This is a genomic window from Cohnella endophytica (genome assembly GCF_003628305.1).
Taxonomy (GTDB): Bacteria; Bacillota; Bacilli; order Paenibacillales; family Paenibacillaceae; genus Cohnella; species Cohnella endophytica.
The window spans coordinates 230686-345464 of the sequence record NZ_RBZM01000002.1 but is presented as its reverse complement, the minus strand read 5'-3'; the positions used below and the strand labels follow the sequence as shown (position 1 = coordinate 345464).

123 protein-coding genes and 1 tRNA gene (1 of these 124 running past the window's edge) are annotated in these 114779 nt (G+C 53.6%); 109 read left to right on the top strand and 15 right to left on the bottom strand.

Features of this window, described 5'->3' with window-relative positions; translation table 11 throughout:
- Positions 1-62: 62 nt before the first annotated feature.
- The 19 genes from ribD to D7Z26_RS03665 all read left to right on the top strand — a co-directional run bounded on the left by ribD (position 63) and on the right by D7Z26_RS03665 (position 20128).
- Positions 63-1202 carry a bifunctional diaminohydroxyphosphoribosylaminopyrimidine deaminase/5-amino-6-(5-phosphoribosylamino)uracil reductase RibD gene (gene ribD / locus D7Z26_RS03755; RefSeq protein ID WP_120974724.1) on the top strand — a complete coding sequence of 380 codons (1140 nt, stop codon included), beginning with the start codon at positions 63-65 and terminating at the stop codon, positions 1200-1202.
- Positions 1203-1217: 15 nt separating this feature from the next.
- Positions 1218-1883, top strand: coding sequence for a riboflavin synthase (ribE, locus tag D7Z26_RS03750; protein WP_120974723.1), 666 nt, complete (start codon positions 1218-1220; stop codon positions 1881-1883).
- 14 nt (positions 1884-1897) lie between these two features.
- Complete coding sequence (locus D7Z26_RS03745; RefSeq protein WP_120974722.1) at positions 1898-3127, top strand: bifunctional 3,4-dihydroxy-2-butanone-4-phosphate synthase/GTP cyclohydrolase II; 1230 nt, start codon at positions 1898-1900, stop codon at positions 3125-3127.
- 72 nt (positions 3128-3199) lie between these two features.
- On the top strand, positions 3200-3670 hold the full coding sequence (gene ribH, locus D7Z26_RS03740) for a 6,7-dimethyl-8-ribityllumazine synthase (RefSeq protein ID WP_120974721.1): 471 nt from the start codon (positions 3200-3202) through the stop codon (positions 3668-3670).
- Between the two features lie 45 nt (positions 3671-3715).
- A complete protein-coding gene (locus D7Z26_RS03735) occupies positions 3716-4501 on the top strand; it encodes a segregation and condensation protein A (RefSeq protein WP_120975015.1) in 786 nt (261 codons plus the stop codon).
- Positions 4470-5087, top strand: coding sequence for an SMC-Scp complex subunit ScpB (scpB, locus tag D7Z26_RS03730; RefSeq protein ID WP_120974720.1), 618 nt, complete (start codon positions 4470-4472; stop codon positions 5085-5087). Before D7Z26_RS03735 ends, scpB begins: the two co-directional genes overlap by 32 nt.
- A gap of 46 nt (positions 5088-5133) precedes the next feature.
- Positions 5134-5814, top strand: a complete 681-nt coding sequence (locus D7Z26_RS03725) for a DUF2953 domain-containing protein (RefSeq protein ID WP_158602178.1) — start codon at positions 5134-5136, stop codon at positions 5812-5814.
- 92 nt (positions 5815-5906) lie between these two features.
- Positions 5907-6380, top strand: a complete 474-nt coding sequence (gene ytfJ / locus D7Z26_RS03720) for a GerW family sporulation protein (RefSeq protein ID WP_120974718.1) — start codon at positions 5907-5909, stop codon at positions 6378-6380.
- A 143-nt stretch (positions 6381-6523) separates the two neighbouring features.
- Entirely contained in the window at positions 6524-7774 is a 1251-nt protein-coding gene (locus D7Z26_RS03715) for a D-alanyl-D-alanine carboxypeptidase family protein (RefSeq protein WP_120974717.1), read from the top strand.
- Positions 7774-8427 (top strand): nucleoside recognition domain-containing protein, encoded by a 654-nt coding sequence (locus tag D7Z26_RS03710; protein ID WP_120974716.1) that lies wholly within the window; start codon positions 7774-7776, stop codon positions 8425-8427. The genes D7Z26_RS03715 and D7Z26_RS03710 overlap by 1 nt, the downstream gene beginning before the upstream one ends.
- Positions 8428-8431: 4 nt before the next feature.
- Entirely contained in the window at positions 8432-8971 is a 540-nt protein-coding gene (locus tag D7Z26_RS03705; protein WP_120974715.1) for a spore maturation protein, read from the top strand.
- A 21-nt stretch (positions 8972-8992) separates the two neighbouring features.
- Positions 8993-9727 carry a pseudouridine synthase gene (locus tag D7Z26_RS03700; RefSeq protein ID WP_120974714.1) on the top strand — a complete coding sequence of 245 codons (735 nt, stop codon included), beginning with the start codon at positions 8993-8995 and terminating at the stop codon, positions 9725-9727.
- Positions 9728-9902: 175 nt separating this feature from the next.
- Positions 9903-12113, top strand: a complete 2211-nt coding sequence (locus tag D7Z26_RS03695; RefSeq protein WP_120974713.1) for a sensor domain-containing protein — start codon at positions 9903-9905, stop codon at positions 12111-12113.
- 1024 nt (positions 12114-13137) lie between these two features.
- Entirely contained in the window at positions 13138-13671 is a 534-nt protein-coding gene (locus D7Z26_RS03690; RefSeq protein WP_120974712.1) for a redoxin domain-containing protein, read from the top strand.
- 21 nt (positions 13672-13692) lie between these two features.
- Positions 13693-15402, top strand: a complete 1710-nt coding sequence (gene resB / locus D7Z26_RS03685) for a cytochrome c biogenesis protein ResB (RefSeq protein WP_120974711.1) — start codon at positions 13693-13695, stop codon at positions 15400-15402.
- Positions 15399-16658 carry a cytochrome c biogenesis protein CcsA gene (gene ccsA, locus D7Z26_RS03680; protein ID WP_120974710.1) on the top strand — a complete coding sequence of 420 codons (1260 nt, stop codon included), beginning with the start codon at positions 15399-15401 and terminating at the stop codon, positions 16656-16658. Before resB ends, ccsA begins: the two co-directional genes overlap by 4 nt.
- Positions 16659-16701: 43 nt before the next feature.
- Positions 16702-17415: a response regulator transcription factor gene (locus tag D7Z26_RS03675; RefSeq protein ID WP_120974709.1), complete on the top strand. Its 714-nt coding sequence runs from the start codon at positions 16702-16704 to the stop codon at positions 17413-17415.
- 3 nt (positions 17416-17418) lie between these two features.
- Complete coding sequence (locus D7Z26_RS03670; protein WP_120974708.1) at positions 17419-18867, top strand: ATP-binding protein; 1449 nt, start codon at positions 17419-17421, stop codon at positions 18865-18867.
- 22 nt (positions 18868-18889) lie between these two features.
- Positions 18890-20128, top strand: coding sequence for an MFS transporter (locus D7Z26_RS03665; protein ID WP_120974707.1), 1239 nt, complete (start codon positions 18890-18892; stop codon positions 20126-20128).
- An 18-nt stretch (positions 20129-20146) separates the two neighbouring features.
- Here the strand turns inward: D7Z26_RS03665 and D7Z26_RS03660 are convergent, their stop codons facing one another.
- The 3 genes from D7Z26_RS03660 to D7Z26_RS03650 form a co-directional block, all read right to left on the bottom strand.
- Positions 20147-20650: a hypothetical protein gene (locus D7Z26_RS03660; RefSeq protein WP_120974706.1), complete on the bottom strand. Its 504-nt coding sequence runs from the start codon at positions 20648-20650 to the stop codon at positions 20147-20149.
- A 140-nt stretch (positions 20651-20790) separates the two neighbouring features.
- The gene (serA, locus tag D7Z26_RS03655; RefSeq protein WP_120974705.1) at positions 20791-22383 is read right to left on the bottom strand and encodes a phosphoglycerate dehydrogenase; all 1593 of its coding nucleotides are present in this window, start codon (positions 22381-22383) and stop codon (positions 20791-20793) included.
- Between the two features lie 214 nt (positions 22384-22597).
- Positions 22598-23518, bottom strand: a complete 921-nt coding sequence (locus tag D7Z26_RS03650) for a hypothetical protein (protein WP_120974704.1) — start codon at positions 23516-23518, stop codon at positions 22598-22600.
- A gap of 106 nt (positions 23519-23624) precedes the next feature.
- On the opposite strand from D7Z26_RS03650, the gene D7Z26_RS03645 reads away from it, so the two are divergent.
- Together D7Z26_RS03645 and D7Z26_RS03640 are read left to right on the top strand one after the other, a co-directional pair.
- Complete coding sequence (locus tag D7Z26_RS03645) at positions 23625-24221, top strand: CPBP family intramembrane glutamic endopeptidase (RefSeq protein WP_120974703.1); 597 nt, start codon at positions 23625-23627, stop codon at positions 24219-24221.
- Positions 24218-24514: a hypothetical protein gene (locus D7Z26_RS03640; RefSeq protein WP_120974702.1), complete on the top strand. Its 297-nt coding sequence runs from the start codon at positions 24218-24220 to the stop codon at positions 24512-24514. The genes D7Z26_RS03645 and D7Z26_RS03640 overlap by 4 nt, the downstream gene beginning before the upstream one ends.
- 70 nt (positions 24515-24584) lie before the next feature.
- Here the strand turns inward: D7Z26_RS03640 and D7Z26_RS03635 are convergent, their stop codons facing one another.
- A complete protein-coding gene (locus D7Z26_RS03635; RefSeq protein ID WP_120974701.1) occupies positions 24585-25472 on the bottom strand; it encodes a polysaccharide deacetylase family protein in 888 nt (295 codons plus the stop codon).
- Positions 25473-25662: 190 nt separating this feature from the next.
- Here D7Z26_RS03635 and D7Z26_RS03630 point away from each other — a divergent pair, with 190 nt between their 5' ends.
- The 22 genes from D7Z26_RS03630 (at position 25663) to D7Z26_RS03530 (ending at position 41024) form a co-directional block, all read left to right on the top strand.
- Positions 25663-26013, top strand: coding sequence for a hypothetical protein (locus tag D7Z26_RS03630; protein WP_120974700.1), 351 nt, complete (start codon positions 25663-25665; stop codon positions 26011-26013).
- A 194-nt stretch (positions 26014-26207) separates the two neighbouring features.
- Positions 26208-26807, top strand: a complete 600-nt coding sequence (locus D7Z26_RS03625) for a genetic competence negative regulator (protein ID WP_120974699.1) — start codon at positions 26208-26210, stop codon at positions 26805-26807.
- 141 nt (positions 26808-26948) lie between these two features.
- Positions 26949-27644 carry a glutamic-type intramembrane protease PrsW gene (gene prsW, locus D7Z26_RS03620; RefSeq protein ID WP_120974698.1) on the top strand — a complete coding sequence of 232 codons (696 nt, stop codon included), beginning with the start codon at positions 26949-26951 and terminating at the stop codon, positions 27642-27644.
- Between the two features lie 52 nt (positions 27645-27696).
- Positions 27697-27855: a hypothetical protein gene (locus D7Z26_RS27415; RefSeq protein WP_199731662.1), complete on the top strand. Its 159-nt coding sequence runs from the start codon at positions 27697-27699 to the stop codon at positions 27853-27855.
- A 117-nt stretch (positions 27856-27972) separates the two neighbouring features.
- On the top strand, positions 27973-29328 hold the full coding sequence (ypeB, locus tag D7Z26_RS03615; RefSeq protein ID WP_120974697.1) for a germination protein YpeB: 1356 nt from the start codon (positions 27973-27975) through the stop codon (positions 29326-29328).
- A gap of 93 nt (positions 29329-29421) precedes the next feature.
- On the top strand, positions 29422-30102 hold the full coding sequence (locus D7Z26_RS03610) for a flagellar brake protein (RefSeq protein WP_233566595.1): 681 nt from the start codon (positions 29422-29424) through the stop codon (positions 30100-30102).
- Positions 30103-30204: 102 nt separating this feature from the next.
- A complete protein-coding gene (locus D7Z26_RS03605) occupies positions 30205-30450 on the top strand; it encodes a hypothetical protein (RefSeq protein WP_120974695.1) in 246 nt (81 codons plus the stop codon).
- Between the two features lie 131 nt (positions 30451-30581).
- Positions 30582-31286, top strand: a complete 705-nt coding sequence (gene cmk / locus D7Z26_RS03600; RefSeq protein WP_120974694.1) for a (d)CMP kinase — start codon at positions 30582-30584, stop codon at positions 31284-31286.
- Between the two features lie 3 nt (positions 31287-31289).
- Entirely contained in the window at positions 31290-31877 is a 588-nt protein-coding gene (locus D7Z26_RS03595; RefSeq protein ID WP_120974693.1) for a lysophospholipid acyltransferase family protein, read from the top strand.
- A 152-nt stretch (positions 31878-32029) separates the two neighbouring features.
- Positions 32030-33265, top strand: coding sequence for a 30S ribosomal protein S1 (rpsA, locus tag D7Z26_RS03590; protein ID WP_120974692.1), 1236 nt, complete (start codon positions 32030-32032; stop codon positions 33263-33265).
- A 117-nt stretch (positions 33266-33382) separates the two neighbouring features.
- Positions 33383-34015, top strand: coding sequence for a hypothetical protein (locus D7Z26_RS03585; protein WP_147423824.1), 633 nt, complete (start codon positions 33383-33385; stop codon positions 34013-34015).
- Complete coding sequence (locus tag D7Z26_RS03580; protein ID WP_233566637.1) at positions 34015-34932, top strand: YIEGIA family protein; 918 nt, start codon at positions 34015-34017, stop codon at positions 34930-34932. Before D7Z26_RS03585 ends, D7Z26_RS03580 begins: the two co-directional genes overlap by 1 nt.
- The gene (locus D7Z26_RS03575) at positions 34925-35116 is read left to right on the top strand and encodes a capping complex subunit for YIEGIA (RefSeq protein WP_120974690.1); all 192 of its coding nucleotides are present in this window, start codon (positions 34925-34927) and stop codon (positions 35114-35116) included. The genes D7Z26_RS03580 and D7Z26_RS03575 overlap by 8 nt, the downstream gene beginning before the upstream one ends.
- Before the next feature lie 111 nt (positions 35117-35227).
- Positions 35228-36550, top strand: coding sequence for a ribosome biogenesis GTPase Der (gene der / locus D7Z26_RS03570; protein ID WP_120974689.1), 1323 nt, complete (start codon positions 35228-35230; stop codon positions 36548-36550).
- A gap of 11 nt (positions 36551-36561) precedes the next feature.
- Positions 36562-37179 (top strand): glycerol-3-phosphate 1-O-acyltransferase PlsY, encoded by a 618-nt coding sequence (gene plsY, locus D7Z26_RS03565; RefSeq protein WP_120974688.1) that lies wholly within the window; start codon positions 36562-36564, stop codon positions 37177-37179.
- The gene (locus tag D7Z26_RS03560) at positions 37169-38215 is read left to right on the top strand and encodes an NAD(P)H-dependent glycerol-3-phosphate dehydrogenase (RefSeq protein WP_120974687.1); all 1047 of its coding nucleotides are present in this window, start codon (positions 37169-37171) and stop codon (positions 38213-38215) included. Before plsY ends, D7Z26_RS03560 begins: the two co-directional genes overlap by 11 nt.
- Positions 38216-38296: 81 nt before the next feature.
- On the top strand, positions 38297-38569 hold the full coding sequence (locus tag D7Z26_RS03555) for a stage VI sporulation protein F (RefSeq protein WP_120974686.1): 273 nt from the start codon (positions 38297-38299) through the stop codon (positions 38567-38569).
- A 162-nt stretch (positions 38570-38731) separates the two neighbouring features.
- Positions 38732-38950, top strand: a complete 219-nt coding sequence (locus D7Z26_RS03550; RefSeq protein WP_233566593.1) for a DUF2768 family protein — start codon at positions 38732-38734, stop codon at positions 38948-38950.
- Between the two features lie 27 nt (positions 38951-38977).
- On the top strand, positions 38978-39271 hold the full coding sequence (locus tag D7Z26_RS03545; RefSeq protein WP_120974685.1) for a 2Fe-2S iron-sulfur cluster-binding protein: 294 nt from the start codon (positions 38978-38980) through the stop codon (positions 39269-39271).
- A 36-nt stretch (positions 39272-39307) separates the two neighbouring features.
- Positions 39308-39907: a nucleotidyltransferase domain-containing protein gene (locus tag D7Z26_RS03540; RefSeq protein WP_120974684.1), complete on the top strand. Its 600-nt coding sequence runs from the start codon at positions 39308-39310 to the stop codon at positions 39905-39907.
- A complete protein-coding gene (locus D7Z26_RS03535) occupies positions 39900-40265 on the top strand; it encodes a 2Fe-2S iron-sulfur cluster-binding protein (RefSeq protein ID WP_120974683.1) in 366 nt (121 codons plus the stop codon). The genes D7Z26_RS03540 and D7Z26_RS03535 overlap by 8 nt, the downstream gene beginning before the upstream one ends.
- 21 nt (positions 40266-40286) lie before the next feature.
- Complete coding sequence (locus D7Z26_RS03530; RefSeq protein ID WP_120974682.1) at positions 40287-41024, top strand: hypothetical protein; 738 nt, start codon at positions 40287-40289, stop codon at positions 41022-41024.
- Positions 41025-41112: 88 nt separating this feature from the next.
- Here D7Z26_RS03530 and D7Z26_RS03525 read toward each other — a convergent pair whose 3' ends face one another.
- Positions 41113-41841 carry a fibronectin type III domain-containing protein gene (locus tag D7Z26_RS03525; protein ID WP_158602177.1) on the bottom strand — a complete coding sequence of 243 codons (729 nt, stop codon included), beginning with the start codon at positions 41839-41841 and terminating at the stop codon, positions 41113-41115.
- Between the two features lie 299 nt (positions 41842-42140).
- Between D7Z26_RS03525 and spoIVA the strand changes: the two genes are divergently transcribed.
- From spoIVA to D7Z26_RS03330, 40 genes are all read left to right on the top strand, one after another.
- Positions 42141-43619, top strand: a complete 1479-nt coding sequence (gene spoIVA / locus D7Z26_RS03520) for a stage IV sporulation protein A (RefSeq protein ID WP_120974680.1) — start codon at positions 42141-42143, stop codon at positions 43617-43619.
- Between the two features lie 303 nt (positions 43620-43922).
- Positions 43923-45059 carry a sugar ABC transporter substrate-binding protein gene (locus tag D7Z26_RS03515; RefSeq protein ID WP_120974679.1) on the top strand — a complete coding sequence of 379 codons (1137 nt, stop codon included), beginning with the start codon at positions 43923-43925 and terminating at the stop codon, positions 45057-45059.
- Between the two features lie 121 nt (positions 45060-45180).
- Positions 45181-46704: a sugar ABC transporter ATP-binding protein gene (locus D7Z26_RS03510; protein WP_233566590.1), complete on the top strand. Its 1524-nt coding sequence runs from the start codon at positions 45181-45183 to the stop codon at positions 46702-46704.
- The gene (locus tag D7Z26_RS03505) at positions 46701-47687 is read left to right on the top strand and encodes an ABC transporter permease (protein WP_120974678.1); all 987 of its coding nucleotides are present in this window, start codon (positions 46701-46703) and stop codon (positions 47685-47687) included. Before D7Z26_RS03510 ends, D7Z26_RS03505 begins: the two co-directional genes overlap by 4 nt.
- 149 nt (positions 47688-47836) lie before the next feature.
- Positions 47837-48109 carry an HU family DNA-binding protein gene (locus D7Z26_RS03500; protein WP_120974677.1) on the top strand — a complete coding sequence of 91 codons (273 nt, stop codon included), beginning with the start codon at positions 47837-47839 and terminating at the stop codon, positions 48107-48109.
- 150 nt (positions 48110-48259) lie between these two features.
- Positions 48260-48336, top strand: a tRNA-Pro gene (locus D7Z26_RS03495).
- Positions 48337-48459: 123 nt separating this feature from the next.
- Positions 48460-48681, top strand: a complete 222-nt coding sequence (mtrB, locus tag D7Z26_RS03490) for a trp RNA-binding attenuation protein MtrB (RefSeq protein ID WP_120974676.1) — start codon at positions 48460-48462, stop codon at positions 48679-48681.
- A gap of 87 nt (positions 48682-48768) precedes the next feature.
- On the top strand, positions 48769-49305 hold the full coding sequence (locus tag D7Z26_RS03485; protein WP_120974675.1) for a hypothetical protein: 537 nt from the start codon (positions 48769-48771) through the stop codon (positions 49303-49305).
- Between the two features lie 105 nt (positions 49306-49410).
- Positions 49411-50298 carry a heptaprenyl diphosphate synthase component 1 gene (locus D7Z26_RS03480; RefSeq protein WP_120974674.1) on the top strand — a complete coding sequence of 296 codons (888 nt, stop codon included), beginning with the start codon at positions 49411-49413 and terminating at the stop codon, positions 50296-50298.
- Between the two features lie 9 nt (positions 50299-50307).
- Positions 50308-51027, top strand: coding sequence for a demethylmenaquinone methyltransferase (locus D7Z26_RS03475; protein WP_120975011.1), 720 nt, complete (start codon positions 50308-50310; stop codon positions 51025-51027).
- Positions 51024-51899: a UbiA-like polyprenyltransferase gene (locus tag D7Z26_RS03470; RefSeq protein ID WP_120974673.1), complete on the top strand. Its 876-nt coding sequence runs from the start codon at positions 51024-51026 to the stop codon at positions 51897-51899. Before D7Z26_RS03475 ends, D7Z26_RS03470 begins: the two co-directional genes overlap by 4 nt.
- Positions 51893-52543: a UbiX family flavin prenyltransferase gene (locus D7Z26_RS03465; protein ID WP_120974672.1), complete on the top strand. Its 651-nt coding sequence runs from the start codon at positions 51893-51895 to the stop codon at positions 52541-52543. Before D7Z26_RS03470 ends, D7Z26_RS03465 begins: the two co-directional genes overlap by 7 nt.
- Positions 52530-53411 (top strand): menaquinone biosynthetic enzyme MqnA/MqnD family protein, encoded by an 882-nt coding sequence (locus D7Z26_RS03460; protein ID WP_120974671.1) that lies wholly within the window; start codon positions 52530-52532, stop codon positions 53409-53411. Before D7Z26_RS03465 ends, D7Z26_RS03460 begins: the two co-directional genes overlap by 14 nt.
- 4 nt (positions 53412-53415) lie before the next feature.
- A complete protein-coding gene (hepT, locus tag D7Z26_RS03455; RefSeq protein ID WP_120974670.1) occupies positions 53416-54390 on the top strand; it encodes a heptaprenyl diphosphate synthase component II in 975 nt (324 codons plus the stop codon).
- Positions 54391-54453: 63 nt separating this feature from the next.
- Positions 54454-54897: a nucleoside-diphosphate kinase gene (ndk, locus tag D7Z26_RS03450; RefSeq protein WP_120974669.1), complete on the top strand. Its 444-nt coding sequence runs from the start codon at positions 54454-54456 to the stop codon at positions 54895-54897.
- Positions 54898-54929: 32 nt separating this feature from the next.
- Positions 54930-55751 (top strand): CheR family methyltransferase, encoded by an 822-nt coding sequence (locus D7Z26_RS03445; RefSeq protein WP_120974668.1) that lies wholly within the window; start codon positions 54930-54932, stop codon positions 55749-55751.
- Positions 55752-55811: 60 nt separating this feature from the next.
- Complete coding sequence (locus D7Z26_RS27410; protein WP_199731649.1) at positions 55812-55973, top strand: hypothetical protein; 162 nt, start codon at positions 55812-55814, stop codon at positions 55971-55973.
- Positions 55974-56070: 97 nt separating this feature from the next.
- Positions 56071-57240, top strand: a complete 1170-nt coding sequence (aroC, locus tag D7Z26_RS03440; RefSeq protein ID WP_120975010.1) for a chorismate synthase — start codon at positions 56071-56073, stop codon at positions 57238-57240.
- Positions 57240-58355 (top strand): 3-dehydroquinate synthase, encoded by a 1116-nt coding sequence (aroB, locus tag D7Z26_RS03435; RefSeq protein WP_120974667.1) that lies wholly within the window; start codon positions 57240-57242, stop codon positions 58353-58355. Before aroC ends, aroB begins: the two co-directional genes overlap by 1 nt.
- The gene (aroH, locus tag D7Z26_RS03430) at positions 58352-58720 is read left to right on the top strand and encodes a chorismate mutase (protein WP_120974666.1); all 369 of its coding nucleotides are present in this window, start codon (positions 58352-58354) and stop codon (positions 58718-58720) included. Before aroB ends, aroH begins: the two co-directional genes overlap by 4 nt.
- A 112-nt stretch (positions 58721-58832) precedes the next feature.
- Positions 58833-59507 carry a hypothetical protein gene (locus D7Z26_RS03425; protein ID WP_158602176.1) on the top strand — a complete coding sequence of 225 codons (675 nt, stop codon included), beginning with the start codon at positions 58833-58835 and terminating at the stop codon, positions 59505-59507.
- Positions 59508-60269: 762 nt separating this feature from the next.
- Positions 60270-61850, top strand: a complete 1581-nt coding sequence (gene trpE, locus D7Z26_RS03420; RefSeq protein ID WP_120975009.1) for an anthranilate synthase component I — start codon at positions 60270-60272, stop codon at positions 61848-61850.
- Positions 61851-61868: 18 nt separating this feature from the next.
- On the top strand, positions 61869-62915 hold the full coding sequence (trpD, locus tag D7Z26_RS03415; RefSeq protein ID WP_120974664.1) for an anthranilate phosphoribosyltransferase: 1047 nt from the start codon (positions 61869-61871) through the stop codon (positions 62913-62915).
- Positions 62905-63705: an indole-3-glycerol phosphate synthase TrpC gene (trpC, locus tag D7Z26_RS03410; RefSeq protein ID WP_120974663.1), complete on the top strand. Its 801-nt coding sequence runs from the start codon at positions 62905-62907 to the stop codon at positions 63703-63705. Before trpD ends, trpC begins: the two co-directional genes overlap by 11 nt.
- A gap of 2 nt (positions 63706-63707) precedes the next feature.
- Positions 63708-64394: a phosphoribosylanthranilate isomerase gene (locus tag D7Z26_RS03405; RefSeq protein WP_120974662.1), complete on the top strand. Its 687-nt coding sequence runs from the start codon at positions 63708-63710 to the stop codon at positions 64392-64394.
- A complete protein-coding gene (gene trpB, locus D7Z26_RS03400; protein WP_120974661.1) occupies positions 64391-65596 on the top strand; it encodes a tryptophan synthase subunit beta in 1206 nt (401 codons plus the stop codon). Before D7Z26_RS03405 ends, trpB begins: the two co-directional genes overlap by 4 nt.
- Positions 65593-66438, top strand: a complete 846-nt coding sequence (gene trpA / locus D7Z26_RS03395) for a tryptophan synthase subunit alpha (protein ID WP_120974660.1) — start codon at positions 65593-65595, stop codon at positions 66436-66438. The genes trpB and trpA overlap by 4 nt, the downstream gene beginning before the upstream one ends.
- A 135-nt stretch (positions 66439-66573) precedes the next feature.
- Positions 66574-67671, top strand: coding sequence for a histidinol-phosphate transaminase (hisC, locus tag D7Z26_RS03390; RefSeq protein WP_120974659.1), 1098 nt, complete (start codon positions 66574-66576; stop codon positions 67669-67671).
- Between the two features lie 4 nt (positions 67672-67675).
- A complete protein-coding gene (locus D7Z26_RS03385) occupies positions 67676-68812 on the top strand; it encodes a prephenate dehydrogenase (protein WP_120974658.1) in 1137 nt (378 codons plus the stop codon).
- Positions 68813-69251: 439 nt separating this feature from the next.
- Positions 69252-69848, top strand: a complete 597-nt coding sequence (locus tag D7Z26_RS03380) for an RNA polymerase sigma factor (protein WP_120975008.1) — start codon at positions 69252-69254, stop codon at positions 69846-69848.
- Positions 69845-70444 carry an anti-sigma factor family protein gene (locus tag D7Z26_RS03375; protein WP_120974657.1) on the top strand — a complete coding sequence of 200 codons (600 nt, stop codon included), beginning with the start codon at positions 69845-69847 and terminating at the stop codon, positions 70442-70444. Before D7Z26_RS03380 ends, D7Z26_RS03375 begins: the two co-directional genes overlap by 4 nt.
- Positions 70441-71049, top strand: a complete 609-nt coding sequence (locus D7Z26_RS03370) for a histidine phosphatase family protein (protein WP_120974656.1) — start codon at positions 70441-70443, stop codon at positions 71047-71049. The genes D7Z26_RS03375 and D7Z26_RS03370 overlap by 4 nt, the downstream gene beginning before the upstream one ends.
- A 119-nt stretch (positions 71050-71168) precedes the next feature.
- The gene (locus tag D7Z26_RS03365; protein WP_147423822.1) at positions 71169-72380 is read left to right on the top strand and encodes a hypothetical protein; all 1212 of its coding nucleotides are present in this window, start codon (positions 71169-71171) and stop codon (positions 72378-72380) included.
- Positions 72381-72546: 166 nt separating this feature from the next.
- Positions 72547-72729, top strand: coding sequence for an IDEAL domain-containing protein (locus D7Z26_RS03360; RefSeq protein ID WP_120974654.1), 183 nt, complete (start codon positions 72547-72549; stop codon positions 72727-72729).
- 188 nt (positions 72730-72917) lie between these two features.
- Complete coding sequence (locus D7Z26_RS03355) at positions 72918-73349, top strand: DUF2487 family protein (protein ID WP_158602175.1); 432 nt, start codon at positions 72918-72920, stop codon at positions 73347-73349.
- Between the two features lie 261 nt (positions 73350-73610).
- The gene (locus D7Z26_RS03350) at positions 73611-74144 is read left to right on the top strand and encodes a ubiquinol-cytochrome c reductase iron-sulfur subunit (protein WP_120974652.1); all 534 of its coding nucleotides are present in this window, start codon (positions 73611-73613) and stop codon (positions 74142-74144) included.
- A gap of 20 nt (positions 74145-74164) precedes the next feature.
- Positions 74165-74836 (top strand): menaquinol-cytochrome c reductase cytochrome b subunit, encoded by a 672-nt coding sequence (gene qcrB / locus D7Z26_RS03345; RefSeq protein ID WP_120974651.1) that lies wholly within the window; start codon positions 74165-74167, stop codon positions 74834-74836.
- Between the two features lie 19 nt (positions 74837-74855).
- On the top strand, positions 74856-75731 hold the full coding sequence (locus D7Z26_RS03340) for a menaquinol-cytochrome c reductase cytochrome b/c subunit (protein WP_120974650.1): 876 nt from the start codon (positions 74856-74858) through the stop codon (positions 75729-75731).
- Positions 75732-75801: 70 nt separating this feature from the next.
- Complete coding sequence (locus tag D7Z26_RS03335) at positions 75802-76464, top strand: DUF1405 domain-containing protein (protein ID WP_120974649.1); 663 nt, start codon at positions 75802-75804, stop codon at positions 76462-76464.
- Positions 76465-76507: 43 nt separating this feature from the next.
- Positions 76508-77458, top strand: coding sequence for a sporulation protein YpjB (locus D7Z26_RS03330; protein ID WP_158602174.1), 951 nt, complete (start codon positions 76508-76510; stop codon positions 77456-77458).
- 18 nt (positions 77459-77476) lie between these two features.
- Here D7Z26_RS03330 and D7Z26_RS03325 read toward each other — a convergent pair whose 3' ends face one another.
- A complete protein-coding gene (locus D7Z26_RS03325) occupies positions 77477-78346 on the bottom strand; it encodes a YitT family protein (RefSeq protein WP_120974647.1) in 870 nt (289 codons plus the stop codon).
- An 85-nt stretch (positions 78347-78431) separates the two neighbouring features.
- On the opposite strand from D7Z26_RS03325, the gene D7Z26_RS03320 reads away from it, so the two are divergent.
- The 18 genes from D7Z26_RS03320 (at position 78432) to D7Z26_RS03235 (ending at position 95877) form a co-directional block, all read left to right on the top strand.
- Positions 78432-78800 (top strand): nucleotide pyrophosphohydrolase, encoded by a 369-nt coding sequence (locus D7Z26_RS03320; protein WP_120974646.1) that lies wholly within the window; start codon positions 78432-78434, stop codon positions 78798-78800.
- Between the two features lie 54 nt (positions 78801-78854).
- The gene (locus D7Z26_RS03315) at positions 78855-79403 is read left to right on the top strand and encodes a tetratricopeptide repeat protein (RefSeq protein WP_158602173.1); all 549 of its coding nucleotides are present in this window, start codon (positions 78855-78857) and stop codon (positions 79401-79403) included.
- An 8-nt stretch (positions 79404-79411) separates the two neighbouring features.
- A complete protein-coding gene (gene dapB / locus D7Z26_RS03310) occupies positions 79412-80215 on the top strand; it encodes a 4-hydroxy-tetrahydrodipicolinate reductase (RefSeq protein WP_120974644.1) in 804 nt (267 codons plus the stop codon).
- 19 nt (positions 80216-80234) lie between these two features.
- Complete coding sequence (locus D7Z26_RS03305) at positions 80235-80657, top strand: methylglyoxal synthase (RefSeq protein ID WP_120974643.1); 423 nt, start codon at positions 80235-80237, stop codon at positions 80655-80657.
- Positions 80654-81364: a bacillithiol biosynthesis deacetylase BshB1 gene (gene bshB1, locus D7Z26_RS03300; RefSeq protein WP_120974642.1), complete on the top strand. Its 711-nt coding sequence runs from the start codon at positions 80654-80656 to the stop codon at positions 81362-81364. The genes D7Z26_RS03305 and bshB1 overlap by 4 nt, the downstream gene beginning before the upstream one ends.
- Before the next feature lie 48 nt (positions 81365-81412).
- The gene (gene bshA, locus D7Z26_RS03295; protein ID WP_120974641.1) at positions 81413-82576 is read left to right on the top strand and encodes an N-acetyl-alpha-D-glucosaminyl L-malate synthase BshA; all 1164 of its coding nucleotides are present in this window, start codon (positions 81413-81415) and stop codon (positions 82574-82576) included.
- Positions 82577-82626: 50 nt separating this feature from the next.
- Positions 82627-83970, top strand: a complete 1344-nt coding sequence (locus tag D7Z26_RS03290) for a CCA tRNA nucleotidyltransferase (protein ID WP_120974640.1) — start codon at positions 82627-82629, stop codon at positions 83968-83970.
- A gap of 19 nt (positions 83971-83989) precedes the next feature.
- Positions 83990-84967: a biotin--[acetyl-CoA-carboxylase] ligase gene (locus D7Z26_RS03285; protein ID WP_120975007.1), complete on the top strand. Its 978-nt coding sequence runs from the start codon at positions 83990-83992 to the stop codon at positions 84965-84967.
- Positions 84968-85354: 387 nt separating this feature from the next.
- Positions 85355-86224, top strand: coding sequence for a 3-methyl-2-oxobutanoate hydroxymethyltransferase (panB, locus tag D7Z26_RS03280; RefSeq protein ID WP_120974639.1), 870 nt, complete (start codon positions 85355-85357; stop codon positions 86222-86224).
- Entirely contained in the window at positions 86221-87141 is a 921-nt protein-coding gene (gene panC, locus D7Z26_RS03275) for a pantoate--beta-alanine ligase (protein WP_120974638.1), read from the top strand. The genes panB and panC overlap by 4 nt, the downstream gene beginning before the upstream one ends.
- Positions 87126-87509 (top strand): aspartate 1-decarboxylase, encoded by a 384-nt coding sequence (gene panD, locus D7Z26_RS03270; protein WP_120974637.1) that lies wholly within the window; start codon positions 87126-87128, stop codon positions 87507-87509. The genes panC and panD overlap by 16 nt, the downstream gene beginning before the upstream one ends.
- Positions 87510-87578: 69 nt before the next feature.
- Positions 87579-88214 (top strand): tetratricopeptide repeat protein, encoded by a 636-nt coding sequence (locus D7Z26_RS03265; protein WP_120974636.1) that lies wholly within the window; start codon positions 87579-87581, stop codon positions 88212-88214.
- A gap of 47 nt (positions 88215-88261) precedes the next feature.
- Complete coding sequence (dinG, locus tag D7Z26_RS03260; protein WP_120974635.1) at positions 88262-91135, top strand: ATP-dependent DNA helicase DinG; 2874 nt, start codon at positions 88262-88264, stop codon at positions 91133-91135.
- Entirely contained in the window at positions 91132-91782 is a 651-nt protein-coding gene (locus D7Z26_RS03255) for a redox-sensing transcriptional repressor Rex (protein WP_120974634.1), read from the top strand. Before dinG ends, D7Z26_RS03255 begins: the two co-directional genes overlap by 4 nt.
- A 2-nt stretch (positions 91783-91784) precedes the next feature.
- Positions 91785-93089 (top strand): amidohydrolase, encoded by a 1305-nt coding sequence (locus tag D7Z26_RS03250; RefSeq protein WP_199731647.1) that lies wholly within the window; start codon positions 91785-91787, stop codon positions 93087-93089.
- Positions 93090-93094: 5 nt separating this feature from the next.
- Complete coding sequence (locus tag D7Z26_RS03245) at positions 93095-93607, top strand: cell wall elongation regulator TseB-like domain-containing protein (RefSeq protein ID WP_120974632.1); 513 nt, start codon at positions 93095-93097, stop codon at positions 93605-93607.
- Between the two features lie 241 nt (positions 93608-93848).
- Positions 93849-94385: a hypothetical protein gene (locus D7Z26_RS03240; RefSeq protein ID WP_120974631.1), complete on the top strand. Its 537-nt coding sequence runs from the start codon at positions 93849-93851 to the stop codon at positions 94383-94385.
- Between the two features lies 1 nt (position 94386).
- Positions 94387-95877, top strand: coding sequence for an AAA family ATPase (locus tag D7Z26_RS03235; protein ID WP_407643483.1), 1491 nt, complete (start codon positions 94387-94389; stop codon positions 95875-95877).
- Positions 95878-95941: 64 nt separating this feature from the next.
- Here the strand turns inward: D7Z26_RS03235 and D7Z26_RS03230 are convergent, their stop codons facing one another.
- A complete protein-coding gene (locus D7Z26_RS03230) occupies positions 95942-98131 on the bottom strand; it encodes an S-layer homology domain-containing protein (RefSeq protein ID WP_158602172.1) in 2190 nt (729 codons plus the stop codon).
- Between the two features lie 215 nt (positions 98132-98346).
- Between D7Z26_RS03230 and D7Z26_RS03225 the strand changes: the two genes are divergently transcribed.
- The 6 genes from D7Z26_RS03225 (at position 98347) to D7Z26_RS03200 (ending at position 104444) form a co-directional block, all read left to right on the top strand.
- Positions 98347-98904: an RNA polymerase sigma factor gene (locus D7Z26_RS03225; RefSeq protein WP_407643480.1), complete on the top strand. Its 558-nt coding sequence runs from the start codon at positions 98347-98349 to the stop codon at positions 98902-98904.
- On the top strand, positions 98904-100100 hold the full coding sequence (locus D7Z26_RS03220; protein ID WP_120974628.1) for a hypothetical protein: 1197 nt from the start codon (positions 98904-98906) through the stop codon (positions 100098-100100). The genes D7Z26_RS03225 and D7Z26_RS03220 overlap by 1 nt, the downstream gene beginning before the upstream one ends.
- Before the next feature lie 144 nt (positions 100101-100244).
- A complete protein-coding gene (locus D7Z26_RS03215) occupies positions 100245-101117 on the top strand; it encodes a 3-hydroxyacyl-CoA dehydrogenase family protein (protein WP_120974627.1) in 873 nt (290 codons plus the stop codon).
- On the top strand, positions 101114-102367 hold the full coding sequence (locus D7Z26_RS03210) for an acetate kinase (RefSeq protein ID WP_120974626.1): 1254 nt from the start codon (positions 101114-101116) through the stop codon (positions 102365-102367). The genes D7Z26_RS03215 and D7Z26_RS03210 overlap by 4 nt, the downstream gene beginning before the upstream one ends.
- A gap of 2 nt (positions 102368-102369) precedes the next feature.
- Positions 102370-103662, top strand: coding sequence for an asparagine--tRNA ligase (gene asnS, locus D7Z26_RS03205; RefSeq protein ID WP_120974625.1), 1293 nt, complete (start codon positions 102370-102372; stop codon positions 103660-103662).
- A 56-nt stretch (positions 103663-103718) separates the two neighbouring features.
- A complete protein-coding gene (locus D7Z26_RS03200; RefSeq protein ID WP_199731646.1) occupies positions 103719-104444 on the top strand; it encodes a DnaD domain-containing protein in 726 nt (241 codons plus the stop codon).
- Positions 104445-104527: 83 nt separating this feature from the next.
- Here D7Z26_RS03200 and mtnB read toward each other — a convergent pair whose 3' ends face one another.
- From mtnB to D7Z26_RS03165, 7 genes are all read right to left on the bottom strand, one after another.
- On the bottom strand, positions 104528-105178 hold the full coding sequence (gene mtnB, locus D7Z26_RS03195) for a methylthioribulose 1-phosphate dehydratase (protein ID WP_120974624.1): 651 nt from the start codon (positions 105176-105178) through the stop codon (positions 104528-104530).
- Positions 105175-105864 (bottom strand): 2-hydroxy-3-keto-5-methylthiopentenyl-1-phosphate phosphatase, encoded by a 690-nt coding sequence (locus D7Z26_RS03190; RefSeq protein ID WP_120974623.1) that lies wholly within the window; start codon positions 105862-105864, stop codon positions 105175-105177. Before D7Z26_RS03190 ends, mtnB begins: the two co-directional genes overlap by 4 nt.
- Positions 105861-107090 carry a 2,3-diketo-5-methylthiopentyl-1-phosphate enolase gene (locus D7Z26_RS03185; protein WP_120974622.1) on the bottom strand — a complete coding sequence of 410 codons (1230 nt, stop codon included), beginning with the start codon at positions 107088-107090 and terminating at the stop codon, positions 105861-105863. The genes D7Z26_RS03190 and D7Z26_RS03185 overlap by 4 nt, the downstream gene beginning before the upstream one ends.
- A gap of 54 nt (positions 107091-107144) precedes the next feature.
- Positions 107145-108026 (bottom strand): pyrroline-5-carboxylate reductase, encoded by an 882-nt coding sequence (gene proC, locus D7Z26_RS03180; protein WP_120974621.1) that lies wholly within the window; start codon positions 108024-108026, stop codon positions 107145-107147.
- An 11-nt stretch (positions 108027-108037) separates the two neighbouring features.
- Positions 108038-109285, bottom strand: coding sequence for a glutamate-5-semialdehyde dehydrogenase (locus tag D7Z26_RS03175; RefSeq protein ID WP_120974620.1), 1248 nt, complete (start codon positions 109283-109285; stop codon positions 108038-108040).
- Entirely contained in the window at positions 109278-110405 is a 1128-nt protein-coding gene (proB, locus tag D7Z26_RS03170; RefSeq protein WP_120974619.1) for a glutamate 5-kinase, read from the bottom strand. The genes D7Z26_RS03175 and proB overlap by 8 nt, the downstream gene beginning before the upstream one ends.
- 354 nt (positions 110406-110759) lie before the next feature.
- Positions 110760-111935, bottom strand: coding sequence for a pyridoxal phosphate-dependent aminotransferase (locus tag D7Z26_RS03165; RefSeq protein WP_120974618.1), 1176 nt, complete (start codon positions 111933-111935; stop codon positions 110760-110762).
- A gap of 206 nt (positions 111936-112141) precedes the next feature.
- Between D7Z26_RS03165 and D7Z26_RS03160 the strand changes: the two genes are divergently transcribed.
- Complete coding sequence (locus tag D7Z26_RS03160; protein ID WP_120974617.1) at positions 112142-112939, top strand: carbon-nitrogen family hydrolase; 798 nt, start codon at positions 112142-112144, stop codon at positions 112937-112939.
- Positions 112940-112949: 10 nt separating this feature from the next.
- Here D7Z26_RS03160 and D7Z26_RS03155 read toward each other — a convergent pair whose 3' ends face one another.
- Positions 112950-113855: a LysR family transcriptional regulator gene (locus D7Z26_RS03155; protein WP_120974616.1), complete on the bottom strand. Its 906-nt coding sequence runs from the start codon at positions 113853-113855 to the stop codon at positions 112950-112952.
- Between the two features lie 127 nt (positions 113856-113982).
- Between D7Z26_RS03155 and leuC the strand changes: the two genes are divergently transcribed.
- A protein-coding gene (gene leuC, locus D7Z26_RS03150; protein ID WP_120974615.1) for a 3-isopropylmalate dehydratase large subunit crosses the window boundary here: on the top strand, positions 113983-114779 show its 5' portion. 625 nt of this gene lie beyond the right edge of the window; only the first 797 of its 1422 coding nucleotides appear in the window; the start codon lies at positions 113983-113985; its stop codon lies off the right edge, out of view.

Sequence of the window (114779 nt, the reverse complement as noted above, 5' to 3'; positions counted from 1 at the left end):
TTGTTCTATCGACCTTGGCGACACCGCGTTTCGATCATTGAACGGCGGGGAAGGAGACATTTATGGAACTGCTGAATGACGAGTTTTACATGAGGCTGGCATTGAATCTGGCGGGCGGAGCATCCGGTCAAACCGGCGTGAACCCCGTCGTCGGCTGCGTCGTCGTGAACGGAGGGCGCATCGTCGGCATGGGCGCACATCTGAAGCGGGGCGAAGGACACGCGGAAGTGCATGCCCTGAATATGGCGGGGCAACAAGCTCGGGGCGCTACGGCTTACGTGACGCTCGAACCTTGCAGCCATTACGGAACGACGCCTCCTTGCTGCGAGCGACTGATTTCCGAAGGCGTCGTCCGAGTCGTCGTGGCGACGACGGATCCGAACCCCCTAGTCGCGGGCAGAGGGATCGGAAGGCTGAGAGAAGCGGGCATAGAAGTCGAAGTCGGCATACTCGAACGTCAATCGATCGAACTGAACGAAACGTTCAATAAGTACATCGCGAGGAAGCTTCCGTTCGTAACGTTGAAAACCGCGATGTCTTTGGACGGACGTATCGCTACGAAGACGGGACATAGCCGTTGGATTACGGGCGCCGAATCGAGAGAAGCGGTTCATACGCTAAGACACAGGCATGGCGCCATTATGGTCGGCGTGGGCACGGTACTCGCGGACGATCCCGAGCTGACGACGAGGTTAAACGTACCGGGTCTTCATCCGACCCGGATCGTGATCGATTCGAAGCTGCGAATTTCGGAGACGGCGCGCGTGCTTAACTCGGAGGCCGAGAGCATTGTCGTTACGACGGAAGCCGCCGACGAATCGAAGGCGGACCGCTTAAGAAAGCTTGGAGTCGAAGTGTTGCGCTGCGGAGCCGGCTCCCGCGTCGATCTTGCGGAAGCGATGGCTCGCTTGGGAGAACGCGGGATCAGTTCCATCCTGCTCGAGGGCGGCGGCGTCCTGAATGGCGCGATGCTGGAAGCGGGCCTGATCGATAAGCTGATGTTGTTCTATGCTCCGATCATCGTAGGTGCGGAAGGAGCTCCGTCCGCGTTCTCGTTCGGCGGTCCGGAGTTGATGTCGGACGTCATGCGGCTAGAACGCGTCACGATGCAGCAGATCGGCGAAGATTGGTGTTTGACGGGATACCCGGCGGACAAGAGCGGTTCGGCGGATGGCGCCGAAGCCGCGCCGTCGCTCGCTTAACGGGAGGGGAAGTCATTGTTTACGGGTCTTATTGAAGAAATGGGAGTGCTTCGTTCCGTTCAACGAAGGGGCGAGGCAATGATACTAACAATCGGAGCATCGAGGGTGCTCGAAGACGTTAAACTGGGAGACAGCATTTCGGTTAACGGCGTTTGTTTAACCGTCGTCGAATTCGACAGAAACGCTTTCGCGGTGGACGTCATGCCCGAGACTTACCGGAAGACGAATTTGCAATCGATCCGGACGGGCAGCCCTTTGAATCTGGAGAGGGCGATGATGGCCGGGGGGAGATTCGGCGGACATCTCGTTCAAGGGCATGTCGACGGAACGGGAACGATACGGGGTAGAGAGGCGGAAGCTAACGCCGTAGTATTCACGATCGAGCCGGACGAACCCGATCTGTTAAGGCACATCGTGCAGCAAGGCTCGGTTACGCTCGACGGCATTAGCTTGACTATCGTCGACGTGGACAGGGAGCAGGCCAGATTCGCCGTATCCATCATTCCGCATACGTTGCGGGAGACGGTTCTGCAGAACAAAAATCCAGGAGATTCGCTGAATATCGAATGCGATATTCTCGGCAAATACGTCGACCATCTTCTTAATCTTCGGGAGAGAGGGTCTAACCGCAAGCAAGGCGGGTTGTCGGAAGCTTTTTTGAGAGATAACGGTTTTATGTGAGAGGAGCAAGGAAAATGACTCAACAACGATTCGATACGATCGAGGATGCTTTATACGATCTCATGAGAGGCAAGGTCATCATCGTCGTCGACGACGAAGACCGCGAGAACGAAGGGGATCTGATCGCGCTTGCCGACAAGGCGACGCCGGAAGTCATCAACTTCATGATCAAGGAAGCAAGAGGACTTCTTTGCGTGCCGATTACGCAAGAGAGAGCGGAAGCTCTTGACCTCCCGCCGATGGTCAGTCACAATACGGATTATCACGGTACGGCATTCACCGTCTCCGTCGACCATATTTCGACGACCACGGGCATATCCGCGCATGAACGTTCCGTCTCCGTCCAAGCGTTGATCGATCCGGCCGCTAAGGCGGGCGATTTCCGCAGACCGGGACATATTTTCCCGCTAATCGCCAAAAAGGGCGGAGTTCTAAGACGCGCCGGACATACGGAAGCCGCGGTAGACTTGGCCAGAATGTGCGGCTCGTCGCCGGCCGCGGTTATTTGCGAGGTCATCAAAGAAGACGGTACGATGGCGAGAATGCCCGATCTGGAACAATTCGCCGAGCAGCATGACCTGAAGCTGATTACGATCAAGGATTTGATCCAATACCGCAACGAGAAAGAAAAGCTGGTCAAACGCGAAGTCGAGGCTCGTATGCCGACCGACTTCGGGACGTTTCAAGCGATCGCCTATACGAACGAAGTGGATAACAAGGAACATGTCGCGTTCGTTAAAGGAACGATCGACGGCACCCAACCCGTGCTCGTGCGGGTTCACTCCGAATGTTTGACGGGCGACGTATTCCACTCCCATCGCTGCGACTGCGGTCCTCAGTTAGAAGCGGCACTCAGACAAATCGACGAAGCCGGCAGCGGCGTGCTACTCTATATGAGGCAAGAGGGCAGAGGCATCGGCCTAATCAACAAATTGCGCGCGTATACGCTGCAAGAGCAGGGATTGGATACGGTCGACGCGAATATCAAGTTGGGGTTCGCTCCCGATCTGCGGGATTACGGTATCGGAGCGCAAATATTGAAAGATCTTGGAGTCCGCGACATTCGGTTGCTTACGAATAATCCTCGGAAGATCAAAGGCCTGGAAGGATACGGCCTGAACGTCGTGGAACGCGTGCCGATCCAGATGACCGAGAACGAAGACAATACGGGGTACCTGCATACGAAGAAAGCGAAGCTGGGTCATCTGCTTTCCTTCGAAGGCGAGAAGGACTCCGACATTTGACAAGGTTAACTTAACCGATATGTAAGCTCAGGTTCTATAAAATAAGCATGCAAACTAGAGAGGATGAACGAAATGTCAGTCGTATACGAAGGTCATTTGATTTCCAAAGGTTTAAAATACGGGGTAGTCGTAGGAAGGTTTAACGAGTTTATTACGTCGAAATTGCTAGGCGGAGCGCTTGATGCTCTGAAACGCCATGGCGCCGAAGAGAACGAGGTCGAGATCGCTTGGGTACCCGGAGCGTTCGAAATTCCGTTCATCGCCCAGAAGATGGCCGAGAGCGGCAAATACGACGCCGTTATTACGCTGGGAGCGGTCATCCGCGGCTCTACGCCGCATTTCGACTTTGTCTGCAACGAAGTCGCCAAAGGCGTAGCCGCGATTTCTTTGAAAACGGGCGTGCCGACGATCTTCGGCGTGTTGACGACGGACAGCATCGAGCAGGCGGTCGAGCGCGCGGGCACGAAAGCCGGCAACAAAGGCTGGGAAGCCGCGTCTACGGCGATCGAGATGGCGAATTTGTCCCGTCAGTTTACGGTCTAAAGATTAGGCAAGAGGTACGAGGCAGGGGGAGAACCGCGCGTGGCGATGCTGTACAAGCTGGAAACGTTCGAAGGACCGCTCGATTTGCTGCTGCATCTCATCGATAAAGCGGAAATCGATATCCAGGATATTTCGATTAACGACATTACGGATCAATATATGGAATACCTGGCGGCGATGCAAGAGCTGGAGCTTGACATCACGAGCGAGTTTCTCGTCATGGCCGCGACGTTGCTGTCCATGAAGAGCCGAGGGCTGCTGCCGAAGCCCCCGGTTACCGACGAGCCTTGGCTTACCGTCGACGAGGACGAAGGATACGACCCGCGTGAAGAGCTCATTCGCAAGCTGATCGAATACCGGAAGTTCAAATCGGTTGCCGGTCAGTTGCGGGAGAAGGAGTGGGATCGCAGCCAAGTCTACACGCGAGAGCCTGCCGATTTGTCGCCGTTCGAGAAAGTCGTGCAGACGAATCCGGTCGAAGGTTTGCACGTGGACGACCTCGTTAATGCCTTCCAGAAGGCAATGCGACGGCTCGCCGGCCGGCATCGGGTATCGTCCATTCGCAAGGACGAAATATCGGTGAAGGATCGGATCCGGGATATCATCGACACGCTCAAGAGCCGAGCTTATGATGGAAGGCTCCTGTTCTCCCAATTGCTCGGAGACGGAGACGACCGCGAGGAAATCGTGGTCACTTTCTTGGCGATTCTCGAATTGATGAAGCGCAAATGGGTTTCTTGCCATCAAAACGCTTTGTTCGATGAAATCGTGCTGACGTGGACGGGGAGAGAGGATAACGATGGATTACTCGACATTGAAATCAGTACTTGAAGGACTTCTGTTCGTATCCGGCGACGAAGGAATCAGCGCCAGGACGGCGGCCGACGTCGTGGAATCGGATTTGGAAGTCGTCAAAGACGTGCTGAAGGATCTTCAGAAGGAGCTCGTGAAAAAAAATCGCGGAATCCGGATCGCCGAGGTCGCCGGAAGCTATCGATTGACGACGGTGATCGAGCACGCGCCCTACTTCGAGAAACTGGCCTATTCACCCGCTCGTTCCTCGTTATCCCAAGCGGCGCTGGAGACGTTGTCGATTATCGCTTACCGGCAACCGATTACGCGGGTCGAGATCGAGGAAATACGCGGCGTCAAAGCCGATCGTGCTTTGCATAACCTCGTGAACAAAGATTTGATCGAGGAAAAAGGACGCGCGGACGCATTAGGCCGGCCGATTCTGTACGGTACGACGAAGTCGTTCTTGGATTATTTCGGGCTACCGAGCATTACGAGCTTGCCGGAGCCTACCCTTACGGACGGGGACGACGAACTCGAGGAAAGAACGAAAATGTTGTTCGACCGGATCGAAGGACGTCAACTCTCGATGGAAGATCTCGACAAAGAACTGGATACGGATTGAAGAAATGCCAGAAGGTCATACTACCCCTGAGAAAGGCGGGGGAAGTATGGCCTTCTGGCTTTGGAGCATATTGGCGGTCTTAATCATAGGCATAGCCGGAGCATTGTTCTCCCGGATCCGCGTCCGCGTCCGTTACTCGCGAAGCGGCAAGCTGGATCAGCTTGTTATCGTCGTACAAGGTTTCTACGGCTTATTCCACCATCAAATTCTCGTGCCATCCATCGTATTCCGCGACTGGGGAGTCGCTTACAGCGCAAAGCGAGAAGGCAGCTTGGCCGGTCAACCCGGACAGAAAAAACGAATAATCGGAAAAGGAACGATCACGCGAAACGTGAAGGCCTATCGTTCCATCATGAGATCGACGAACAAATTCAGGAAGTGGGCACGGCAATCGCTAAAAAAGGTCGAATGCACCAGATGGCGACTCGACTTTAAGGTCGGAACGGGGGACGCGGCTTCGACCGCCTTCGTGACCGGGCTCCTATGGGCGGCGTCCGGCTGCGCATCCGGGGCAGTCGGGCAGTTCTTGACGCTAAAAACTTCGCCGCACGGGTCCGTCGTACCCAATTATTCGGCCAAGGAATTCACGATCGTCTGGGAAGCGGACTTCCGCATACGGCTCGGAACGGCCCTTGCCTCCTTCTTTAAACTGGGTAGGCGAACAATTCGTCTCGGCAAAGCTCTGCGCGCTTGGCGCAGTTGGTCCGCGGGTCCGCGACAAGCATGACATGGGGGCGTTGGAAGTTTTGAGCGAGGTGCGGAGCGCATAAACAGACCTAGAAGTCGGGCAAATTAGGTACACGAAAGGAGGAGAAGATGATGTCTCAGCATCCGATTAACGGCCTTATGCAAACCGCCATGGAAAACATTAAAGATATGGTGGATGTCAACACGATCGTCGGCGAGCCTGTGCAAACTCCAGACGGCAGCGTCATTATGCCGATATCGAAAGTCGGATTCGGCTTCGCGGCAGGCGGTAGCGAATTCAGCGGGATGGAGGATTCGTCCGGAGGTTCAAGCCAGAAATCCGATGGACAGGATGCCCATAACGCTTCCGTGTCTTTACCGTTCGGGGGAGGTAGCGGGGGCGGCGTATCCATTACGCCGATCGCCTTTCTTGTCGTCGGCGCACATGGAGTAAAAGTCGTTCCTCTGGATAACCAAACCCACATTCTCGAACGACTTATCGATGCCGCTCCGCTATGGGTCGACAAAATCAAAAACGCGTTCCAGAGAAATGCCGATTCGACGATCGACTCCGGTCGCTCGGGCTCTTCCAACAATATCATGTAAAGGTTACGACCGAAGCGGTTGCGCCGGGAACGATCCCGCGCATCCGCTTTTTTTTACGCCCTTCGTCTTACATACTTTTGGACATGCATACATAAAATTGTTAGTGACGATGACACCGCTCCTGCGGCTAGAGGAGGAAAAGCATGCTCACCCTTGCCGGCAACCGATGCGCTCTCGCATTACGGATTAGCTGCCTGGCCGTATCGGCCCTACTATTCGCAAACGCGGCATGCGATTACGCTTACGCGGAAGAAGCGACCGCGGCTCTCGGAACGGCAAAGACGCCGAAGCCTCCCGGCAACCAAGCGCGCGCCGCTTCGCTAGCGGATGTCGCGTCCGGCCGCGTTTTGTTCAGTCAACGCGGAGACGAGCCGATGAAAATCGCGAGCTTGACGAAAATCATGACCGCGATCGTGGCGATCGAGAACGGAGATATGGACAGCACCCTCCAAGTAAGCGCCAAAGCGGCCGGCAAAGAGGGGTCTTCGATCTACTTGAAGTCAGGAGAGAAAATGACCTTAAGAAATGCTTTGTACGGACTTATGCTTCGATCCGGCAACGATGCGGCCACGGCGATCGCCGAACATGTCGGAGGCTCCGTCGAAGGCTTCGTGTACCTGATGAACAAAAAGGCAGACGAAATCGGACTCGCGCACAGCCATTTCATGAACCCTCACGGATTGGACGAGCAAGGCCACTATTCTTCGGCGAACGATCTGGCCAAGCTCACCGTATATGCATTGCATAATCCGGACTTCAAAGAGATCGTTAAGACGCGAATCAAAAAAGTCCCTAACCCGAATGATCCTTGGGAATACGAGTGGGTGAACAAAAACAAAATGCTGACGATGTACGAAGGGGCGGACGGGGTCAAAACCGGGTACACGAAGCAAGCTCTGCGAACGCTCGTCAGCTCGGCTACGCGCGACGGCCAACAACTGGTGGCCGTCACCCTGAATGACCGGGACGATTGGGCCGATCATCGTAATTTGTTGGATTTCGGGTTCGCCCGTTTTCCCCTTGCGAGCGTAACGAAAGCCGGCGAACCGATCGCGGGTTATCCCTACGAAGTAACGAAGGAATTTATTTATCCGTTCGCGGAAGGAGAACGCGAAAGACTGGTCGTGTCCATGGCGCCGCTCCGCGAGGGCACGGCGGATTACAAGCTCGGCTATCGCGGGCAACTTCGATTCGTATTGGACGGAAAGCAGATCGGAGCGGTTCCGTTCGTCGATGATCCCAGTCGCGGGTTATCTCAACAAGAGCAATCGAGTTCACGGGAGAAGCATATGGCCGGAATAGCGGAACCTTCGCCAGTAACGACTCATCCGACCTTCGCGGCTTCATTCAGATCTGTATTAAAAGCCTTGTTCATGGAAGGGGGAGCTTCCTGATGGTGAACTGGATATGGCTCGGCATGATCGTCGTCAGCGTAATGTTCGGCGCCGCGAACGGCAAGATGGAGAAAGTTGCCGAGGCGGCTTTCGGAGGCGCTCAGACGGGGGTCACCGTCTGCTTGGGGCTGATCAGTATTCTCGTCTTCTGGATGGGGCTTATGCGAATCGCGGAGGAAGCGGGGCTTGTTCGCAAGCTCTCGCGGTTGCTAGCCCCGATCGTGCGGAAGCTGTTCCCGGATGTTCCCAAGGATCATCCGGCAATGGGATACATCCTGTCGAACATGAGCGCGAATCTGCTTGGGCTAGGCAATGCCGCGACGCCGATGGGGATTAAGGCGATGCAGGAGCTGCAGAAGCTGAACCCGAACGAGACGGTTGCGACGCCCGCCATGTGCACGCTGCTCGCGCTCAATACGGCGAGCATTACGCTTGTCCCGACGACGATGATCGCGATACGGATGAACTTCGGTTCCGTTCACCCGGCGGACATCGTCGCGCCGACCTTGCTGGCCACGCTCGTCTCCACGGGAGCGGCCATCTTGGCGGATAGATGGTATCGCAGCCGCGACCGCAAGCCTCCGAAAACCGCGCCGCCAATCGAAACGCCTCGACTCGCGCAAACGCCGCCGGCTTCCCTCAAGGGAGGCTAACCGCATGATTTCGCTCATTCAGATTATATCTACATGGACTATCCCGGTGCTTATCGCCTTTATTCCTTTATACGCATCCTTACGTAAAGTACCCGTATACGAAACGTTTATCGACGGAGCCAAGGACGGCTTCCAGACCGCTATCGGCATCATTCCCCATCTCGTCGGCATGATGACCGCGATCAGCATGTTCCGCGCCTCGGGCGCGATGGACGCGATGATCGGGTTAATCCGACCGTTGCTGGAAAGGATCGGAGTTCCGGGCGAAGTACTTCCCCTCGCCTTGTTGCGACCGATTACGGGCGCGGGATCCATGGCGTTCGTGACCGATCTAATCAAGGTGCACGGACCCGATTCCTTCATCGCCCGCATCGCTGCTTCCATTCAAGGAAGCACGGACACGACCCTCTACGTGCTTACCGTCTATTTCGGCGCCATAGGCATACGAAATTCCCGATACGCGCTTAAGGTGGGACTATTCTCGGACTTTATCGGATTTTTCGCATCGGTCGCCGCTTGCTGGTTGTTGTTCGGATTGGTATGATGGGTGTTGAGGTGAAACACCGTGGAAGAAAGATTGCAGAAGGTGCTTGCGAACGCGGGAGTCGCTTCGCGCAGGAAGTGCGAAGAACTCATCGCGGCCGGGAAAGTCGCGGTTAACGGAGAAATCGTAACCGAGCTCGGCAAGAAAGCCGATCCCGCCGTGGACGTCATTACGGTATCGGGCAAGCCGATCAAAAAAGAAACGAAGATTTATATGATGTTCAATAAGCCGAAGGGCGTCATCACGAGCGTATCGGATCCCCAAGGCCGGAGCGTCGTTACCGACTACTTGAAGGAAGTCAAGGAGCGGTTGTACCCCGTCGGTCGTCTCGACTATGATTCCGAAGGCTTGCTGTTGCTCACGAACGACGGCGACTTAGCGCATAAGCTGACCCATCCGAGCCACCATGTGCCGAAGACTTATCATGCGACCGTGGAGCGGGTTCCGCACGGAAACGCGCTGGAGAAGCTGCAGAAGGGCATCAAGCTTGACGACGGGATGACCGCTCCGGCGGAAGTGGAGTACCATGATATCGATCCCGCCGGCAAATTCGCCACGATCGCCATTACGATTCACGAGGGTCGCAATCGCCAAGTTCGCCGGATGTTCGATGCGATCCATCATCCGGTCACCCGACTGAAGCGGATTTCCTTCGGCGGATTGTACCTGAACAACCTGCAACGAGGCAAGCATCGCAAGCTTACCTCGGAAGAGCTGAAAATGCTTCAGGATATCGCCGCCAGCATCGACTCGTAACGTCAAATTGCGTCACACGTGTTTAAGACCGGAGGTAGGGGCCTTTGCCCTTGCCCCCGGTTTTTTTCGTTGAACGATAAGATGAATGTCGAAGAAGCATGAATATGGTAGAATTATGTCGAATACTATCGCAATTAGCGGGGTTGTTAAGGATGAACAACGGGAGCTCGATCTAATGAAACCTATATTCAAGCTACAAAACCGGAAACTTATCGTCATTTTCGGCCTTTTTATTATTGCGGAGCTCGGAATCGAAATCGGATTTACATTCGTTTCGGCACGCACGGGCTTTTATTTCGTTTTGCAGTTTTCTATCCTAATGGCGACTCTATTTATCCTGTTCCTTATCGAGAGAAGCATGAACAGGACGAAGCAAGAGCTAACGAAAAACAAGCAAAAGCTGCAAAATATTTTCGATACGCTAGACGTGGCCATCTGGTCCCACGAATTATCGTCCGATACGTTATTGATTACCCAAGGAATCGAGAAGCTTTACGGCTATTCTTTGGAACAGTTTTATGAAGATAAATCGTTATGGAAAAAAGTAGTCGTACCTGAGGATATGCACATTATCGAAGAAAGGGAAAAGAAGTTATCGATAGGGGAGCCGATTACGAGCACCTATCGGATCGTGCGCCCCGACGAAGAGCATCGTTGGATTCTCGATCGGGGAATTCCGATATTCGATGCCAAGGGCAATTTCGTGGATTTTACGAGCGTGTTATTCGATATCACCCATCGCAAAGAAAGCGAAGAACGTTATCGTAGTTTGGTAGAATCGTTACCGGATATGATTGCGGTAATCAGCAGGGGGAAAATCGATTACATTAATCCGGCCGGCTTCAAGCTTGTGGGTTCGTCGAGCGCGGCGCAATTAATCGGACAACCGGTAAAAGCGTATTTACCGGCTCACGTGCTGGAACAGATCGAAAACGAGCGCGAAGAGAAAAAAACGTTCGAATTTATGCTGAACCGGCTGGACGGAAAAAGAATCGACGTGGAAATGTCGGCGATGCCTATCTTGTATGGGGGAAGATCCGCACACCAAGTGGTCGTGCGGGATATTACGCAGCGAAAGAAAGCGGAAAGAACGATTCAATTCATGGCTTACCACGATTCCTTGACCGAACTTCCTAATCGGTATCGGTTCAAGCAGCATCTTAGCCGGATTCTGAATTCCGAAGGAGATCGAACGGTAGCGGTGATGTTCCTGGATTTGGACCGTTTCAAGATCATCAACGACACGAAAGGGCATACCGTAGGCGATCAATTACTTCAAAAAGTATCCCAAAGGCTCCAAAATACCGTCGGCGATGAAGGAATGGTTTCGCGGCAAGGCGGCGACGAGTTCATTATTTGCATGGAGGACATCTCCAAAGAAAAAGCGGCTGAAGTCGCGCAGCGGTTGCTCGATGTGTTTACGTCTCCGATCGCAATCGACAATCAAGAATACTTTGTAACGCCAAGCATCGGCATCGGAATCTATCCCGAGGACGGGACGGATGAGGAGACGTTAATCAAACACGCGGATACCGCCATGTATTTGGCTAAGGAACGGGGAAAAAACAATTTCCAATTTTACTCTCCCGAGCTTCTGGATGTGTCCTCCAGAAAGATGGAGCTAGAGGGTGGATTAAGAAAAGCGTTGGATAATCAAGAGATGATCCTTCACTATCAGCCGCAAGTCGAATTGGAAACCGGGAAGTTAGTGGGCGTCGAAGCTTTGATACGTTGGCTGCATCCGCAAAATGGTCTAATCCCTCCGGCTCAATTCATTCCGCTGGCAGAGGAAACCGGTCTAATCGTTCCGCTGGGCAAATGGGTGCTTAGGCAGGCTTGCGAGCAGAACAAAGCTTGGCAGGACGCGGGATTTCCAGCGATCCCGATCTCCGTCAATATTTCCGTTCGTCAGATGGATGACGAGCATTTCCTCGGTTCGGTTACGGAGGCGCTGGAGAAAACCGGACTGGCTCCTCGATATTTGGATTTGGAAATTACCGAAAGCATTATGCAAAATATCGAGCGCTCCACAGACATTCTGTCCCGGTTGAAAGAGCTCGGCGTAAGATTGTCCATGGACGATTTCGGAACGGGATATTCTTCTTTAAGTTATCTGAAGCATCTTCCGATCGATAGTATCAAAATCGACAAGTCCTTTATCGACGATATTAATCATCCATCCAATCAAGGCTTGATGGTGAAATCGATCGTGGATATGGGCCGCAATTTGAATTTGGCGCTTATCGCGGAAGGGATCGAGAAGGAAGAGCAGGTGAGCTTTCTGAAGCGTAACTCGTGCGCGATCGGACAAGGCTATTACTTTAGCGCGCCCGTAACGGCAGAAGTTATGAGGAAATTTCTCGCAGAGGGCTTTGTATCTGTGTAAATGAGCCATTGTTGTCGAAGGGTACGATAAGGTCAGGAACTCATTGGTTAGATATAGTGCCCTCTTTTTTGAACGAAAAATACGGGGTCACCGATTTGTATTGATTGCTTATACGCATACGATAGAGGGATACGAAAATGGTAAGCCATGTGCGTTTCAGGGGATTTCAGGTGGTGTAGTGTTATATGCAGATGGTTATGCAAGCGGTCAAAAGCTCTGTAGATCGTTTTCGTAGCACAGCATATCTGATGACTTCTTATGTTTCAAAATCAGCTTAACCAAGAAATCGGTGCTTGATCAACGGGTTAGCTTCGAATGAGTGACCTGTTTGGAACAATGCTACGATAACGGTTGTCATAGCGCTTAATCGGCACCAGAAACGGAGGTTTATTTTCTAACGGTTGTATAAGTGCTTATTTGGACGAAACAGCCACTCTGCAGACGAAATAACGGGGAATAGGTTCGCTGGCAACCGTTACATTTTGTAAACCCCATTTTTACCCGAATAGCGTCGCTCGCAACCGTTAGATTTTTCGCCAACTTTTCATACTCGCATCAACTCCTCTGGTCAAGCACCGATTTCGGTTTTAAGCCTCAAAATATACTTTTTATGATGAAGAAAATCCAATTAATCCATATTGAGAAGTCGTCTTCATCTGGAATCTAGAAAAGTCTAGAAAAGAGGTGAAATAAAATTGAAGGCTTCTCCATCATATGATGCAGTCTTTTCTTTCCATGAACTGTTCAGCGCCGGAGATCGTCCGGTGTGGCTTTGACGTTGTAGCTGTAAATTGAATGCGTCGCAGCAGTCCTCGGTGAGAGACTCCGACGGTTTTTTTACCCATACATTACCCATAGGAAGTGAAAATTCATGCGAGATTGACTTAGATTACATTGTACTAAATTAGACAAACAAGAAACGATAAAATCCAATGAAATCAACGTATACTAAGTAGTGTCGATTGATGCTAGAGATACGTTCCGCTACAATGGGAGTATCGGATTAGGTGGTGTTAACTTTCAAATGGGTCGATATCGTAAAACGATTCAATACGTTATTCTGGCACTCGTGCTGATCGTAGGCGGTTATGCGGTCGGCAATTCGCTGTTTTCCAAGAGTGTCGTACTTAAACGCGGGGATGTTCCTCCCGACTTTCTGCTCGCCGGACTGGACGGCGGCGTTCATAATTTGAAGGAATACGAAGGCAAGCCTCTCATCCTGAATTTCTGGGGCACCTTCTGCCCGCCCTGCCGCAACGAAATGCCGGCCTTGCAGCAACAATACGAGAAATGGAAAGATCAAGGGCTCGAATTGGTGGGCATTAATCTAAGCGAAGACAAGCTAACCGTAGAGAGCTTCATTCGCCAGATCGGCGTAAGCTTTCCCATACTGCAAGACAAAGACAAGAAGACGGAGAGAGCCTACGGGTTGAAGCAATATCCCACGACCTTTTTTATTACCCCGAAAGGGAAAATCCAAGAAGTCGTTATCGGGGGATTGTTGACGGAGGAAGAGATAGAAAGTCGCGTGGAACGGCTTATGAAGTCGAGTTCGTGACTTTAAGGAGGATTAACACCTTTGTTTCAGAACACCAAGTGCGAATGCGGACATCAGAATCCCGTAGGCACGGTCCTATGCGAATCTTGCGGCAAGCCGCTCGACGAGGAACTGCTGACCGATGAAAGCGCGCTGCTCGAGATGAGATACGACGGGGTTGCCCGTAGATCGCAGAAAGCGAATCCGCATCCGATAGACCGGATTTGGAACTTCTTCTCTTCGGTCAAGATCGCGGTATATCTCATCATCATCACCCTTGTGGGCGCGGCTTTGGGGACGATTTTCCAACAAGAAAACACGCTGATCAATATGACCGAGAGCTCCGAGTTCGCGGCGTATTACAAAGAGAAATACGGCACGGCCGGCGTCATCTATCACGCGCTCGGGCTGTCCAGAACTTACGAGTCCTGGTGGTTCATCCTGTTGCTCGTCATGATCGGCACATCGCTTGTCGTATGCAGCCTAGATCGGGTTTTACCACTCTATCGCGCGCTGTCCAAACAACAAATCCGCAAGCATCTTCAATTCATCAACCGGCAACAGGTCGTCTACGCCGGACCGTTGAAGGGCGATCAAGAAGCGTGGATTACGGAACTGGGAAAGCAATTGAAACGCAAGCATTACCGCGTATGGCAAGAAGATGGGGCGCTCCTCGCGGAGAAAAACAGATTTAGCCGCTGGGGTCCTTATATCAACCACATCGGATTGATTATTTTTTTGCTTGCCGTTCTCGGCCGCGGCATCCCCGCCTGGCATATGGATCAATATCTCTCGCTCTATGAAGGGGAGACGAGACAGATTCCGGGTACGAACTATTACATCAAGAACGATAAATTCACCGTGGATTATTATACGGACGCGGAACTCGCGAACAATCAGAAAGGCACCAAGGTCGTTAAGCTTTACGAGACCAAAGCCCGCCTGTACGCGTGCACCGAGTCGTGCGACGATCCGTTGAACGAGCCCGTGCTGAAAGAAGTCGTTCAGCACGATATTCACGTTAACAGCGCGCTCTCTTACAAAGGATTGCAAATTTATCAGAATAGTTTTCAACAGCGGGTTCGCTTTATCTCGGTTCATCCGACGCTAACGAATAAGGAAACCGGCGTACAGATCGGCGATTTCGATTTGCTTATGGACAATCCGGCGGAGAAGTACGATGTGGGCCAATACAAGTTGGCGCTCATCGATTATTATCCGGATTTCGACTTGGACGAGCAGAAGCGGCCGATGACGAAAACGCGCGAGCCTAACAATCCGGCATTCGTATTCCAGATCAAAGGCCCCGACACTCCCGCGGACGGAGAAATCTACATTTACTTCGCGATGCCGAACGAGAAAAGCAAGGTTTACGAGAAACTGCTGAACGACAGCTTCAAGCAGCGCGGAGACAGCTCGGGCCGATTCGCCGTTTCGGTGGAAAATCCGGTCGTCGATGGTAAAATGAACAATATCAAGTATTCCGAATATACGACGTTTTTGAACATTCGCGTCGACAAAGCGATGCCGTATATTTGGTTCGGCGCCGCGATCTCCATGATCGGTCTGATCATGGGCTTCTATTGGCAGCATAGGCGTATATGGCTGAGGATCGACGACGGGCAACTGTCGCTCGGCGGCCATACGAATAAGAACAGCTTTGGCTTAAGAGCCGATGTCGCATGGGCGTTGGGACGCACCGGCATAGAGGTGTCCCCGAAATCGCTCGATAACAGGAGGAATGGGCGTTGAACTGGCTAGATTTCAGCAGCAATTCATTTATCGTCGCGTTTTACTTATACTGCGCTTCATTCATTAGCTTCGCCATCGCGGTGGCGGGCAAGCGGTGGAGCAACCGCAAGGCCGAGGATCATACTTCCCGTTGGGGTAAAATCGGCTTCGGGCTCGCGGCTATCGGCTGGCTTGCCCATCTGACGTTCTTCTTTACGCGTTGGTATGGCGGAGGACATATTCCGACAAGCAACATGTATGAATTCATGACGTTCCTCGGCATGGCGATCATGTTCGCGTTCATCATCGTGCACTTGATCTACCGCAACATGCTGCTCGGAGCGTTCGCGCTTCCGCTCGTAATTATCATTATCGCGTACGCTTCGGTATTCCCGTCCGAAGTGCAGCCGCTGATCCCGGCACTGAACAACTATTGGCTAAAAATTCACGTTACCACGGCGGCGACGGGCGAAGCGTTCTTCGCGGTCGGTTTCGCGGCGGCGCTTATGCAGCTCATCCGCGTCGTCGACTTCTCCCGCAAGGACAAAGTCGGCAAGCGCGCGCAATTCTGGACGGAATTCTCGCTGTACGTCATTATCGTGCTGATCGGCTTCCTCGTCGCCGTCTTCGCATTCCGCGGAGCCGGATACGAAGCCACGTTCTCGCAAGAGAAAGTGACGATCGCGGACGACGGCACGGCAACGTCCGAAGTCAAGGAAGTCAAATACGGCTTGCCGCCTATCGTGGCGCCGTACAATAGCGATATCGTCGAATTCCAGTCGTTCATCGGATTGGATAAGCCGCTGTTCGATGCTCCTTCTTGGATGAACGGCGTTAACGCCGGACGCAAGCTGAATACGATTATTTGGTCCGTCATTTCGGGTTCCTTGCTTTACGGATTGCTGAGACTTCTCGCCCGCAAGCCGTTAGCTGCGGCCATTCACCCGCATCTTACGGACATTGACGCGGAAGACCTGGAGGAAATCAGTTATCGCGCGATCGCGATCGGGTTCCCGGTATTCACGCTAGGCGCGCTAATTTTCGCGATGATCTGGGCGCAGATCGCTTGGTCCCGATTCTGGGGCTGGGATCCGAAGGAAGTGTGGGCGCTCGTTACGTTCTTGTTCTACAGCGCGTACTTGCATCTGCGGTTATCCCGCGGTTGGCAGGGAACTCGTTCGGCGTGGCTTGCGGTTATCGGATTCCTTGTCGTCATGTTTACGTTAGTAGGGGTTAACCTCGTTATTGCCGGTTTGCATTCTTACGCCGGCGTATAAGCAAGACCATTAAGGAACGAACAGCCGAGAGGGGCGCTGAAGCATGAATACTGGCAATCGGATTTTGGTCGTGGACGACGAGGAAAGAATTCGTCGCTTGCTCAGAATGTATCTGGAGAAAGAAGGCTATGTCATTGACGAGGCGGAGGACGGGGAAAGCGCGTTGCGCAAAGCCCAGGAAGACGACTTCGATCTCATCGTGCTCGATTTGATGTTGCCGGGCATCGACGGAATCGAAGTGTGCGCCCGCCTGCGTCAGCAGAAGGCGACGCCGGTATTGATGCTGACCGCCAAAGGCGAAGAAGTGAACCGCGTCCAAGGCTTCGAAGTCGGAGCCGATGATTACGTGGTGAAGCCGTTCAGCCCGCGCGAGGTCATCTTCCGCATCAAGGCGATTTTGCGCCGGTCCTCGGCGACCGCGTTCCTGTCGAAGGAATTGAATACGAGCAACAATATCGTATTCCCTTATTTGATTATCGAGCACGACGCTCATCGCGTGACGGCCAGCGGCCAGGAAGTGAACTTGACGCCTAAAGAGTACGAGCTGCTGCATTATTTGGCTAGTACGCCGGACAAAGTATTTTCCCGCGAAGAGCTGCTCAAGGACGTCTGGAATTACGATTTCTTCGGAGATCTGCGCACGGTGGATACGCACGTGAAGAGGCTTCGCGAGAAGCTGAACCGCGTGTCCGCCGAAGCCGCTTCCATGATAACGACCGTATGGGGCGTGGGGTATAAGTTGGAGGCGGCGAAGTAAACGATGGCGATATGGAGAACGGTCGTCGGCAAGATGTGGCTGACGATCATGGGGTTGGTAGCGGTCGTCATCTCGACGTTGGGGTTATTCCTGCTGAAATACATCGACGCGCAAGCGTTTACCGATCCGACGAAAATCAAGCATTTGTTTATTTTCACGGGATTCATGGGTTTTCTGCTTACGACGTTTTTCGCGTTTTTCTTGCTAACGAAAATTACCCAGCCTTTGAGGGAAATGAAGGATGCGGCCAACCGCGTCGCGCAGGGCGAATATACGACGCGGGTTGCGATTCGCTCCTCCGACGAGATCGGGGAATTGGCGAACACGTTTAACCAAATGGCCTCGGAGCTTCATACGTTGATTAACGATCTTCAGCATGAGAGGGACCATTTAAGCAGCGTGCTAAAGAGCATGACGGACTCCGTCATTTCATTCGATGCCGCGGGCGAAGTCATTCTGACGAACCCCCAAGGGCAGAATTTGCTCGAAGAGTGGAGTTCGGTCGATTGGTCCGACGAAGAGCCGAAAGAAGACGATGCCCATGTACCCGGTCCGCTTCGCGAGACGTTCAGGGGCGTCATTAAGACAGGCAAGGAGACAACCGTTAAAGTGCACGTCAAGAGCGGCGTCTGGTCGGTCGTCATGACGCCGTTGGCATCCACGGAAGCCATAAGAGGCGCTGTCGCGGTCTTAAGGGACGTTACCGAAGAATTCCGCGTCGATAAGATGCGTAAGGATTTCGTCGCGAACGTTTCCCACGAAATCCGAACTCCGCTCTCGATGGTTCAAGGCTACAGCGAAGCGCTTATCGACGATATCGCGGCGACGCCGGAAGAACGTCGCGAGCTCGTGCAAGTCATTCACGACGAGTCGTTGCGTATGGGACGTCTCGTGAAGGATCTTCTGGATCTGGCGAGAATGGAAGCCGGGTACATGGATATGAATTACCAGCCGCTCGACGTGAACGGCCTTCTGACGAGGGTGTACCGGAAGTTCTCGGCGATCGCGAAGGAACGTCAGATCGAGCTGACGAGAACGCCCGATAATCCGGAATTAATGCTGGAAGCCGCGGACGGAGACCGCTTGGAGCAAGTTCTTACGAATTTGCTCGACAACGCGTTAAGGCATACGCCTTCGGGCGCCAAGATCGATTTATGCGCTCAAATTTTTCAGAGAACGAACGGTCCTTGGCTCGAGATTAAGATTATCGACGAAGGGCAGGGCATTCCGAGAGAGGATTTGCCCTATATTTTCGAACGTTTCTATAAGGCGGATAAAGCCCGCAAGCGGGAGACGACGGGCGGCGGTACGGGGCTTGGTCTCGCGATCGTCAAAAACTTGATCGTCGCGCACGGCGGAGAGATTACCGCGATTAGCGAGCCGGGAGAAGGGACGACGTTTACGATCCTGCTTCCCGTCCAGGCTAACCGCAAGAAAATCGCAATGCCCTAAGAAGTTAAAGCGAGGGTATCTCATGAATCTACTGAAACGTTGGGCGAGTTTTCGGAGCCCTGACAAGACGAGCGAGCAGGGAGATACCCGGTTGTCGAAGGAAGCGCGTGTCGCCTTACTTATTCACGGTTGTTTCCAATTCGGCGCGTCGATGTCCGGTCTATTCCTTAACTTGTATTTATGGCGTCTGACCGAAGATTTGGTCATCAACGGCATCTTTAACATTATCGTCTACGGAATGACTCCGTTCGCATTCGCGATCGGAGGGTGGATCGCAAAGAAAAAGGATCGGATGGTCACGTATCGCCTCGGCATCGCGTTGATCACGGTCTTTTTTCTTGTCGTCATATTTTCCAAGGAAAACGTCGTTACGTATTACCCTTGGTTCGCGGCGTTTAACGGGTTCGCGCTCGGACTGTATTGGGTGGGTTACCTGGTGCTCATGTACGACGTGACGGACGCCAAGAACCGTTCGCGCTATCTCGGCGTCAACATGATCGTGTTTAACACGGCAGGTTTGGCGGGTCCGGCGTTGTCCGGCTTTATCATCAGTCTGTTCGAAGGCGTGCGAGGTTATCTCGTCACCTTCGCGGCCGCGTCTTCCTTGTTCGGAATCGCGTCGATGTTTAGCCTGCGAATTCGGAGGATCGAGTCCCATCATCGGACTTATTTCCTGAAATATTGGGGTTTGATGATGCAGAGAAATCGGTTATGGGTGCTGGCCTTGTTCAGCTTCTTCGTTCTTGGCTTGTTTCAAGGCATTATGTTATTTTTGCCGAACATTCTGATGTTTCAGACGGTCGGGAGAGAGGATCAGGTCGGGTACTTATCGGTGTTGTTCGCTTTGTTTACGATCATGACCGGATTTTTCATCTCCCGGAGGAAACCGCATAACCGCATGCGCAGGGATCTATTCACAGCTTCGGCGGTCATCGTCGGAGGGGCTGCGGTGTTGCTTGCGGATATTAACTTATGGACGGTAATTTTGTTCATGTCGGTGTACTCCTTGCTCGCTCCCCTGATCATCAATACGTTGACCTCGTATTATTATCAATTAATGGACGGCTTGCCGCTAAAAGGCTTGTTCCGGATCGAATCGGTCGTTATCCGCGAGTTTTTCCTGAATACGGGTCGAGTTCTATCGATTCTGTCGCAAGTCTTGTTCGTCAGTTCCGTTAATTCGCCCGCGCTTCCGATCGTATTGATCGTAACCGCTTTAACGCAGCTTGGCATCGTACTTCTCGTTCGCAACAAAGCTTAAGAGTCACTAGCCTCGTATTCAGGATTCGGTGGTAAAAATGATTGCTTCTTGAGCGTCGTACCCGTATATGTTTACCGGAGGATTTTGCGGTTTATCCACCAACGCCAACCAGATTCTCCTATTTGCGGCCTCGATAATCTCAGCTTCTTTTTTCGTGTCTTTCGTTTCAACGACTACTCGTTTGATCGCATCGTTATGGATGACCCCGTAAAACAGAGGTAATTTTTGATTTAGACTACTGTAAGACCAGTTTAATTCGACTTTCGAATCAGGCCGCGATGAATTGCCTATTTCCCAAGCCCAACCGTTTCGTTTTTTTTTCAATAATCCTAATCCAAATTGTTCGTTGTTCTCATAAAATACAAGCGCAAGATGACCTTTATCCATTTCCTTTACGTGAGCAATGGAGTCAAACTGAATGTTGGATTTCTTCATTGCTTGTTCTATGGTAATTTCTTCATTCGTGCAAGCGGCGAGTATAAAGATAATGACAACGATAATTAACAATCTTAGTTGAATCATTGGAACTCTCACCCCTTAGGATTTAATTTCTGACATCTCTGAATAAGTCAGTATATACCATTATTATACAGTAAAATAGAAAAAGGCGGCCAATTTGGCCGCCTTTGAAGATTTATAAGCTAACGCATAGGTTAGAAAATTTAGAACAAGTGGACTTCCTTCGCGTTGTTCAAGTCCGGGAGCGCGGAAATCTCGCCCAAGATCTGTTTCGTGACGCCCTTATCGACTCCAAGAATCATAATCGCGGCTCCGCCGACGATTTTACGTCCGACTTGCATCGTCGCGATGTTGACGTCTCTCGTGCCAAGCAACGTACCTACGCGGCCGATAATACCCGGTTTGTCATCGTGCGAGATAAGAAGGATGTGGCCTTGCGGTTCGACGTCTACCGGGAACTTGTCGACTTGGGTAATGCGCGGTCCGAAGCCGTTAAGCAACGTTCCGGCTACGAGTCGCTCTTCTTTGTCCGTGCGCAGAGTTACGCTGACTTGGTTCGTGAAACCCTTGGTAGCGTGCGATTTCGTGACCACGATGTTCACTCCGCGGTTTTTGGCGAGGTGCATCGCGTTAACGACGTTGACTTGGTCCGATCCAAGGTGGTGGGAGAGTACGCCCTCCACGACATGGCGAGTCAACGGTTGAGTATCTACGTCCGCCAAGTCGCCGGCGTAAGTAACGGCGATTTCTTTGACGGGGCCTTCCGCAATTTGCGCGGCGAAGCTTCCGAGCTTCTTGCCGAGCGAGAAATAAGGCTCGAGCTTGGAGAGCACTTCCGCGGCGACCGGCGGCATGTTTACGGCATTTTTGAACGGCTCGCCGCGCAGAATGTGCAGCAGTTGCTCCGACACGTCGATCGCAACGTTCTCCTGGGCTTCGATCGTAGAAGCTCCCAGGTGAGGCGTTACGATGATTTTCGGATGGGAGAGGAAGGGATGATCCGCTGCCGGCGGCTCTTCTTCGAAGACGTCGAATGCGGCGCCCGCAACTTGTCCCTCGTTGATCGCGTCGACGAGAGCGAGCTCGTCGATAATTCCGCCGCGCGCGCAGTTCACGATGCGCACGCCTTTTTTGATGCGTCCGAATTGCTCTTTGCCGATCATATGGCGAGTTTCGGGAGTAAGCGGCGTATGCACCGTAATAAAGTCAGCTTCCGCGATAATCTCGTCTACGGACGCTTTGCGGACTCCCATTTTCTCGGCGCGTTCTTCGGTTAGGAACGGATCGTATCCGAGCACGTTCATGCCGAATGCTTTGGCTCGGGCTGCGACTTCGCTGCCGATTCTTCCCATGCCGAGAACTCCAAGAACCTTGTTGCGCAGTTCGACGCCGACGAAGGACTTGCGGTCCCACTCGCCGCCGACGGTTTTCAGGTAGGCTTGGGGAATATGGCGCGCTACGGCCATCATCATCGCGAAAGTATGCTCGCAAGTGGTAATCGTGTTGCCGTCCGGCGCATTGATAACGATGATTCCGCGTTTAGTCGCCGCGTCCAGGTCGATATTATCGACTCCGACGCCCGCGCGACCGATCACTTTAAGCTGTTTGCCGGCGTTCATGATTTTCTCTGTAACGCGAGTTTGGCTGCGAACGAGCAACGCGTCGTATTCGCCGATAATGGCGACGAGTTCATCCTCGCTAAGACCTGTCTTCTTGTCAATGGAGATGTCGGATGCTTCGACGAGAAGCGAGATGCCCAAGTCGCTGATCGGATCCGATACCAGTACTTTAAACATTTTGGAACCCTCCTTCGATATATAGAAAACACCCTCAACCGCCGTCCGCCGCGTGAAGCGGAGTAACGGTGCATAGAGGGTGACTCCGCAAGGTCACTTCTTTTCCTGTGTCGCGTTAATGCGTGTTCGGTTCCGATTGATTACCCTATTTTATAGCAACGGGACTTACAATTGCAATGGCAAAAGTGCGACAATATGACGTTTCTTGCCGGATTTAATTGTCCGAGAAGAAGAAAGGCAGCTGCGGAAGCTGTTCATTTTCGTAGTAACGGGATTTCATAGAAATGAAATCTCCGCTGCGAACGGCTCCGGTGCTCATGAGCAATTCGGCGATGGCGTTGAAGCTTATGATTTTGCGTTTGTCCGCTTGGCCGGAAACGATGAATTGATCCACGCGGGCGGTTAAATCGTGCGGGAGGAAATCAACCAGTTGGGTTTGCGATGACAAGTAATCCGACGCTACCTTCATCTTGACGACCAAAGGAAGTGTTTTCCATTTGGAGATCGTCAGAGTTTCCGAGTTCTCGTAGTCTCCCGTAATGTTAGGATCGATCGATTCGGCCCATTTGAGCATCGAGCCGAAATATTGCTTCTGGGCGGATAGAAAATAAGTAAGCCCGTTTTTGTAATAGGAGTCGGCGTTCACTTTGTCCAATACGAGTTGACCGGTACCTTGATTCGCGGATGCCGCAAGCTTGGAGAAGCTTTCGTTGAACAGCTTCAAGCTCTTTAAGTAATTCGTCTGGGAATCCTTCAATTGCTGCGAGATCGACGAGACCTGTACTTTTTTGATCGCATCGTATTTATGCTGCGCGGACTTGGCCAAGTCCTTCATGGACGCGGCCCGATCGGCCGTCGGATCGGACAACCACTTATCTTGCGCTTTCAGCCAATCGTTTTGAAATTCACGATAGGGCAAAAATACGGTATGATAGAAGGAAACCAAGTCTTGCTGCTGATAAGCATTCGGTTGCGGAGTCGCGGACGATTCGGGCGTTTCCGCCGCCGCGTATTTGGCTTCGACGCGATCGGTGCCCACCCTTACGCCGTAAAAAAAAGCCCCTACCGCGATGATAAGCATGAGTATGAATGCTAGGGAAAAAATGAGATCGGATCGATTTAGACGCTTTTCCATCGGTTGCTCCTTTAGACGGTCATGAGTAGTTGGTTTGTTGGTAGTCCTAGTATAGAAAAAAACGGTAAGAATGAACATACAAAAATTTGCATGATTTCGAGGGAACATGAGAAAATTCGACTTTCGCAATATCAAAATCCGCAAAGTGACCGTAGACGAGCTAAACGACAAGATGTTGTTGGTCAATTTGTACATTACGCAAGCTCTATCTCTTATTATCGGTATCGTATGGCTAATATTTCAGGGTAGAAATCCGATAAGTCTATTAAAAGTACCAACGGACGCGGATTTTATTTGGTGGGGCGGGGGTTTGGCGCTTCTGGTATTGATTTTCGACCTGGTAATTTCGAGATTCGTGCCCGAAGAAGCGTCTGACGACGGCGGAGTCAACGAGCGATTGTTCAAGCTTCGGCCGGTTTGGCACATCGCGGCAATCTCCCTAATCGTCGCCATTTGCGAGGAAATTCTGTTCCGCGGAGCGATTCAATACTCGATCGGGCCTTACTGGACGAGCATCGTGTTCGCTGCGATCCACGTGCGCTATCTACGGCATTGGATTCCGACGGGCCTCGTATTCTCGATTAGTTACGGGCTCGGGGTGGTCATGACGCACACGGGCACGATTTGGACGCCGATCGCGGCGCATTTTCTGGTGGATCTCGTGATGGGTTGCATTATTCGTTTTCGGAGGGAAGATTCATGAGCGAGGACCTAGATTCTTCATCGGTGTGGAATCATTACGTGAGAGCCAAGCAAGCGGCTTTCGGCCCCGAAGAAAGCGCTGAAACGCAGTCGCTGGAAGAGCTAGAAGCCGCGATCGCGGAAGCCGCCGCCAGTTCCGGCATTCCGGAAATCGGCATGCCTCCGCGTTCCGTCGTGCATCCGACGAAACGCAGCCAGCTTTCGAAATGGTTTTATTTGACGCTGGTCGTCTTGTTCGCAGGACTGGTTTTCGGTTTGATATGGTGGGGCCGCAAGCAAGATATGGCTCCCTGAACGATCGTATTTAAGGAAAAAGCTGTTTCCCCGACAGACTTGGGGGAAACAGCTTTTTGTTTGCGATGCATTAAGAAAGCGTGGTGTCGATCGCGTTCGGATCCACGAAGGAATAGCCTTTTTGCTCCAATTGGGTTAATAGGTTATCAAGCGTCTTCGCAGTCCAAGGCAATTCATGCATAAGGATGTTGCTGCCGGGATGCAACTGCTTCATGACGTTGTCGATGATGGCCTGAGGGCGTTTGGCTTCGGGAATATTTTTCATGTCCCAATCGAGCGAGCCGTTGGACCAGGTCATATACAACAATCCTTTTTCCTTGGCGATGCGGTGGACGTCTTCGTTGGCGGAAGCATGCGGAGGTCTGAAAAATATCGGCGTTTTGCCGGTGAGCTCCTCGATGATCGTTTGAACGTCGGCGATTTGTTTTTCTATTTTCGGTGCTTTTTCCTTCCCGAGCTCAATGTGATCCCAAGAGTGGTTGCCGATGACTTGTCCTCGATCGTCGATTTCCTTCAGCAGTTCCGGATGCGCCTTCACCCGGTAGCCGTTCACGAAAAAGATTGCTTTCGCATTGTGCTTGTCCAGCGTGTCGAGCAAGGGGTCTAACGTTTCCGGCGCTTTCGGGCCGTCATCGAACGTGAGCAACACGATTTTGTTGTCGGTTTTCGTCTTGTCGATCGGAACGATGAAATAATTTTTGTTCATTTTGTAAGCTTTAGCGATTGCCGTCCCATCGGGCGTCTCGTTAGATTCGCCGGACTCAGGTGGTTGCGCGTCCGTTTCGGTCGCAGGAGAGGACGAGGCGGAAGCCGAAGATGAAGTTTCTGGGGAAGCTGCGGCCGAAGTTTGAGGCGAAGAAGCCGGCGAAGCCGTATTTCCATTCTTGGTGGAGTTATTGCAGGCGACAAGGCCAAGCAGCAATATGGACGTGCAAATCACAATCAGTCGTCGATTCATGTTGAAATTCCCTCCGTATGCGATACATAAGCAAAGCTCGGTCGGACATTCCTTTGAACGGCCGGACATCGCTTGTTAAATGGATTGTACCACAATTTCCCGTGCGTTCGACATGCGTCCGGCTTCCTTATTTTGATGGGGCATGTCCTTCACGCTCTCGGTCACACTAATTACACGAAGGAGGTGGCAAATGAAACTCGGGGCTTTCATTATAGGTGGATTAGCTGGTGCGGCAGTCGTTATGGTGATGCGGCGGAATCGCATGATGTCCGCGGTCGCGTCGGGCGTCGGAAGCAATTTGAAGCGAAGAATGAGCGGCATGAAAGACGATGCCATCGAGAAGGCGCTTAACATGAAGTTCGCAAGCAGCTTTAAGCGCGCGAGCGATAACGATCGCCATTCGGCGGCATCTGAATCGACTGCGTCTGCGGACAATCGCTCGGGGGGACTGGACGACGTTAAAAACTTCGTCGCGCGGGATCCTCAGTTGAACGAGCAGGTCAACAAGATTTTGGAGGAAAACGGAGAGCATCGGATATAGTCAACTTTAGCGCATGCAAACGGTATCGGCTTAGCCCCGCAAGGGGTGAGCGGATGCCGTTTTTTTGATATTCGAGCGTATTCCCTAGTGCATTTCGGTGGGAGAAGTGATAACATGATCTAAAGCCAAAGTTTCATTCACGCATTATATGCTTAATCATAAGCTGTTATCACCCACAGAAGGAGGATCCTGTCATGAGGATGGAGCGGCTTAGCCAAGACAAGATTCGGATTTTCCTCACGTTCGATGATTTGACTGAGCGCGGGATCCAGAAGGAAGATATGTGGCGCGAGATTCCGAAAGTGCATGAGCTATTCAGCGAAATGATGGATCAAGCCTACAACGAACTAGGGTTCGACGCATCAGGCCCGCTTGCCGTCGAAGTGTTCGCGATGCCGGCGCAAGGCATGGTCGTCATCGTGACGAGAGGGAAGCTGGAGAGAGACGCGGATTCCCATGCCGAGGACGAAGAAGAAGTATATGAATTGGAAGTTACGCTTGAGCAGAGCGAAGCCATTATATATCGATTCAGAGACATCGAAGACGCGATCGGGGCTGCCAAGACGTTGTCCGGCCGCCTGACTGAAGAAGGCCGAATGTACCGCTACCAGAACCAATGGGTGCTTACTTTCGATCCTGCGGGACTGGAAACTTCGGGATACCATGCGTTGATCGCCGTGCTTGCGGAGTACGGGGAAGCGTCCTCGATTACGCCGGCCGTACTCGAAGAATACGGCAAGCTGATCATTTCTTCCAACGCGGTTAAAGTGTTGGCCGAGAATTTCATGAATTAGCGCGAAAATAACGAAAAGAACCGGCAAAGCCCCTCTTCGGAGGGGCTTTGCTGTATTTATGTGGCGATTTTCACTAAATGTTCTTTTATTGCCGGTGCCCATTTACTGTTATAATGGGGAGATCAGAAGGGAGGGAACTACGTGCCGTTCGTATCGGTTTTGGCTGCCGCGATCGTACCCGGAATTGCGCTGTTAGCTTACTTTTACTGGAAAGATCGCTATGACGTCGAACCGTTGCCGATCGTGCTTAGAATGTTCCTTACCGGCGTGCTTATCGTGTTGCCGATCATGATCGTCCAGAGGAGCTTGACGTTATGGCTGGGCGAATCCCCGCTGACTTTTTCATTCCTCATTTCCGCGGGCGTGGAAGAGTTCTTCAAATGGTTCGTACTCTACCATATCATTTTCAATCATACCGAGTTCGACGAACCCTATGACGGCATCGTGTATGCCGTGGCGGTATCTCTCGGATTCGCTACCTTAGAGAACGTGTTGTATGCCTTCCTGCAGCCCATGACCTTCGGCAATTTAATGCTACGCGCTCTGCTGCCAGTGTCCGGACATGCCTTGTTCGGAGTATTTATGGGCTACTCCCTGGGACGCGCGAAGTTTTCGGTCGGCAGGAGCGTCAAACTGCATCTTTGGCTCGCGCTCTTGCTCCCGATCCTGTGGCATGGATTGTACGACTTCATCATGATGTCGGTGTCCTCGGCTTGGATATGGCTCGTCGTTCCTTTCATGTTCATTCTCTGGTTCTGGGGAATGAGGAAAGTAAACAGCGCCAACGCCGTATCTCCGTTCCGGTTCCTCAAGCGAGAGGAAGAGATTAAATCTTGACCGTTCCGTCTATACTGGGTGTGGGAATATCCGGCAGAGGGGGAGTAGGCCGTTGTCGATTCGGCTTAAAGTCACGATCAGATGCAACCGGTGCAACGAGAAATTCATCTTAAGAGGCCGCAAGGATCGCGGCCGCGTTGATACCGGGTTCAAACAATGCATCTGCAGCAATACGGTAGATTTCGAGATCGAAGAAGAAGCGCTCATCTGACGGGATGGGCGCTTCTTCTTTTTCATTTGCCCCGCGACGGCAAAATGGCGCATAAAGTCGGAACGTTCTCCCCACAATAACCGCATACCGTTTGGGAATGAAAGGGGTCGGCTGTTCATGTACGCACGATTAAGTTCCATCATGTTCCCGATTGCGACTTTGTTGTTTGTCGGTGCGATCGTATGGGGGTACCAAGAGCATCAGGAGAAAAATTCGGTTCTGATCAAGGCGGAGAATCAGTATCAACGCGCGTTCCATGATCTTAGCACCCATATGGGGAAACTGCATGATCAACTTGGCCAAACGCTGGCGGTATCGTCCGCATCGCAGGGAATGCAGCGCAAAGGCATGGCCAACGTATGGAGACTTACGAGCCAAGCCCAGAACGAGATCAACCAGCTTCCTCTGGCGCTATTGCCGTTCAATAAGGCGGAGCAATTTCTTACGCGCATCTCCAGCTTTGCCTATCGCACCTCCGTTCGCGACTTGTCGAAGCAACCGATGACGCAGGACGAGGTCAAAATGTTGAAATCGCTATATAAAACCGCGGGCTCCGTGAACAAGGAACTCGGAAAAGTTCAAAATGCGGTCATCTCGGACCATCTCCGTTGGATGGACGTAGAAGTCGCGATGGCCAGCGAGAACGGGCCGAACGACAACTCCATTATCGACGGATTCAAAACGCTGGATAAAGAAATGGGAGCTTATCCGGAATCGGATTGGGGGCCATCGGCCATGTCCTCGGATCGAAAGCTTTCGTCCGCGGCTTTAGACGGCCGGAACTTATCCGCTGATGAGGTAAAGAAAAAAGCTCTCGATTTCTTGGGACACCAAGCAGGCAGCGGGGATGCCAAAGTTACGGAAGCCGGAAACAAGACCGACCTGCCGGCTTATACGGTAACGATCAAAGGCTCGGACAATGTCAACGTCCAATTGGATTACACCCGCAAAGGAGGGCATCTGCTCTGGTACATGAATCCGCGGGAGGTCAAAACGCGCAAGCTGAATTTCGACACCGCGCGCAACAAAGGCTCGCAGTATCTTGCGAGGCACGATTATAAGGATATGACTCCGGTAACTTACGATGAATACGACCATGTCGCGGTATTCACTTATGCCCATTTGGTCGACGGGATCAAAAATTATTCCGACAAGGTGACGGTTCGCGTAGCTTTGGATAACGGAGAAGTCGTCGGCCTGCAAGCTTCGGACCATGTGTTCGCGAAAAAGATTCTGACTCCGGGCACTCCGAAAATCACGAAGGAGAAAGCGCAGGAGGGGCTGAATCCGGAATTCAAGATCGAAAATTACGGGCTCGCCTTGATCGAGAACGATATTCGCGAACCGGTGCTTTGCCATGAGTTCGAGGGCAGAATCAACGACCATCGGTATCGGATTTACATGAGCGCGGATACGGGAGTAGAAGAAAGCATCGAAGAAATTCCTGATTCCGCGAAAGCAATCTACAAATAAAGGATAAAATACGCGCCTTCCCCGGTCGGGGAGGCGCGTTATACATTCCCCAAACTTCTCCGCCCATGATATAATAATGGGGTGTAGATCGGTATGAATGCCGATCATGCCGAATGTGGAGGGTTGCTGGTGCTGCCGAAGATCAATCAAACGATGTACATACAAGCCGATACGGACGCGGAACCGACGACGCTAAGATCCCGGGTCGCGGACATGGATGACCAAAATATTTATATCGAGATTCCGCTGAACGAAAAAACGCGAAGACTGTATCGCGCCCAGCAGGGCGAGCAATTCCAGCTTTACTTTTTCACTCCGGACGGAGTGAAGCACTTATTTCCCAGCACCGTTACCGGCTTCCGCAAAGATGCAGTTTCGCTCGTCGCCATACGTAAGCCCGAGCTCGAGGAGATCACGAAAGACCAACGACGCAGCTTCCTTCGGGTTGAGGCGAATTTGGAGATCGCCGTGAAATTCGGGGACAAGCTTCGTATCGTCGCCGTTACAGAAGACGTCGGAGGGGGCGGAGTCTCTTTCCAATGCGATCGAAAATGGCCCGTCGAACAGAATGCCGTCCTGTCTTGTTGGCTATTATTAACCTATAGAGGCGGCTCAATCGCCCATGCGAGATTCGAAGGGGAAGTCGTGAGGGTGTTGCCGGTCGAGCCGGATAAGCATCTCGTCATGATGCGTTTCCAGGAAATCGCGGATTCGGATCAACAGAAAATTATCCGCTATTGCTTCGAACGCCAATTGGACATGCGTAAGGATTGACCCTTGGAAGATCAATCCGGGCAACCTCCTCTAACGAGTTACGAACGTATTTCGCCGTCTCCATTGGCGCCGAAATCGTTTGATTTAGGAGGCCGGGTAATCTTGGACAATCGCGACCGCCGGGAAGAAAGCAATCGCAAAAACTCGCGAAATAAAGACGAAGAAAACTACGGAACCTTGTTCGCGGAATGGTCGGGCCGAATAGAAAGACGTATCGCGCGGGGGATTTTGCTGCTCGCGCTTTTGCTGATCTTAGCCCAGCTAGTGCTTCAATTTCCGGCTATGAGACGGCTATTGACGACGACGGACCGTTCGGAAGGGATACCGTTTCATTATGTCCCTCGCTAGCGTGCGAATGCGCTTCTTTTGCATCATGGGTGCCGCTGTGGTATAATTTTCTCGATTATAGCAGGCTTAGCCTGCCTTATTTTTTCTCAACTCAGTCAGTTGTTGTCGCTTAGGAGGCCAGTCGTTTCCCCATGAATACATCGAACTCCCATCGAATTAACATTGCCATTGACGGGCCCGCGGGCGCGGGCAAGAGCACGGTTGCCCGGTTGGTCGCAAAGGCGCTTCAATACATTTACGTAGACACGGGGGCCATGTACCGGGCGGTTACGCTCAAGGCGCTCGAATCGGGGATTGCGACGGACGACTCGGAAATGGTAGGCCGTTTGGCGTACGATTTGGATATCGCTTTACTGCCCGGAGCCGAATCCCAGCAAGTTTGGGTGAACGGCGAGGACGTCAGCGATAAGCTAAGATCGCATGAGATCAACCGCAATGTTTCCTACGTTGCCCGGATCGAAAGCGTGCGCAACCGAATGTCCGAACTTCAACGACTCATGGCGGAAGAGAAAGGCGTAGTCATGGATGGCCGGGATATCGGCACTCACGTGTTGCCGAACGCCGAATTGAAAGTGTTCTTGACGGCAACCCCGCGCGAGCGGGCAAGTCGCAGATTTCTTGAGCTTGGCCCGGATGCGGGCATCTCGTTAGACCAACTGGAGCAGGAGATCGCGGAGCGCGACCGGTTAGACCAGGAGAGAGAAATCGCTCCTTTGGTGCAAGCAGCGGACGCGAGGTTGATCGACTCTACCGGACTGACGATCGAACAAGTAGCGGAAGAAATCGTGCGATGGAGCCTCGAGAAGGCGGGCACCATTTCGGCGGAGGAGAAGTAAATTATGTTATATCGGTTTATGAGACTGATTCTCCGTGCTTTATTCGTGCTCCTGTACCGACTGGAAGCCAGGGGAGTCAATAACATCCCTCGCGAAGGACCGGTCATCTTATGCAGCAATCATAAGAGCTTACAAGATCCCATCACTTTGGGGGTATTCGTACCTCGTAAAGTTCATTATATGGCCAAAGAAGAATTGTTCCGCATTCCGTTGTTCGGCTACTTGATTCGAGCAGTCGGAGCTTTCCCAGTCAAAAGGGGAGGCGTAAGCAAGGAAGCGATCCGGACGGCGATCAATTTGCTACGCGGCGGCCATGTGATGGGAATTTTTCCGGAAGGTACCCGCAACGAACAAGTCGGCATGGGCAAACGGGGAGCCGTTACCATGGCGCTTAGGTCGGAAGCGATCGTCGTTCCCGTCGCATTGGTAGGGGATTACCGCCCCTTCCGCAAGATGGTGGCCGTATACGGCGCGCCGATCGATATGAAATCGTACGCGGAGCAAGGCACGACCGAAAGCATGGAAGAAGCGACGGAACTCATTATGTCGCGGATTCGCGAGATGGTTAAGTCCGGCAAACCGGCATCTTAAGCGATGCATGTTTCCGAGCGAAATCTCTCATACTAAAGGCATTATTTGGACGCTTATCGCGTTCGGTACTCATGATTTCGGGTAAAAGAGATTTAAGCGCCGCTAGAAGCGGGTTTAAATAAAGTTGGGGTAGAACTGAGGAGGTAATTTTCATGTCTGAAGAAATCAACGTCCAGGAAACGGCTGCCGCCGAACCGGCAACGGAAACGGTCAGCCAGGATGCACTGGAAAATCTCGTGACCTTGAAAAAAGGCGATACCGTGAAAGGTACGGTAGTCAAAATCGAGGATAACCAAGCGTACGTTAGCCTTGGATATAAATACGACGGTGTCATCCCGTTGCGCGAGCTTTCGTCCGTTAACCTGGAGAATGCCGCCGAGGCCGTGCAAATCGGTCAAGAAGTCGAAGCGAAAATCGTAAGCATCAACGATGCGAAGGAATCCCTCGTCTTGTCCAAACGTCAAATCGACAGCCCGCGCGCTTGGGATGAACTTCAAGCGAAGTTCGATAACGGCGAAGCGTTCGAAGTGACGATTACCGACGTCGTTAAAGGCGGATTGGTTGCAGACGTAGGCGTTCGCGGATTTATCCCGGCTTCTATGGTAGAGCGTCATTTCGTCGAAGATTTCGCCGGCTACAAAGGCCGCACGTTAAAAGTAAAGGTGAAAGAAATCGACCGCGAGAACAACAAGGTCATTTTGTCCGCCAAAGACGTGTTGGATGCCGAATACGAAACTCAAAAACAACAAATCATGGCAAACTTGCAACCCGGTCAAGTGCTGGAAGGCAAAGTTCAACGCCTTACTCCATTCGGAGCGTTCGTGGATATCGGCGGAATCGACGGTCTCGTTCACGTATCCGAGATCGCATGGTCGCATGTCGCTCATCCTGCCGATGTCGTATCCGAAGGCCAAAGCGTGAACGTTAAAGTTCTGAAGGTAGATCCTTCGCTCGGTAAAATTTCGCTAAGCATCAAAGCGGCTCAACCGGGTCCTTGGGATTCCGCTACAGGACAATTTAACGTCGGCGATATCGTAACCGGCGTCGTGAAACGTCTTGTGAGCTTCGGCGCATTCGTCGAAATCGCTCCGGGCGTAGAAGGTCTCGTGCATATTTCTCAGATCGCTCACCGTCACGTGGCGACTCCTTTCGAAGTGCTGAAAGAAGGCCAAGAAGTTCAAGCGAAAGTATTGGACTTCAACGCTGCAGAGAAGCGCGTATCCTTGTCCATCAAGGAAACGGAAGAAGCGCCAGCTCGTCCGGAACGCGAGCACCGCGAACCGCGCTCTCCGCGTGCACCGCGCGAAGAGGCGAACCTTCCTCCGGTTGAAAACATGAGCTTTAACCTTGGAGAGAGATTCGGCGACAAGCTGAGCAAATTCAAGTAAGTTGTTATATGCGTAATCCGAACCCGCCATTTTGGCGGGTTTTTTCTTTTGCGCCATTGAGGCATGGTTATCGTTCTTTCAGGCGCATACTACGTTCATGGAGGTGGACGGATGGGAATGTCGCCGGCATTTGGGGCCGCGTTTTTATGGCTTCTGACTACGATATTGTGGTGGAGCGGATGGCGCGAGGAATCGAAGGAGCGGCTTCCTCATTGGGCCGTGGGCGTATTTTTGGCTGTTTGGCCGATGGCGCTGCTCATTAACGTAAAATTAACGCTGGCATTAACCTTTAACGGTGCATGGCTTTGGACGCTTGTAGCCATTGTCGTGCTCGCGGTCATAACTCCTTCCGTACGGCGTTGGATGGCCATGTCCTCTGGCGTGCTGCTTGGCGCAGTGTACGTATTGATAAGCCGATTGGCGTACTATCCCTCCGGATTCTCTCATGCTTACGCTTCTTGGTTAACGGCGATGATCGTGGGGGCATTAGCCGCAGTATTGCTTCGCGGCGTGTCGGAGCAAGTACTGGCGATTTCAGCCGCATTCTATTTAAGCGACGGCATCACGGCATTCGTGCATTCGTCCATGGCGTCCGAGGCGATTCCGATCTCCCGGGCGATGGATTGGATGGAGGCTTGGTGGGTGGCGTTATTGAGCGCGAGATTGGGTACGATATCCGTTAAAGCTACGATGGAGCTCGCAAGAAGATGGGCACCAAGATGGGGCGGCAGAGGAGGACAACGTTGGTGATCTCGCATTGGCTCGTTACCCACAAAGATATGACAAGCGTAGTCCTCGGGACGGCGTTCGGAATGGCGACGCGGATAATTATGCTGCGTAGCGATTATCGGCAATACCCGGCCTATCCGCATGGCAAAATCATTCATCTAGCTCTGGGCTTGATCGCCGGAGCGTTAGGAGCGGTTGCTGTTCCGTCGTTGTACAATAAAAATTATACGGCGATCACCTTCCTCGCGCTGGCGGCTCAGCAGTTCCGCGAAGTTCGTAATATGGAACGCGGCACGTTAACGGCGATCGACCATCTGGAGCTCGTGCCCAAAGGCGCGGCTTATATCGAGGGAATCGCGGTCGTGTTCGAGGGGCGCAATTATTTGGCGATCTTGGCGGCATTTTTGTCGAGCTTATGCGCTCTCGTATTTAATTGGTGGTCCGGCTTGATTGCGGGAGCGGTAACTTTGTTCGTCGTTCTTCGCTTCATGAAAGGCAAGTCGATTACGCACGTCGCAACCGTTGAGAGAGCGACGGTGAAGTTTGACGGTCCGAATCTGTACGTTGGCGACGTGTACATGATGAACGTGGGATTGGATGAGAATCGCACGATTATCGAAGAGGAGGGCATGGGCTTCATTCTGACTCCCAAAAACGACGATTCCAAAGTTACGATCGCCAACTTGGGTCAGCGTCAGGCTATTCTGCACGACGTCTCTACGAGGTTGGGCGTCTATCGGGACGACGGAGATCCGGCGCTGCTCCCGATCGCCAAGCTTGGCTTGCGGACGGGAAAGCTTGGCCTGCTCGTATTACCCCGGGAGAAGGACGATGATAAAGCTTACCAAGCGGTCTGCAGCGTGCCTTTATTAGAGGCGGCCGTCCGAATGCCGACCGAAGCGAATCGCAAAAGCACGGAGGGGAAGCCGGTTGGCTAAAATCGTTGGCATTATCACGACGGATAAGGAAAGCGTGGGCGGAGGAGCCCCGATGTTTTTTGCGAAGGACCGGGAAGACTTGCAGAAAATATCCCACCTGGTGGAGAAGGTATTGGACTGCGCGGCGCACGAAGTACATCCGGACTTATTCATCATCGTGGATCATCATAGTGAATCCCAATAAGAATCGTTAGCCAATCCCGACGATTTTTGTTATGATGAAGATTGTGGGTGTTTTTAACATCTGCCGTCCCGAGGACGGCAAAGTTGTGGTACAAGTTGAGGAGTGGAAAATATGGCAAGACCCGTAATCGCCATCGTCGGGAGGCCGAACGTAGGCAAATCGACGATATTCAACCGGTTTATCGGCGACCGGCTCGCGATCGTAGAAGATAAACCCGGTATTACTCGCGACCGAATCTACGGCACCGGCGAGTGGAATGGAAGATTTTTTAGCGTAATTGACACCGGAGGCATCGAGATCGATGGGGAAGACAGCTTGCTTCGTTCCGTGCGCGCGCAGGCGGAGCTCGCCATCGAAGAAGCCGACGTCATCATATTCATGGTGGATGCCAAAGCCGGCGTAACGAACGCCGACGAAGAAGTGGCGCAGATGTTGTTCAGATCCAAGAAGCCGATCGTGCTCGGAGTGAACAAGGTCGACAATCTGCAGCGTATGGACGATATTTACGAATTTTACGCGCTAGGTTTCGGCGATCCCGTGCCTTTATCGGGCGCACACGGGATGGGTATCGGGGATTTGCTCGACGCCGCCGTGTCCAAGCTTCCCGTCAAGGAAGATCAGGAGTACAACGATGACGTGATTAAGGTTGCGTTGATCGGACGTCCTAACGTAGGCAAATCATCTCTCGTGAACGCTATTCTGGGCGAAGAGCGCGTAATCGTAAGCAGCATCGCGGGAACAACTCGCGACGCGATCGATACGCCGTTCGAGAAGGACGGCCAGAAGTACGTGCTGATCGATACCGCCGGAATGCGCAAGCGTGGCAAAGTATACGAGACGACCGAGAAGTACAGCGTCATGAGGTCGATGCAGGCGATCGAGCGCGCGGATGTCGTTCTCGTCGTCATCAACGGCGAAGAGGGCATCATCGAGCAGGATAAGCATATCGCTGGATACGCGCACGAGAACGGCAAAGCGGCGATTTTCGTCGTCAACAAATGGGATGCCGTGGAGAAAAGCGACAAGACGATGCAGCATTTCACGAACACGATCCGGGATCATTTCCTGTTCATGACTTACGCTCCGGTCGTATATTTGTCGGCTTTAACGAAGCATCGGTTAAACAAGCTTCTACCCGTCGTGAACCATGTCGCCGAACAGCATGCTTTACGCGTTCCTACGAACGTCTTGAACGATATTATTTCGGATGCGATCGCGATCAATCCTCCTCCGACCGACAAAGGACGCAGGTTGCGGATCAATTACGTGACGCAGGTAGCGGTCAAACCGCCAACGTTGCTTATTTTCGTGAACGACCCCGAGCTGATGCACTTTTCTTATGAGCGGTACTTGGAGAACAAAATCCGCGCGGCCTTCACGTTCGAGGGTACCCCGTTGCGGTTGTTCACCCGTAAGAAATCCGATCAAGAATAGGGGAGACCGGCGTGTTCATGGAGATAATCGCGATCGTCGTCAGTTATTTGCTGGGTTCTATTTCGTTCAGTATTTTATTTGCCCGTTGGCTCCGCAAGATCGACATCAGAGATCACGGGAGCGGCAACGCGGGCGCGACGAATACGTTGCGCGTTCTCGGTAAAGGTCCTGCAATCTGCGTGTTCTTGCTCGATATTGCCAAAGGATCCGCCGGGGTTCTGATCGGGATGTGGCTGGGAGACGGCAATGCTTGGATTCCGGTCGCTTGCGGACTCGCGGCAATCGGAGGCCATAATTGGCCGATCTATTTCCGTTTCAAAGGCGGCAAAGGAATCGCGACCACGGTCGGCGCGTTGATCATATGGGCGTTCTTGCCTACGTTGATTGCGGGAATCGTCGCGATTCTCGTCATCGCCGTTACGAGGTATGTGTCCCTGGGTTCGATGATTTTGGGGGTATTGCTTCCGATCTTGTTCTATCTATTCCATTTGGATTCCGCTTACGTATGGGGAGCGGTAGTCGTAGCGATACTTGCGATCGTGCGTCACCGCAAAAACATCGTGAAGCTTGCCAACGGTACGGAAAACAAGCTTGGCGGCAGCAAAAAAGGTGAACCTCATGGCGCATAAGATCGCCGTGCTCGTTGCGGGCAGCTGGGGTACCGCGCTATCGCGCGTACTTGCGGATAACGGTCACGAAGTGAAGCTATGGACAAGAAACCCGGAGCAAGCGGAGCGGATTAACTCGGAGCATCTTAACGAGAAGTTTCTGCCCGGCGCGTTGTTGCCGGAAGGAATTACGGCGACTACGAGTATGGAAGAAGCCGTATCCGACGCGGTTGCGGTGTTGTTCGTGGCTCCTTCGTCGGCGATGAGGGAAGTCGCGCGTCAGGCGGCTCCCCATCTGCATAAGGATGCCTTGGTCATTCACGCGACCAAAGGCTTCGAGAGCGAGAGTCTGAAGCGGATGTCGACGGTGCTTTCCGAAGAGTTAGGTCGGCCTGAAAACAGGATCGTCGTCTTGTCCGGACCGAGTCACGCGGAAGAAGTCGTCAATCGGCTGCCGACGACGATCGTCGTCGCTTCGCAGGAAATCTCATGCGCCGAATCCGCCCAGGATCTTTTCATGAACGAAGCGTATTTCCGCGTATACACGAATCCGGATTTGATCGGAGTCGAGACTTCCGGGGCAATCAAGAACATTATTGCGCTGGGCGCCGGTTTGTCCGACGGCCTTGGCTTCGGAGACAATGCCAAGGCGGCGCTTATTACGCGAGGCTTGGCGGAGATTTCCCGGCTTGGAGCGGCGATGGGAGCGAATCCGTTGACCTTCGCCGGGCTAGCCGGCGTCGGCGATCTGATCGTCACCTGCACGAGCCGGCATAGTCGCAACTGGCGGGCGGGTTCCATGCTGTCGCAAGGATTGCCTCTGGCCGAAGTGCTGGAACGAATGGGCATGGTTGTCGAAGGCGTGCGAACTACGAAGGCCGCGTACGTGCTTGCCGATAGATACAAAGTAGAGATGCCGATCACCAATCAGCTCCATTCCGTGCTTTTCGAAGGGAAATCGCCCGAACAAGCGGTTGGCGCATTGATGGGACGCGTACGTACGCACGAGATCGAAGAAATCGCTTCCGCATCGCGCAACAAATGGTTGAACGGTTAAGACGGTTTTCGGGAAACTAGCCCACACGCTTCGCCCCTCCTCCTCATAGGATGCAGTGCATATACCCGGAGGAGGGAAAGCATGGACAAATTTCCGAAAGATATGCTCGGCGCCGTGAATAAAAAAGCGGGTAAAAACATCTCCGAAAATTCGATCAAGAAAATAGCGAGCGGTGTTACGCCGAGCACGTTGCAAAGCGAAACGCAAATCCGCCAACTGATCAAACAGGTTTCCTCGATGGCTAACATTCCCGTATCCGAAGAAACGGTGAAGGAGATCGTCAACGCCGTTAAGAAAAGCGGCTTGAACATGAACAATCTCGAGTCGCTCATGAAGATGATGATCAAGAAGTAATCCCAAAGCCGTTCCCCTCGGATGCAGTCCGGCAGGAGGAACGGCTTTTCTATTCCGTTATCGACGAACCGTAATCCCGCGCGCTACGAACTTTGTGCTCTCTTAGAGGTAATGGTATAATAAAAAGCATTTGACGCAGTCATGCGACGGGGGAAGACATTTATGTTCACCATGCTACAAACTTTTACGGCAGTCGCCCAGCTCGATCCGATGAACAAGATGTGGGTTTCGTTTATCGGCATGGGATTAATGATCTTAGCCGCGGCCGTAGTATTATTCGCTCGAAGCAAGACGAAGGGTTGGATTCGGATCATCCTCGTGGTGGTCGCGGTCGTTCTCTTAATCTACGGATGTTTGTGCGAATTAATTGCTCTTACATAATTTTTTGTCGATTCGGGGGGACTAGACTTGCTTACGTTAACCGGACGAACCCTTACGAGAACCGTCGAACCGGAAGTAGGACAAAGCCTGCTCGAGCTTGCCCAGGGGGCGTCCGTCGATTGGCAATTCAATTGCTCTAAGGGTACTTGCGCGAGGTGCAGGTGCATTATCACCGAAGGTATGGAGCTGTTATCCGAATTTAGCGACGCCGAATGGGACCGGCTTGGCCCGGACGAGCTTGAGGCGGGATACCGTTTAGGGTGCCAGGCTATCGTCGAGAAAGCCGGCGAGATTCATGCGAAGAACAAGACCTATTTTTGATAGGAACGAAAGAACGAAGAATGGAAGTGGTTCCTCATGAGCGGAGATGTTCCGGAATCGGCGATTTCGCGTGTCGCGGAATTGCTGGAGGGCTGCGATGCAAGTTGGGTTGTCGGGGGCAGCACGGGACTGGCGCTTCGAGGTGCGAAGCTCGAACGAGCGCCTCGCGATATCGATATTTACGCGGATCAAAAGGATATTCGGCTCATTCACGATAGGCTGCGGGCATTTACGATCGACGGCCCCAAGTCAGACCGGACGGAGCGGTATGATTCCATTCTATCGCATTATCAGATCGAGGATGCATCGATCGAAGTCGTCGGCGATTTTCGCGTAACGGCTCTCGATTCGGTCTATCAAACGGAAGTCGCGGATTTCTTATTTCCGAACAGAGATCGGGCTCAAGTTAATGGACGCGATATCCCGATCGTTCCTCTCGGTCATGAGCTCATCTTTAACTTGCTCAGAGAACGCAAGGACCGCGCCCTGATCGCGGGAGGTCTGATCATAGAACGGACGGAGCGGCACTTGCCGTTGCTGAATGATCTGCTTCGCAAAAACCGGATTTCCGCCGCCGTGGCGGCAGAAGCGATAGCTATAGCCACCCAAGCGACGGGGAGGGGCGGACATGAGTAATTACGCCCAGCATAAAGTGACTTTCCTGCCGGATGGCCGAAGCGTCTCCGTACGTACGGGAACGACTTTGCTTGATGCTTCGCGCCGAGCGGGCGTTAGCATTCGCACCCGTTGCGGAGGGGTGGCGGGCTGTCTCATGTGCAAAGTATGCGTCTCCGATGACCAGGCCGCGTCGCTTCACCCGCCGACGACCGCGGAATCTTATAAACTCGGCGCTAGTCTGCTCGATGAAGGCACGCGTTTGTCTTGCCAGTCCAGAATTAAGGGCGATGTAACGGTAACCGTGCCGGAAGATCCTTTAAAAGCGGCAATTCGCAAGAAGCTCGCCGAACAACAGGAAGACGATTGGTGGAAATGAGGCCAAACAGGAGGATATGGAATGAAGGTTCGTTTTCTTTCCCGAGCGGTTGCATTAAGTTTTATGTGCATCGTTATGCTTACGTTATCGGGCTGTTTATATCCAAGCGACCAAACGCCGGGCAACGACGTGTCGGCTAGGCAGGCGGTCCTTACCGTACAAGACGCGATCGACCGTTACCAAGCGCAAACGGGGCTATTGCCGATTCAGAATGCTTCGGAGTCGATTCCGTTGTACGAGAAATATAAAATAGACTTCGGCAAGCTGAAGAGAATGGGCTTTATCGGACAAGTTCCGTCCGCAGCCTTCGAAAACGGAGGCTCCTATCAGTTTCTAATTATCGACGAGGAAACGAAACCTCAGGTCAAATTGCTGGACTTGGCGATCTATCAAACCGTCGGGGGAGTGCAGAAGAAGGTTGACGAATACCGCGTAGCCCACGGAGATCGTAATCCGGCGGGAGACGAGCTCTATCCCGGTTTTCCTTCGGTCGATTTCTCCAAGCTAGGCATCTCGTCTCCCGATGTGATGAGCATGTATTCGCATCAAGCGTTGAATCTGATGCTGGACTCCCAAGGACGGGTTCTCGTCGATTACGGGATCGATATCGCCACGGCCGTCAACAAATCGAACGCCCAGCCCAAGGCTGACGAAGATATGCGACGCGTATTGATCGAGCAATCTTATTACGTTCCCGTCCGTTCCCCCGTCTATCATTGGGTGGACGGCGAACCGCGGGCCGTCGCCGCGAATTCTTAATTCGAGGCTCTGCAATAAAAGCCGCTCTCCAGATCGTTCGACAAGAACGTTCCGGAGCGCGGCTTTTTTGATAGGCGATGATTCGGAGTTACTTTTTCTTGACCGGTGCTTTCGGCATTGCCGTTACGTTGGAGGTAAGGGCGACCGTATCTCCGTTTTTCTCGGCGGATAGGTTGAAGTGGTAGAGCGTTCCGTTTTTTAGCTTCGTGAAAGTGTATGTAAAAGTCGCTTTCGTTAGGGAAGAAGCTTTAATCGTGATCGGCTTTTCCCAGATCGGATTGCCTTTTGCGTCTTTTTTGGACCAATATTGAATTTGATAGGAGGTAGGAGCAACTCCGGTTAACTTATTGAACGTGATCGAGAGGGTGCCGTCTCCCGCCTTCGACGTTACGCCCGTAATGGGAAGTTTCGCAACCGGAGTTCCGTTTGCGCTGCCTTGGGCGACGATATCTCCGTCTTCCGAATAAGCCGTTACTTGTATTCGATACGCCGTCTTATTCGTAAGGTTATTGAACGCGTAGGAGACGGTCGCGGATTTAATCGAACTCGCGGTTAAGCTGACGGGTGCCGATAGCTTGGAGCCGGAGGTTTCCTGAATCGAGAACTCGAAGGAAGACGCGTCTACGTTGTCCGAGAATGCTTTAGGGAAACTGACGGTTAAGCGTTTGTCGTCGGCCGCTATTTTTAAGGCCAGGGTTACGACTTGAAAATCGGAATACACTTGATTCGTAACGGATTGGGCTTGAGCAGGGGAGGAAAAAGCCAGTAATAAGCAGCCGATCAAAATTACGGATATGAACTTCTGTCTTTGAAGCATCGGAATCATCCTTTCGTTATGGGTACTCCCAAAATATACTATCATCCTATCTTTTCGGCAATCGCGTACCGAACACAAAATATTTTCCAAGCTGACATACGGTTCTTCCTTCTATCATATGCTCATGGGGGAAACAACAGGGGCGCGGCGGAGTTATGCCGACAGGGCAAACATTTTGTGCGGGCGGCGTCATAATCGGGACATTCGCACATACAATGTTACTAGTCCAAGTTCGTGTACGAGTTCCGCCCTGAAGGCGGGTCACGAAAGTTTCGCGATTACGATGGGAGGGAATCTCAGTGGAAAAAGTGGACATTTTCAAGGATATCGCCGAACGCACCGGCGGCGACATCTACCTCGGGGTCGTGGGTGCCGTCCGCACGGGCAAATCGACCTTTATCAAACGGTTTATGGAAACCGTTGTTTTACCTAATATTGCGCACGAAGCGGATCGGGTCCGCGCGATCGACGAACTCCCGCAGAGCGCGGCAGGACGCACGATCATGACGACGGAACCGAAATTCGTGCCGAACAACGCGGTACAGCTCAAAGTCGCCGAAGGCTTGGAAGTCAACGTGCGTTTGGTTGATTGCGTTGGCTACACCGTGGAAGGCGCGAAGGGCTTCGAGGACGAAGGCGGACCGCGCATGATTACTACGCCTTGGTTCGAGGACCCGATTCCGTTCCAAGAAGCGGCCGAGATCGGTACGCGTAAAGTCATCCAAGAGCACTCGACGCTCGGAGTCGTCGTGACGACGGATGGATCGATCGCGGAAATTCCTCGCAGCTCCTATATCGACGCGGAAGAAAGAGTCATTAACGAGTTGAAGGAAGTCGGCAAGCCGTTCGTATTGATTGTCAACTCCTCGCGGCCGAAGAGCGAAGAAGCGCAGTCGCTTCGCAACGAGCTCGCCGCGAAATACGATATCCCGGTCATGGCCGTAAGCGCCGCCACGATGGGGGAAGAGGAAGTCATGGGCGTGCTTCGCGAGGTACTCTACGAGTTCCCCGTTCACGAAGTCAACGTCAACCTTCCGAGCTGGGTTATGGTACTTAACGAGAATCATTGGCTTCGAACTAGCTTCGAGAATTCCGTTCGCGACACGGTCAAAGACATCCGTCGCCTGCGGGACGTCGAGCGGGTCGTCGCGCAATTCATGGAATACGATTTCGTCGCCCGTGCCGGTCTCAGCGGCATGAACATGGGCCAAGGCGTCGCGGAAATCGACCTTTACGCGCCCGACGAGCTCTACGACAAAATTTTGATGGAAGTCGTGGGTACCGAAATTCGCGGCAAAGATCACTTGCTTCAGCTCATGCAGGAGTTCTCGCACGCGAAACGCGAATACGATCGGTTCGCCGAAGCGCTGGAAATGGTCAAAACGACCGGATACGGCATCGCCGCTCCTTCGCTTGCGGAAATGGTGCTCGACGAGCCGGAGTTGATCCGTCAAGGCTCTCGTTTCGGCGTTAGGCTGAAAGCGACGGCGCCTTCGATTCACATGATCCGGGTCGACGTCGAATCGGAATTCGCGCCGATAATCGGAACGGAGAAGCAAAGCGAGGAGCTCGTGCGCTACTTGATGCAAGACTTCGAGAAGGATCCGATCAAGATCTGGGAGTCCGACATCTTCGGAAGGTCGCTCCATTCGATCGTGCGCGAGGGCATCCAAGGCAAAATCGCGATGATGCCGGACAATGCGCGTTACAAGCTGCAGGAAACGCTCGGACGCATCATTAACGAAGGTTCGGGCGGATTAATCGCCATTATCCTGTAATACGATAAGCGAAGCCTGGGGACGGCACATGAGCCGTCCCCAGGCTTTTTTCGCGTTGAAATGGCGTCTCCGAACCACAATAGGAAATGTAAGCATTTACGCATGCGTCTATTGTCGGAATTTATCGAAAACCTTATTGTCAACAATGGACAAATGCCCTAATATGAGGGGTGGAAAAAGCCTGGAGCCTTATTGCTACAGTAAAAGATAATAATTTAATAAAAACCGATTGACATACTCGGAATAGCGGTTTATAGTAATTCTATCCTAACTTGGGTGATAGAATGGGGAGGCATACAGAGAATGAAACAACGTAATTTCAAAGGAACATTGCTCGCATTAACGCTTGTGCTCGTATTGGTGCTCGCGGCTTGCGGCAACAAAGAAAAAAACAATGCATCGAGTTCCGCGCCGGCATCCGATACTCCATCGGCATCGGCTTCCGCGTCTTCGGACGGTTCATCGTCCGTAGAATCGCTTAAAGGCAAGAAAATCGCGCTCGTCATGCGTTTCAACACGGGTACTTTCTCGGCGCAATACGTAGACGGAGTAAAGAAACAAGTCGCGAAATACGGCGGAGAAGTAACGGTGCTTGCATCCGATAACGATCTATCCAAAATGGCGGCTAACTTGGATTCCGCGGTGAATCAGAAGTTCGACGGGATTCTGGTCGATCACGGTGACTTGGCCGCGCTTACGAACGGCTTGAACAACGCCAAAGCGGCAGGTATCCCGATCGTAGCGTTCGATTCCGGGTTGAACTCGATCGAAGGAATCACGAACCTTGCGCAGAACGACCAACAGCTGGCCGAGTTCACGCTCGAGAAGCTGGCCGAGGAAGCGGGCGGCAAAGGCAATATCGTTAAAGTGTGGGTTGCCGGATTCCCTCCGATGGAAAGCCGTCAAATCTCTTACAAAGCCTTCATCGAGAAGTACCCGGAAATTAAAGAAATCGCCGCTTTCGGCGACGCAAGCAATCCGCAGTTGGATACGCAGAACAAATTGGAAGCCGTACTGAAACAGCACCCGAAAAAAGGCGATATCACGGCGGTTTGGGCCGCTTGGGACGAGTTCGCCAAAGGCGCGGCCAATGCGATCAAACAAGCCGGACGCGACGAAATCAAAGTATACGGCATCGATCTTAGCGACGAGGATCTGAAAATGATTCAAGATCCGACAAGCCCGTGGGTTGCTTCGGCGGCCGTTGACCCGACTTCCATCGGAACCGTGCAAGTGCGTTTCCTTTACCAGAAGTTCAATGGCGACGCTACGCCTCCTGAAGTTCAATTGGAGCCCGTATTCGTCCACCGCGACGCTTTGCCGAAAGACAAAGTGATTACGACCGCCGATCTTTCCCAGTACGTACCGGGATGGGGAAGCAGCGATCTAGGCAACACGGAATATCTGAAAGAACTGGAAACGTCCGTAGGCGCGAAATAAGAGATAGATAGACTGGAAAGCCTAAGGCTCGGTACGGCACGGCGCGGATATTAACCGCGCCGTTTCCTGCTGTCCTAGCCGCGTTTACGATATTCACGACTTGGGAAGGGGCGACGCTGCCATGTTGGGCAATCAGCCGGTTTCGGAATTGAACATGAGCAAGATCTCCAAATCGTTCGCCGGTGTTCCTGCTTTGAAGGGCGTCGATTTTAACGTTCGAGGCGGTGAAATTCATGCTTTGCTAGGGGCGAACGGCGCAGGTAAAAGCACGCTAATGAAAATCCTGTCGGGTGCTTACGAAACGGACGAAGGGAACATCGAAGCGGGAGGCGTCTCGCATGCGTTCCGTTCCCCTTCCGACTCCAAGGCTGCCGGCATCCATTGCGTCTATCAGGAAGTGGATACGTCTCTTGTCGCCCATCTAACCGTCTCGGAGAACATCTTCCTCGACAACCTCGCTTCTCCGAAGGGGAAAGCGTGGTTAAGCTGGGGAAAGCTGCACGACGAAGCAAGCGCGGTTCTCGAAAGATTAGGGCTGCATATCTCTCCGAGAACATTGGTACGAGATTTGACGTTGTCCGAGAAGCAGCTCGTGCTCATTGCTAGATTGTCGGCGCAGAAGGCGAAGTTCGTCATTCTCGACGAACCGACGGCGCCCCTGAGCCTAGAGGAAACGGAAAAGCTGTTCGGAATCATGCAAGGATTGAAATCGGATGGCATCGGGGTTATCTTTATCTCTCACCGGCTTCCGGAAGTGCTCCGGATCAGCGACAGGATCACGGTCATGCGGGACGGAGAGCGCGTGCTCACCGTAAGGAAGGAAGAGATCGATTCCCAAGGCATCGTCAAGGCTATGCTCGGCCGAAGCTTCGAGGAGGAGTTCCCGAAGCTGCAGGCAGACATAGGTAAGCCTGTGTTGACGGTAGCGCGTCTAGAAGCCGGCAAACGGGTGCGCGGAGTAGATCTAGAAGTAAGGCAGGGCGAGATCGTCGCGGTCGTAGGGCTCGTAGGGGCAGGCAAGACGGAGCTGTCGCGCGCGTTGTTCGGAGCGGATCCCATAGATCGGGGTACGGTAGCCGTAAACGGCAAATCGGCGAAGCTCGCAAGTCCGGCGGAAGCCGTTCGCGCGGGAATTGCATTGGTTCCCGAAGAGCGGCGGAAGGAAGGGATTTTCGTGAGAGAATCCGTTCTTCATAATTTGAGCGTACCGGTGCTGCGGGCGATCAGTCGTCTGGGTATTCTATCGGGCAAACGCGAGCGCGAACTGGCGAATAGACAGATCTCGGATCTCGGAATCAAAACCTCGTCGGCGACCCAACAAACCGCTTTCTTAAGCGGGGGCAACCAACAGAAGGTCGCGATAGGCAAGTGGCTTGAAACGGATGCGGACGTGTTCGTGTTCGACGAGCCTACCAAAGGGGTTGACGTCGGCGCCAAGAGAGATATTTTCCGCATTATCGGCACGCTAGCGCAGCAAGGCAAAGGAATATTGTATTTAACCTGCGAATTCGACGAAGCGCTAGGATTGGCGGATCGAATTCTCGTCATGTGCGACGGCTCGATCGTAAAATCATTCAACCGCGGAGAAGCTACGCATGAAGACTTGCTGAAGTTCGCCAGCGCGGTCCGGGAGGAATTGGCTTGAGAAAACATTTGCTGCCGTTCTCGTTCAAATACGGAGCGCTGCTGTTCATCGGTTTGGTTATTTTGTTCTTTTCCCTGTATAACCAGTATTTCTTTACTTATAGCAACTTGACCGACATCCTGCGTTCCATTTCCATCGTGACATTCGTGGCGATAGGCGTGACGATTTCTTTGTTGGTAGACGGATTCGATCTGTCCGTTAGCGCTACCGTATCTCTGTCGACCGTTATTACGGCTTCGCTCATGGTATGGTACGAGATGCCGCTTGTCGTCGTCTTGATCGTGCCGATCGCGGTCGGGGCGCTTATCGGACTGATCAATTCGTTGTTGATCGTCAAGATCCGAATACCCGATTTGCTCGCGACGTTATCCGTCATGTATCTCGTGAACGGGATTCACAAAAATTACACCGCGGGATACTCCGTTTACAGCCATATGCCGATGCCCGACGGTTCCACGGCTCCGGGAGAGATGAGCAAAGCATTCCTATGGATCGGTCAGGGAAAATTGCTCGGCATTCCGTTTCCCGTCGTGCTTATGGTCGTTGCGGTTGCCGCCGTTCATGTTTTCTTCAAGTACACGAGATGGGGCAGGCAAATGATCATGACGGGCGGCAACGAAGAGGCTGCTCGCCTGTCGGGCGTGAAGGTCAAGAAGATCCGCATGTACGCTTACGTCGCTTCGGGCATATTCGCTTCGATCGGCGGCATTCTGTTCGCTTCCAGGATCGGTTCGGGACAGATCGACGCGGGCGCTCCGATGCTCATGGAGTCGGTTGCCGCCGTATTCGTCGGCTATTCCGTTTTCGCGGCGGGTCGTCCCAACATCATCGGGACGTTCTTCGGCGCGATTCTGATGGGCGTGCTCGTTAACGGACTAACGATGATGAACGTCAAATATTATCAAACCGATATCGTGAAAGGGCTCGTGCTCATCGTCGCGCTTGCCGTCACGTTCATCCATCTGAATCGCAGGAAAGCTTGAACCCGTCCTGCCGGGCACCCCGATTAACGGCCGAATATCGGCCGGAAATCGCGCCCTGCTTGAAACTTCGAGCGTTCGGAGTGTATAATTTCTGTGGAAACGGTTAAACAGATAACATGCCCACGAACCGCATGGGGAGGTGAATGCAAATGAACAAAACCGAATTGATCGCCAAAGTGGCCGAACTGGCCGACTTGTCCAAGAAAGACGCAACGCAAGCGGTGGATGCCGTATTCGATGTAATCTCCGAAGCACTGCAAAACGGAGATAAAGTACAACTCGTTGGATTTGGCAACTTCGAGGTGCGCGAGCGCTCCGCCCGTAAGGGTCGCAATCCGCAAACCGGCGTGGAAATCGAGATTCCGGCCGGGAAAATCCCCGCATTCAAGCCGGGTAAAGCACTTAAAGACGGAATCAAATAGGATTAGAGTTACATAGGCCGTTCTCCGGGATCCGCGAAGCGGACATCGGAGGGCGGTCTTTCCATTTCCTTCGTAGTCCGAGACTTGAAGGTTAAGGAACATATTGCCTCCGGTGAACGCTCCGTGCTATAATCACTCTCGTAAAATAATCGGGACGTGGCGCAGCCCGGTAGCGCGCACCCTTGGGGTGGGTGAGGTCGAGAGTTCGAATCTCTCCGTTCCGACCATGACATGAACGTCGACTGCTTTCTCGCAAGCTTGTTGCGGGGGAGCAGTTTTTGTTTGACAGCGCTCTAGCTTTTCCTTCATGATGGGGCTATGGACTGAGGCTAAGAAGGAGGTCTACGAATATGGAAACGAACCAACAGGATTTCGTCGTGATCAAAGCCAAGGACGGCGGCGTGCAAGTGATCGGACTAACGCGGGGACAGGATACGAAGTTCCATCATACGGAGAAGCTCGATAAAGGCGAAGTGCTTATCGTTCAATTCACCGACCATACGTCCGCGATGAAAATAAGAGGCAAAGCGACGATCATGACGAAATACGGGACGATAGAGACGGATACTTAACGGGAACGCGAGGGCGCAGGCATAGCCTGCCCTTTTTGTTTGTACAATGGGTAAGGAAGAAGATTTCCACGGAAAGGGGAATTCTCCGTGCCCGTAATCCCGTACAAACAATGGAGCCTATTGCTGATTGCCGGATTAGTCGTCGTGTTGTCGTTGAGCCGGTTGCCTTCCGTCGAACGAGGGTTTCAAGAACGCCGCCAAGCGGTTGCCGTATTCCAGCCGAATACGAGCAATTGGTTGACGGACGATAATTTGGTCGACGCGCTCTCCAAGCTGTCGCTAACCGATCGTCTCGTTAAAGTGGGATGGGATCATGCCATTCTAACGGTAGATTTGCTCGGCGACGCTCCGATCGACGCGTGGGCCGATATGGGCAAGCTTCTCGCGTTCGCTTATGCAGAGGAGCGTAACGTGAAGCAACTTCTTATCCGCGTGTACGTGGACCGAAGCGGGGGTAATCGTTCGCTGATGCTGGCCGCGGAGACGCGCAAGAGCGACTGGAGCGAAGAGGAATTGGCGGATCCTTTGCTGACTACCCGCTTGGCGGATATCGAGCAAGCTTCCAAAATTCGACTCTCGGTTACTCCGTTAGGTAAGCACTGGCTCGCAAATTTTGCAAATTGATGAACAAAGTCCTTGTCTTATGCGAGCTTAACTAGGATATGTTATAATATATGAAATCAAAATCGATGCATAAGGTGCCTGGCAGCATGTTCGGAGGCGGTAGGAATGAATAGAGCACGGATGACTCAGATGACCGGAAAGTATATGAACCATGACATGATCAGCCTGCATACGGATTTGCCGGAATTACCGGAGGGCAGGATTTCTTTGCTATACGCCGTGCTAGGCCAACAACCGGATGCGGCCCCGCAAAAAGAGTTGCTTACGCTAGTTACTTCGCTCGTACAGATGGGTTTGGATACCCATGATATGGTCGAGAACGCTCCGCAAGGGGCAAGCGCGGCCAAAAGCGGCCTGCTAGCCATGCGGGCCCAGCAACTGAAAGTGCTCGCGGGCGATTATTTCAGCAGCCGGTTTTACCATTTGCTCTCGCAAGCCGGTCAGATCGATACGGTTCGCCGACTAAGCGAAGCCATATGCGACATTAACCGATTGAAAGTTAGCTTGTATGGCAAAATGACACAAATGAAATTAAACGCAGAGGAATATCTTCACTTCGGCGCAGAGCTTAAGTCTGGGCTTTTCCTGGCGTTTACGGGATTTATGAGCGGGTTATACGAACGCGCATGGCCTGAGCTCGTGGAACGCTTCAGCCGTTGCGAAGTGCTCCTGCAAGAAATGCGCAAGGTCGAGAAAATGTCGTCCTTGGACGAGAGCTGGGGAATGTGGCACATTCTTCAGGAAGGTACGGAGGAAGATCGCCGCATGCTTTTCGAACGTCGCGACGATCCTAATCTTATTAAGACGCTTATGCACAAATACGACATCGCGGAGAAGCTGGGCAGCCTGCTTCGCCAATCGACGGGACAACTGCAAGTATTGCTTCAACGGCTCCAATCCGATAAGCTGCTGCGCGAGTTGCAGCCGTTAATCGAACCGTTCCTGCAAGCGGCGGGACAGCAACGGGCGACCGCATTGAAGGAGCTGGGATAACAGATCATGATGGACGCGGATTCCAAACAGAAGCACGTACATGCGGTGTTCGAAAGCATCGCACCCAAGTACGATATAATGAACGATATTCTGAGCTTCAGGCGCCATAAAGCTTGGCGGCGGTTTACGATGAGGAAAATGGACCTGAAACCGGGTCAGACTTCGCTAGACTTATGCTGCGGTACCTGCGATTGGACGATAACGCTTGCCAAGGAAAGCCGAACGGGTCAAACCGTCGGTCTCGATTTCAGCCGCAACATGCTGGACGTCGGACAAGCCAAGGTAGACAAGCTGAAGCTCGGAGAACAGATTACGCTCGTACAAGGCAACGCCATGGAGCTTCCTTTTCCGGATAATTCCTTTGACTTCGTCACGATCGGCTTCGGTTTGAGGAACGTGCCGGATATCGTCAAGACGTTAAAGGAAATGAAGCGGGTAGTGAAGCCGGGCGGCAAGATCGTATGTTTGGAGCTCTCCAAACCGACATGGCAACCGTTCAAAAGTATTTATTATTTTTACTTCGAGAAGCTGCTTCCGCTCATGGGCAAATGGTTTGTCAAACGGTACGAACAATACCGCTGGCTGCCGGAGTCGCTTGCGACGTTCCCGGATTTGCAAGCGCTGGCCGAGCTATTCCGCAGCGTCGGAATGCGCAACGTCAAGGCATATCCGCTGACCGGAGGGGTCGCGGCGCTGCATATCGGCACAAAGGGGAATGAAGGATCATGATAGGCAAAATACGCGTTTTTCTGGAAATGATTAAATTCGAACATACGCTGTTCGCGCTGCCGTTCGCTTTCGTAGGAGCGATTCTGGGCGCCGTAACGGTGGAGAAAAGGCTTCCGGAATGGAGCGAATGCGGCTGGATTTTGCTCGCGATGATCGGGGCCAGAACGGCGGCAATGGGACTCAACCGGGTCATCGACAAAAGAATCGACGCGCGCAACCCGAGAACGGCTACTCGAGCCATACCGGCGGGATTGTTGAAATCGGCCGAAGTCATCGCCTTTATAATCGTCTCGTTGGTCTTATTGTTCTGGGCAGCGGCCCAATTGAATAGTTTAGCGGTTAAGCTACTGCCTTTGGCCGTTTTTTTCCTAGTCATTTATTCTTATACGAAGCGTTTCACTTGGGCTTGCCATATCGTGCTCGGATTAACGATCGGACTTGCCCCTCTCGGCGGCTGGGTAGCCGTGACCGGCGGAGTAACTTGGACGGCAATCATCCTTTACATCACTTGTGCGTTATGGACGGCCGGATTCGATATTATCTATGCCTGCCAGGACGTCGAATTCGACCGCAAGGAAGGGTTGCACTCGATTCCTTCCCGATTCGGAATTTCCCGGGGGCTTAGCATCGCGCGAGCGTTTCATGCGCTAACGGCCGCGGGTTTCGCGTTATTGCTGGTGTTAACGGACTTGAGTTGGTGGTATTTCGCCGGCATGATCGTGGCGGCGGCGTTGCTGCTCTACGAACACCGTTTGGTCAAACCGAATGATTTAAGCAAGGTGAACGCGGCCTTCTTCACGATGAACGGCATTTTAAGCGCCGTTATTTTCTTCTTCACTTTCATTGATCTGGTGGTGGTGAGGTCGTGGTAACGAAGACGGACGCGGCGAAGGAGCAACTCTCCGCCTCCGCGAGATGGGTCGTCGGAATTACGGGCGCTAGCGGAGCGATCTATGGCGTTACGCTATGTCGGCAATTGCTCGCCGCCGGTTACCACGTGCATCTCGTCGTTACGGACGCGGGATGGCGAGTGTTGAAGGAAGAGCTCGGTTGGGATGCTTCGAGACGGCTCGACTGTCTGAACGAACAATTCGAATACGCGCCCGAAGAGAAGCGGATGACCTATCATCCGCTTAACGATATTGGGGCGAGCATCGCGAGCGGATCGTTCCGTTGCGAGGGGATGACGATCGTGCCTTGTTCGATGGGCACGCTGTCCGCGATCGCCGCCGGCGCCTCTACGAACCTGCTGACACGCGCGGCGGACGTCATGCTGAAGGAAGGCAGGCCGCTCTTGATCGTGCCGAGAGAGACGCCGCTGCACGCGATCCATTTGGAGAACATGCTTAAGCTTGCCAGGCTCGGCGTGCGGATCATTCCCGCAATGCCGGCATTTTACAACGGACCGCAAAGCATCGAAGATATCGTGAATTTCCTTGTCGGCAAAGTGATGGACAGTATGGGGATCGACAATCATATTTACAAAAGATGGGGACAGCCCGATGGAAACGAATAACAACAACGCCCGGCCGATTAAGCTCGGCCGCATTTCTTATACGAATTCTTGGCCCGTATTCCACCACTTCGATCCGAACGCGCTTCCTTACGAAACGGAGCTTCACTCCGACTTGCCCGCGAAGCTTAACCGCAAGCTCAGGGCGGGCGAGATCGATATGGCGGCAATCTCGTCTTACGCTTACGGGATCTCTTCCGATTCGTATTACGTGCTGCCTAACTTATCGGTCAGCTCGTTCGGCCGCGTTCAATCGATATTGCTATTCCTGAAATCCCCTCTCGAGAAAGTTATCCATGGGAAAATCGCGTTAACGACCGCGTCCGCTACGTCCGTTAACTTGCTGAAGATCATCATGGAGAAATTTTACGGCGGCAAACCGACTTACGAGGATGCGGAGCCTTCGCTCGAACACATGCTCGAGAACGCCGATGCCGCGCTCTTGATCGGGGATCATGCCATCCGCGCCTCTTGGACGGACCATGGTTATCGCGTGCTCGATCTGGGCGAAGTATGGAACTTGTGGACCGGGCACTGGATGACTTTCGCGTTATGGGCCGTCCGCAAAGAAACGGCTCATCGTTATCCGGAAGCCGTCCAAAGCATCTATGAAGGTTTGATTGCAAGCAAAAGCATGTCCTATCGCGACATGCGACCGATCATCGACAAAGCGATGAGCCAAATCGGCGGAACCGCGGATTATTGGGAAACGTATTTCCGCCATCTATGCCATGATTTCGGTCCGGAGCAACAAGCCGGATTGCGCCTTTATTTTCAATACGCAAGGGAGCTTGGACTTATGGACGGAGAAATTTCCCTTCAAGAGTTTCCGGGACTACCCGTGGCGGATACCTTACCGAACCGCAGGTGAACTCATGAAATTAATGCAACTGTATGCTTCCATGAAGTCCGATTTGCAAGCGATCGAAGACCGGATGGCCGAAGAAGTATCTTCCGACCTGCCGATGCTAAGCGAAGCTTCGCTGCATCTTCTGAAAGCCGGAGGGAAACGGATTAGGCCCGTTTTCGTCTTGCTTTCCGGGAAGTTCGGAACCTATTCGATGGAGACGCTAAAGCGCGTCGCCGTTCCACTAGAGTTGATCCACATGGCGAGTCTGGTGCATGACGACGTCATAGACGACGCGGAAACGAGAAGAGGCCAGCTAACCGTAAAGTCCAAATGGGATAACCGGATCGCCATGTACACCGGCGATTATATTTACGCCAAGGCTTTGACGGTCATTACCGAGTTAGACAAACCGCGCATTCATCAGATTTTGTCCGGAGCCATGGTACAGATGTGCATCGGAGAAATGGAACAAATCCGAGATTTCTTCAACGTCGAACAAAGCGTTCGCAATTATTTGCGCCGGATTCGTCGGAAGACGGCGTTGCTCATCGCGATCAGCTGCCAGCTAGGGGCAATGGCGACGGATGCGCCGCCCCGCGCCAGCCATGCATTGTATCGCTTTGGGTATAACGTCGGGATGGCTTTTCAGATTACGGACGACTTGCTCGATTTGTGCGGCACGGAGAAAGCGATCGGCAAACCGCCGGGCAGCGATCTTCGCCAAGGCAACATTACGTTGCCCGTACTATACGCTTTGCAGGATGATCGTCTTAGCGACAAGCTGCTAGCGGAAATCAAGCTCATTCGCGACGGAGAAGGGACGGCAAGCTCGGTCGAAGCCGTTAAGCTCATGCGCTCGAGCGCCGGAATCAAACAAGCGGAAATCTTAGCTGACCGGTACATCGCCAAAGCGCTTAAGGCGCTAGATTGTTTGTCCGACATTCCGGCAAAGAAAAATTTGGCCGATATTGCCCGCTTCGTGGCGAAACGAAGTTATTAATGTCCCTTGTTTATGGTAAAATAATGGACACGGCATCGCTAGATGTCCGGAAGGAGCGATAGCATGGAAAGAACGTACTTAATGATCAAACCCGACGGCGTCCAACGCGGACTGATCGGCGAAATCGTCTCCCGATTCGAACGCAAAGGGTTGAAGCTGGTCGGGGCAAAGCTGATGCAAGTTTCCGTTGAACTCGCGGAAAGACATTATGCCGAGCACGAAGGCAAAGATTTCTACGCCCCGCTGCTCAAGTTCATTACAGCGGGTCCCGTGTTCGCCATGGTATGGGAAGGGGATCAGGCCGTGGGATTGTGCCGGGCGATGATCGGCAAGACGAACGCGCTCGAAGCCGCTCCCGGAACGATTCGCAGCGACTTCGCCATACATACGAATTTCAATTTGATTCACGGTTCGGATTCCCACGAGAACGCGGAACGCGAGATCGGGATCTTTTTCTCGGAAGAGGAATTGGTGTCCTATGATAAAGCGATACAGGCGTGGATTTAGGTAAGGTAAGGTAGGATAGGGAGGACAACGTCATGGGAGACAGAGATGCCGGACCGTTAGCGAACGCGAGCTTCTCCGAGGATGAGGATTTCGCGCGTTTTATCGTCGATATTAAACGATCGACGTCCATCGATCTGTCTCAATACAAGGAAAATCAAATGCGGCGGCGCTTAACGACGTTGCGGATGAAATACGGCTATGCTTCGTTCAACGAATACTTCAAGGCTTTATCCGCGGACGCTAGATTACGTAACGAGTTCTTGGACCGGATGACGATCAACGTCTCGGAGTTCTGGCGCAATCCGAACCGATGGCAGGTGCTGAAGGACAAGTTCCTTCCGCAGATGATGAAGGAATATTCCCGATTGAATATTTGGAGCGCCGCTTGTTCTACCGGGGAAGAACCGTACACGCTAGCTATGATTTTGGATGCTTTGGGCGTACTCGAGCGCACCTCTTTGCTGGCGACGGACATCGATGACGGCGTGCTCGCGAAAGCGAAAGAAGGCGTTTATCTCGAACGTTCGCTTAGAGACGTGCCTGCGGACTTCCAGAAAAAATACTTTACGCCATCCGACGGCGCATTTAAAGTGTCCGAACAATTGAAGAAAGCGGTTAAGTTGCAGAAGCAAAATTTGTTGCTGGACGTATTCGGGGACAAATTCGATCTGATCGTATGCCGCAATGTCATGATTTATTTTACGGAAGAAGCGAAGCACCAGCTATATGGCAAGTTCGCGCGCTCGCTTAAGCCGGGCGGGCTGCTGTTCGTCGGAAGCACGGAGCAAATCTTCTCCCCCGGACAATACGGTCTCGAGACCGCGGACACTTTTTTTTACCGGCGAATCAATTAAGCGTATGTTACCTAGTCTCCCTACCGATAATAAGGCTACTTGAGCCAAGCGGAGGGAACCATGGACAAACGCAAAGTCATAGCCGCATACAGGCGAGGATTAATATCCGTGCATGAATGCGCGCAAATATTGGGCTTGGACAACGTGGAATTGCTCGGATACATGAGGGAATCGCGGGCTTCACGCCCGAAAGCCGATAAGAAACAGTCCGTCCGAACGTGACGGGCTGTTTTCTTGTCAAACGCTTTAACGCTGTAATATAATGATCAAAGATATTTACGGCTTCACGGCTGTAGTGGCGAAAAGGGAGGAACCGGATTTGAGTTTACGTTATTTGACAGCGGGAGAGACGCACGGACCGCAGCTTACGGCAATTATCGAAGGATTACCTAGCAATCTGGAGCTTGATTTCGAAGCTTTGAATTTTCAATTGCAACGTCGCCAGAAGGGTCACGGACGGGGACGCCGCATGCAGATCGAGACCGATACCGCGCAGATCGTCGGCGGCGTAAGGCATGGCCGCACGACGGGAGCGCCAGTGGCGCTTGTCGTCGAGAACAAGGACTGGAAGCATTGGACGTCCGTAATGAACGTAGAACCTATCGAAGGCGGTGACGAGGCGAAACGCCGCGTTTTCCGTCCACGTCCGGGTCATGCCGATTTGAACGGCGGATTGAAATATAACTTGAAAGACTTGCGCAACGTGCTCGAACGTTCGAGCGCGCGGGAGACGGCTGCGCGCGTAGCGGTCGGAGCGATCGCTCGTCAGTTGCTGGGCAAATTCGGCATAAAAGTCGCGGGTCACGTCGTCTCCATCGGAGAAGTGACTGCGGCAGCGCCCAATCTGCCGATCGACGAATTGATCGCCGTAACGGAGCAATCCCCCGTTCGAGTGGCGGACAAAGTCGCGGAGCAACAAATGACCGAGCTGATCGACCGTATGAAAGCGGAAGGCGATACGATCGGCGGGGTAGTCGAGTGCATCGTGACCGGCTTGCCGATCGGACTCGGCAGCCACGTGCAGTGGGATCGCAAGCTGGACGGACGTATCGCCCAGGCCGTCATGTCTATCAACGCCTTCAAAGGCGTCGAGATCGGCATCGGGTTCGAAGCGGGACGTACTCCCGGATCCAAAGTGCATGACGAGATTATGTACAGCGAAGAACGCGGGTTTTACCGGGCATCGAACCGGCTTGGCGGCTTTGAAGGCGGGATGACGAACGGCGAACCGATCGTCGTGCGCGGCGTGATGAAGCCGATTCCTACGCTCTACAAGCCGCTTGCCAGCGTCGATATCGACTCGAAGGAGCCGTTTACTGCACAGGTGGAACGTTCCGATGCTTGCGCCGTTCCTGCGGCAAGCGTCGTGATGGAGCACGTCGTCGCTTGGGAAGTGGCGAACGCGTTCCTGGAGAAATTCGGCGGAGATTCGATCGAAGAGATTCAAGCGAATCTAGATAGCTACCTCCGTCAAATCGAGGCTTACTAATGGCCGGCGGGACTCGGGAATTAACCGTCGATTTAGGAGAACGTTCCTACCCGATCTACATCGGTACGGGATTGCTTGCTCAAGCGGGAAGTTTATTTCTTAAGCATGGCTTGCCTGTAAAGTCTCCGATTCTGCTCGTGACGGATTCGTCGGTCGTTGACCTATACGCGGATAAGCTTGAGGAATCGTTGGCTGCGGCAGGCTATAAGGTGACTACCGCGGTCGTTCCTTCGGGCGAAACATCGAAGTCTTTGGAAATGCTGGACGAACTGATCGGAGCGGGCTTGGAAGCGGGATTAGACCGCAAATCCACGGTTATCGCGCTCGGCGGAGGCGTCGTCGGGGACCTCGCGGGATTCGTCGCGGCTTCCTATATGCGCGGCGTCCGGTTCGTACAAATTCCGACGACGATCCAGGCGCACGATAGCAGCGTCGGAGGCAAAGTCGCGGTTAATCATCGACTAGCCAAGAACATTATCGGCGCCTTCCATCAGCCTGAGTTCGTATTATACGATCTTGACACGATTCTCAGCCTGCCGATGCGCGAAGTGCGGGCCGGATTGTCCGAGCTCGTTAAACAAGGCCTGCTATGGGACGGGGAGTTCGTGCGTTGGTGCGACGAGCACGCGGAGCAGCTGCTTGCCCTCGAGCCGGAAGCGCTTGGTTATGCGTTGTATGAAGGCTGCAACATCAAAGCGATCGTCGTCTCGAAGGATGAGCGGGAGAACGATCTTCGCGCAATCTTGAACTTGGGACATACGATAGGTCATGCTCTCGAGGCTGTCGCGGGTTACGGGGAGCTGCTTCACGGCGAAGCGATCGCCATCGGGATGGTCGGCGCGGCGCGTCTTGCGGCCAAGTTCGGCTACGATGAGCGGATCGCGGAGGAAACGGAAAGGCTGCACGTGAAGTTCGGGTTGCCGGTGCGCATTCCTAGCCACTTGGATACGGACGAGATCATGAGCGCCATGATGCACGACAAAAAGTTCGCGGAAGGGAAGATGGTATTCATCGTTCCTACCGATATCGGACGCGTGGAAATTCGCAAAGACGTGCCTTCCTCTTGGGTGAAGGAGATCGTCGAAGGTTTAAGAGAGGGGACAAGGCAAGCATGAGCGTTAGGGGAATCCGCGGAGCCATTACGGTTGAAGTAAACGAAGAAAAAGCAATACTTGACGCGTCCATCGAACTCTTGAACGGGATCGTCGAAGTGAACCGTTTCGCGCCCGAAGATATCGCGAGCGTATTCGTGACGGTAACGCAAGATTTGGACGCGACGTTTCCCGCCAGGGCGATTCGCCAGATGGCGGGTTGGGAGCTCGTGCCGTTGATGTGTTCGTTAGAGGTGCCGGTAAAAGGCAGCTTGGAAAAATGCATCCGCCTCATGGTGCTCGTGAACACCGACGTCGCGCAGAAGGACATCCGCCACGTGTACCTTAACCGCGCGCAAGCGCTTCGCCCCGACTTGGTCGGCAATTAAGCTCGTTATCATTATCGTACTTATACGCATGACGCGTGAAGCACACGCCGTTTCCCTTTTCGAAGGGGACGGCGTTTTTTTATTTTCCGAGTGAGGGGTGGATGTTATGAGGATGAGTGCGGGTAAATTGTCGGATGGCGAGAGGGCTTATGACAGGCTACTAGAACAACAGAAGAGGACTGCAACGGGGATGAGGCTTGAACAGTTGAACAAGCAAGGAGAAGGCGAGAGAAAGCTGCTCGCGGACATTATCTGGCCGGTGCGCGGCTCGTTCGAAGGAATTGAGCTGGAAAAGGAATTCTACACGCTAACGGGCGTGAAGGCTTATATCGATGCATTCGACGAGAGAGTAAGCTTCGGTCTCGAATCGGAGGGTTTCGTACCGCATGCGGAAAATATAACCCGCCCCCGTTTCGACTTCGAGAAGGTAAGAATCCGCTCGATGGGCGCTCTGGGCATCCTTTTCATCCCGTTTTCCTTCGATGAAATGGACAAAAAGCCGGACCTTTGTCGTCGGAATTTGTACGAGATGTATGGTAAGTTCGGAGGCGGTGCTGAGACATTGCTGTCCCCGTCCGAAAAAGAAATTTTAAGGCATATGCATGTACTGGGAAGACCGATTCGCATGCGAGACGCTGAAATGTGCTTGGCAGCGAGTCATGACTATTGTTTGGGTGTTTTGCGAGGGCTCGTTATCAAGAACTATATCCGTCCGTCGAGAGAAGGAGCTATTCGGGTTCATACTTATGAGCTTGTCGACAACAATTCATCGTTGCGTTCTCGATAAGCAGAATAAACGTATGGATTGAAACAGTAATCAATTCTCAAACAAATGACAGTTGGAGAAAGTGGTCATGTTTATGTAATACGCTGGGCGCGTGTTAGAGAGCGAATAGTTGGTGGATTTGATCGTGTAGTACGCTGGTAGCGTGTTACAGAGCGAATGGTTGGTGAATTTGATCGTGCAGTACGCTGGGAGCGTGTTACAGGGCAAGTAGATGGCAAATTTGTCAGTGTAGTACGCTCATAGCGTGTTGCAGAACGAATGGTTGGTGGTTTTTTTTGTGTAGTACGCTGAGAGCGTACTAGAGCGTGATTGGTTGGTGGATTTGTTAGTGTAGTACGCTGGGAGCGTGCTAGAGAGTGAATAGTTGGCGGATTTAATCGTGTAGTACGCTGAGAGCGTGTTACAGAGCGAATCGTCGCAGGTTGACGATGGAGCTGAATGGGTGTTATATTGTTTAGTATTAAGCATCGCGGAACGGTCGGCCATAGGGACGGCAACTTACGTGGATGCGAGAGCCGAGTAGAGATGAGAATAGATGAGCGGAGTTTCCCGATCCCTTGCGTTAAGCGTATTTACGCTTATTCGTGGAAGATAGCGGGGATCTGACACTTATCGATTACGCGCATCTCTGCGGAGCAGAGGTGCTTTTTTTATGGCATGATATCGTAATTCAAAAGTTGAAAATAGGAATAGATGCTGATAAAGCCGCAGGTCTCGCCGGACAAACGCGCGGACGATCGGCAAGGGGAGAGATGGACGATGATGGATCACCAGGAGCTGCAAGGGATTAAAGCAATGGCCGGGCAATATAACGTTATCCCCGTCGTGCGCAAATTGCTGGCGGATACGGAAACGCCGATACGGGTGTTCCAGCACCTGAGCAAGGACAAATACGCTTTTCTGCTGGAAAGCGTGGAAGGCGGCGTCAATTGGGCTCGTTATTCTTTTATCGGGACGGATCCGTTTCTCGTGTTGCGATTGAAGAAGCAAGAACTGACCTTGGAGCAAAACGGTAAAGTCGAGTCCCACCGGACAACCGAGCCGTTGCAATTGCTTCGCGAGAAGCTGCGGTCCTATCGGAGCCCGGCATTGCCGGAGCTTCCTCCTTTTACGGGCGGGGCGATCGGGTTTTTCGGATACGACTTGTTGCAGTACTACGAGAAGAAGGTTCCTCCCCACAAGACGGACGATTTGAACATGGACGACATGCAATTCATGTTCTGCGACCAAGTCATCGTGTTCGACCACTTCAAGCAGCATGTGCTCGTCATCGGCAACGTACACGTTCCGGAAGGTGCATCCGACTCGGCTATCGAATCGGCGTACAAAGAAACGTTGAACGCGATCGACAACACGATTCGTAGAATTCAACAGCCCATTCCAATCCAGCCTTCCAGAGGCGCGCCGCCTCAGGATCCGGAGCTCGGGGACATCAAGTCGAACTTAACCAAGCAGCAATTTATCGATAACGCCAACCAAGCGAAAGAGTATATTCGCGCAGGGGATATTTTCCAAGTGGTGCTATCTCAGCGTTTTCACATCGAGACGGACGTCGATCCGCTTCACGTATATCGCGTGCTAAGAACGATGAACCCATCGCCGTACATGTACGTGCTCAAGCTTGACGATGAAGTCATCGTGGGGACTTCGCCGGAACTGCTCGTCAAGGTCGACAACGGTAAAGTGGAGAATCGCCCGATCGCGGGAACGCGGCCGCGGGGCAAGACGCCGGAGGAAGATCTGGCAATGGAAGAAGAACTGCTGGCCGATGAAAAGGAGAGAGCGGAGCACGTGATGCTAGTCGATCTGGGTCGTAACGATATCGGCAGAGTCTCGACTTTCGGTTCGGTGAAATGCGACAGCTACATGGAGGTCGAGCGATACTCCCACGTCATGCACATCGTTTCGAACGTGACCGGCCAGCTTCGTCCGGACAAAGATTTTTACGATGCTTTCCTTTCTTGCTTGCCGGCGGGCACGGTATCGGGCGCTCCGAAGCTTCGGGCGATGGAAATCATTGCCGAACTGGAGAACGAAGCGAGAGGCGCCTATGCGGGAGCGATCGGTTATCTCGGATTCTCGGGCAGTCTGAACACGTGCATTACGATTCGGACGATTATTTTCAAGCACGGCAAAGCTTTCGTGCAAGCCGGAGCGGGCATCGTATGGGACTCGGTTCCGGAGAGCGAATACGAGGAGACGGTCAACAAAGCGAAGGGCATGCTCAAAGCGATTCGTTCCGCGGAAGCCGCTTTCCCTCCGGCCGGAACGACACAACGCACTGAAAATGTTTTCTCCGCAGTTTTGGCCGGAGACCGTCGCACGAATCTCGATTACGATTAAGGAAGGGGAACAAGCGAAATGACCGAATCCATTACATTTACCTTGCCTCAAGCGCTGAGTAAGCTAATGAGCGGATACGACCTTACCCGCGAGGAAGCTTTCGGCGCGATGACGACGATCATGAAAGGCGAAGCGACGCCGTCGCAAATCGGCGGAACGGTAATCGCTCTTCGCATGAAAGGCGAAACCGTGGACGAGATTACCGGTTTCGCGGAAGCGATGCGCTCGTTCTCCAGCCGGGTCGCGACCGAGAACGAGGATTTGCTCGATACGTGCGGCACGGGAGGATCCGGAATTCATAAATTCAATATTTCGACTGCGTCGGCGATTATTGCCGCGGCTTCGGGCGTCCGCGTAGCCAAGCACGGCAATCGCGCGATGTCGGGCAAAGCGGGCAGCGCCGACGTGCTTGAGGCGCTAGGCGTCAACATCAACTTGACCGCGGAACAAGCGGCTCAATGCCTCGATCGGACCGGGATCTGCTTCATGTTCGCGCAGCTGTATCATCCGGCTTTGAAGCACGCGGCCGTTCCTCGGCGGGAGCTTGGCGTTCGGACGATCTTCAATATGCTCGGGCCGTTGGCCAACCCGGCGAACGCGGATCGTCAACTGATCGGCTTGTACGATCGCACGAAAACCGCGACGGTGGCGGAAGTGCTGTCGAGACTAGGCTTGAAAAGAGCGATGGTCGTAGGCAGCCACGACGGCCTCGACGAGATCAGCATTTCGGCTCCGACCCAAGTGTCAGAGCTTAAAGGCGGAGAAGTGATCACATACGATATCACGCCGGAACAGCTTGGGTTGTCGACCGTTTCCCTCGGCGAAGTGCAAGGGGGAAACCCGATCGAGAACGCCCAAATTATTCGCAGGGTACTCGGCGGAGAGAAGAGCGCGTACCGCAACGTCGTATTGGCTAATGCAGGCGCGTGCATCTACGTGGCCGGCCGGGCGGACACTTTGTTGGACGGCGTTAAGCTTGCCGCGGCGACGATCGACTCCGGTCGCGCGGCGGATAAATTGCAGCAATGGATTGCTACGACGGGAGAAGTGAGTTATGTTTCTTGATCGCATCGTCGCCACCAAACGACAAGAGGTGGATTTACTTAAACAATCGCTCCATATCGGACGTGCGGAGCGGGAGATCGCTTCCCTCCAAGCTTGCCGCGGTTTCGAGCAAGCTTTGATCGGACGCAATCGCCCGGTCGGCTTAATCGCGGAAGTCAAAAAAGCGAGTCCGTCCAAAGGGCTCATCCGTCCCGACTTTCAACCGGTCAGCCTAGCCCATGCTTACGAAGAAGCGGGAACGGATTGCATTTCCGTGCTGACGGACGTAGAGTACTTCCAAGGAAGCAACGATTATTTGAAAATGATCCGAGAGCAAGTTCGAGTCCCTCTGCTCCGCAAGGACTTCACGATAGACGAACGGCAAATTTACGAAGCGAGGCTGATCGGCGCGGACGCGATTCTTCTGATCGCGGCGATTCTCACGAAAAGCCAGCTATCCGATTTCTATACGTTGGCGCGCGATCTCGGATTGGACGTGCTCGTGGAAGTCCATAACCGTCCTGAGCTGGAGACAGTGCTCGACATCGGCAAAGCAACGCTTGTAGGCGTGAATAATCGGGACTTAAAAACGTTCGTAACCGATCTGAAGGTGACGGAAGAGTTAATCGCTCTTATGCCGCAAGGAGTAGTGGCCGTCAGCGAGAGCGCGATCTCGTCCACGGACGACGTGGACTTCGTGCGACGGGCAGGCGCTCAAGCGGTGCTCGTAGGCGAGCACTTCATGCGCCAACCGAACGTTCAGCAAGCGGTTCACGACCTGTTAGGCCCTATCTCGAAAGAAGGCGTATAAGAATGACCCAACGTAATTCATCCGGAGTAAAAATATGCGGAATCAAAGAAGAAGCGACTTTGCGGGGAATGAACGGTCTTCCGGTCGATTATATCGGCTTCGTTTTCGCCAAGAGCCGCAGACAGCTAACGCCAGAACAGGCGGGTAAGCTTCATGAGGTCGCTAGCCAAGTACCGATGGCAGGCGGTAAACCTCCGTTAACGGTCGGCGTGTTCGTCAATCCGACGATGGAGCAGCTGGAAGAGACTTTAGCTTCCGTACCGCTGAACGTCGTCCAGCTTCATGGAGAAGAAACCCCGGCATTCAGTCGGGAGATTGGCGAGCGATTCAACGTAGAAGTATGGCGTGCGCTACCGATAACGGAGCAAGCGGACGCGGATTCTCGTGGCGCCGGAGGCGCCGAACGGCTCGCCGAGTACAAGGGTGCCGTCTCGACGATTCTGCTCGACACCGCGGGCGGAGGGACCGGCAAAACGTTCCGCTGGGACGTCATTCCGGCTTACCAAGCCGCGGCGCAGGCGCACGGCCTACGATTATTCGTCGCGGGCGGGCTTACGCCCGATAACGCCGACGATTTAATTCGTTCTTACCGTCCCGACGGCGTAGACATTTCCAGCGGCGTAGAAACCGACGGAACGAAAGACAACGACAAAATCGCCGCATTCGCGGAAAGGGTGGCAAGCTCATGAGTCAAGTACCAGACCAACACGGACGCTTCGGTCCTTTCGGCGGGAAATACGTTCCCGAGACGCTAATGAACGCGTTAATCGAGCTGGAGGAAGCGTATGAGAAATATAAGGACGATCCCGATTTCCTCGAGGAAGTCCGCTATTTGCTAAAGCAGTATTCCGGCCGGCCGACGCCTTTGTATTATGCCGAGCGGCTATCGGAGCAACTGGGCGGGGCGAAAATCTATCTTAAGCGGGAAGATCTGAACCACACCGGCGCCCACAAAATCAACAATACGATCGGACAAGCGGTACTGGCGAAACGGATGGGCAAGAAAAAAGTGATTGCCGAAACAGGCGCGGGCCAGCACGGAGTGGCAACCGCAACCGTAGCCGCGCTTATGGGACTGGAATGCAAAGTGTTCATGGGTGAAGAAGACACGAAGCGGCAGCAATTGAACGTATTCCGTATGAAGCTTCTCGGCTCGGAAGTCATTCCCGTCTTGTCGGGAACGCGCACGTTGAAGGATGCTTGCAACGAAACGCTGCGCTATTGGGTTAGCCACGTAGACGACACCTACTACATTCTCGGTTCGGTAACGGGACCGCATCCTTACCCGATGATGGTCCGGGATTTTCAACGGATTATCGGACTTGAAGCTCGCGAGCAGATTCAAGAGGCCGAAGGCCGGCTGCCGGACGTCGTCGTGGCCGCCGTCGGAGGCGGAAGCAACGCGATCGGAATTTTCCATCCGTTCATCGACGATAAAGACGTTCGTCTCGTCGGCGTGGAAGCTGCCGGACGCGGCGTGGATACCGAAGAGCATGCCGCGACGATGACCAAAGGTCGTCCGGGAGTCTTCCAAGGCTCGATGAGTTATGTGCTGCAGGACGAAGGCGGCCAGGTGCTTCCGGCGCACTCGATCTCGGCCGGTCTAGATTACCCGGGCATCGGACCCGAGCACGCCTACTTAAAGGATATTAAACGCGCCGAATACGTGCCGATCACGGACAAGGAAGCGTTGGATGCATTAAGCTTGCTTTCCCGCACGGAAGGCATCATTCCCGCGCTCGAATCCGCGCACGCGATCGCGCAGACGCTCAAAATCGCGCCGACGATGGGCAAAGACGAGATCATCGTCGTCAATTTGTCAGGACGAGGCGACAAAGACGTCGAGTCGATCATGTCGTATTTGGCCAATGAGGAGGGACAACAAGCATGAGCACGGTTACCGTACCTAACGCGATCGATACCGTTTTCGCCGAATTAAAGGCGAGAGGGGAGACTGCGCTTATTCCGTTCATGACGATGGGCGATCCCGATCTCGATACTTCCGTCTCCTTGGTGCAAGCGGCCGAAGCCGCCGGCGCGCATATGATCGAGCTCGGCGTTCCTTACTCCGACCCGCTTGCCGACGGCCCCGTTATTCAACGGGCTTCCGAGCGCGCGCTGAAAAACCGGATCAGCTTAACCGATTGCATATCCGTAGCCTCCAAGGCGAGAGCGCGCGGCGTCCAAATGCCCTTTATCCTATTCAGTTACTTTAACCCGGCGTTGCAACTAGGCTTGGAAACCTTTTTCGGCTTGCTGAAGGACAACGGCTTCAGCGGGGTCATTATTCCGGACTTGCCGCTTGAAGAGGATGCCGAGGCGCGCGCGCTCGCCGAAGCCCATGGCATTCATTTGATCCCGCTTGTGGCACCAACATCCGAAGCTCGAGTTGAACGTATCGCCGCGCAAGCCAAAGGTTTCGTCTATTGCGTATCGTCGTTAGGCGTTACGGGCGTCCGCTCTACGTTCCACGAAGGCATCGACGCGTTCTTGAGCACCGTTCGCCGGTCGGCTTCCGTGCCGATCTGCGTAGGCTTCGGCATCTCTTCCCGCGAACACGCGGAACGCTTCGCTGGCCAATGCGACGGTGTAATCGTGGGCAGCGCGATCGTGCGTCAAGTGGAAGAAGCGTTGCCTCTGCTGACTTCCTCGGACGCAACCGAGAAGGCTCGGGGTTTGGCGGCCGTACAGCAATTCATCGCCGATTTGAAACCTCGCGCGACCCATTCGTAAAAAACCAATCTGTACAGTGCCGCGTTGGTGTGTCACAATAGAATACACATTTCCATACGGAGCGATTTATTCGCTCTGCCTCTTCAGGCGGAGCGTAAACGCTCCGTTCGCCGTATCTCAGGAGGGAAAAAACAAATGCAACCGAAACCGAATATCATTCACTTGCCCGTGTACCAGCCGGGCAAACCCGTAGAAGACGTAAAACGCGAGCTTGGTTTGACCGAAGTGCTCAAGCTGGCTTCCAATGAAAATCCGTTCGGCAGCTCCCCGAAAGTCAAGGAAGCGATCGCGCGCGAATTGGAGAACATCAGCATTTACCCGGACGGTGCGGCCGTCGATCTAACGAACGCGGTTGCCGGCCATTACGGGGTTAACGCGGACCAGGTCATTTTCGGAGCTGGCTCCGACGAGATTATTCTAATGATCGCCCGCGCGTTCCTAGTGCCGGGCGACGAGACGATCATGGCCGATCAGACCTTCCCGCAGTACAAGCATAATTGCCAGATCGAGAACGCGACGATCGTCGAAGTTCCGCTGCGCGACGGCACCCATGATTTGAATGCGATGCTGGAGCGAGTGACGGACAAAACGAAAGTCATCTGGGTATGCAATCCGAACAATCCGACCGGAACGATCAATACGGCGGAAGAAGTGGAGCAATTCCTGTCCAAGGTCCCCGGCCGCGTTCTTGTCGTTCTCGACGAAGCTTATTGCGAATATATCGACGACCCGTCTTTCCCGGACGGCGTCAAACTGTTGAAACGTTATCCGAACGTGGTTACGCTAAGAACGTTCTCGAAAATTTACGGCCTCGCCTCGTTGCGCATCGGCTTCGGAATCGGACGTCCGGACGTTATCCGCAGCATCAACCAAGTCCGCGAGCCGTTTAATACCTCCCGTATCGCTCAAGCGGCCGCGCTCGCCGCGCTGCAGGACGATGATTTCGTAACGAAATGCCGCGTAGCAAACAAAGAAGGACTTGCTTATTATAACCGTTCTTTCGCCGAGCTCGGACTTGAAGCGTTTCCGGCGCACGGCAATTTCATCATGGTCGACGTGAAAAGGCCGGCGCAAGAAGTGTTCGATGCGCTTCTACGCAAGGGGATCATCGTTAGACCGGGCCACAGACATTATCCTACGCACATCCGGATTACGGTCGGAAGCGGGGAGCAGAACGAGAAGGTCATCGCCGCGTTGACTGCCGTGCTGCAAGAAATTGCGATAAAGGTGTGAAGGCATGAGCGGAGAGTTTAGCGAGTTTACGGCATCGAACGATTCAAAGAGAACAAAAATCGCGATATTCGGAGTCGGTCTGATCGGCGGATCGTTGGCGCTTTGTTTCAAGGGCAAGCCGGGCGTAGAAGTGGTCGGGCACTCCATAAACGTCGCTTCGACAGAGAAGTACGTTGCACGTGGTGTCGTCGATTGGGCTACGACTTCGATTGAAGAAGCGGCCATGGACGCGGATTTTCTGTTCCTATGCGTACCGGTGGGCAATCTGGAAAATTACGTCGAGGAGCTGTCTAAGCTCCCGTTGAAGCCGGGCTGCATTATTACCGACGTCGGAAGCACGAAAGCTTCGGTCGTAAAGCACGCAGACAAGCTGTCGCTCCAAGGCGCCGTGTTTATAGGCGGTCACCCTATGGCGGGCTCGGAGCGTTCAGGCGTGGAAGCAGCCAGCCTGCTTTTGCTCGAGAACGCGTTCTACGTGTTGACCCCGACGGAGAATACGCCGGCGGATGCCGTAACGAAGCTGGAACGACTTCTGAAGTGGACGAGAGCCCATATCGTCAAGACGGATGCCGTGCAGCACGACGATATCGTGGGAGCGATCAGTCATCTGCCGCATGTCATCGCGGTGGCGTTGGTTAACCAAGTCGCCGGCTACAACGAAAGCAACGAGTTATATAGACGTTTAGCGGCCGGCGGATTTAGGGACATTACCCGAATAGCCTCCAGCGATCCGCTGATATGGCGGGACATACTGGTAAATAACCGCGAGGTCATGCTTAAGTTGATTCGCGAATGGCAAGGCGAGATGGATCGGTTCGCCGAGCTGCTCGAGCAAGGGGACGGAGAAGGGGTGGCCGAGCAATTCCGACGCGCCGGAGCATTCCGCAGCCAATTGCCGGAACGTCGCAAAGGGATGATTACTTCGCTGCATGAATGTTATGTCGACGTTCCGGATCATCCCGGCATTATCGGCAAGATCGCGACCGAGCTCGGCCAAGCCAAGATCAATCTAAGCAACCTGCAGATCATCGAGAGCAGGGAGGACGTGCCGGGAGTGATGCGGCTTTCGTTCCAGCAATCCGAGGATTTGGACCGCGCGACGGAATTATTGAAAACTTTGGGATATGACGTCCATATGTAATCGGGAAGAGGAGCGGTTGCTGATCAGGCAGCAGCTCCTTTTTTCATTTTTATCGCCCTGTAAACGCTTTAAAATAAAATGTAAACGCTTATTGACAAAATGTAACCGTATACATATAATAAAAGTACAGTATGGTTTCTCTCCACTCCTATCCAATCCTAGCACTATGTGCAACCACCCTCCGGGGTGGATTTTTTTTGTCTATATGGCTTTTTTGCGAAAAACCTATATTAAGGACTCAATTCACTGCAAAATTTGAGAAATTTTTAAGCTAAATAAGCCTGTTAATGTGTTACAATAGCAAGTAGAATTTGTAAAATACTGGCTTACAAACAATTCATGCGCCGATGAGCGCAACTTTTTCGTTTTTGGCCGGTACAATAGGTAAGATGCCGGCTGCGAACGTTCACCCTATATCGGGGGGAGGGTCGCGGTTATGATGACCGATTCCCAATTAATACGGGAAATCAAAGACGGTAACGTTGAGTTGTACTCGACGTTAATGGGACGTTATCAGAAGAAAATATTATCGTTCGTCTTCCATATGCTGAAGAGCGCCAAGCTGGAAATCATGGCCGAAGACATCAGCTCGGAAACGTTCTACAAAGCTTATCGAAGTTTGCATTCGTTTCGGGAAGTGGACGCTTCCTTCTCGACGTGGTTATATACGATCGCACGCAATACGGTTCTCAGTGAATTGCGCAAACAGAAGACGGCGCATCTGTCACTGGACGATTCCACATACATACCGGCAGCTCCTCCGGAAGAGGCGCCCGAGCAGCGGTTGCTGCGCAACGAGAAGGTTACCATGGTGAGGGAAGCTATCAACAGCTTGCCTGAGAAACAACGCTCCGCGCTGATCCTCAGGGAATACGATGGCATGGATTACCAGGAAATCGCCAATATTCTAGGTCAGACGGTAAGCTCCGTCAAATCGTTGTTGTTCCGGGCAAGAGCCAGTGTGAAGATTCAATTGGAATCGTACTTTGCTGAACCGGCCATCATGAAGGAGTACGAGGAGATGAAACTGCGATGAAATGCGAGGAAGCGGGAGAAAAGTTCGGGATCTATCGGGATTTGCCGGAAAATTCCGAAGAGAGGCTAGCCATCGATCGACACGTTCAGACGTGTTCTGCGTGCGCGGAAGAGTTCCAGATGTGGGAAGAGAGCGCGATGCTGATCCAGGAGCTTCCGATGACGGAGGCCGATGAAGAGGAAGAGATCACTTCGGCTTGGGTGAATCAGAACGTCATGAATCGCATATACGCAGAACAAAGCTGGTACATGCCGGCGGTTCGTCGGACCTACTCGTTCTCGTACGGCTTTCGAAGGAAGGTGGCGGGCATTCTCGCCGCATTGTTCGCGTTATTCGTGTGCGGATTCCTATATACGCTGTACGGACGCCTTCATGGCAATACCGACGGTTCGGGTTTCCTGAGGTCCGCTAACGCGTTCTCGGCAGGCCATCAAGCAAGCGACAGCATTCATTTCGATGTACCGATGGCCAGCCTCAGCGATCCGATCATGCTGAACGTTTCGCCTGCCATGCCCGAATACTGGGTTGCCCTATCCATCGTCGGCATGATCATGACATTGCTCATCTTGAATTGGTTTTCCCGAGTACGTTCATGACGATGGCAACGAGAATCGGTTGGGTGCGCCATGGCATCACGGAGTGGAATCAACTGGGCAAAATTCAAGGCGTAACCGATATTCCGTTAAGCCGCGAGGGCGTTGAGCAAGCGCATTTGCTTGCCGAGCGGTTGTCACGCGAAGAAGATCGCTGGGACGGAATATACTGCAGCGATTTGCTAAGGGCAGCGAGAACGGCTGAAATCATTTCCGAACGGTTAGGCATTCCGTTGATCAAAGACGGCCGACTGCGAGAACGTGCTTTCGGAGCAGCCGAAGGGACGACGTTGGCGGAGCGTTTATCGCGCTGGGGAGAGAACTGGCGCAAGCTCGTGCCGGATCAGGAAAGCGACGACGATATTTACCTGCGCGGGAACGAATTCGTGCGGGAACTGACCGAGAAACATGCGGGAGAGTCGTGGTTAATCGTTACGCACGGAAGTTTCCTTGCGAGAATGCTTCAATCTTTATGCTCCGGCTTGGACGATTTCCATCTGCTCAACATGTCCTTGACCGTGCTGGAGAAGCAAACCGACGGATGGATGCCGCTGCTTCATAATTGCACTGCCCATCTTACCGAAGCAACATCTAATCAAATAGGTTAAACCCCGATCCGGTAGATTACCGGATTTTTTTTGCGTTTTTCTCCGCGTAACCTTACGTTTAAGACCGACTTCGCGCGCCCATACTGAAAAGTAAATCCTCCACGAAGCGGGGAATGCCGATGAACTTGGCCGATATGCTCTGTTATGCCGATATCGCCGAACTGACCGCGATTGCCGAAGCTTATGATTGCGATTGCAGCAGCCATTCCAAGAACGAGCTCATTCAATCGATTTTGTCGACGGTCCAGAGACGGGACGTCATGGAATCAAGGGTAGGAGAGATGACGGGCAACGATCTCCGTTTTTTGAACTCGCTCATTTTCGAGACCCGAACGGCATATAGCCTGGAAGAGCTGAAAGCCAGAGCTCTCGGAGGGGAACCTGCCGCGTCGGCCGACGGGCAAGCCTCGTCTAACCCGTCTGACGCAATGCCTTCGGCCGCGATATCCTCGCAAGCAGTTACGCAATCAAGGAGCCGAATCCGAAAAGGGAAAAACGCAGCTCAGAAGCCGCAGCCCGGTCCGGACGAAACCGCGAGGATGTCCATTATCCGCTTCAAGAGATTCGGTTGGTTGTTCAGCGGCTTTTCTCAGCAAACGCGTTATTTATACCAAGTTCCGGAGGATGTAAAAGTCCGTCTGGGCGACGCGTTGGAGAAACGCTTTCGCGGCTCTCTAATCGTCATGGAAGAACCGCCGGTCTATCGGGACGAGCGCAGCTTACTCGCCGAGGACTCCGTTCATTTCTTGCGCTTCGTCAGGGACAACGATATTCCTTTAACCTCCGAAGGCGTCATGTACAAACGTCAAATCACGCAATCTCTCGAACAGCTTTCCGTCGCAGAGACGATTCCGACGAGGGGAGGCTGGAGATTCGGGTACGGCAGGAAGTTCCGGGATTATCCGGATCGTTTCTCGCTGCTGTACGATTTCGTGCACCAAGAAGGCTACATCTCCGAACAGCCGGAACGTTTGACGGTAACGGAAAAAGGAAGAGCGTTCGCCGACGGAGGAGAGAAACCCGATTCGACGGCAATTTACCGTTGCTGGCTTCGCCTGTACAAAGGGCCGATACCGAATTTGCAAGCATTAGCGCAATGGATCATGCGGCTTACGACCGATTGGGCGACCGTCGAATCCATCTTCCGCATTTTGCAACCGCTGGTACGATCCTATTATTACGACACTCAAAGAGACGTACTCGAACGTCGCGTGCTCTTCATGCTCATGCATCTCGGCGTTCTGCGCTGGGGGCAAACGGAAACGGGAGAAGATGTCGTCAAGGTAACTCCTCAAGGCCAGGGTTTCTTGACGGGAAGAACGCCCACTTAATATCCTTCGGCGTAATAGGCGATGGTACATTGATCGGCAACAGGGCTATCGTCTTGAACGGGGCTGTCAGCGCTGAATATGATTTAGTAGCTAAGAAAGTAAAGATGAGCAAATCGGAAGCTCTTGAGCGAGGGCGACCTAATGCCGGATTTCGGAGGTGCAACGAATGGACAACATGAAAGTCGCCTACGAGACGATGCTGGGATTGGCGGCAGAAATGGTCCTGGACGAAGCGCTGCGCAATTACCGGACGGAAAAAATATATCACGAGATCGATGAAGCGCTTGCGCACGGGGACGTGGAGTCGTTTCGACGTCTTACCGACGAATTGAAAACGATCGAACGTTAATCCCGAGATTTGCTTGACGAGGGAATGCAGATCGATATTTTTCGCGTGAACCCGCCTTTCATTAGGCGGGTTTTTTTCGTGCTCCGGATAGTGTACGATAAATAGGCGGCAAGTCGCCGGAAAGCCGAGCCGGCAAGAACATTGCCGAGCAGTCGGCTCTTAACATGACGCGGGAGTGGAAGACAAAGATGAAATTCAGCGAAATCGAAGAAAATAGCTGGCCGGAGCTGCAACCGTATTTGGATACGTGCTTATTGCCCTTGTCCGGAATGACCGGAGAAGAAGCGCCTTGGGAAGCGACGAATAAGATCGCGTCGGCCGGCCGATGGCTGGCTCCGCTCGAGCAAGCGTTCCGCGGTCGGACGGTCACGATGCCGGCGTATCATTACGGAGGCAACGACGAAGATCGGCCGGAACGGATGAAACGGTTAATCGCGAGCATGAAAGGCGTCGGCTTTCGTTACGTCGTCGTCGTAAGCGGTCAGACCATGACGAAGGACGAGCTGCTAGGAGCGGATCTATTCGTCGGCCCGGTAGCGGAAGGCGAAGAGCCGGAAGCTCACAAAATCTCCAAGTCGCTTGCGGATTTATGGCGAAAGCCGGTTGCGGCGACGGAATAAGCCGATTCCGGAGAGAAACCATATTTTGACCCGCATCGCGCATAAGGCAGGCCACTTCGAGCAAACAATAGGCAGACACGTTACACGGGGAATTGTGACAATTTGAGAACATTTTAGTTGCGCAAATCCCGCCGAGGAGGGAAACTCTCAGGCCTATTCTTGACGCTCCATAGCGCGTGGGCTATTATAGTTATGTCCTTGTGAACAAATGGTAAAGTCCGTAGTGGACGCGAGATTGGTGTGGCAAAGGGGGTAGAACGAATGGACCACAATGAGCAGCAAGAAACCACGCATAAACCGGTTAAGCGAAAAGAAATGTCGAGAAGGCAATTTCTGTCGTACACGCTTGGCGGAGCAGGAGCCTTCATGGCGGGCGGGGCCATTTTACCAATGATCCGCTTTGCCGTAGATCCTATATTGCAAAAGAAGGAAAAAGGCGCTTTCGTTAAAGCAATCGAAGAAAGCAAAGTAACGAGCGAGCCGCAACAGGTGGATTTCAAAGTTCATCAGGTTGACGGTTGGTACGAAAGCGATCCGAAAATGCAGGCATGGATAACGAAGGACGAAAAGGGCAATATTTTCGCGCTATCGCCGGTATGCAAACACTTGGGTTGCACGATCGGTTGGAGCGGCGAAGAGGCACCGAACTTGTACCACTGTCCTTGCCACGGCGCGCGCTACAACAAAGAAGGCAAAAACCTGAAGGTAGCGCCGAAGCCGCTTGACGAGTATCAAGTCAAAAGGGAAAACGGCTGGGTTTACCTAGGACCGCTTGAACCGAATACTCGCGTGTAGAAGGAGGGCGTTTCGTCCCAATGTTCAAAAACATGTATAACTGGATCGACGAACGTCTGGATATTACGCCGATGTGGAGAGATATCGCCGATCACGAGGTGCCTGAGCACGTCAACCCGGCGCATCACTTCTCCGCTTTCGTTTATTGTTTCGGCGGATTGACGTTCTTCATTACCGTCATTCAGATCCTCTCGGGGATGTTTCTGACGATGTATTACGTCCCAGACATTATTAACGCGTATTACAGCGTAGACTACCTGCAGCACCAAGTCGCTTTCGGAGCGATCGTGCGCGGCATGCATCACTGGGGCGCGAGCCTTGTTATCGTAATGATGTTCCTACATACTCTTCGCGTCTTCTTCACCGGCTCTTATAAGGCGCCTCGTGAAATGAACTGGGTTGTTGGAATGCTGATTTTCTTCGTCATGTTGGGCCTTGGATTCACGGGTTACCTGCTTCCATGGGACAACAAAGCGTATTACGCGACGAAGGTCGGTCTGGAAATCGCTGGATCTGTACCTTTCTTGGGCGATTACATTAAGGAGTTAATGAACGGTGGTACGATCGTCGGCGCCCAAACTCTGACGCGCTTCTTCGCAATCCACGTGTTCTTCTTGCCGGGCGTGCTGTTGGCATTGCTTGCGGGACACTTCTTTATGATTCGAAAACAGGGCATTTCCGGGCCGCTGTAAGAGAGAGGAGTGACAAGCGATGGCACATAAACACGATCCAAACGAGAAGATCGTTTTCATAGGCGACTCTCGCGTGCGCAAAAAAGACCACTCGAACGTAGTTCCGCCTGACTATACTGCATTCCCGGGCAAGTCGGAAGCGTTTATTCCGAACTTCTTGCTGAAGGAATGGATGGTTGGAGTCGTCGTTCTAGTAGGCTTCTTGACTCTGGTCATTGCCGAACCGGCGCCGCTCGGTTACCCGGCTGATCCGCTTAACAGCGCGTTTATTCCGATGCCGGACTGGTACTTCCTGTTCCTGTATCAATTGTTGAAATATCCGTACGCTTCCGGAGATTACATCGTGCTTGGTATTCTCGGTCTTTCCGGATTGCCGTTCATCTCCTTGCTGCTTGCTCCTTTCCTCGACACGGGCAAAGAGCGCCGCTTCTACCGTCGTCCGATCGCATCTTCTTTGATGCTCGTGTCGCTCGTCGCGGTTGCTTACCTGACTTGGGTGTCTTGGAATCACTACGAGCACGAGTTGGAAATCAACGGTCAAATTCCGGAGCATATCGAGCGTGAGATCAAAGCGCGCGAAGCCATCGAGAAAGGTTTGCCTCGTCCGGTACCGGGCAGAGAGAAAATCGCCGCGATGGTAGCGGCCGACGATCCGGCATTCACGGAAACGATGACCAAAGCGCAATGTATCGCTTGCCACGGAGCCGAATTGGAAGGCGCGAACGGTCCTACGCTGCGCGGAATCGGAGACGTTCTTAGCAAGGAAGAGCTCGTCGAAACGATTACGAACGGCAAAGCGAACGGAAACATGCCAGCCTTTAAAGACAATCTAAGCACCGAGGAAATCGATAAGATCGCAACTTGGTTATCCAAACAAAAAGCAGAGGCGAAATAATCGTTTCGCCGATCTGCTCTAAACCTGACCGCTATTGGTCAGGTTTTTTTATGAAACAGGGGGAGCGCCAATGTATTGGTTAAAATGGTTTCTATCCCGCAGCATCCTGCTTCACCCCACGACGCTTTTGCTGCTGATGCTGGTCTATATTCCGGGAACGGCATACGGATATTATTGGTATAAGGATCAATTGGCCAGCGTATGGTCGGAGCATCCGGCTTGGCAAATCCCGTTCGTTCCGGACAGTCCGACGGCCTCGTTATTTTTCGCGATCGCGCTGCTCTGGTTATGGATATCGCCTAAGCCGTCCCGGATGGCATGGGTGAATGGCATAAGAGGGGTCGTGGAGGCGCTGGGCGTCGTCACTTCCGTCAAATACGGCGTCTGGGCGACCGCCATCATTTTCGCCGGTCAAGCCCAAGGGGACGTCCTGCAAGGGGAGCATTGGATGCTTATCATCGGGCATTCCGCCATGGCCGTCACGGCTCTCCTTTACGCAAGGTTTTTCAATTTCGGCGGCTTGGCTTTACTTGCCGCGGCGGCTTGGACTTTCTTGAACGATACGGTCGATTATACGTATGGCGTCTACCCATATTTGCCTTGGCAATTGGAAGACGATATTTTCTACGTAGGCTTGTTTACATTCGTACTGACCGCGTTTAGCGTCATGGCAGCCGCGCTGGGGCGGTTCCTCCCGAGCTCGGAGGCGGTGAAGACGGACAAGTCGTTCTAAATGCGGACATCCCCTCATATCCATGGGGTAGGAGGGGATGTTCGTGCTTGGGTTTCATTTGACGTTACGGCGAATCGTACGGATGAAGGTCTTGTTGCCTGGCATGCTGGCGATGATCGCGTTGTTATGCGGCATGCCGAGGGTTAATGCGGACTCGCAACAATCCACGAAGTCACAAGCAGCTTACGCGCGTTTCCTATCGCAAGCTGAGCAACTATATGCTGCGGTTAACGAAGGCAAGCTCGATGTCGCAATGGCCCGTCTAGCCGCCCTTGAGCGTCAATTCCGGAGTTTGCCGATGCAGGGCATCGCAACCGCCGAAGGCATTCACGCTCTGGCGCAGAGCGTTGCGGACATGAAACGGACATCCGTAGCCTTAAAGCCCGATGAAGGGAAATGGAAGGCGGGAGCGGCGGAGCTAAGACTCGCGGCGGACGAGCTGGCTCATCCCGATCGCCCGATCTGGCATACTTATCGGACGGTTTTTCTGAACGATTTGGCCACGCTCGAGGAGGCTATGCCTCTATCGACAGCCCTGCCCGGCCCCGTGCCTGAATCGGTTAACGCAGCAGTCGGTCAATTGGTGGAGCATTATAGAATGATTCGGACAGCTGCATTGCTTCATTCGGAGCCTTGGATCGTCGAAAAAGCGGATTCGTCCGTGCGTTACGCGACCCGGATCGTACAAGGAGAAACCTTAACGCCCGGTTTGCTTCGCGGGATCGTCGCGCCGCTCAGGGAAGCGATCATCGGATTGTTCCCCGGACAGAAGGAAACGTCGGGCGCGCTCGTTCCGCCCCTTCCGATGCCTCCGTCTTGGGGATGGTCGGCGATGATGGGCTCGTTCATCGTAACGGTGCTGACATGGGTTGGCTGGAGACGTTATAAGGTAGAACAAAATACGGGGATAGGTCCAAACAAGAGAAGAGAACCGCTAGATGAGCAAGAAGATGCGGCCGAAAAGTTGTTGAAACGTTGGAAGAACAAGAAATAGACGTCGCGGAGGCTTCCGTTATTCCTCTCGGAAGCCTTCGCCCAATACGTCGTGCACATCGTTGATGACGATAAAAGCCCTCCGGTCGTGTTGACGGACGAGGCTTTTTAATTTGCCGATTTCGAAACGGCTGACGACGCAATAGACGATCGTTTTGTGCTCGCCGGAAAATGCTCCGACAGCCGGCATCAGCGTTACGCCGCGGTCTAGCTCTTTCGTGATTTCCTTCGCCAGCTTTTCCGGCTGACTGCACAAGATGGTAAAGGCTTTGGCCGCATAAGCGCCTTCTTGGATGAAGTCGATGATCTTGGAGGCGATGAACACGCTAACGAGCGTATAGAGCACTTTTTCCTTCGGAATGAAAAGCAAGGAGACGCCGAGAATGAGCACGTCGAGCGAAAGGATAATTTGTCCCATGCTCCAGCCTTTCAGACGGTGCAAGATTCGCGCGATGATGTCGACGCCGCCCGTCGTCCCGCCGGCGCGGAATACGAGTCCTAGACCGATGCCTAGCGTTACGCCCGCATAGAGTACGACAAGGATGAAGTCCTGCTCGGAACGGAACGGAACGAGCCAGCCGTTATCGACGAGCAATTCCGCGATCCAGAGAAATAGGGATAGCATCAATGTCCCGGCAAGCGTATAGACCATCGCGCTCTTGCCGAGCTGACGCCAACCTAGGAGGAACAAGGGAAGATTAATGACCAGCGAAGTAAGCCAGACGGGCAAGTCCAACGCGTAATTCAGCAATACGGCTACGCCGGTTACGCCGCCTTCCATCAATAAATTCGGAATGATGAAATACTGCAGGCCGAACGCGTAAAGCGCCGTTCCGACGACGAGCAAGCTCCAAGTTTTGACGGAGCTCCAGAGACGAGCTTGATTCATGGGACTATTCCTCCAAAAATGCATTTGTTTTCGCATACATCTTACGCTAACATAGGATAGAAACCTTCATGAAAGGAAACGGACGATGTCACAATCTCGCATAGCCGATCTGTCGCTGTCGGAACGCACGCTCGCCGACATTCAACGCGACGTGGATGCATACATCTCGCAATTCAAAGAGGGCTACTTCTCCCCGCTGTCCATGCTTGCCCGCATGACCGAGGAAGTCGGGGAACTGGCTAGGGAAGTCAATCACCAGTTCGGAGAGAAGCCGAAAAAAAAGGACGAGGCCGACAATTCCATCGAGCTAGAGCTTGGAGATATTTTGTTTATCGTAACCTGTTTCGCGAATTCTCTCGGCATCGACTTGACGGAAGCACACCGTAAAGTCATGGAGAAATTCAATACCCGGGACGCCGACAGATGGACGAAGAAGCACACCGATAACGCCTGACCGTCATATGCTGAACTATCCCCATATCCTGCATGAAAGGGAGGGATGGTCGGCATGGACGGGGAAACGTGCCTTCGACAAGCTTACGATGCCATCTTTCAAGGGGATTTCGAATTGGCGGTGCATTGGTTCGGGCAAGCGATCGCGCTTGAACCGGACAACGCGGCGTATCTTTACAGCGGATCCATCACGTGCGCCAGAAGCGGCAAGTTAGCGCTTGCTCTTGCTTACGCCCGTAAGGCCGCGCAATTACAGCCGGACAATCAGGCGTATTCATTGAACCTGCGCATGATCGAATCCAGGCAGCGAATCTCGGATGTCCGCCAATTGTTAGCCGCGCCCGTCCCGGATATCGAGGCTTGCGTCGAGATGCTTAAGGAAGCAGCCCAGCTTGATCCGTTATCCGCCGATGCGAGGCTAATCCTCGGTATTCTATACCGGATGCAACGTAATTACAAGCAGTCGCTCGAATCTTTGCGCGACGCCCTGCAGTTGGAGCCTCAGAACGAAGAAGCCAAACGGCTGCTGCACGAAGTGCGAGCCGAAAGGCGCCGTCTTCTCAAACATCAGTATTCACAATACAATCCGCAAAGGAATAGGTGATCTTTCACATGTCGCAAACGATCAGAGTAGCGGTGGCGGGCGCAACCGGGAGAATGGGACGCGAAGTCGTCAAGATGGTGCTGGAGGATTCAGCGTTGGAACTCGTTGCCGCGATAGCTACGTCGTCAGGCCCCGTTGACGCCGGTACGTTGGTCGGCAAAGCCGATACCGGCGTCCTCGTTTCTTCGTCTCTCGCCGACGCGTTATCGACAAGTCGCGCGGACGTCCTCGTAGACTTCACGAATCCGAAATCCGCGATGCCCAACACGGTGACGGCGCTTGCTCACGGAGTACGCCCGGTCATCGGCACGACGGGGTTCACGCCCGAGCAAATCGTCGAATTGGACAAGCAGTGCCGCGAACAAGGAATCGGCGGGCTGATCGCTCCGAACTTCTCGATCGGAGCCATTCTCATGATGAAATTTTCCGCGATGGCTGCCAAGTATTTTCCCCATGTGGAAATCATTGAATACCATGGCGACCAGAAATTAGACGCTCCGTCCGGTACGTCGATCAAGACGGCGGAATGGATCTCGGAAGCAAGGCAGGAGCTTCGCCAGGGCAACCCGAACGAAGAAGAAGTCCTCGAGGGCGCGCGCGGCGGTTATTATAACGGATTTCGCATACATAGCGTAAGGTTGCCGGGCGTGTTCGCCCAGCAAGAAGTCGTCTTCGGTGCATTCGGGCAAACGCTCAAAATTCGCCACGATTCGTACGATCGCGCCGGTTATATGCCGGGTGTCAACACCGCGATCAAGAAAATCATGAACGTTACCGGAATGATATACGGATTCGAGCACTTCTTAGACTAGCGGAGGAGAGATTGTTCCCATGATAGACATCGCCTTGATCGCCCATGACCGTAAGAAGGATGAGATGGTCAATTTCGCAATCGCATTCGAACACGTATTGAAGGATCATAGATTGTACGCGACGGGTACGACGGGTACGCGCATTATGGAAAACACGTCGTTATCCGTTCATCGTTTCATGTCCGGACCGCTCGGAGGGGACCAACAAATCGGCGCTCGCGTAGCGGAGAACACGATGGATCTTATTTTGTTTTTCCGGGATCCGCTCATGGCGCAACCCCATGAGCCGGACATCATCGCTTTGCTTCGCCTTTGCGACGTGCAAGGCATTCCGGTCGCTACGAACGTGGCCACCGGGGAGTTGCTGATCAAAGCGCTTGAACGAGGGGATTTCGCATGGCGCGAACTCGTACATAAATATAAGCCGGGGATCGAAGAATGAGCGAACGCGCGCCGGTAACGTTGGATTTGCTCGTATTCGCCGCCCATCCCGACGATGCGGAGATCGGCATGGGCGGAACGATCGCCAAGCATGTCCAAGAGGGAAGCAAGGTCGGAATCATCGACCTGACTTATGCGGAAATGTCGTCCAACGGCAACGTGGACACGAGACAGAAAGAAGCGGCGGAAGCTACCGCCGTGCTCGGCTTGACCGTTAGGGATAACCTGGGATTGCCCGACCGGAAATTGTCCGTAGGAGCCCAACAAACCGATCTCATGGTGGCCGCGATCCGCAAGTATCGTCCGCGGATCGTCTTCGCCCCGTATCACGTAGACCGCCATCCGGATCATATTACTTGCAGCCGGATGGCGGAGGAAGCCGTGTTTAACGCCAAGCTGAGGAGGTACATGCCGGATCTTCCGGCCTGGACCGTCGAACAGCTTTATTTTTACTTTATTAACGACGCTCATCCTCCGCAGCTGTTAATCGATATCAGCGACGTTCACGAGACGAAGATGAACGCCCTTAAAGCGTACCGCTCGCAATTCATGCCGGGCGTTAACGAAGGGGATTGGGTAGAGACGCCGCTGACGGGCGCTTATTTGGACAATATCGAAGCGCGGGACAGGCTCCTGGGCCAACCGAAGAAATGGAAATACGCCGAAGGCTTCATCGCCAAAGGTCCGGTTGGGCTTGAACGCTTCTAATGGCGAATAATAAGGGAATATAGTTAGAGGAAGAAAGGAGGAATCGACATGGATCGTCCGCTCAAAATCGGTATCACCTGTTACCCTTCTCTTGGAGGCTCCGGGGTAGTCGCGACCGAGCTCGGTAAATTGCTGGCCGAGAAGGGCCACGAAATTCATTTTATTACTCATAGCATGCCGTTCCGGTTGGGGAAATTCCATCGCAACATCTTCTACCACGAAGTAGAAGTGTCGGATTATTACGTGTTTCGTTATCCTCCTTACGATTTGTCGCTCGCGAGCAAGATGAATCAGGTAGCCCGCCTGCAGAAGCTGGACCTGCTTCACGTTCATTATGCGGTTCCTCACGCGATCTGCGCCATATTGGCCAAGCAAATGGCCGGAGACGGCTTAAAGGTCGTTACGACGCTTCACGGGACGGATATTACGGTGCTGGCGCAGGACGAAACGTTGAAGGACATCATTAGGCTGGGAATTCGCCAGAGCGACGCGGTAACCGCCGTTAGCCGGGACTTGATCAAGGAGACGAGAGAGCTCTTGGACATTCAAGAGCCGATCGATTTAACTTATAACTTCGTGGACAAACGGATTTACTATCCACGCGAGTGTACGGATCTGAGACGGGATTACGCGGAACCGCACGAGAAAGTGCTCATGCACATCTCGAACTTCCGTCCGGTGAAGAGGACGACGGACGTCGTCGACATTTTCGCGAAGGTGAACGCCAAAGTTCCGTCGCGGCTCGTGCTCGTCGGCGAAGGACCGGATTTGCCTAAAATTCAAACGAAAATCAATGCGATGGGATTGTCGGACCGCGTTCATTTTCTCGGCAAACAAGACGACGTGGCTCAAGTCATCTCGATCGCCGATCTGATGCTGCTTCCTTCGGAGAAAGAGAGCTTCGGACTCGTGGCGCTTGAAGCTATGGCTTGCGGCGTGCCGACGATCGGTTCCGTGGCCGGAGGTATCCCCGAGCTCGTGCAGCACGGGAAAACGGGATATTTGTCCCCGATCGGCGATACCGCGGACATGGCGGGTAACGCGCTGAGATTGCTGAACGACGAGAAGCTTTACGCGGATTTCCGGGAAGCTTGCTTACAGCGCGCGCACCACGTGTTCTGCGACAAGCTGATCACGGCCCAATACGAGGAAATCTATTACCGGGTGCTTGGAATGCCGCTGAAAGTGCCCGTACCTGCTTGCAACAATTGAATGCGTGATATAGAGGTCGCCGATCGGGCGGCCGAAGGAAGTGAAGTCGAATGTTTGAATGGATAGAAGAGAACGATATCGTCCGCGACGAAGATCCCTGGTGGATAGAAGGATTGGAGCTTGTCCGTAAGCTTGAGCGAAGCGGATATCAGGCGTATTTGGTAGGAGGCAGCGTAAGGGATCGACTGATGGGTCGCCCTTTGCATGACGTCGATATCGCGACTTCGGCCAAACCCGAGGAAGTTATGGTGCTCTTCGAGAAAACGTTGCCGACGGGATTGCAGCATGGAACGGTCACCGTGATGGAAGGCGGGCGGGCTTTCGAGATTACGACATTTCGCCAAGAAACCGGCTATTCCGATGCGCGGAGGCCGGATTCCGTGACGTTCGTGCATGACGTACGAGACGATCTGGCACGTCGGGATTTTACGTTTAACGCGATGGCGTTCGGTTCCGACGGAACGATCGTCGACCCTTACGGGGGACAGGACGCGCTGCGGGCGGGCGTCGTGCAATGCGTCGGCAACGCAACGGAACGTTTCGGGGAAGACGCGTTAAGAATGCTCCGGGCGATCCGATTCGCGGCGGAGTTCGAATTCGAGCTGTTGCCCGACGTATGGCAGGCGATCATCGGAAACCGGGCCAAGTTAAGGCAAGTGGCCATCGAGCGAGTCAGCTCGGAGTGGGATAAGATGATGGCCGGCCGCGGACCCGAGCAAGCGTGTCACTACTTGTTCAAAAGCGGACTGCTTGGTAACTTGAAGGAAGAGATTCCCGACGCCGTCGTCCATGCCGCCGAGCAATACCGTTTGAATTCTCTTTCCTGGGAGTGGGACAAGTGGGGAGGAGCGTTCTCAGCTTCGGCGGACGGTTTACAAAGCCAACTTGCCAACCTGCCCTTGTTGATTGATCCCGATCTGCGGTGGACCGCTCTGCTGTGCGGGATGGGCATAAGCGAAGAGGACGGACGATTATTATGCCGGGCTCTCCGTTTGAGCGGCAAAAGAGCGGAGCGGATCGCCGGCGTCGTCGGTATGAATGAACAAATAGCCGCTTACGATGAGGAATTCCCTTATGAGGGATGGACCTATGCGGTGCTTGATTACGGCCGGGCGGTAGCATTGGATTGGCTTGTCATGACCGGAGCATGGGACACGGTCTCGGCGGACGAGCGCTCGGAATGGTTAGCGCAATTACCCGTTACGTCGGTATCGGAGCTTAACGTTCGCGGAGATGAGCTTGCGAATGAATTAGGACGGCGTCCTGGCCCGTGGCTTGCCGAGATGCTGCTACGCTTGCTCGAGGAAGTTGCTTTCGGCGAAGTTCCGAACGAGAAGCTTGCATTGCTGGAGGCAGCACGAACGGATATGGAGTCCGAGGGGTATGACGGGTAAGGAACGGAGGGAAAACGAAATGGGCACGATGAGCTTGTTAAGTCTATTGGAAGCCGAAGCAGGTCAATACGTTTCCGGAGAAGAAATCAGCCGGAAGCTGAACGTGAGCAGAACCGCCATCTGGAAGCAGGTGCGTAAGCTTGAATCGGACGGCTACAAGATCGACGCGGTACCCCGTCTCGGTTACCGCTTAACCGGCAAGCCGTCACGGTTGTCTCTGCAAGAGCTGCTTCCGAAGCTTCAGACGAAACGATTCGGAAGACAAATTAAGCTGTTGGAAACCGTCCCCTCGACGCAAGACGAACTGCGAAAGCTTGCCGAGGAAGGCGCGGAGGAAGGTACGCTCGTGATCGCGGAGCAGCAGACGAAGGGGCGCGGCCGCATGGGACGTTATTGGGTGTCCCCGGCGGGCAAAGGAGTATGGATGAGCTTGTTGCTCCGTCCTCCGGTTCCTTTGCCGCTTACCCCGCAGTTGACGTTGCTTGCCGCAGTTGCGCTTAGCCGTGCGATCTCGCGTATCGTTCCTTTGGAGATCGGGATCAAGTGGCCGAACGATCTGCTCGTCGGCGGCAAGAAAATCAGCGGAATCCTGCTTGAATCGGCCGCGGAGGACGAGCGTTTGCGTTACGTAGTCGTAGGTATGGGGATTTCGGTGAATCTCGATGCGGAAGATTACCCGGAGGAGCTGCTCGAGAAAGCCGTTTCTCTGAAAATGGCGGCAGGCGCTCCGGTTAACCGCAGCGAGCTCGTAGCGTCCATTCTCGTCGAATTCGAACTCTTATATGATCTTTTTCTTGAGCAGGGCTTCGCGCCGATCCGTACGTTATGGGAGGCGCACTCCGTTACGCTCGGCCACCTGACGACGCTGTTCACGCCTCAGGAGGCCATCGAAGGCATACCGAGAGGGCTCGACGATATGGGCGGTCTCAAAGTGGAAATGGCCGATGGAAGCTTGCGCACGGTATATTCGGCGGAAGTCGGCGTCAGACAAGAGTAGTAGGCTGTAGCTTTCACTGCTTCCGGCGGGCCGGAAGCAGTGTAGTACGTTTGCAGCGTGCTAATCGGTAGTTTGGCGGTCGATCCTTCTACGGAGCTGTCCGTTCATAGACGTCGCTTGCGAATTCTGTTATAATTTCTGTGCATGGTGGTATTGCTTTGAGCAAACCGCACTTGCATGGAAGTATTAATCTAGCATGAAACGCAGTGAAGCATGTAACAGTAATTGAATACCGTCAATGATTCGCGGCGGATTCTGCTCTGAGCCGAAAGGACCGAGACAGAAGGACGTGAAGGGCGTTCTATGTTGAATGGGAACCTTTTTTGCTCATGGGCGAAATAGGTTTTTTTTGTTGCTACATCCTGTCATTCCTAGGAGGAACTCCCCATGAAACAAGCATTGACCGTACCGCGCTTAAGGGCGATGAAGAGCCAGAAAAAACCGATCGCGATGCTGACGGCCTACGATTATCCGTCAGCCATGCTGGCGGAAGAAGCGGGCGTGGACATCATTCTCGTCGGAGATTCGCTCGGCAATGTCGTGCTTGGATACGATACGACCGTTCCCGTCAAGCTTGAAGACATGATTTATCATACGCGTGCCGTCGTTCGCGGAGCGCCAGGCACGATGATCGTCACCGATATGCCGTTCGCGACGTACCGTCTGGGTCCGGAATCTACGCTACGCAATGCGGCCAGAATCATGCAAGAAGGTGGAGCGCATGCGGTGAAGCTGGAAGGCGGCGAGGAACTCGCCGACGAAATCCGGCTGCTGACCTCGGCAGGCATCCCCGTGGTAGGCCATATCGGTTTGACCCCCCAATCGGTGCTTCAGATCGGCGGATACCGGGTTCAAGGCAAGAGCAGTCAGGAAGCGGAGAAGATGCTTGCGGACGCGAAAGCGTTAGAGCAAGCCGGAGCCTCAGCCATCGTGCTGGAGCTCGTTACGGAGGAGCTGGCGGCCGCAGTGACGCATTCCATCGGCATTCCGACGATCGGAATCGGCGCGGGCCGCGGATGTGACGGCCAAGTGCTCGTCTATCACGACGTGCTTCGTTACGGCTCCGGTATTCGCGATAAGAAAATGGTCAAAAGCTACGCCAATATCGGCGATACGATTCGTAATGCACTCACGGAATACGTGGAAGAAGTAAGAACGAAGGCGTTCCCCGAAGAGAAACATTCTTTCCCCATGGATTCGTCGCAATCGCAATCTTCGGGCTTGGGAACCAAGCTGTACGGAGGAGAAGGCAAATGAAGACAAATCCGAAAATCGTTCGCAAAATCGCCGAATTAAGGAGCGAAATCGCGAATTTCAAGCAACGGGAATCGGGCAAGGCCGACAGCACCGTCGGATTCGTTCCGACGATGGGATATTTGCATGACGGCCATGCAAGCTTGATCCGCCAGTCCGCTACCGATAACGGATTGACCGTACTTAGCATATTCGTGAATCCGATTCAGTTCGGTCCCGGAGAAGATTTGGATAAGTATCCTCGTGACGAGGAACGCGATATTCGCGTAGCTTCCGATTCGGGAGCGGATATCGTCTTTCTTCCGTCCGTCGAAGAGATGTACCCGCGTAGGAGGGTAACGACGGTTACCGTGGACGACGTGACCGACAGGTTATGCGGCGCTAGCCGTCCCGGGCACTTCGACGGAGTCGCGACGGTCGTCGTGAAGCTGTTCAACATCGTTCAGCCCGATCGCGCCTATTTCGGGCAGAAGGACGCTCAGCAGGTCGCCGTGATCGAACGGATGACGCAGGACTTGAACATTCCGGTCGAAATCGTGCCATGCCCGATTCTGCGGGAAGAGGACGGACTGGCGCTAAGCTCACGCAACGTGTATCTTAGTCCGGAGCAAAGGCAAGAAGCGCTCGTTCTGTCGAAGTCGCTCGCCCGCATACCCGAATGGATCGCGGAAGGCATGAACGCAACGCGGCTCATCGCCAGCTTGAAGGATTTTATCGGGCAATCGCCCCTCGCGGATATTGATTACGTCGATGTATTGACGTATCCTGATCTAAGTCCTCCGGATGGCGACATGCCGCTATTCGAAACAGATTCCAACCTTCTAATCGCTGTTGCCGTGCGTTTCGGCCGTACACGATTGATCGACAACCGATTGCTTAAACCAACGGAAGTAGGTGCTTATATATGTTCCGCCAAATGATGAAAGCCAAAATACATCGCGCGACGGTTACGGAAGCCAACTTGAATTACGTGGGCAGCGTAACGATCGACCAGGATTTGCTCGAGTTGGTCGATATTTTACCCGACGAGAAAGTACAGATCGTAAACAATAACAACGGAGCCCGATTCGAGACGTACGCGATTCCCGGCCCGCGAGGTTCCGGCGTAATTTGCCTGAACGGAGCGGCGGCGAGACTCGTGCAGCCCGGAGATCAAGTCATTATCATCAACTACGGATTAATGAGCGACGAGGAAGCCCGTCGCCACCATCCGCGGGTCGCGATTATGAACGAACGCAACGAAGTTGTCAAATTGTTGGCGGAAGAGCCTCATTCGACCGTTTTGTAACACGTATGAAACCACTCCCCGAAACGCAGAATGACAGTACGGTTTTACTGCGACAAGGGGGAACGATCGATGATTCGGCAATGGTTCGAGACAATGAACGAAGTACTGGACGATCTCATCCTACGTTATCCGACGGCATCTAACGGAGAAAAAATCGCGCTTCAGCAACAATGGGACATGCTCAAAACGCTAAGTGATGATATTATTGAGTCATGGTTGCAATTCGAAGACAAGATGGGCGCTTTCCGGGAACTGCAACAACAATCCACGGCCTCGCTCGATGCGCAGAAGCTACTCGGACCATTCGTTAAAGGCCAGGGTTACTTTAAGCTCCATATGTTCAAGCATGCCTCGGAACAGATGGAGGAAGCGATCGCCATCTATCCGGATATGCTCTCCGCGCGCATGTTTCTGGCCATGTCCCGTATGCATCTCAAGCAATGGAGCGAAGCGCAGCGGCATTTTCAACTGATTGCTGCCATTGCCGAGGAGAATCGGCTCCAAGCGATCGCGTTAAACGCCTTAGGTTGCATACAGGCTATCAACGCTCATCTGGAACAAGCGCAATGTTATTTTCTTAAAGCGTTGGAAGCCGATCCCGGATTCAAGGATCCTAAGCTGAATCTGGAATCCGTAAGATTAGGAAACGGACAAATGCAGCTGCAGTTCGGCAGCGCGGAGCTTCAGACGATGGTTCAGGTCTAATTGCAATTATTTTCTGTTCTGCGCGCCGGAAGGAAAGGAAGTCTGGAATGAAATTTGCCGTGCTCGATTTCGAAACAACGGGCATGTCGTCCGATAAAGATGAAATCATACAAACGGGACTCGCGCTTATCGACGAAGCGGGTACCGTTTGTTCCGCGTATGCGAGCTTTGTTCGTCCCGGCAATCCGATTCCCGCGGAAATTACCCGTTTGACGGGAATTACCGACGAAGAGGTAGCGAATGCGCCGGAAATGGAAGATATGCTTAACGCCATCGTACCCTTGCTGCAGGACGCGGTGCTTGTAGCGCACAACGTTGAATTCGACGCGGGTTTCCTGCAAGCCGCCCTCGACAGGAGCGGTTATTTGCCCTTCACGGGCAGAATGCTCGATACGGTTGAGCTGGCACGGTTGGTTTTCCCTACGCAACCCTCGTTCGCTCTTACATCGCTTACGCAGGCTTTTGGCATCGCGCATGAAAACCCTCATCGGGCGGACTGCGATGCATTGGCGACGGCGGAACTTTTCCGATTATGCCTGGAGAAGCTACGGATGCTTCCTCTATTTACCCTGCAACGATTAAACGGCATGTTCGATCCGGAAGCCAGCGACCTCGGCTGGTTGATTTCCCATGTCGCGGCTTGGAGGGAAACCCAGCCGTTCCTCTCGGAAGAAGGTTTGCATCATTTCCGCCAATTCGCGATGAACGTCGGAGATTGGAGCGAAGAAGCCCCGCAGGATCGCAACGATCTTCTCGAAGATATGGATTTCGACGCGTATATGGAAGCCGTACAAAATAACCTGAAGACGATGTTCCCGGCTTACGAAACGAGGGAAGGCCAGGACATCATGTTTAAGGAAGTGTTCGGCGCCCTGCAAGACGACGCGCATCTGCTCGTCGAAGCGGGTACGGGTACGGGAAAATCGTTAGGATATTTGTTGCCTTCTCTCTATTATGGTCTGAAAGAAGACAAAAAAGTCGTCGTAAGTACGCATACGATTCAATTGCAGGAACAACTTCGAGAACGGGATTTGCCGCTGCTGCAGCAAGCATTGCCGATGCCATTCCGCGCATCGGTGTTCAAAGGGCGGAGCAATTACTTATGTTTGCGGAAGTTCGAGAATCGCCAGCAAATTCCCGAGCACGCTTTCAGCCGCGAAGAAGCCGTCGTTCGCGGGGGAATGACCGTCTGGCTCGGCGAAACGACCAGAGGCGAAGCCGAGGAGCTTAACGTGGGCGGTCGGAACAAGGAAGAGTGGGATGCGGTTGCCAGCGATACGGCGTCATGCTTGAATCGCGCTTGCCCTTGGTTTAAGAGATGTTTCTATCATCGCGCCAGGCAAGATGCCGGCAAAGCGGATTTGATTATTACGAATCATGCGCTGTTGTTTACGGACATGCGAGCCGATCACCGACTGCTTCCCGCGTACGACCGGTTAATCGTCGACGAGGCCCATCATCTCGAAGAGGTGGCGAGCAACCATCTCGGTCAGAAGACGGGACATTCCACGCTGATCGTTCCGATGCAACGCCTGTGGAAAGACGCGAAAACGGGCTTGCTTCCTCAGTTAATCGGAGCCGTTGCATCGCTTGGTTCCACGGAATCGTCCGTATGGGCGGAGAAGCTGGAGCTGATCGTGCCGAAGGTTCACGAAATCCGGGATGCTTGGGAACGTTGGATGGACGCTTTATACGGGTTGCTCGCTTCGAACGCAGCGGCGGACGAGACAGGAAATCTGTCTTACCGGTTAAAGCCGAACCAATTGCCCGAACAATGGGAAAGCCTATCCGTAGACGGCAACAATGTCATCCAGCTCTTATCGGACATTATCCGGCCGCTAGAGAAGCTGACGGTCGAAATCCGCGAAGAGGCGGACGAGCTCAGCATGCAAGGCCTGCTTACCGATCTGAGCGGTGTGTTGAAGGATCTCTCGAACGTCAGGTCGGACACGCAGTCTTTCGTCGCGCTTGGCAAGCCCGAATTCGTCTATTGGGTAGAAGGGCATTCCCAATATCGGGGAAGATCGATATGGATCTACGGCGTACCGGCGGACGTCAGCGGACTGCTGAAGGAAGGCGTCTTCGATCGCAAGGCGAGCGTCATCATGACTTCCGCGACGCTTACGATCGACAAATCGTTCCGTTACGTGACGGAACAACTAGGCTTGGACGATGCGGAGAAGGGCGGACGACTGAAAACCGCCATGCTGCCGTCTCCGTTCAAGTATCGCGAGCAAGCGCTCGTGCTTATTCCCCGGGACTTTCCCGGCATTAAGGGTAAAGACGGGGAAAAAGCGTTCTTAAACGCGCTAACGGATTCTTTGGAAGAAATGGCGCGGACCGTCGGCGGAAGAATGCTCGTCTTGTTCACGTCGCATCGCATGCTAAAGACTGTGTACGGTCCTCTAAAGGAACGGTTGGAGACGAGCGGAATCCAAGTGCTCGGGCAAGGGCTGGACGGTGGAAGCCGAAGCCGTCTTACCCAGCAATTCGTTAAGCAGCCGGCTTCCGTTCTGCTTGGGACGAGCAGTTTCTGGGAAGGTATCGATCTGCCCGGCGACGCGCTCACGTGTTTGGCTATCGTGCGATTACCGTTCCAGCCTCCCAATCATCCGGTAGCGGAAGCCAAATCGGAGAAACTGCAGGCGGAAAATAAAAATCCGTTCATGAAACTTTCGCTGCCGCAAGCCGTCATTCGATTCAAACAAGGTTTCGGCCGATTGGTTAGGACTTCTACGGATAGGGGAATCGTTATTTTGTACGATACGAGGGTCATCGATACGAATTACGGCAAATACTTTCTGTATTCGCTACCCGGCCCTAAAATGGAGCATTTGCCTACGGTCGCGATGGCTGACAGAGTCCGATCGTGGCTTCAGCCCGTAAGCTCAGAGGAACAGGGAGAGGGGGAGACTTCATGAAGCCGATTAAAATATCCGAAGCCGTCGTTAGGAGATTGCCGATTTATTTGCGCTTTCTTAACGAGTTAAGCTTAAGCAATATTCAAACCGTATCCTCTCAGGATTTGGGGGAAAAGCTGGATCTCAATCCGGCGCAAATCCGCAAGGATCTGGCCTATTTCGGCGAGTTCGGCCGTAAAGGCGTCGGTTATAACGTCGATTATCTGATCGAGAAAATCCGTCAAATTCTTAAGCTCGACAAGACGATGTACGTCGCTTTGGTCGGCACGGGCAACTTGGGACGGGCATTATGCAATTATAATACGTATATTAAAGACAATATGAAAATCGTCGCCGTCTTCGACGCGGACGAAAGCAAAAAAGGGACGCAAATCAACCATATGACCGTACGGCCGATGCAGGAGCTTTCCGCTTCCGTACAGCAATTGGACATATCGGTAGGAATCATTACGGTTCCGGCTCCGGAAGCCCAGAACGTCGCGGATCAATTCATTGCCGCAGGCATTCGCGGACTGCTGAATTTCGCGCCAGTCGTGCTTAAAGCCGTGCCCGGCGTGAGAATACACAATGCGGATTTCACGGCGGAATTGCTAAGCCTTGCCTACTATATGGATCATATTAATGAAGCTAAGGAAGGTGACGAATAGAAATGACTCGTCTGCTAATCAATCAAGGATATTTCGTCACGATGGATGAATCGCAGCTTCAATTTCGCGGTTGGATGGCGGTAGAAGAAGGCAAAATCGTCGGTTTGGGCGAAGGGGAAGCGCCTCAGTCGGAGCTTGCTCAAGCGACCGAAACCATGGATGGCCGCGGATTGCTGTTCATGCCGGGATTAGTCAATACGCATGGCCATGCCGCAATGTCCTTGCTCCGCGGCTTGGCGGACGATCTTGCGCTGCAGGATTGGCTGCAAAATCATATGTGGCCGACCGAAGCGAAGTACACGGGAGACGACGTCTACTGGGGCTCCGCGCTTGCCGCGGCCGAGATGATCAAGAGCGGTACGACGACTTTCGTCGATATGTACGATCATATGCACCGCGTTGCCGAAGTCGTGGAACAATCCGGGATGCGCGCCAGCTTGACGCGCGGGGTTATCGGGTTGTGTCCGGAGGACGTGCAAAAGGCGAAACTTGCGGACGCGATTCAATTCGCGAAGGACTGGCACGGCGCGGCGGACGGACGCATTAGCGTCATGATTTCCCCGCACGCTCCTTATACTTGCCCTCCGGATTATATCGAGAAGTTCGTGGAAGCGGCTCATGATTTGGATTTGCCGATGCATACTCATATGTCGGAGACGATCGCGGAAGTCGAGCAGAATGTAAGAGACTACGGCTATCGTCCGGTAGAGCATCTCGACCGTCTGGGGATGTTCAGCCGTCCGACGCTCGTTGCGCATGCCGTTCATCTTAACGATGAGGAAATCGCGTTGCTAGCCGAACGAAACGTCGCCGTGTCGCATAACCCTGTGAGCAACCTTAAGCTTGCCAGCGGCGTGGCGAGAGTGCCCGAATTGCTGAAAGCCGGGGTCACGGTGTCTCTGGGAACGGATAGCGCGGCTAGCAACAATAATCTCGATCTTTTCCAAGAAATTACGATGGCCGCTTTGCTTCACAAAGGAGTTTCCGGCGATCCGACCGTCATTCCGGCAGTGGAAGCGCTGCGAATGGGTACGACGTACGGAGCTCGCTCGATCGGCTTGCAAGGGGTAACGGGACAATTGAAGGAAGGACTGAAAGCGGACTTCATCGCGTTGTCGCTCGCCCAACCGCATTTTGTCCCGCATACCGATTACGTTTCGCATTTGGCGTATGCCGCCAGAGGCTCCGATGTTGCCCACGTTTGGGTCGACGGCAAACAATTGCTTAGGGACGGCAAGCTTCTCACGTTGGACGAAGAGAAAATTCTCGCGGAAGCGGAGCGTTGTTTCCGTAGGTTAAGGGGATGATTCTGATGCGCAGCGGGGGACCCAAAAAGCTCCCGTCCCTCTCTCTCGTGAAATGGATATTTCTCGTGACCGGATTCGTCGCGTTCGTACTCGTATCGTTTTTCCTGTACGTGCGATCTTCGGATTCGGAATACCGCAACGCCGAAAATAACGCCATTCGGATCGCGAAGGAGCAAGGGGGCTTGACCAGTATTTCCGACGCGGCATCCCACACGTGGGACGAGACGGTGTGGGTCGTGTCGGGCAAAGACGCCGATGGCGAACCGTGGATGATATTCGAACGCGCGAACGAAATCGTGCGCGAGAAAATGAGCGAGAATCTATCGCGAAAGCAAATGCTGGCGCAATTCGGCCTTGAGCACGAGGGAACGCCGATCCGGATCATTCCCGGCTGGTTTAAGGATGCGCCGGCATGGGAGATCCGTTACTGGACCGGAACCGATAAGCAACGACAATCGCTCGATTTCTACTCGCTGGAGAACGGTACGTTGCTCAAAACGTTCGTATTATCCAGTTAAACGACCGCGAGTTAGCAATCGCAAAAAAACGCCGAAAGGCGTTTTTTTTGTTGACGTTTAACCAATTGGTTGTCTTACCATCTATTTAATAGCGATTCGTCTATCGAATGCTGATATACTGATAGATGTACTCAGCTGATGGATTCGGCAATTCGAGACGTGAGTTTGACCATATTCGACCATTACGTACAAGTCCCGATCGCGATAGATCATCATTAACAACTTGGAGGGGATCGGCTGTATGAAAAAAATAAAAATATTACCGATTACGATAACGGCGGCGTTAACGGCCGCAATACTGTTCGGAGGATGGTTCGCCTATCGCCATTACGGCGTGGAGCAACCGTTAGACCGCGTAGCGAATGCGGTTCCGGGCGTACAATCCGCGAAAGTAATCATGTCGACGGGTTCCGTAAAAGTAGACGTAAAGCTCGCTCCGGACGCAAATCTCGGCGACGTATATCGGCAGATCAAGCAAAACGGAGCGGGAGAGATCGGCAGCAAGGATCTTGAACTCGCGCCGACGGCATCCGGTAACGCCAGACTGGACAAGGCTTGGAGTTACGCGTTGTTCGACGTCGCGGAGTCGATGGAGAACCACAAGTATTCCGGAGTTCGCGACGCGATGGACTCGCTGTCCAAACAGTTTCCGGGCGTGACGGCAACGACGGACATGGATGATAACAACGTGTATATCTCGATGCGGGACGGAAACGCGGCGAAGTTCATCGTGCTGCCGCGCCAGCCCGCAACGTTAGGAGCGTGGCCAAATGCGTAAAATAAGCAATTACGGTATGGAAGTGGCGATAGGCGCAATATTCGTCGTGCTCGTGTTCCTATTGTACGTCGGATTGCCGCCGGCCATTCTGGTAATGGGCTTGCTGATGTTCGGCGCGATATTCCTGTTCACTCGTTCGCGAGGCGGCCTGGCGATGGGAGCCGCAGGCAAGAAGGCGGCGACCCGCAAGCCCGAATTCCTTACGTTCGAGGACATCGGCGGCCAAGAACAGCCGAAGCGGGAACTGACGGAAGCGCTCGACTTTCTGGTGCACCGTGAGAAAATTCAGAAGCTCGGCATTCGCCCGCTCAAGGGTATTTTATTGACGGGCCCTCCGGGAACCGGTAAAACATTACTAGCCAAAGCGGCAGCCCAATATACCCATTCCGCATTCATCGCCGCGTCGGGTAGCGAATTCGTGGAGATGTACGTCGGCGTCGGCGCGGGCCGTATCCGGGATTTGTTCAAGGAAGCCCGTCAGCAAGCTTTGAAATTAAAACGCGATAGCGCGATTATTTTCATCGACGAGATCGACGGGATCGGCGGCAAACGCGACGGCGGCCAGCATCGGGAATACGACCAGACGCTTAACCAGTTGTTGACCGAAATGGACGGCGTTCAAGGAGACGAGAGCGTTCGCGTGCTTTTGATCGCCGCGACGAACCGCAAAGAGCTCCTGGATTCGGCATTGCTGCGTCCCGGTCGTTTCGACCGCCAGATTCAAGTGGACTTGCCGGACAAGTCGGCCAGAGAACATATTTTGCGACTGCACGCCCGCAATAAGCCGCTCTCCCCGGACGCGTCGCTCGGCAAAGTCGCCGAAGAGACTTTCGGATTTTCCGGGGCGCAGCTCGAGAGCGTGATGAACGAAGCGGCCATCTACGCTATGCGCGAGCAGTCCGAAACGATCGGAAGCGAGCATCTGTCCCAAGCGATCGACAAGGTGATGATGGGCGAACGGATGGACCGCGAGACGACGCGCGAAGAACGCGAACGCGTTGCGATCCACGAACTCGGCCATGCGATCGTCGCCGAGAACGTGCGGCCCGAGAGCGTCGCGCAAGTGTCTTTGACGCCGCGCGGTCAAGCGCTCGGCTATGTTCGTCACCATCCGCAGCAAGACAGTTATCTGTACACGCTGGAGTTCCTTGAACAGCAGATCATGATCGCGTTAGGCGGCGCCGTAGCCGAGGAAATTTTCTACGGCGGGCGCAGTACCGGATCTCGCGGAGACTTTGACCAAGCGACGAACATCGTGAGGACGATGATCGAATCGGGCATGTCCGATTTGGGAATCGTGCACCCCGAAGCTTTGACGCAAGAGCAGTGGTCGGAAGAAAACGGCAAAATCCTCGAAGAACTGACCGGCCGGACGAGAGCGCTTCTCGGCAAGCATAAAGAGACGTTCGAGCATCTGCTCGCGCATCTCATCAGCGAGGAAACGTTGACCGGCGAGCAGCTTCGCCGTCAAATCAAACTTCAAGCCGCTTAAGCACGTAAAAAAGAGCCTTCGGAATCCAACGTGATTCCGAAGGCTCTTTCGCATGTTGTTTACGTTAACGGACGAGCTGTTCCGTCCGATCTTCCATTTTCTCGTAGGCGTGATCCTGGGACGCTTCTTCGATGTCCTTGAACGCCCAGTAGCCGGTAGCAACGTCCTTCCACGAAGGCGTCACTACTCCTTGCAGCGGACCGCGGTTCGCGACCCGGTTGAAGATCGTCACGGCTTCGGCGCGCGTTACCGTTTGATTCGGCTTAAAGCTTCCGTCCGGATAGCCTTTCATGAATCCCGCTTGGGCGGCTTGGGCGATGGCGCCCGCGGCCCAAGTGCCGTCGACGTCGGCGAAACGAACGACCGAAGCTTCCGTCTTGCCGGTTAACTTGGCCAACCTGGCAAGCATCGCCGCCATTTCCGCGCGCGTAATGTCCCCGTTCGGCTTAAAGCTGCCGTCGGTATAACCGATCATAAGCCCGTTGGACGCGGCGAAGCGAATTTCCGCGCTCGCCCAGAAGTTTGAGGCGACGTCGGAGAAGGCGATGACTTTCCCATCCGCGTAACGATCTTGTAGCAACCGGTACAAAATCGCGGCGATCTCCGATCGGCTTACCGCTTGCTCCGGTTTGAACGAGCCGTCGGCGTACCCTTTCATGTAAGCGGAATGCTTGCCTTGGGCGCCGCTTCCGCCATCGGCAAGCAAAATCTCCGACAGGTTGTCCGCGTGAACGATCGTGAACGTACTGAATTTCAGGACGGTGAACGAGAGGCCGAGCCTGCCGCCCGGCAGTGTCGCGATGGCCGGTCTCACCAATTTCCGTTCCCCGTCGCTATGCTCGATGAAGATGCCGAGATCTTTCAAATAGGCTTCTTGCTCCCTCGGGTCGCTCGGCAGCCAGGATTGGTCCAACGGCAATGTCAGTGCGACTTCGCGACTTTTCATGTTCGTTTCGATCGACATCGGGCGGCCGACGACTTTAACGTCCTCGTTCCCAAGCGCGTTCTTGACGATCTGTTCCTTCCGGGCGCGCGCTTCGACTTCTTGGCGTTCGTCTTCCTTCTTGATCGGAACGAGGTGGAAATAAAGGTCTTCTGACAATCCGGACAACGAACCGTTTGGGATCGTGACGATGCCGTTGTTCGTGTAAATCTCGAGATTCAGTCCGCTGCTCGAGATGGCGCGGAGAGTACCCGCTGGCAGCTCCAAACGAAGCTCGGATACTTCGTCCTTGGCATCCGGAATGACGATGCGAACGGCTTTCGCCCCGTCGTCTTTCAATTTGGCGATCGTCTCCGCCGCATTGTCGGGCGAGAAGGAGACGAAGTCGCTTTTAGTGCCGTCTGGCTTGGTCGTGCGTGTGATTTTCGTTTGGGCGATTTTTCCTTGCGTACCGCCTTCGACGTCGGCAATGACGGTCTCGGTCACGGGTCCCGTCGGCGTCGAGCTGCCGGAAGAAGGCGGATCAGTCGGATCGGTCGGCGTTACGGGCTCGTTCGCGATCGTCGTCTTGTGTATCGTACTGGTCATATTTGAAGCGTATAAAAACCCGTCGGGCAGAAATGCCAGACCGCTTGACGCGATTTCGGGTATCTCGGAAACGAGGTTATTCGGGGTGTTTTTGAACAAGCTGCCGTATTCCGTCAACAGATAAGCATTGCCGTCGGAAGAAATCGCGACGCCGTTCAGGAAAGTCGTAAATCCGGAAATCCATTCGGTAGCTTCGGATTGTCCGGGCTCGATTTTGTAGACGCTTGCGAATTCGGAGAAGACCGGTCCGAAATAATTCATGATGAAGATAAGGTTATCGACTTTGTCGAACGTTAACCCATATAGGTAACGGTCGCCGCTACCTGGTGCCGTATAAGCTGCCGAGGCGTCGTTCTGAGAAGCGGTCCCGTTCACGATATCGGTTGCGGAAATTTTGTAAATGCGGATATCGCTATCCAGTGTGTAGAACAAATCGCCAGCGGCGTTCAACGCTACCGTCATGACGCTCGTGTATTCAGGAAAGACGACTACGTCGGATACCGTACCCGTAGCGAGGGAAGTTCTGGTGATTTTGTCATACGTCCGGCTAGCGGCATACACGTATCCGTCATGATAGGCGATGCCCCGCGTATCCCCAACGGACAGAATCGTATCCGCGGGCGCCGCATGGCTATCTTTCACGGGAATAACGGATAGGCACGCGAACGCGAGGAACGCGCACAAGGTAATGAGGAAAAACCGCTTGCTCTTTTTCGATAACATATTATGCCTCCTACAATGATGATTAGCCGATTGGGCTATTCTCCCATTCGACATTTTTCTACACAATTATAGGAGCAAAGCACTTAACAAATTATGAACATCCGGGATTTTACCGTCGTCCGATTCGCGAATTTTTTGACGAGCCGCAAGAAAATACGAGGAAAATATGATAGCATTGAACCTAGTGCCGATTTGAATCGTCAAATGGAATAGAGGTGGCAAGCTTGGACTCGCAACGGAATTTCGATTTCCTTAAATATATGGTCGAGAGCGACGATAACAAAGGGTTGCTCAACGAATTAATGACCGCTTACGGCAAAGATGTATGGAACTACGCCTATAGCATTACGCGCAAATGGGATTTGTCGGACGACATTACCCAAGAGGTGTTCATTAAAGTATTCCGCAACATGCACGCGTTCCGCAGGGACGCCTCGGTCAAAACTTGGCTGCTTACGATTACGCGAAACACGGCCATCGACTACCAGAGATCGGCTTTTTTCCGTAAGGTAACGCTTTCGGATGTCGTCGAAGACTATGGGGAGCGCCATTCCGTCGAACACGACGTGCTGGAGAAATCAGCCGTTAACGACATGTGGAGAATGGTACTGGAGCTGCCTAAAAAATACCGCGAAGTAATTATCCTATACGCTCATCACCAGTTATCGCTGAAAGAAATCGCCCAAGTGCTCGACGTGACGGAAGGAACGGTTAAATCCCGAATGTTCCACGCCCGGCAAAAATTATCCAAGATGAAGGAGGCGAACCGCTAATGGATGACAAAGAATTATTCGAACAGCTGGCGCGCGGTCCGCTGACTCGGAATGGATTCGATGAATCGCTAAGGCGCAAAATAAACGAAAGTCTCGACCAGCCGGTACGCAAGCGCAACAAAAACCGGCCTTGGTTCATCCGATGGAACGCGGCAAGCATTTCCATGCTATTACTTATAGGCGTCGCCGTCGGAGTCTGGGGCTGGCACGGCATCGCAACGGACAACGCGGACAAACAGTTCCAAGCTTCGCAACAGCCTTCGGAAACTTCGCACGCCGCTTCTACCGAAGAGATCAATCCGATTCCCCACTCGGCTGTCGTCATCGGGCTCAGGCAAGACGGCGCGCAGGGAGATAACCGAAGCAGTTACCGAACGTTCATCGTTGCGCCGGAGAATGACCAGCTCTCTTTCGTAAAGAGCGGGGAAGGGATCTGGATGCCGTATAAATCGGACTTCTGGAAAATCGATGCCGTTGCGGACGACTTGGGCAAGGGAACGCAGACGCTTCTATCCGCTCGGGGGGGACGGGGAGATTGGAACGCCGCCATGTTTAAGGATTCGATAAGGGCGACCGAAAAGCTTTTGTACGCGGGTAACGAGTTCGTCTCGATTCTGAGGACGGTAAACGTGGACGAGAACGGCAATTCGGTAGACAAGAGCAGCGCATGGGTCAATAGCGTCGCCGATCTAACTTCCGCGAACAGGGGGACGTCCTCCGATTCCTTAGAGGTTAACCACTATTCGCTAGCCAAGGCGCTGAAAAACAATCCGACGGGGGCCGACGCCGATGAATGGGCTATATCGAGGGATTCGGCCAAATGGGTAGCCAAACAGTCGACATCCGCCGGAGTCGTAGAGGTTTCCGCTATCCCTGGCTGGCCGACGATACCGGTCGAACTGACGGACAATATCGTGAAGGACAAACCGCTCGCGATTAGCTGGGATAAGGTGGTAAAACTCGAACCGACGGCAGTGGACGCCTATACGTCGCAAGATCAAGATGTCGTCGTCATCGTCACTCCGACCAGCATTAAGCTGTATCCGTACCAATTGCCGAAGTCGGAGATGAAGCCGGTGGATATCGAGCTTGGCTCCAACGAATCGGTCGTTATGGTGCAATGGGCGACGAAGCAATCTTACGTTGAGAATTGGAAAACCATGTTCACCAAATGGTTCGCCGCTTCGGCAAAATAGGCCGAATTATGATAAGATGAGAGTACCCGAACTTTCTTAGCGTCGCGACCGATCGCGAGCGGAAGTCGGGTATACTCATCTTATTGTTTATTAGGGAATAGAGCCGCCGATCGGCGGCGCAGTCGAGCTGGAGGGAATACGGTCATGTTTAAGATTATCGGCGTAGTCGGCGCGGGCACGATGGGGCAGAGTATCGCGGAGATGCTTGCGGTCAAAGGGATGGACGTTCATCTCGTGGAGAGAACGCCCGAAAGATTGCAGAACGCGAGAGAAATGCTGGAACAGAGCTTGGATCGCCAGATGGAACGATGGGCGATCACGGCGGCGGAGAAGAAGCTGACGCTCAACCGAATACATATGGAAACTTCCTTGCAATATTTAACGGATTGCGATCTCGTCATCGAGACGATCAGCGAGGACCTGGATGCAAAGAAGGAGGTATTCCGTCAATTGGACGGCATACTCGCCAACAATGCCGTATTGGCTAGCAATACGTCCACGCTGAGCTTAACGGAGCTGGCGGGCACGAGCGCGTATCCGGAACGGGTAATCGGAATGCATTTCGTCTATCCTGCGTTGCGCATCGACGTCGTGGAAATTATCCGCGGTTTGCAAACGTCCGACGATACGTTCGACCGGACCAAGTCCTTCATCGAAGACGTGCTGGCCAAGAAGGGCGTCATGGTGTACGAATCGCCGGGTTTCGTGACGACTAGATTGATCTGCTTGTTGATTAACGAAGCGCTCCATTTATTGGAGGAAGGAGTCGCTTCCACGTCGGATATCGATTCCGCGATGAGAATCGGATACTCGTTCGAGCATGGTCCGCTCGAGATGGCTGACCGTTTCGGTCTCGATTCCGTACTTGCCGCGCTCGACCGGATGTTCCGCGAATTCGGGGAGCTGAAATACCGGCCTTCATTCCTGCTGAAGAAAAAAGTACGCGCGGGCCAGCTTGGCGTGAAAAGCGGAATCGGATTTTTCAAATACGGCAAGGACGGTGAAAGACTGTCATGAACATACTCGTCATAAACGCGGGCAGCTCTTCGCTGAAATACCAGCTTTACAATATGGAGACGGAAGACGTTCTCGCCAAAGGGCGCGTAGAGAGAATCGGCATGGACTCCTCGATTCTTACCCATGAAGTGGACAATCAGCCGGAGGTAAGGGAAGTTAGCGAGATTCTCGACCATACGACGGCGATCAAAAAGGTTCTCGATATGTTGACGCATAAGAAATTCGGCGTATTGCGCAACATGAGTGATATTCAAGCCGTCGGACACCGCGTCGTGCACGGAGGGGAGTCGTTCAGCCGTTCCGTGCTGGTCGATCAGGCCGTGAAGCTTGAAATCCGCAAGCTGTTCGACTTGGCCCCGCTGCATAACCCTGCGCACATGATGGGAATCGCAGCAGTGGAGGCCAATCTTCCGGAGGTGCCGCAGGCGGTCGTATTCGATACGGCTTTCCATCAGACGATGCCGCCGATATCGTATTTGTACGCGATTCCGACCGTGCTGTACAGCAAGCATAAGATTCGCCGATACGGGTTCCATGGTACTTCCCACGATTATGTCAGCAAAAAAGCCGCCGATTTCCTCGGCCGTCCGCTATCCGAGCTGAAGCTGATTACTTGCCATATCGGTAACGGAGCGAGCTGCGCCGCGATTCTATATGGCCAATCTTACGATACGAGCATGGGCATGACGCCGCTCGAGGGTCTAATGATGGGTACCCGCAGCGGCGATCTGGATCCGGCAATCGTGCCTTACACGATCAATAAAGAAGATCTGACTTTAAACGAAGTCAATTCGATGCTGAACAAGCATAGCGGACTACTTGCCATCTCGGGCATCAGCAGCGACATGCGCGAGGTCGTCGATGCGATGAAAGAAGGCAACGAGAAGGCGAAGCTTGCATTCGAGATGTATGCTTATCGCATCCGCAAATATATCGGCTCGTACGTCGCCGCGATGGACGGAGTGGATGCGATCGTCTTTACCGCGGGCGTAGGGGAAAATTCGGACGCGCTTCGCAAAGAGGTGTGCCAAGGACTCACGTTTTTCGGAGTGCAGCTGTCCGGCGAACGAAACGCGGTTCGATCGTCGGAGCCTAGACGGATTACGTCCGACGATTCGAAGGTTAGCGTACTCGTCGTTCCTACGAACGAAGAGTTGTTGATCGCAAGGGACACCTATAACTTAGTTCTTGAGCAACATCAGACCATAACGGAAGCGGATTCCGATGAACAATCTAACGAAGGAGAATGAACATGGAAAAAGCAGATTTGGGGACGATAGGTAAATTTGTAGGGCAGACGGTTACGTTAGGAGGCTGGCTAACGCGCAAGCGTTCGAGCGGCAAAATCCAGTTCCTGCAAATCCGCGACGGACTGGGCTTTATCCAAGGGGTGCTCGTCAAAGCCGAAGTCGACGAATCCGTATGGGAGAAAGCCGGACAGCTGACGCAGGAGAGTTCGTTATACGTTACGGGCACGGTGCGCGAAGAGCCTCGCAGCTCTTCCGGATACGAGCTGCAAGTTACGGATATCGAGATCATCCAGATCGCGAAGGATTATCCGATTACTCCGAAGGAGCATGGCGTCGACTTCTTGATGGATCACCGTCATCTCTGGCTCCGCGCTCCGCGGCAAAGGGCGATCTTGCGCATCCGCGCGACGATCATATCCGCGATCCAAGGCTTCTTCGACGAAAGAGGCTTTACATTGGTCGATCCGCCGGTATTGACGCCGTCTTCTTGCGAAGGCACGACGAATTTGTTCCATACCAAATATTTCGACGAAGACGCTTATTTGACCCAAAGCGGTCAGCTGTATATGGAAGCGGCCGCGATGGCGCTTGGCAAAGTGTACTCCTTCGGACCGACGTTCCGGGCGGAGAAATCCAAAACCCGCCGTCATCTGATCGAATTTTGGATGATCGAGCCCGAGATGGCGTTCGTTGACCACGAGCAGAACTTGAACGTTCAAGAACAGTTCATCTCGCATGTCGTCGGCAAAGTGCTTGCCGATTGCAGAGCCGAGCTTGCCGTTTTGGAGCGCGACGTAGCGGCCCTTGAGCGCGTTATGCCGCCGTTCCCTCGGATTACGTATGACGAAGCGCTCGTATTGCTCAAAGAAGTGGGAATGGAGCTGCCGTGGGGCGAAGACTTCGGCGCTCCTCACGAGACGGCGATCGCCGAGAAATTCGACCGTCCGGTGTTCATTACCCATTATCCGGCAAGTTTTAAAGCGTTCTACATGAAACCCGATCCGAACCGTCCGGAAGTCGTGCTTTGCGCGGATATGATCGCGCCGGAAGGTTACGGGGAAATTATCGGCGGATCTCAGAGAATCGACGATCCAGAGCTTCTGGCCGAACGGTTCGCGGAACATGAGTTGACCGAAGAAGCGTATGGCTGGTACATGGACTTGCGCAAATACGGCACCGTGCCGCACTCGGGATTCGGTTTGGGACTAGAGAGAGCCGTTGCTTGGATATGCGGCCTAGACCACGTACGCGAGACGATCGCGTTCCCGCGTACGTTATACCGTCTGTATCCGTAACGGGATAGAACGCACGGGTTGCAATAATTCAAGGAGAATGGTGGTGCGACTCTAGAATGAACGACCGCAATGCACTTGCAAAGGGAATGGCGGAAGCTTATATGGATGGCGCCGTCAGTATTCCGTACGCGCTGCTTCGTACTTACAGGGCGCTTAAACTGGACGATACGGAAGGGATGCTGCTTCTTCATCTGATCGCTTACAGACAGCTTGAGCAGAACGAGTTTCCGACGATCGAGCAGCTGCAGGAGCGCTTGGGCTGCTCGCCCGCGCTTGTAGGACAGACGCTGCAGAAGCTTATGAAGCTCGGTTTCGTTACGATCGACGAGCAGTTCGATGCCCAGTCCGGCATTCAATCGGAAAAATATAATTTATCGGGTTTGTTCCACAAGATGGGCATGCTGCTAGCTGCCGGGGAACTCCCTCTGCGTACCACGACTAGCGGCTACGATAAGGCGGAGGAAACGTCGACGGCCATCCGAACGGAAACGGTTAGGCCGACCGTAGTATCCTCGACCGGCATCGCGAGCAATTTGTTCGCGCAGTTCGAGCAGGAGTTCGGCAGGCCGTTAACGCCGTTCGAGTACGATACGATTAGCGGTTGGCTGGATCAAGACAAATACGCCGAGGAGTTAATCCGGTTCGCGTTAAAGGAATCGGTGTTCGCGGGCAAGCTTCATTTTCGCTACATCGATCGCATCTTGTTGGAATGGAGCCGCAATCGCGTCACGAACGTCGAAGAAGCACGCCTGCACGCCCAGAAATTCAGAGCGGGCCGATAACGCAAACAAAAAAACCACTCGAATGTTTTCCCGCGGGGGAGGGCTGTCGAGTGGTTTTCGCTTTGGAGGAGCGAGGACTGTCGTTACTTGCCGCCTTTCAACAATTGCCAACGATACGCGTATTCGAACAGGAATTCGAACGCTTCGAGGTGTTTCTTGGCTTCGGAAGCATCCCGGCCCCAGACGCATACGCCATGCTTGCGGATAAGCAATCCGGGTACGCGGGCGTTCAGGACCCCGGCGATTTCCGGAACGATCCGAGGAACGTCGGCGTAGTTCGGCACGATCGGCACTTCGATGACGGCGTCCTCTTCCCAAATGTTGAACGCTTTGATGAGCTCGACGCCTTCGATCGGTACCGACCGTCGCTCCCAGTAAAGCTCGGAGACGAGGTTATTAAAGACGGAGTGGATGTGGAAGATGGCTCCCGCGCCCGTCAAGCGATAGATTTCCCTATGCAAGGACGTTTCCGCCGAAGGCTTCAGCCCGGTCGTCTCGCATGGGATTCCGTCCTGATCGACGAAGAGGAAATCTTCCGGCGTAGATTTCGTTTTGTCTTTGCCGCTTGCCGTTACCGCGAAATAGAACGATTCGGGCGTATAGGGTCCGACCCTCATGGACAAGTTGCCGCTCGTGCCGGGAAACCAGCTGCGGGATGCGAAGTCCGCTTTCACGGCGGAAAATTCGCTTAAGATGCGTTGCTTTTCCTCGAGCGCGATGTTCGCGAAGCTCATGAAGTGCGGCCTCCTTGTTCAAGGTGTTGGATAATGTCGTGGAACGTATCGAACGGGATGTGCGGCAACCCGAGCTCACGGCAACGCTCCGTCAGATGGGAGCGGGAGAACACCAGATCCACGAGCTTAGCGCCTGCGAAATCGGTAATGCTGTCTCCGATCAAGATGCGATAATACTCGTCGTTCGGGAACTGCCGGATTACCGCGGTCTTGCACATGCCGCATCCTCCGTTATCGCAATGTTCGTCGCAGTCGTGGGGCCAGGTTATCTTAATATTGTCGCCGCTGAAGTCGCTTCCGTTGCAGTAAATGTGATCGTCGGGAATACCGAACGGGGCGAGTAAAGGATAGATGAAAAAGTCGATGCCGCCGCTCGTGACGTAGAAGGGCACATCGTGGAGTTTGCACCATTCCAGCAACTCGGGGAAGCCCGGACGTATTCCGGCGGTACTTAAGATGTACTCGCGCACTTCATCCTTCAGGGAAGAAGGAAGGAGCGCGAACATTTCCCCGACGCCTTGTTTGATCGATTTCTTCACGGAGACGATATCCTTGATGATCTCTTCGATGCCGGGAGGGTTAAAATGCTTCATGACGGCGACGATGTTGTCGTTTAACGTGATCGTTCCGTCGAAATCGCAGAAAAGAACGGGTTTGCGTGGGAATGTCGATGTCGGCTGGCTCATGATGTGCGTATCCCCCATAATTCGATAGCTTGTTTTAACTCCTTGTGCCGTTCGGCGTATTGGACTAGCGAACTGCCGGTTTTGACCGCATCCACCGCTTGGCGGAAGGCGCGTCCCCCCGCGGCGGGTCCGCCCGGATGCCCGTGAACGCCGCCTCCGGCGTTAACGACGACTTCCGGTCCGAAGTCGCCCATAATGAGCGGGACGAGTCCCGGATGGATGCCGGCCGAAGGTACGGGCATCGCCGGCTTCTGAGGCAAGGAAGGGGTAAGCAACGCTTCCTTGACGGCCAGGTTTTCCGCTTTGGGCATAACGACCGAGCCATAAGGCGACGGGAACAGCGAAAGATCGGCTCCCGCGATTCTCATTAGCTTGCCAAGCAGAAGCGGGGCGGAGATGCCGTGATGCATGGACGGGTACAATGCCCCGGCTAGCGACGGATGCGCGGCGATCGGAACGCTGATGTCCGGATCGGCGGCTAGCTCGGCAAGCGCGTCGAAGCCGTATGCAAGCACATTGAACAGCAAGCCGTTCGCTCCGGCCGCGATGGCTCGTTTCGCGTTATCTTTCAATTGGAAGGTGGAGCCCGTTAGATTGGTGAAGTAAAGAAGCTTCTGCCCTGTTGCTTGTTCGGCTTCGCGGGCCGCGCTCATGCATGCTTCGACGCGCTTCTCGAGCGGGCTTAGCGGGTTCTCGAACAAAATTTCGTCGTCCTTGATCAGATCGACTCCGCCTAGCGCCTGTTGGAGAAATTGCTCTCGCAGGTTCGGCAACTCTTGTCCGATGACCGACTTGAAGATGCTCATTACGAGCGGCCTGTCATGGACGCCAAGCAGGTCGCGTATGCCCTGTACGCCGAATTTCGGACCCGGGAACGCGCTCAGGAAATCCGCGGAAGGCCGGATGTCGATCAGCTTGATACGTCCGTCCATCGACAGCTTGCCGAAAGCGGTCACCAGAAAAGCCGGTATGTCGCGGCTAAAGTTCGCATCCGGATACGCGATCTCGATATCGGCGTAACGCTCGCCGGGATTGGAACTCTCGCTGACGTCAACGGATACGACTTGACCGAGATGCTTCTGCATTTGCTCTTTGGCCGCTTCGGGAAGATCCGTCCAGCTGCCTACGGTGAGACCAACGGCGATGCTTTGCGCTTTCTTATGGAAATCGGCTTTATCATCGTAGAGCCGATAAGTTGCGTTACTATAGGAGGCGCTTAAGCTCATTGGACAACCCTTCTTTCTGTCTTTCGTTCTTTCGTTATTTGTTAGGCTTTTACGTTATGCCTGTTGGGCTTTGATCGCTTCATCGCGAATCGCTTCGCCCATCTCGTTCGCCCTCTCGACGCAACGAACGATCGCTTGGTTCATTCCTTCTTGGAAGGAGAAGCGATCCAAAGTCAGAATAGCGGCCTCGGTCGTTCCGTTCGGAGACGTGACCTTGCGGCGGAGATCTCCGGGATTCTCGCCCGTCGATTGAACCATCTCTGCCGCGCCTTTCACCGTCTGAACGGTGAGCTGTAAAGCCGCTTCCCGCGTGAGACCGAGCTTAACGCCCGCGTCGATCATCGCTTCCATCAAGTAATACACGTAAGCCGGTCCGCTCCCGGACACGCCGTTAACCGCGGCGATCAGCGGTTCATCGACGACGGCGACCAGTCCTACGGCATTAAACATCGTTAACGCCAATTCTCGATGCTCAGGCGTGACGGCGTCAGAGAAGCAGATGCCCGTAGCGCCTAACCCGATCGTGCTGGACGTATTCGGCATCGTACGCACGACGGGCTGCGGTCGGCCGAGCAGTTGCTGGATCGTATCGATCGTTAAGCCGGCGATCAAGGAGACTACGAGTTGGTCCGGGCGCAGTAACGGTTTAAGCGAGATCAGCGCGTTAGCGGAATCTTTCGGTTTCATGCCGAGAATGATGACGTCGGAAGTACGCAACGCGTCTTCTTTGGAAGCATCCGTGGCAGCCGGGATTACCCCGTATTGCCGTTGCAATTGCAGTAGGCGTTCCGCGTTCTGGCGGTTCATTACCGTCACGTTGGACGGATTAGTCAGCTTGGCGTCAATAAGACCGCGCAAAATCGCCTCGGCCATGGATCCCGCGCCGTAGAAACATAATGTGATTCCTCCGAGGGAGGAAGGGGATGATTCGTTCATGCGTACGCCTCCTAAGATCTGATTTGACCGGTACCGACGACGCGGTATTTCGTGGACGTGAGAGCCGGAAGCCCCATGGGTCCGCGCGCGTGAAGCTTTTGGGTGCTAATTCCGATCTCGGCGCCGAATCCGAATTCGAAACCGTCGGTAAAGCGGGTAGACGCATTATGGTACACGGCCGCAGCGTCGATTTCTTGCAAGAAGCGTTCGGCGTTGATCGCGTCTTCCGTGACGATGCATTCCGAATGTTTCGTGCCGAAGCGCGCGATATGGCTTAAAGCCTCGTCTAAATCTTTTACCACTTTGACGTTCAAGATGTAGTCGTTGTATTCCGTTGCGAAATCTTGCTCGGTCGCCGGATTGGCCCAAGCTACGAGCTCGCGGACGATGTCGCAGCCCTTCAGCTCGACTTTCGCCTCGCGGAACGTTTCCGATAGCTTAGCCAGATGAGCGCGAGCGAACGACTCCTGCAACAGTAACGTCTCCATCGAGTTGCATACGGAAGGCCGTTGCGCCTTGGCATTTAAGGAGATCGCTTCCGCCATCGCGTAATCGGCGGTGTTTTCGACGTAAGTATGGCAGACGCCCGCCCCGGTCTCGATGACCGGTACGGTTGCGTTCTGCACGACGTTCTGGATTAAGGATGCCCCGCCGCGCGGAATGATTACGTCGAGCAATCCGTTCAGCTTCAGCATCTCGTCCACGGACCCGCGTCCGGAGTCTTCGATCAACTGCAGGGAATCCGCCGGAATCGCCGAACGGGAAAGCGCTTCTCGCAAGACGGATATGATGCTCCGGTTGGAAGAGAGAGCGGCGGATCCGCCGCGCAGGACGACGGAGTTACCCGACTTCAAGCAGAGCGTCGCGGCGTCTACGGTTACGTTCGGCCTCGCTTCGTAGATGATGCCTATGACGCCGATCGGCACGCGGCGTTTCTCGATTTTCAATCCGTTCGGACGTTCGATCGATTCGAGCAAGTCGCCGACGGGATCAGGCAATCCGACGATCATCTTCACGGCGTCGGCAATGTCTTGAAGTCTGGCTGGCGTTAACCGAAGACGGTCGAGCAGGGACGGGGAAGTTCCGTTATCCCTACCGCGCGCGAGATCTTCTTCGTTGGCTTTAAGAATCCGATCCTGTTCGGCAATCAAAGCGTCCGCCATCAGAAGCAGTCCTTCGTTTTTCTCTTGTGCGGTAAGTCGATTGAGAACGGTTGCGGCTTGCTTGGCCGCGCTAGCTTTGCTGATCACTTCACTCATGAGAGCTGGCCTCCTTGATAAGGGATGATCCGACCCATTCGTCGCGGTGAATCACTTCCGCGCGGGGGACCTCGATGCGCTTGAGCGCTTCTTCGCTGGACAGACCGGCGACTGCCGTAATTTGCCAAGCGGCATAGTGGGTAACTCCGCGGCCGAGAATGCGGCCGTCGGCGTTGACGACTTCGACGACTTCGCCGGGGTGGAAGTCGCCTTCCGCCCTTAAGATTCCTGCCGGAAGGAGGCTGCGTCCGCGATTGAGCAACGCGTTCTCGGCTCCGGCGTCGACGACGATTCGTCCTTGCGGAACGGAGAGGAAGCCGACCCAATGCTTCTTGGCGGAAAGGGATTGCAGGGAAGACGCGAAGTAAGTACCTTTACCCGTACCCGCGACGGCTTCGGCGAGATCGCCGGGCTCAGATACCCGACCCACGAAGAGCGGAACGCCTCCTTGCATCGCGATCCGCGCGGCTTCGATCTTGGAGCGCATGCCGCCGGTTCCGACCGAGGAACCGGCTCCGCCTGCCATTTGGTACAGTTCGTCGGACAGCACTTCGATGCGTTCGAGCCGTTTGGCATCCGGAACCTTGCGCGGGTCCCCGGTGTATACGCCGTCCATATCGGTTAGGATATAGAGGCCGTCGGCCTTGACCAGATTGGCGACGAGCGCGGACAAGGAGTCGTTCTCGCCGAATTTGATCTCGTCTACGGCGACGGTATCGTTCTCGTTAATGATCGGCACCGCGAACTGCTTCAGCAGCTCCTCGATCGTTCTTGTGGCGTTCTGGGATCGCCCGCGGTTGCTGAAGTCGGGTCGGGTTAGCAAAATTTGCGCGGCGGTAATGCCGCTGGCATTAAACGCTTCTTGATAGGCTTGCATTAGTAATGCCTGGCCAACGGCCGCGGCCGCTTGTTTCTCATGAACGAGCTTAGGCCGGGTCGCGTATCCGAGGCGGCGGAATCCCGCCGCGATCGCACCCGAAGTAACAAGCAATACTTGGTATCCCGAGGCGTGTAGCCGGGCGATTTCATCCGCGAAAAAGCGCACTTGCAGGCGGTTTAATCCGCCTTCTTCGGCAGTCAGCGAGCTGCTTCCGATTTTGACAACGATACGTTTACCCATGCTTAGAACCCCCTATCAAGCCATAAAAAAAACTCCCGCCCTAAATAAAGGACGAAAGTTCAACTTCCGCGGTGCCACCTTCATTGACGGCGCCTACTTACGGCGTCCGCCCGCTCATGGTCCTGATAACAGCAGGATCTGTCCGGCTCATCGCCGTCCGCTCGGGGATGGGGGAGGCGGGGGACAAGGTAAATTTTCTCAGCCTCGAAATTTACTCTCTGGTCATGTCCGGATCCGCTTCGTTTCCCGTCAATGCGTTCATATGGCGCGCCGATCCTCGATCGGCGACGAATTATCCTAAGAATACCATGCGCCACAAGGGTTGTAAAGGAACGAACGACTCGCGAGGCGCTCCTAGAACAGCCCCAAACGGCCGATTCTGGCCGCGACCTCGCGCAGCCGGTCTTCCGTGGTCAGCAGGCCAAGCCTAACGTATCCTTCGCCGCTCGTTCCGAATCCCGAGCCGGGAGCAACGACAACGTCCGCTTGCTCGAGCAACAGATCGGCGAACGACATCGAAGTGTGGCCTTCAGGTACAGGTAACCAACAGAAGAAGGATCCCGCGGGTTTGGTCGCTTTCCAACCGATTTCTTCGAGCGCTCCGTATAATACGTCGCGGCGACTCTCATAGGTAGCGACAAGCTCGCGGACGGATTCCTGGGAACCGGTTAACGCTTCCGCGGCCGCTTCCTGGATGCCTCCGAACAAGCTGCAATACATATGATCTTGTATCAGATTGATGAGCTCTATGATTTCCGGATTTCCGATCGCGAAGCCCACGCGCCAACCTGCCATGTTATAGCTTTTCGACAAAGTGTAAAATTCGACCCCTACTTCTTTGGCACCCGGAGTTTCCAGGAAGCTAATCGGGCGTTTGCCGTCGAAGCCGATCGCTCCGTAAGCGAAATCGCTGGCTACGACGACGCCGTTTCGCTTGGCGAACGCAACCGTTTCTTCGTAGAACTCGGGCGTCGCGACGGCGGAAGTAGGGTTGTTCGGATAATTGAGGAACATAAGCTTGGCTCGAACGAGCGCTTCAGAGGGAATGGCGGAATAGTCGGGAAGAAAATCGTTCTCCTCCCGAAGCGGCATAAACGCCATCTCCGCACCCGCTAGCGCTACGCCGGACCAATAATCGGGATAACCGGGATCGGGAACGAGGCACACGTCCCCCGGGTTGAGCAAACATTGGCTGATCTCGATCAACCCGGATTTGCCTCCGAATAAAATGGCGACTTCCTTCTCCGGATCGAGGTCGACTCCGTAGTCTTCCTTATACCGCTCGGCGACGGCTTCCTTCAGGAAAGGGAATCCGCGAAACGGCGGATATTTGTGATATTTCGGATTGTCCGCGGCTTCTTTCAGCCTTTCGACGATCGAATGAGGCGTCGGAAGGTCGGGATTGCCTTGGCCGAGGTTAATAACATCGCGGCCGGTGGCGGCGCGGGCGTTGGCTTTGGCGACCAACGCGGCGAAAAATTGTTCCGGCAAAGTTTGCAGCCTGGAGGCTGGAGTGATCTTTAAGGACATGCGAAATCGTCACGCTCCGTCATACGTAGGATAGGTTGAATGTAGCACAAATGAATCGGACAGAGCAACGAATGATGCCTATTTGTGCATACGAATTCGGGGACGCTTAGTCGGAATTGTGAAAATACGGGCTTTTGTTGCCGAGATGTGCATGTTACAGTACGATGAAGGGATTAGAGAAACGCATATAGTAGGAGTGAATCGACATGACAACGCCACTGCGCCTCGCGGTGATACAGATGAATATCGTGGCAGGGGATCCGGAAGCCAATTTCGCGAAAATGCAAACCCGATTAGAGGAAGCCGCGGCGCTTTCGCCCAAGCCTGATCTCATCATTTTGCCGGAAATGTGGAATACGGGCTATGCGCTGACTGAAATCCAAGCGCTCGCCGACCCCGACGGCGAACGGACGAAGCGGACGATATCCGCATTCTGCCGCAAATACGCAATTAATGTGCTCGCAGGCTCAATCGCGCAACTACGCGGAGACACGGTAACGAACACCGTACACGTGTTCGACCGAACGGGATCCGAGATTGCCGAGTATAGCAAAATCCATCTGTTCCAATTAATGAACGAGCATTTGCATCTGGAATCGGGAACCGAACCCGGCCGATTCGATCTGGAAGGCGTTCCCGCCGGAATGATGATCTGCTACGACATTCGCTTTCCCGAGCTTGCGCGCAAGCTTGCGCTGGAGGGGGCGCGCATCGTGTTCGTACCGGCGGAATGGCCGCATCCTCGCTTACATCACTGGCGCACTCTGTTACAGGCGCGAGCGATCGAGAACCAAATGTACGTCGTCTCGTGCAATACGGTGGGCGAGAGCGGCGGTTCGAACTTCTTCGGGCACTCGATGGTCATCGACCCTTGGGGCGAAGTGATCGCGGAAGCGTTAGAAGAGGAAACGATTCTAGCGGCCGACGTAGATCTTGGACTGGTGGAAGAAGTGCGCAATAGAATTCCCGTATTCGCCGATCGAAGACCGGAATTGTATTCGTAATATAAACAGCCTAACCGTTTAAGTTCTGAAGCGTCTGTCGGAACGTGGCGATGAAGGCTTCCGCGGCATTGGACAAGTACCGGCCTTTGCGGTATGCGATGACTAGCGTGCGCGCGGGATGATTTTCCAAGGTAAGGTAGGTCGGCGTATGTCCCTGCCACTCGCCGCGGGTCATCATTTTCGGAACGAAGGCGATTCCCATGCCGGCGGCAACGAGTGATTGAACCGTCTCGATGTTGCCGCTCTCGAAGACGACCTTCGGATCGAATCCGGCGGATTTGCACAGTTCGTGGGCGATCATTCGGAAGCCTTGTCCTTTTTTGAGCAGCACGAACGGCTCATCGCGCAGCCTGGAGAGCGGTATCGCTTCATTCGCGTAAGCTTTGCCGGCCAGCTCATGATCGTTCGGGACCGCAAGACTGATTTCCTCGTCCATGAGCGGTATATATTGTAGAGAAGGCTCGACCAAAGGAAGCGTAAGCAGGCTGACGTCCGTGCCGCCGCTGGCCGTCAGCTGCTCCAGCCGTCGGGTCGATTCTTCGATCAGCACGATCTCGATATCGGGATACGCTTCGCGGAAAACGGGGAGCACGTATGGCAATACGTGCGCACCGGTCATCGGAAGACTCCCTACAACTAGACGTCCTTTGCGCATGTCCGCGATATCTTCCATTTCCCTGCGGAGCTGGTCGGCCATGTCGACGATCTGCTGCGCCTTCTCGACGAACACGGAGCCCGCGTACGTGAGCTCGACGGAGTTCGTGCTTCTCTTGAACAAGAGGACTCCGAGTTCCTTTTCCAGTTTGGACAGCTGCTGGCTGAGCGACGGCTGCGCGATATGCAGCTTCTCGGCGGCGCGGGAGAAGTTTCTCTCCGATGCGATTTGTATCGTATATAAGAGTTGACGGAATTCCATGAGCATTACGTCCTTTCATAGTCTAAAACTATTAACCTTATAGATATTATATCTTGGAACAATGAAAGAAGAAATGCTAATATAAAATTAATTCAAACGAAACGTCCTAATTGGGGTGAACAGAGACATGAGTAAACAAACAATGTTCGAGAAAATTTGGAACAACCACGTCATCGTCGCTGAAGAAGGAAAGCCTAGCATCCTTTACATCGACCTGCACCTGGTACACGAAGTTACTTCCCCGCAAGCGTTCGAGGGCTTGCGCCTGTCCGGTCGCAAAGTGCGTCGTCCCGAGTTGACGTTCGCAACGATGGACCACAACGTTCCGACGAAAGACCGTTTCAACATTTCCGATCCGATCTCCAAGCAACAGGTCGACACGCTGACGACGAACTGTCAAGAATTCGGCGTAAAGCTGTACGATTTGAACACGATCGACCAAGGCGTCGTTCACGTCATGGGGCCCGAGCTAGGCTTAACGCACCCTGGCAAAACGATCGTCTGCGGAGATAGCCATACTTCCACGCACGGCGCGTTCGGAGCGCTTGCTTTCGGTATCGGAACGAGCGAAGTCGAGCACGTTCTCGCGACGCAATGCTTGCAGCAATCGAAAGCGAAAACGATGGTCATCCGCTTCAAAGGCCAACGCAAACCCGGCATCACGGCTAAAGATATGATTCTCGGCCTGATCGCTAAGTACGGCACCGATTTCGGTACCGGCTACGTCATGGAATATACGGGCGAATCCATTCGCTCGCTTACGATGGAAGAACGGATGACCGTGTGCAATATGTCGATCGAAGCGGGCGCCCGCGCCGGCTTGATCGCGCCGGACGAAACGACTTTCGAATACTTGCGCGGTCGCGAGTATGCACCGCAAGGCGCTGCTTTCGAAGCTGCCGTCGAGCAGTGGAAATCGCTCTG

Bases quoted from the DNA above. Each gene is read 5' to 3' on its own strand.
- D7Z26_RS03445 (WP_120974668.1), top strand. From the start codon at position 54,930: ATGGGAGACAGAGATGCCGGACCGTTAGCGAACGCGAGCTTCTCCGAG.
- D7Z26_RS03670 (WP_120974708.1), top strand. From the start codon at position 17,419: ATGGCGATATGGAGAACGGTCGTCGGCAAGATGTGGCTGACGATCATG.
- D7Z26_RS03380 (WP_120975008.1), top strand. From the start codon at position 69,252: ATGACCGATTCCCAATTAATACGGGAAATCAAAGACGGTAACGTTGAG.
- D7Z26_RS03555 (WP_120974686.1), top strand. From the start codon at position 38,297: ATGGACAAATTTCCGAAAGATATGCTCGGCGCCGTGAATAAAAAAGCG.
- D7Z26_RS03690 (WP_120974712.1), top strand. From the start codon at position 13,138: ATGGGTCGATATCGTAAAACGATTCAATACGTTATTCTGGCACTCGTG.
- D7Z26_RS03535 (WP_120974683.1), top strand. From the start codon at position 39,900: ATGAGTAATTACGCCCAGCATAAAGTGACTTTCCTGCCGGATGGCCGA.
- ytfJ (WP_120974718.1), top strand. From the start codon at position 5,907: ATGTCTCAGCATCCGATTAACGGCCTTATGCAAACCGCCATGGAAAAC.
- cmk (WP_120974694.1), top strand. From the start codon at position 30,582: ATGAATACATCGAACTCCCATCGAATTAACATTGCCATTGACGGGCCC.
- D7Z26_RS03725 (WP_158602178.1), top strand. From the start codon at position 5,134: ATGGCCTTCTGGCTTTGGAGCATATTGGCGGTCTTAATCATAGGCATA.
- panB (WP_120974639.1), top strand. From the start codon at position 85,355: ATGAAACAAGCATTGACCGTACCGCGCTTAAGGGCGATGAAGAGCCAG.
- aroB (WP_120974667.1), top strand. From the start codon at position 57,240: ATGGCCGGCGGGACTCGGGAATTAACCGTCGATTTAGGAGAACGTTCC.
- qcrB (WP_120974651.1), top strand. From the start codon at position 74,165: ATGTTCAAAAACATGTATAACTGGATCGACGAACGTCTGGATATTACG.
- D7Z26_RS03630 (WP_120974700.1), top strand. From the start codon at position 25,663: ATGAAACTCGGGGCTTTCATTATAGGTGGATTAGCTGGTGCGGCAGTC.
- mtnB (WP_120974624.1), bottom strand. From the start codon at position 105,178: ATGAGCTTCGCGAACATCGCGCTCGAGGAAAAGCAACGCATCTTAAGC.
- dinG (WP_120974635.1), top strand. From the start codon at position 88,262: ATGAAATTTGCCGTGCTCGATTTCGAAACAACGGGCATGTCGTCCGAT.
- trpB (WP_120974661.1), top strand. From the start codon at position 64,391: ATGAGTCAAGTACCAGACCAACACGGACGCTTCGGTCCTTTCGGCGGG.
- D7Z26_RS03405 (WP_120974662.1), top strand. From the start codon at position 63,708: ATGACCCAACGTAATTCATCCGGAGTAAAAATATGCGGAATCAAAGAA.
- D7Z26_RS03585 (WP_147423824.1), top strand. From the start codon at position 33,383: ATGTCGCCGGCATTTGGGGCCGCGTTTTTATGGCTTCTGACTACGATA.
- aroH (WP_120974666.1), top strand. From the start codon at position 58,352: ATGAGCGTTAGGGGAATCCGCGGAGCCATTACGGTTGAAGTAAACGAA.
- D7Z26_RS03650 (WP_120974704.1), bottom strand. From the start codon at position 23,518: ATGGAAAAGCGTCTAAATCGATCCGATCTCATTTTTTCCCTAGCATTC.
- D7Z26_RS03355 (WP_158602175.1), top strand. From the start codon at position 72,918: ATGAAATTCAGCGAAATCGAAGAAAATAGCTGGCCGGAGCTGCAACCG.
- panC (WP_120974638.1), top strand. From the start codon at position 86,221: ATGAAGACAAATCCGAAAATCGTTCGCAAAATCGCCGAATTAAGGAGC.
- D7Z26_RS03200 (WP_199731646.1), top strand. From the start codon at position 103,719: ATGAACGACCGCAATGCACTTGCAAAGGGAATGGCGGAAGCTTATATG.
- asnS (WP_120974625.1), top strand. From the start codon at position 102,370: ATGGAAAAAGCAGATTTGGGGACGATAGGTAAATTTGTAGGGCAGACG.
- D7Z26_RS03255 (WP_120974634.1), top strand. From the start codon at position 91,132: ATGAAGCCGATTAAAATATCCGAAGCCGTCGTTAGGAGATTGCCGATT.
- D7Z26_RS03665 (WP_120974707.1), top strand. From the start codon at position 18,890: ATGAATCTACTGAAACGTTGGGCGAGTTTTCGGAGCCCTGACAAGACG.
- D7Z26_RS03350 (WP_120974652.1), top strand. From the start codon at position 73,611: ATGGACCACAATGAGCAGCAAGAAACCACGCATAAACCGGTTAAGCGA.
- D7Z26_RS03385 (WP_120974658.1), top strand. From the start codon at position 67,676: ATGAGCGGAGAGTTTAGCGAGTTTACGGCATCGAACGATTCAAAGAGA.
- D7Z26_RS03190 (WP_120974623.1), bottom strand. From the start codon at position 105,864: ATGAGCCAGCCGACATCGACATTCCCACGCAAACCCGTTCTTTTCTGC.
- panD (WP_120974637.1), top strand. From the start codon at position 87,126: ATGTTCCGCCAAATGATGAAAGCCAAAATACATCGCGCGACGGTTACG.
- proB (WP_120974619.1), bottom strand. From the start codon at position 110,405: ATGGGTAAACGTATCGTTGTCAAAATCGGAAGCAGCTCGCTGACTGCC.
- D7Z26_RS03710 (WP_120974716.1), top strand. From the start codon at position 7,774: ATGGTGAACTGGATATGGCTCGGCATGATCGTCGTCAGCGTAATGTTC.
- D7Z26_RS03230 (WP_158602172.1), bottom strand. From the start codon at position 98,131: ATGTTATCGAAAAAGAGCAAGCGGTTTTTCCTCATTACCTTGTGCGCG.
- D7Z26_RS03705 (WP_120974715.1), top strand. From the start codon at position 8,432: ATGATTTCGCTCATTCAGATTATATCTACATGGACTATCCCGGTGCTT.
- D7Z26_RS03290 (WP_120974640.1), top strand. From the start codon at position 82,627: ATGTTTGAATGGATAGAAGAGAACGATATCGTCCGCGACGAAGATCCC.
- bshB1 (WP_120974642.1), top strand. From the start codon at position 80,654: ATGAGCGAACGCGCGCCGGTAACGTTGGATTTGCTCGTATTCGCCGCC.
- der (WP_120974689.1), top strand. From the start codon at position 35,228: ATGGCAAGACCCGTAATCGCCATCGTCGGGAGGCCGAACGTAGGCAAA.
- D7Z26_RS03375 (WP_120974657.1), top strand. From the start codon at position 69,845: ATGAAATGCGAGGAAGCGGGAGAAAAGTTCGGGATCTATCGGGATTTG.
- D7Z26_RS03240 (WP_120974631.1), top strand. From the start codon at position 93,849: ATGAAAAAAATAAAAATATTACCGATTACGATAACGGCGGCGTTAACG.
- D7Z26_RS03510 (WP_233566590.1), top strand. From the start codon at position 45,181: ATGTTGGGCAATCAGCCGGTTTCGGAATTGAACATGAGCAAGATCTCC.
- D7Z26_RS03175 (WP_120974620.1), bottom strand. From the start codon at position 109,285: ATGAGTGAAGTGATCAGCAAAGCTAGCGCGGCCAAGCAAGCCGCAACC.
- D7Z26_RS03185 (WP_120974622.1), bottom strand. From the start codon at position 107,090: ATGAGCTTAAGCGCCTCCTATAGTAACGCAACTTATCGGCTCTACGAT.
- D7Z26_RS03245 (WP_120974632.1), top strand. From the start codon at position 93,095: ATGCGCAGCGGGGGACCCAAAAAGCTCCCGTCCCTCTCTCTCGTGAAA.
- trpD (WP_120974664.1), top strand. From the start codon at position 61,869: ATGACCGAATCCATTACATTTACCTTGCCTCAAGCGCTGAGTAAGCTA.
- ribH (WP_120974721.1), top strand. From the start codon at position 3,200: ATGTCAGTCGTATACGAAGGTCATTTGATTTCCAAAGGTTTAAAATAC.
- D7Z26_RS03610 (WP_233566595.1), top strand. From the start codon at position 29,422: ATGAATGCCGATCATGCCGAATGTGGAGGGTTGCTGGTGCTGCCGAAG.
- D7Z26_RS03155 (WP_120974616.1), bottom strand. From the start codon at position 113,855: ATGGAATTCCGTCAACTCTTATATACGATACAAATCGCATCGGAGAGA.
- D7Z26_RS03715 (WP_120974717.1), top strand. From the start codon at position 6,524: ATGCTCACCCTTGCCGGCAACCGATGCGCTCTCGCATTACGGATTAGC.
- D7Z26_RS03625 (WP_120974699.1), top strand. From the start codon at position 26,208: ATGAGGATGGAGCGGCTTAGCCAAGACAAGATTCGGATTTTCCTCACG.
- ndk (WP_120974669.1), top strand. From the start codon at position 54,454: ATGGAAAGAACGTACTTAATGATCAAACCCGACGGCGTCCAACGCGGA.
- D7Z26_RS03745 (WP_120974722.1), top strand. From the start codon at position 1,898: ATGACTCAACAACGATTCGATACGATCGAGGATGCTTTATACGATCTC.
- D7Z26_RS03340 (WP_120974650.1), top strand. From the start codon at position 74,856: ATGGCACATAAACACGATCCAAACGAGAAGATCGTTTTCATAGGCGAC.
- D7Z26_RS03735 (WP_120975015.1), top strand. From the start codon at position 3,716: ATGCTGTACAAGCTGGAAACGTTCGAAGGACCGCTCGATTTGCTGCTG.
- serA (WP_120974705.1), bottom strand. From the start codon at position 22,383: ATGTTTAAAGTACTGGTATCGGATCCGATCAGCGACTTGGGCATCTCG.
- D7Z26_RS03540 (WP_120974684.1), top strand. From the start codon at position 39,308: ATGAGCGGAGATGTTCCGGAATCGGCGATTTCGCGTGTCGCGGAATTG.
- bshA (WP_120974641.1), top strand. From the start codon at position 81,413: ATGGATCGTCCGCTCAAAATCGGTATCACCTGTTACCCTTCTCTTGGA.
- D7Z26_RS03530 (WP_120974682.1), top strand. From the start codon at position 40,287: ATGAAGGTTCGTTTTCTTTCCCGAGCGGTTGCATTAAGTTTTATGTGC.
- rpsA (WP_120974692.1), top strand. From the start codon at position 32,030: ATGTCTGAAGAAATCAACGTCCAGGAAACGGCTGCCGCCGAACCGGCA.
- ribD (WP_120974724.1), top strand. From the start codon at position 63: ATGGAACTGCTGAATGACGAGTTTTACATGAGGCTGGCATTGAATCTG.
- D7Z26_RS03660 (WP_120974706.1), bottom strand. From the start codon at position 20,650: ATGATTCAACTAAGATTGTTAATTATCGTTGTCATTATCTTTATACTC.
- D7Z26_RS03370 (WP_120974656.1), top strand. From the start codon at position 70,441: ATGACGATGGCAACGAGAATCGGTTGGGTGCGCCATGGCATCACGGAG.
- D7Z26_RS03560 (WP_120974687.1), top strand. From the start codon at position 37,169: ATGGCGCATAAGATCGCCGTGCTCGTTGCGGGCAGCTGGGGTACCGCG.
- D7Z26_RS03265 (WP_120974636.1), top strand. From the start codon at position 87,579: ATGATTCGGCAATGGTTCGAGACAATGAACGAAGTACTGGACGATCTC.
- D7Z26_RS03595 (WP_120974693.1), top strand. From the start codon at position 31,290: ATGTTATATCGGTTTATGAGACTGATTCTCCGTGCTTTATTCGTGCTC.
- D7Z26_RS03695 (WP_120974713.1), top strand. From the start codon at position 9,903: ATGAAACCTATATTCAAGCTACAAAACCGGAAACTTATCGTCATTTTC.
- dapB (WP_120974644.1), top strand. From the start codon at position 79,412: ATGTCGCAAACGATCAGAGTAGCGGTGGCGGGCGCAACCGGGAGAATG.
- D7Z26_RS03550 (WP_233566593.1), top strand. From the start codon at position 38,732: ATGTTCACCATGCTACAAACTTTTACGGCAGTCGCCCAGCTCGATCCG.
- D7Z26_RS03165 (WP_120974618.1), bottom strand. From the start codon at position 111,935: ATGTCCTTAAAGATCACTCCAGCCTCCAGGCTGCAAACTTTGCCGGAA.
- D7Z26_RS03515 (WP_120974679.1), top strand. From the start codon at position 43,923: ATGAAACAACGTAATTTCAAAGGAACATTGCTCGCATTAACGCTTGTG.
- scpB (WP_120974720.1), top strand. From the start codon at position 4,470: ATGGATTACTCGACATTGAAATCAGTACTTGAAGGACTTCTGTTCGTA.
- trpC (WP_120974663.1), top strand. From the start codon at position 62,905: ATGTTTCTTGATCGCATCGTCGCCACCAAACGACAAGAGGTGGATTTA.
- D7Z26_RS03315 (WP_158602173.1), top strand. From the start codon at position 78,855: ATGGACGGGGAAACGTGCCTTCGACAAGCTTACGATGCCATCTTTCAA.
- D7Z26_RS03475 (WP_120975011.1), top strand. From the start codon at position 50,308: ATGGACGCGGATTCCAAACAGAAGCACGTACATGCGGTGTTCGAAAGC.
- D7Z26_RS27410 (WP_199731649.1), top strand. From the start codon at position 55,812: ATGGACAAACGCAAAGTCATAGCCGCATACAGGCGAGGATTAATATCC.
- trpE (WP_120975009.1), top strand. From the start codon at position 60,270: ATGGATCACCAGGAGCTGCAAGGGATTAAAGCAATGGCCGGGCAATAT.
- D7Z26_RS03285 (WP_120975007.1), top strand. From the start codon at position 83,990: ATGGGCACGATGAGCTTGTTAAGTCTATTGGAAGCCGAAGCAGGTCAA.
- D7Z26_RS03305 (WP_120974643.1), top strand. From the start codon at position 80,235: ATGATAGACATCGCCTTGATCGCCCATGACCGTAAGAAGGATGAGATG.
- D7Z26_RS03470 (WP_120974673.1), top strand. From the start codon at position 51,024: ATGATAGGCAAAATACGCGTTTTTCTGGAAATGATTAAATTCGAACAT.
- D7Z26_RS03635 (WP_120974701.1), bottom strand. From the start codon at position 25,472: ATGAATCGACGACTGATTGTGATTTGCACGTCCATATTGCTGCTTGGC.
- D7Z26_RS03360 (WP_120974654.1), top strand. From the start codon at position 72,547: ATGGACAACATGAAAGTCGCCTACGAGACGATGCTGGGATTGGCGGCA.
- mtrB (WP_120974676.1), top strand. From the start codon at position 48,460: ATGGAAACGAACCAACAGGATTTCGTCGTGATCAAAGCCAAGGACGGC.
- hepT (WP_120974670.1), top strand. From the start codon at position 53,416: ATGAAATTAATGCAACTGTATGCTTCCATGAAGTCCGATTTGCAAGCG.
- D7Z26_RS03460 (WP_120974671.1), top strand. From the start codon at position 52,530: ATGGAAACGAATAACAACAACGCCCGGCCGATTAAGCTCGGCCGCATT.
- D7Z26_RS03480 (WP_120974674.1), top strand. From the start codon at position 49,411: ATGAATAGAGCACGGATGACTCAGATGACCGGAAAGTATATGAACCAT.
- D7Z26_RS03215 (WP_120974627.1), top strand. From the start codon at position 100,245: ATGTTTAAGATTATCGGCGTAGTCGGCGCGGGCACGATGGGGCAGAGT.
- D7Z26_RS03525 (WP_158602177.1), bottom strand. From the start codon at position 41,841: ATGCTTCAAAGACAGAAGTTCATATCCGTAATTTTGATCGGCTGCTTA.
- D7Z26_RS03210 (WP_120974626.1), top strand. From the start codon at position 101,114: ATGAACATACTCGTCATAAACGCGGGCAGCTCTTCGCTGAAATACCAG.
- D7Z26_RS03335 (WP_120974649.1), top strand. From the start codon at position 75,802: ATGTATTGGTTAAAATGGTTTCTATCCCGCAGCATCCTGCTTCACCCC.
- trpA (WP_120974660.1), top strand. From the start codon at position 65,593: ATGAGCACGGTTACCGTACCTAACGCGATCGATACCGTTTTCGCCGAA.
- D7Z26_RS03675 (WP_120974709.1), top strand. From the start codon at position 16,702: ATGAATACTGGCAATCGGATTTTGGTCGTGGACGACGAGGAAAGAATT.
- D7Z26_RS03365 (WP_147423822.1), top strand. From the start codon at position 71,169: ATGAACTTGGCCGATATGCTCTGTTATGCCGATATCGCCGAACTGACC.
- D7Z26_RS03645 (WP_120974703.1), top strand. From the start codon at position 23,625: ATGAGAAAATTCGACTTTCGCAATATCAAAATCCGCAAAGTGACCGTA.
- D7Z26_RS03500 (WP_120974677.1), top strand. From the start codon at position 47,837: ATGAACAAAACCGAATTGATCGCCAAAGTGGCCGAACTGGCCGACTTG.
- hisC (WP_120974659.1), top strand. From the start codon at position 66,574: ATGCAACCGAAACCGAATATCATTCACTTGCCCGTGTACCAGCCGGGC.
- ypeB (WP_120974697.1), top strand. From the start codon at position 27,973: ATGTACGCACGATTAAGTTCCATCATGTTCCCGATTGCGACTTTGTTG.
- D7Z26_RS03325 (WP_120974647.1), bottom strand. From the start codon at position 78,346: ATGAATCAAGCTCGTCTCTGGAGCTCCGTCAAAACTTGGAGCTTGCTC.
- D7Z26_RS03160 (WP_120974617.1), top strand. From the start codon at position 112,142: ATGACAACGCCACTGCGCCTCGCGGTGATACAGATGAATATCGTGGCA.
- D7Z26_RS03320 (WP_120974646.1), top strand. From the start codon at position 78,432: ATGTCACAATCTCGCATAGCCGATCTGTCGCTGTCGGAACGCACGCTC.
- proC (WP_120974621.1), bottom strand. From the start codon at position 108,026: ATGAACGAATCATCCCCTTCCTCCCTCGGAGGAATCACATTATGTTTC.
- D7Z26_RS03220 (WP_120974628.1), top strand. From the start codon at position 98,904: ATGGATGACAAAGAATTATTCGAACAGCTGGCGCGCGGTCCGCTGACT.
- D7Z26_RS03425 (WP_158602176.1), top strand. From the start codon at position 58,833: ATGAGTGCGGGTAAATTGTCGGATGGCGAGAGGGCTTATGACAGGCTA.
- D7Z26_RS03640 (WP_120974702.1), top strand. From the start codon at position 24,218: ATGAGCGAGGACCTAGATTCTTCATCGGTGTGGAATCATTACGTGAGA.
- D7Z26_RS03250 (WP_199731647.1), top strand. From the start codon at position 91,785: ATGACTCGTCTGCTAATCAATCAAGGATATTTCGTCACGATGGATGAA.